Source organism: Brevundimonas goettingensis, from assembly GCF_017487405.1.
GTDB classification, from domain to species: Bacteria; Pseudomonadota; Alphaproteobacteria; order Caulobacterales; family Caulobacteraceae; genus Brevundimonas; species Brevundimonas goettingensis.
The window spans coordinates 2161908-2277250 of the sequence record NZ_CP062222.1 but is presented as its reverse complement, the minus strand read 5'-3'; the positions used below and the strand labels follow the sequence as shown (position 1 = coordinate 2277250).

95 protein-coding genes, 5 tRNA genes and 1 pseudogene (2 of these 101 cut by a window edge) are annotated in these 115343 nt (G+C 68.2%); 55 read left to right on the top strand and 46 right to left on the bottom strand.

Annotated elements, in window-relative coordinates:
• Positions 1 to 1380: the 3' portion of a hypothetical protein gene (locus IFJ75_RS11260; protein WP_207868223.1), read on the top strand. 441 nt of this gene lie to the left of the window's left edge; only the last 1380 of its 1821 coding nucleotides appear in the window; its start codon lies off the left edge, out of view; the stop codon is at positions 1378 to 1380.
• Between the two features lie 150 nt (positions 1381 to 1530).
• On the opposite strand, the gene IFJ75_RS11255 is transcribed toward IFJ75_RS11260, so the two are convergent.
• Both IFJ75_RS11255 and IFJ75_RS11250 read right to left on the bottom strand, forming a co-directional pair.
• Positions 1531 to 3165: a TldD/PmbA family protein gene (locus IFJ75_RS11255; protein WP_207868220.1), complete on the bottom strand. Its 1635-nt coding sequence runs from the start codon at positions 3163 to 3165 to the stop codon at positions 1531 to 1533.
• A 59-nt stretch (positions 3166 to 3224) separates the two neighbouring features.
• On the bottom strand, positions 3225 to 7013 hold the full coding sequence (locus IFJ75_RS11250; RefSeq protein WP_207868218.1) for a LamG-like jellyroll fold domain-containing protein: 3789 nt from the start codon (positions 7011 to 7013) through the stop codon (positions 3225 to 3227).
• A 572-nt stretch (positions 7014 to 7585) separates the two neighbouring features.
• Here IFJ75_RS11250 and IFJ75_RS11245 point away from each other — a divergent pair.
• Positions 7586 to 11014, top strand: coding sequence for an autotransporter outer membrane beta-barrel domain-containing protein (locus IFJ75_RS11245; protein WP_207868216.1), 3429 nt, complete (start codon positions 7586 to 7588; stop codon positions 11012 to 11014).
• 72 nt (positions 11015 to 11086) lie between these two features.
• Here IFJ75_RS11245 and IFJ75_RS11240 read toward each other — a convergent pair whose 3' ends face one another.
• Positions 11087 to 14029: a TonB-dependent receptor domain-containing protein gene (locus IFJ75_RS11240; protein ID WP_207868214.1), complete on the bottom strand. Its 2943-nt coding sequence runs from the start codon at positions 14027 to 14029 to the stop codon at positions 11087 to 11089.
• A 309-nt stretch (positions 14030 to 14338) separates the two neighbouring features.
• Here IFJ75_RS11240 and trhA point away from each other — a divergent pair, with 309 nt between their 5' ends.
• Positions 14339 to 15004, top strand: a complete 666-nt coding sequence (trhA, locus tag IFJ75_RS11235; RefSeq protein ID WP_207868212.1) for a PAQR family membrane homeostasis protein TrhA — start codon at positions 14339 to 14341, stop codon at positions 15002 to 15004.
• A gap of 19 nt (positions 15005 to 15023) precedes the next feature.
• Here the strand turns inward: trhA and IFJ75_RS11230 are convergent, their stop codons facing one another.
• From IFJ75_RS11230 to ligK, 3 genes are all read right to left on the bottom strand, one after another.
• Complete coding sequence (locus IFJ75_RS11230) at positions 15024 to 15914, bottom strand: amidohydrolase family protein (protein WP_207868209.1); 891 nt, start codon at positions 15912 to 15914, stop codon at positions 15024 to 15026.
• Complete coding sequence (locus IFJ75_RS11225; protein ID WP_207868207.1) at positions 15911 to 16939, bottom strand: 4-oxalomesaconate tautomerase; 1029 nt, start codon at positions 16937 to 16939, stop codon at positions 15911 to 15913. Before IFJ75_RS11225 ends, IFJ75_RS11230 begins: the two co-directional genes overlap by 4 nt.
• A 76-nt stretch (positions 16940 to 17015) precedes the next feature.
• Positions 17016 to 17690 (bottom strand): 4-carboxy-4-hydroxy-2-oxoadipate aldolase/oxaloacetate decarboxylase, encoded by a 675-nt coding sequence (ligK, locus tag IFJ75_RS11220; RefSeq protein ID WP_207868205.1) that lies wholly within the window; start codon positions 17688 to 17690, stop codon positions 17016 to 17018.
• A gap of 101 nt (positions 17691 to 17791) precedes the next feature.
• Between ligK and IFJ75_RS11215 the strand changes: the two genes are divergently transcribed.
• The 6 genes from IFJ75_RS11215 (at position 17792) to IFJ75_RS11190 (ending at position 23153) form a co-directional block, all read left to right on the top strand.
• Positions 17792 to 18958, top strand: coding sequence for a LysR family transcriptional regulator (locus tag IFJ75_RS11215; protein WP_225896789.1), 1167 nt, complete (start codon positions 17792 to 17794; stop codon positions 18956 to 18958).
• Positions 18959 to 19029: 71 nt separating this feature from the next.
• Entirely contained in the window at positions 19030 to 19917 is an 888-nt protein-coding gene (locus IFJ75_RS11210) for an NAD(P)-dependent oxidoreductase (RefSeq protein ID WP_207868201.1), read from the top strand.
• Positions 19914 to 20939: an amidohydrolase family protein gene (locus tag IFJ75_RS11205; RefSeq protein WP_207868199.1), complete on the top strand. Its 1026-nt coding sequence runs from the start codon at positions 19914 to 19916 to the stop codon at positions 20937 to 20939. The genes IFJ75_RS11210 and IFJ75_RS11205 overlap by 4 nt, the downstream gene beginning before the upstream one ends.
• Positions 20936 to 21352 (top strand): protocatechuate 4,5-dioxygenase subunit alpha, encoded by a 417-nt coding sequence (ligA, locus tag IFJ75_RS11200; RefSeq protein ID WP_207868197.1) that lies wholly within the window; start codon positions 20936 to 20938, stop codon positions 21350 to 21352. The genes IFJ75_RS11205 and ligA overlap by 4 nt, the downstream gene beginning before the upstream one ends.
• Positions 21352 to 22194 (top strand): class III extradiol dioxygenase subunit beta, encoded by an 843-nt coding sequence (locus IFJ75_RS11195; protein WP_207868195.1) that lies wholly within the window; start codon positions 21352 to 21354, stop codon positions 22192 to 22194. Before ligA ends, IFJ75_RS11195 begins: the two co-directional genes overlap by 1 nt.
• A gap of 17 nt (positions 22195 to 22211) precedes the next feature.
• Positions 22212 to 23153 carry a Gfo/Idh/MocA family oxidoreductase gene (locus IFJ75_RS11190; protein WP_207868193.1) on the top strand — a complete coding sequence of 314 codons (942 nt, stop codon included), beginning with the start codon at positions 22212 to 22214 and terminating at the stop codon, positions 23151 to 23153.
• A gap of 11 nt (positions 23154 to 23164) precedes the next feature.
• On the opposite strand, the gene IFJ75_RS11185 is transcribed toward IFJ75_RS11190, so the two are convergent.
• Positions 23165 to 25027 carry a bifunctional sugar phosphate isomerase/epimerase/4-hydroxyphenylpyruvate dioxygenase family protein gene (locus IFJ75_RS11185; RefSeq protein WP_207868192.1) on the bottom strand — a complete coding sequence of 621 codons (1863 nt, stop codon included), beginning with the start codon at positions 25025 to 25027 and terminating at the stop codon, positions 23165 to 23167.
• A 119-nt stretch (positions 25028 to 25146) separates the two neighbouring features.
• Here IFJ75_RS11185 and IFJ75_RS11180 point away from each other — a divergent pair, with 119 nt between their 5' ends.
• From IFJ75_RS11180 to IFJ75_RS11165, 5 genes are all read left to right on the top strand, one after another.
• Positions 25147 to 26043 (top strand): LysR family transcriptional regulator, encoded by an 897-nt coding sequence (locus IFJ75_RS11180; RefSeq protein ID WP_207868190.1) that lies wholly within the window; start codon positions 25147 to 25149, stop codon positions 26041 to 26043.
• 36 nt (positions 26044 to 26079) lie between these two features.
• Complete coding sequence (locus IFJ75_RS19740; protein ID WP_225896788.1) at positions 26080 to 27087, top strand: TonB-dependent receptor; 1008 nt, start codon at positions 26080 to 26082, stop codon at positions 27085 to 27087.
• An 85-nt stretch (positions 27088 to 27172) separates the two neighbouring features.
• Entirely contained in the window at positions 27173 to 28672 is a 1500-nt protein-coding gene (locus IFJ75_RS11175) for a TonB-dependent receptor (RefSeq protein ID WP_318781104.1), read from the top strand.
• Between the two features lie 75 nt (positions 28673 to 28747).
• Positions 28748 to 30004, top strand: coding sequence for an MFS transporter (locus IFJ75_RS11170; RefSeq protein ID WP_207868186.1), 1257 nt, complete (start codon positions 28748 to 28750; stop codon positions 30002 to 30004).
• A complete protein-coding gene (locus IFJ75_RS11165; protein ID WP_207868184.1) occupies positions 29991 to 30842 on the top strand; it encodes a shikimate dehydrogenase in 852 nt (283 codons plus the stop codon). Before IFJ75_RS11170 ends, IFJ75_RS11165 begins: the two co-directional genes overlap by 14 nt.
• 16 nt (positions 30843 to 30858) lie before the next feature.
• Here the strand turns inward: IFJ75_RS11165 and IFJ75_RS11160 are convergent, their stop codons facing one another.
• The 6 genes from IFJ75_RS11160 to IFJ75_RS11135 form a co-directional block, all read right to left on the bottom strand.
• Positions 30859 to 32271, bottom strand: a complete 1413-nt coding sequence (locus tag IFJ75_RS11160; RefSeq protein WP_225896787.1) for a glycoside hydrolase family 53 protein — start codon at positions 32269 to 32271, stop codon at positions 30859 to 30861.
• A 41-nt stretch (positions 32272 to 32312) separates the two neighbouring features.
• Positions 32313 to 34955, bottom strand: a complete 2643-nt coding sequence (locus IFJ75_RS11155) for a TonB-dependent receptor (protein ID WP_207868182.1) — start codon at positions 34953 to 34955, stop codon at positions 32313 to 32315.
• Positions 34956 to 34981: 26 nt separating this feature from the next.
• Positions 34982 to 37441 (bottom strand): beta-galactosidase GalA, encoded by a 2460-nt coding sequence (galA, locus tag IFJ75_RS11150; protein WP_207932584.1) that lies wholly within the window; start codon positions 37439 to 37441, stop codon positions 34982 to 34984.
• 171 nt (positions 37442 to 37612) lie between these two features.
• On the bottom strand, positions 37613 to 39418 hold the full coding sequence (locus IFJ75_RS11145) for an IlvD/Edd family dehydratase (RefSeq protein WP_207868180.1): 1806 nt from the start codon (positions 39416 to 39418) through the stop codon (positions 37613 to 37615).
• On the bottom strand, positions 39418 to 40167 hold the full coding sequence (locus IFJ75_RS11140; RefSeq protein WP_207868179.1) for an SDR family NAD(P)-dependent oxidoreductase: 750 nt from the start codon (positions 40165 to 40167) through the stop codon (positions 39418 to 39420). Before IFJ75_RS11140 ends, IFJ75_RS11145 begins: the two co-directional genes overlap by 1 nt.
• 163 nt (positions 40168 to 40330) lie before the next feature.
• Entirely contained in the window at positions 40331 to 41101 is a 771-nt protein-coding gene (locus tag IFJ75_RS11135) for an IclR family transcriptional regulator (protein ID WP_207868177.1), read from the bottom strand.
• Between the two features lie 172 nt (positions 41102 to 41273).
• Here IFJ75_RS11135 and IFJ75_RS11130 point away from each other — a divergent pair, with 172 nt between their 5' ends.
• The 4 genes from IFJ75_RS11130 to IFJ75_RS11115 are packed head-to-tail and all read left to right on the top strand — an operon-like array spanning position 41274 to position 45241.
• Positions 41274 to 42857 carry a sodium/sugar symporter gene (locus IFJ75_RS11130; RefSeq protein ID WP_207868175.1) on the top strand — a complete coding sequence of 528 codons (1584 nt, stop codon included), beginning with the start codon at positions 41274 to 41276 and terminating at the stop codon, positions 42855 to 42857.
• A 10-nt stretch (positions 42858 to 42867) separates the two neighbouring features.
• Complete coding sequence (locus IFJ75_RS11125) at positions 42868 to 43743, top strand: 2-dehydro-3-deoxygalactonokinase (protein WP_207868173.1); 876 nt, start codon at positions 42868 to 42870, stop codon at positions 43741 to 43743.
• A complete protein-coding gene (locus IFJ75_RS11120) occupies positions 43740 to 44381 on the top strand; it encodes a 2-dehydro-3-deoxy-6-phosphogalactonate aldolase (protein WP_207868171.1) in 642 nt (213 codons plus the stop codon). The genes IFJ75_RS11125 and IFJ75_RS11120 overlap by 4 nt, the downstream gene beginning before the upstream one ends.
• The gene (locus tag IFJ75_RS11115) at positions 44381 to 45241 is read left to right on the top strand and encodes an SMP-30/gluconolactonase/LRE family protein (RefSeq protein WP_207868169.1); all 861 of its coding nucleotides are present in this window, start codon (positions 44381 to 44383) and stop codon (positions 45239 to 45241) included. Before IFJ75_RS11120 ends, IFJ75_RS11115 begins: the two co-directional genes overlap by 1 nt.
• Positions 45242 to 45247: 6 nt before the next feature.
• Here the strand turns inward: IFJ75_RS11115 and IFJ75_RS11110 are convergent, their stop codons facing one another.
• Positions 45248 to 46318, bottom strand: a complete 1071-nt coding sequence (locus tag IFJ75_RS11110) for a DUF2332 domain-containing protein (RefSeq protein ID WP_207868167.1) — start codon at positions 46316 to 46318, stop codon at positions 45248 to 45250.
• Between the two features lie 493 nt (positions 46319 to 46811).
• Here IFJ75_RS11110 and IFJ75_RS11105 point away from each other — a divergent pair, with 493 nt between their 5' ends.
• Positions 46812 to 48644 (top strand): methyl-accepting chemotaxis protein, encoded by a 1833-nt coding sequence (locus tag IFJ75_RS11105; RefSeq protein WP_207868165.1) that lies wholly within the window; start codon positions 46812 to 46814, stop codon positions 48642 to 48644.
• 428 nt (positions 48645 to 49072) lie between these two features.
• Positions 49073 to 51601: a TonB-dependent receptor gene (locus IFJ75_RS11100; RefSeq protein WP_207868163.1), complete on the top strand. Its 2529-nt coding sequence runs from the start codon at positions 49073 to 49075 to the stop codon at positions 51599 to 51601.
• A gap of 118 nt (positions 51602 to 51719) precedes the next feature.
• Here the strand turns inward: IFJ75_RS11100 and IFJ75_RS11095 are convergent, their stop codons facing one another.
• The 4 genes from IFJ75_RS11095 to IFJ75_RS11080 all read right to left on the bottom strand — a co-directional run bounded on the left by IFJ75_RS11095 (position 51720) and on the right by IFJ75_RS11080 (position 58577).
• Entirely contained in the window at positions 51720 to 53888 is a 2169-nt protein-coding gene (locus IFJ75_RS11095) for a CHASE2 and HATPase_c domain-containing protein (RefSeq protein WP_225896786.1), read from the bottom strand.
• Between the two features lie 133 nt (positions 53889 to 54021).
• Positions 54022 to 55359, bottom strand: coding sequence for a FecR domain-containing protein (locus IFJ75_RS11090; RefSeq protein ID WP_207868161.1), 1338 nt, complete (start codon positions 55357 to 55359; stop codon positions 54022 to 54024).
• The gene (locus IFJ75_RS11085; protein ID WP_207868159.1) at positions 55359 to 56084 is read right to left on the bottom strand and encodes a response regulator transcription factor; all 726 of its coding nucleotides are present in this window, start codon (positions 56082 to 56084) and stop codon (positions 55359 to 55361) included. Before IFJ75_RS11085 ends, IFJ75_RS11090 begins: the two co-directional genes overlap by 1 nt.
• Before the next feature lie 228 nt (positions 56085 to 56312).
• A complete protein-coding gene (locus IFJ75_RS11080; RefSeq protein ID WP_207868157.1) occupies positions 56313 to 58577 on the bottom strand; it encodes a TonB-dependent receptor domain-containing protein in 2265 nt (754 codons plus the stop codon).
• A gap of 372 nt (positions 58578 to 58949) precedes the next feature.
• Between IFJ75_RS11080 and IFJ75_RS20190 the strand changes: the two genes are divergently transcribed.
• From IFJ75_RS20190 to IFJ75_RS11040, 8 genes are all read left to right on the top strand, one after another.
• Entirely contained in the window at positions 58950 to 59033 is an 84-nt protein-coding gene (locus IFJ75_RS20190; RefSeq protein ID WP_225897105.1) for a potassium-transporting ATPase subunit F, read from the top strand.
• Positions 59034 to 59049: 16 nt separating this feature from the next.
• Positions 59050 to 60753 (top strand): potassium-transporting ATPase subunit KdpA, encoded by a 1704-nt coding sequence (gene kdpA, locus IFJ75_RS11070; RefSeq protein ID WP_207932582.1) that lies wholly within the window; start codon positions 59050 to 59052, stop codon positions 60751 to 60753.
• Between the two features lie 13 nt (positions 60754 to 60766).
• Positions 60767 to 62842: a potassium-transporting ATPase subunit KdpB gene (gene kdpB / locus IFJ75_RS11065; RefSeq protein WP_207868154.1), complete on the top strand. Its 2076-nt coding sequence runs from the start codon at positions 60767 to 60769 to the stop codon at positions 62840 to 62842.
• Positions 62843 to 62853: 11 nt separating this feature from the next.
• The gene (locus IFJ75_RS11060) at positions 62854 to 63030 is read left to right on the top strand and encodes a hypothetical protein (protein ID WP_207868148.1); all 177 of its coding nucleotides are present in this window, start codon (positions 62854 to 62856) and stop codon (positions 63028 to 63030) included.
• A complete protein-coding gene (locus IFJ75_RS11055) occupies positions 63030 to 63728 on the top strand; it encodes a TorF family putative porin (protein ID WP_207868146.1) in 699 nt (232 codons plus the stop codon). The genes IFJ75_RS11060 and IFJ75_RS11055 overlap by 1 nt, the downstream gene beginning before the upstream one ends.
• Before the next feature lie 11 nt (positions 63729 to 63739).
• Positions 63740 to 64315 carry a potassium-transporting ATPase subunit KdpC gene (gene kdpC / locus IFJ75_RS11050; protein WP_207868144.1) on the top strand — a complete coding sequence of 192 codons (576 nt, stop codon included), beginning with the start codon at positions 63740 to 63742 and terminating at the stop codon, positions 64313 to 64315.
• Between the two features lie 76 nt (positions 64316 to 64391).
• The gene (locus IFJ75_RS11045; RefSeq protein ID WP_207868143.1) at positions 64392 to 66998 is read left to right on the top strand and encodes a sensor histidine kinase; all 2607 of its coding nucleotides are present in this window, start codon (positions 64392 to 64394) and stop codon (positions 66996 to 66998) included.
• A 10-nt stretch (positions 66999 to 67008) separates the two neighbouring features.
• Entirely contained in the window at positions 67009 to 67698 is a 690-nt protein-coding gene (locus IFJ75_RS11040; protein ID WP_207868141.1) for a response regulator, read from the top strand.
• On the opposite strand, the gene lldD is transcribed toward IFJ75_RS11040, so the two are convergent.
• On the bottom strand, positions 67680 to 68849 hold the full coding sequence (gene lldD / locus IFJ75_RS11035) for an FMN-dependent L-lactate dehydrogenase LldD (protein WP_207868139.1): 1170 nt from the start codon (positions 68847 to 68849) through the stop codon (positions 67680 to 67682). The genes IFJ75_RS11040 and lldD overlap by 19 nt on opposite strands.
• A 209-nt stretch (positions 68850 to 69058) precedes the next feature.
• Here lldD and IFJ75_RS11030 point away from each other — a divergent pair, with 209 nt between their 5' ends.
• The 3 genes from IFJ75_RS11030 (at position 69059) to IFJ75_RS11020 (ending at position 72778) form a co-directional block, all read left to right on the top strand.
• Entirely contained in the window at positions 69059 to 70444 is a 1386-nt protein-coding gene (locus IFJ75_RS11030; protein ID WP_207868136.1) for a pectinesterase family protein, read from the top strand.
• A gap of 113 nt (positions 70445 to 70557) precedes the next feature.
• A complete protein-coding gene (locus IFJ75_RS11025) occupies positions 70558 to 71895 on the top strand; it encodes an MFS transporter (protein ID WP_207868134.1) in 1338 nt (445 codons plus the stop codon).
• Positions 71888 to 72778 (top strand): SGNH/GDSL hydrolase family protein, encoded by an 891-nt coding sequence (locus tag IFJ75_RS11020; RefSeq protein WP_207868132.1) that lies wholly within the window; start codon positions 71888 to 71890, stop codon positions 72776 to 72778. The genes IFJ75_RS11025 and IFJ75_RS11020 overlap by 8 nt, the downstream gene beginning before the upstream one ends.
• Positions 72779 to 72783: 5 nt before the next feature.
• Here IFJ75_RS11020 and IFJ75_RS11015 read toward each other — a convergent pair whose 3' ends face one another.
• The 16 genes from IFJ75_RS11015 to IFJ75_RS10940 form a co-directional block, all read right to left on the bottom strand.
• A complete protein-coding gene (locus IFJ75_RS11015; protein WP_225896784.1) occupies positions 72784 to 73536 on the bottom strand; it encodes a FadR/GntR family transcriptional regulator in 753 nt (250 codons plus the stop codon).
• Positions 73536 to 74354 carry a helix-turn-helix transcriptional regulator gene (locus IFJ75_RS11010; protein ID WP_207868130.1) on the bottom strand — a complete coding sequence of 273 codons (819 nt, stop codon included), beginning with the start codon at positions 74352 to 74354 and terminating at the stop codon, positions 73536 to 73538. The genes IFJ75_RS11015 and IFJ75_RS11010 overlap by 1 nt, the downstream gene beginning before the upstream one ends.
• A 73-nt stretch (positions 74355 to 74427) precedes the next feature.
• Positions 74428 to 75393 (bottom strand): alpha/beta hydrolase, encoded by a 966-nt coding sequence (locus tag IFJ75_RS11005; protein WP_207868129.1) that lies wholly within the window; start codon positions 75391 to 75393, stop codon positions 74428 to 74430.
• Positions 75394 to 75403: 10 nt separating this feature from the next.
• Positions 75404 to 76807, bottom strand: coding sequence for an FAD-binding oxidoreductase (locus IFJ75_RS11000; RefSeq protein WP_207868127.1), 1404 nt, complete (start codon positions 76805 to 76807; stop codon positions 75404 to 75406).
• A 21-nt stretch (positions 76808 to 76828) separates the two neighbouring features.
• On the bottom strand, positions 76829 to 78961 hold the full coding sequence (locus IFJ75_RS10995) for a TonB-dependent receptor (RefSeq protein ID WP_207868120.1): 2133 nt from the start codon (positions 78959 to 78961) through the stop codon (positions 76829 to 76831).
• A gap of 112 nt (positions 78962 to 79073) precedes the next feature.
• Positions 79074 to 80024, bottom strand: a complete 951-nt coding sequence (locus tag IFJ75_RS10990; RefSeq protein WP_207868116.1) for an ROK family protein — start codon at positions 80022 to 80024, stop codon at positions 79074 to 79076.
• Positions 80024 to 80797: an SDR family NAD(P)-dependent oxidoreductase gene (locus IFJ75_RS10985; protein WP_207868115.1), complete on the bottom strand. Its 774-nt coding sequence runs from the start codon at positions 80795 to 80797 to the stop codon at positions 80024 to 80026. The genes IFJ75_RS10990 and IFJ75_RS10985 overlap by 1 nt, the downstream gene beginning before the upstream one ends.
• A gap of 7 nt (positions 80798 to 80804) precedes the next feature.
• Complete coding sequence (locus IFJ75_RS10980) at positions 80805 to 82280, bottom strand: carboxylesterase/lipase family protein (protein ID WP_207868114.1); 1476 nt, start codon at positions 82278 to 82280, stop codon at positions 80805 to 80807.
• A gap of 187 nt (positions 82281 to 82467) precedes the next feature.
• Positions 82468 to 82557, bottom strand: a tRNA-Ser gene (locus IFJ75_RS10975).
• A 110-nt stretch (positions 82558 to 82667) separates the two neighbouring features.
• Positions 82668 to 83618, bottom strand: coding sequence for an NUDIX hydrolase (locus IFJ75_RS10970; protein ID WP_207868112.1), 951 nt, complete (start codon positions 83616 to 83618; stop codon positions 82668 to 82670).
• 2 nt (positions 83619 to 83620) lie between these two features.
• Complete coding sequence (locus IFJ75_RS10965; protein ID WP_207932580.1) at positions 83621 to 84214, bottom strand: YfbR-like 5'-deoxynucleotidase; 594 nt, start codon at positions 84212 to 84214, stop codon at positions 83621 to 83623.
• A 122-nt stretch (positions 84215 to 84336) separates the two neighbouring features.
• Positions 84337 to 85305, bottom strand: a complete 969-nt coding sequence (locus tag IFJ75_RS10960; protein ID WP_225896783.1) for a methyltransferase type 11 — start codon at positions 85303 to 85305, stop codon at positions 84337 to 84339.
• 134 nt (positions 85306 to 85439) lie between these two features.
• Positions 85440 to 86339 (bottom strand): AAA family ATPase, encoded by a 900-nt coding sequence (locus IFJ75_RS10955; RefSeq protein ID WP_207868109.1) that lies wholly within the window; start codon positions 86337 to 86339, stop codon positions 85440 to 85442.
• A 437-nt stretch (positions 86340 to 86776) separates the two neighbouring features.
• Positions 86777 to 86977 carry a hypothetical protein gene (locus IFJ75_RS10950; protein ID WP_207868107.1) on the bottom strand — a complete coding sequence of 67 codons (201 nt, stop codon included), beginning with the start codon at positions 86975 to 86977 and terminating at the stop codon, positions 86777 to 86779.
• The gene (locus IFJ75_RS10945) at positions 86974 to 87420 is read right to left on the bottom strand and encodes a hypothetical protein (protein WP_207868105.1); all 447 of its coding nucleotides are present in this window, start codon (positions 87418 to 87420) and stop codon (positions 86974 to 86976) included. The genes IFJ75_RS10950 and IFJ75_RS10945 overlap by 4 nt, the downstream gene beginning before the upstream one ends.
• A 57-nt stretch (positions 87421 to 87477) precedes the next feature.
• The gene (locus IFJ75_RS10940; RefSeq protein WP_207868103.1) at positions 87478 to 89292 is read right to left on the bottom strand and encodes a tetratricopeptide repeat protein; all 1815 of its coding nucleotides are present in this window, start codon (positions 89290 to 89292) and stop codon (positions 87478 to 87480) included.
• A gap of 160 nt (positions 89293 to 89452) precedes the next feature.
• On the opposite strand from IFJ75_RS10940, the pseudogene flbT reads away from it, so the two are divergent.
• From flbT to IFJ75_RS10925, 3 genes and pseudogenes are all read left to right on the top strand, one after another.
• Positions 89453 to 89894 (top strand): annotated as a pseudogene (gene flbT / locus IFJ75_RS10935) (flagellar biosynthesis repressor FlbT).
• Positions 89842 to 90207, top strand: a complete 366-nt coding sequence (flaF, locus tag IFJ75_RS10930; protein WP_207868099.1) for a flagellar biosynthesis regulator FlaF — start codon at positions 89842 to 89844, stop codon at positions 90205 to 90207. The pseudogene flbT and the gene flaF overlap by 53 nt, the downstream one beginning before the upstream one ends.
• Before the next feature lie 218 nt (positions 90208 to 90425).
• Positions 90426 to 91256 (top strand): flagellin, encoded by an 831-nt coding sequence (locus IFJ75_RS10925; RefSeq protein WP_207868097.1) that lies wholly within the window; start codon positions 90426 to 90428, stop codon positions 91254 to 91256.
• Positions 91257 to 91427: 171 nt separating this feature from the next.
• Here IFJ75_RS10925 and IFJ75_RS10920 read toward each other — a convergent pair whose 3' ends face one another.
• Entirely contained in the window at positions 91428 to 91718 is a 291-nt protein-coding gene (locus IFJ75_RS10920; RefSeq protein WP_207868095.1) for a hypothetical protein, read from the bottom strand.
• Between the two features lie 172 nt (positions 91719 to 91890).
• Here IFJ75_RS10920 and IFJ75_RS10915 point away from each other — a divergent pair, with 172 nt between their 5' ends.
• Both IFJ75_RS10915 and IFJ75_RS10910 read left to right on the top strand, forming a co-directional pair.
• Entirely contained in the window at positions 91891 to 92379 is a 489-nt protein-coding gene (locus IFJ75_RS10915; RefSeq protein WP_207868093.1) for a hypothetical protein, read from the top strand.
• 158 nt (positions 92380 to 92537) lie between these two features.
• The gene (locus tag IFJ75_RS10910; RefSeq protein ID WP_207868091.1) at positions 92538 to 93137 is read left to right on the top strand and encodes a DUF3885 domain-containing protein; all 600 of its coding nucleotides are present in this window, start codon (positions 92538 to 92540) and stop codon (positions 93135 to 93137) included.
• Between the two features lie 402 nt (positions 93138 to 93539).
• On the opposite strand, the gene IFJ75_RS10905 is transcribed toward IFJ75_RS10910, so the two are convergent.
• The 6 genes from IFJ75_RS10905 to IFJ75_RS10880 form a co-directional block, all read right to left on the bottom strand.
• Positions 93540 to 94295: an exopolysaccharide biosynthesis protein gene (locus IFJ75_RS10905; RefSeq protein WP_225896782.1), complete on the bottom strand. Its 756-nt coding sequence runs from the start codon at positions 94293 to 94295 to the stop codon at positions 93540 to 93542.
• A 42-nt stretch (positions 94296 to 94337) separates the two neighbouring features.
• A complete protein-coding gene (locus IFJ75_RS10900) occupies positions 94338 to 94526 on the bottom strand; it encodes a DUF3008 family protein (RefSeq protein WP_207868090.1) in 189 nt (62 codons plus the stop codon).
• A gap of 77 nt (positions 94527 to 94603) precedes the next feature.
• Positions 94604 to 95638 carry a hypothetical protein gene (locus IFJ75_RS10895; RefSeq protein WP_207868089.1) on the bottom strand — a complete coding sequence of 345 codons (1035 nt, stop codon included), beginning with the start codon at positions 95636 to 95638 and terminating at the stop codon, positions 94604 to 94606.
• Positions 95523 to 96554 carry a lysozyme gene (locus tag IFJ75_RS10890; RefSeq protein ID WP_207868087.1) on the bottom strand — a complete coding sequence of 344 codons (1032 nt, stop codon included), beginning with the start codon at positions 96552 to 96554 and terminating at the stop codon, positions 95523 to 95525. The genes IFJ75_RS10895 and IFJ75_RS10890 overlap by 116 nt, the downstream gene beginning before the upstream one ends.
• Positions 96555 to 96699: 145 nt before the next feature.
• Complete coding sequence (gene mgtE / locus IFJ75_RS10885) at positions 96700 to 98112, bottom strand: magnesium transporter (protein ID WP_207868086.1); 1413 nt, start codon at positions 98110 to 98112, stop codon at positions 96700 to 96702.
• Positions 98113 to 98254: 142 nt separating this feature from the next.
• A tRNA-Leu gene (locus tag IFJ75_RS10880) sits at positions 98255 to 98339 on the bottom strand.
• 185 nt (positions 98340 to 98524) lie between these two features.
• Here IFJ75_RS10880 and IFJ75_RS10875 point away from each other — a divergent pair.
• The gene (locus tag IFJ75_RS10875) at positions 98525 to 99139 is read left to right on the top strand and encodes a hypothetical protein (RefSeq protein WP_207868083.1); all 615 of its coding nucleotides are present in this window, start codon (positions 98525 to 98527) and stop codon (positions 99137 to 99139) included.
• 77 nt (positions 99140 to 99216) lie between these two features.
• On the opposite strand, the gene IFJ75_RS10870 is transcribed toward IFJ75_RS10875, so the two are convergent.
• Together IFJ75_RS10870 and IFJ75_RS10865 are read right to left on the bottom strand one after the other, a co-directional pair.
• Complete coding sequence (locus IFJ75_RS10870) at positions 99217 to 99444, bottom strand: hypothetical protein (protein ID WP_207868081.1); 228 nt, start codon at positions 99442 to 99444, stop codon at positions 99217 to 99219.
• A 178-nt stretch (positions 99445 to 99622) separates the two neighbouring features.
• Positions 99623 to 99904: a FliM/FliN family flagellar motor switch protein gene (locus tag IFJ75_RS10865; RefSeq protein ID WP_207932577.1), complete on the bottom strand. Its 282-nt coding sequence runs from the start codon at positions 99902 to 99904 to the stop codon at positions 99623 to 99625.
• A gap of 45 nt (positions 99905 to 99949) precedes the next feature.
• Between IFJ75_RS10865 and lipB the strand changes: the two genes are divergently transcribed.
• The 5 genes from lipB to IFJ75_RS10840 all read left to right on the top strand — a co-directional run bounded on the left by lipB (position 99950) and on the right by IFJ75_RS10840 (position 105407).
• A complete protein-coding gene (lipB, locus tag IFJ75_RS10860; protein WP_207868079.1) occupies positions 99950 to 100678 on the top strand; it encodes a lipoyl(octanoyl) transferase LipB in 729 nt (242 codons plus the stop codon).
• Between the two features lie 146 nt (positions 100679 to 100824).
• Positions 100825 to 102486, top strand: coding sequence for an ATP-binding protein (locus IFJ75_RS10855; protein ID WP_207868077.1), 1662 nt, complete (start codon positions 100825 to 100827; stop codon positions 102484 to 102486).
• Positions 102487 to 102609: 123 nt separating this feature from the next.
• Positions 102610 to 104091, top strand: a complete 1482-nt coding sequence (locus IFJ75_RS10850; RefSeq protein ID WP_225896781.1) for a hypothetical protein — start codon at positions 102610 to 102612, stop codon at positions 104089 to 104091.
• 216 nt (positions 104092 to 104307) lie between these two features.
• On the top strand, positions 104308 to 104802 hold the full coding sequence (gene msrB / locus IFJ75_RS10845) for a peptide-methionine (R)-S-oxide reductase MsrB (protein ID WP_207868073.1): 495 nt from the start codon (positions 104308 to 104310) through the stop codon (positions 104800 to 104802).
• 50 nt (positions 104803 to 104852) lie between these two features.
• Positions 104853 to 105407 carry a hypothetical protein gene (locus IFJ75_RS10840; protein WP_207868071.1) on the top strand — a complete coding sequence of 185 codons (555 nt, stop codon included), beginning with the start codon at positions 104853 to 104855 and terminating at the stop codon, positions 105405 to 105407.
• A gap of 96 nt (positions 105408 to 105503) precedes the next feature.
• Here the strand turns inward: IFJ75_RS10840 and IFJ75_RS10835 are convergent.
• A tRNA-Thr gene (locus IFJ75_RS10835) sits at positions 105504 to 105578 on the bottom strand.
• 96 nt (positions 105579 to 105674) lie between these two features.
• Here IFJ75_RS10835 and IFJ75_RS10830 point away from each other — a divergent pair.
• The 13 genes from IFJ75_RS10830 to IFJ75_RS10770 all read left to right on the top strand — a co-directional run bounded on the left by IFJ75_RS10830 (position 105675) and on the right by IFJ75_RS10770 (position 113414).
• Positions 105675 to 105851, top strand: a complete 177-nt coding sequence (locus tag IFJ75_RS10830; protein ID WP_207932694.1) for a hypothetical protein — start codon at positions 105675 to 105677, stop codon at positions 105849 to 105851.
• Between the two features lie 133 nt (positions 105852 to 105984).
• Complete coding sequence (gene murA, locus IFJ75_RS10825) at positions 105985 to 107289, top strand: UDP-N-acetylglucosamine 1-carboxyvinyltransferase (protein ID WP_207868069.1); 1305 nt, start codon at positions 105985 to 105987, stop codon at positions 107287 to 107289.
• Positions 107279 to 107812 (top strand): DUF2948 family protein, encoded by a 534-nt coding sequence (locus IFJ75_RS10820; protein ID WP_207868067.1) that lies wholly within the window; start codon positions 107279 to 107281, stop codon positions 107810 to 107812. The genes murA and IFJ75_RS10820 overlap by 11 nt, the downstream gene beginning before the upstream one ends.
• On the top strand, positions 107809 to 108285 hold the full coding sequence (locus IFJ75_RS10815) for a UPF0262 family protein (RefSeq protein ID WP_207868065.1): 477 nt from the start codon (positions 107809 to 107811) through the stop codon (positions 108283 to 108285). The genes IFJ75_RS10820 and IFJ75_RS10815 overlap by 4 nt, the downstream gene beginning before the upstream one ends.
• Before the next feature lie 199 nt (positions 108286 to 108484).
• A complete protein-coding gene (infA, locus tag IFJ75_RS10810; RefSeq protein ID WP_131253431.1) occupies positions 108485 to 108706 on the top strand; it encodes a translation initiation factor IF-1 in 222 nt (73 codons plus the stop codon).
• 6 nt (positions 108707 to 108712) lie between these two features.
• Entirely contained in the window at positions 108713 to 109291 is a 579-nt protein-coding gene (locus IFJ75_RS10805) for a Maf family protein (protein WP_207868063.1), read from the top strand.
• A gap of 4 nt (positions 109292 to 109295) precedes the next feature.
• On the top strand, positions 109296 to 110330 hold the full coding sequence (locus IFJ75_RS10800; protein ID WP_207868061.1) for a ribonuclease E/G: 1035 nt from the start codon (positions 109296 to 109298) through the stop codon (positions 110328 to 110330).
• A 5-nt stretch (positions 110331 to 110335) separates the two neighbouring features.
• The gene (locus IFJ75_RS10795; protein WP_207868059.1) at positions 110336 to 110542 is read left to right on the top strand and encodes a DNA gyrase inhibitor YacG; all 207 of its coding nucleotides are present in this window, start codon (positions 110336 to 110338) and stop codon (positions 110540 to 110542) included.
• A gap of 74 nt (positions 110543 to 110616) precedes the next feature.
• Positions 110617 to 110692 (top strand) — tRNA-Phe (locus IFJ75_RS10790).
• Between the two features lie 463 nt (positions 110693 to 111155).
• Complete coding sequence (locus IFJ75_RS10785) at positions 111156 to 112028, top strand: MotA/TolQ/ExbB proton channel family protein (protein WP_207868057.1); 873 nt, start codon at positions 111156 to 111158, stop codon at positions 112026 to 112028.
• Positions 112029 to 112033: 5 nt separating this feature from the next.
• Positions 112034 to 112468, top strand: coding sequence for a biopolymer transporter ExbD (locus IFJ75_RS10780; RefSeq protein WP_207868055.1), 435 nt, complete (start codon positions 112034 to 112036; stop codon positions 112466 to 112468).
• A gap of 13 nt (positions 112469 to 112481) precedes the next feature.
• Positions 112482 to 113189 carry a TonB family protein gene (locus IFJ75_RS19960; protein WP_207868053.1) on the top strand — a complete coding sequence of 236 codons (708 nt, stop codon included), beginning with the start codon at positions 112482 to 112484 and terminating at the stop codon, positions 113187 to 113189.
• Positions 113190 to 113337: 148 nt separating this feature from the next.
• Positions 113338 to 113414: transfer RNA gene (locus IFJ75_RS10770), tRNA-His, on the top strand.
• A gap of 86 nt (positions 113415 to 113500) precedes the next feature.
• On the opposite strand, the gene IFJ75_RS10765 is transcribed toward IFJ75_RS10770, so the two are convergent.
• Positions 113501 to 115343, bottom strand: partial view of a patatin-like phospholipase family protein gene (locus tag IFJ75_RS10765; protein ID WP_207868052.1) — the 3' portion only. The gene runs 17 nt beyond the window's last position; only the last 1843 of its 1860 coding nucleotides appear in the window; its start codon lies off the right edge, out of view; it ends in the stop codon at positions 113501 to 113503.

Genomic DNA, 115343 nt, shown 5'->3' with positions numbered 1-115343 from the left:
CCCGGCCTGATCTCCCTGACCCCGCCCGCCCGCATCGCTCCGGGCATGCGTTTCCAGACGGGCGGTCAGGTCGCGGGCCTCCCGGGCGCCGTCGTCGACCTGGTCGATCCCGCCGGTCGCGTCACCGACAGCCAGGCCGTCGACGCAGAGGGCCGTTTCACAGTCTCCGGCACGGCCCGTGCGGCGGGCCTCGTCACCTTCGGCGTCCGCGTAAAGGACGGCCAGCGGGTCGTCGAACAGGCCGACGTCCCCGTCCGCATCGAGGCCGACGCCAAACCCCGCCTCCTGATCCTCGCCGGCGCGCCGGGGCCTGAGGTCAAATACCTGCGCCGCTGGGCCACCGATGCGGGCTTCACCGTCAACACCCAGATGAGCGCGGGCGGCGGCGTCCAGCTCGGCGATCCGGCCATCGCGATCAACGCCGCGACCCTGCGCCAGTTCGACGTCGCGGTCATCGACGACCGCAGCTGGCCCGGCGCCCGCCCGGCCGTTCTGGCGGCGGTCCGCGACGGCCTCGGCTTGGTCCTGCGCGCCAGCGGCCCGCTGGACGGCGCCGGTCGGGCCTCCTGGCGTTCGCTCGGCTTCGCCCTCACCGGACCCGACGTCCTCAGCCCCATCGCCCTGCCGGCCGCCACCGACGCCGCCGTCGCCCGCACCCGCTCCGGCATCGGCAGCGCGGACGCCCCCGCCGACGCCGAGATGGGCGAGCCGTTCATCCCCGAACTCAGCCGTCTGGCGGCCATCCCCGGCGGCGCCGACGCCGTCCCCCTGATCCGCGACGCAGGCGGCGCGACCCTCTCGGCCTGGCGCGCCGTCGGCCTCGGCCGGGTCGCCGTCTTCACCGGCGTGGACAGCTACGGCCTGACCCTGACCGGGCACGGCGCCCTTTACGGCGACTGGTGGAGCGGCATGCTCGCCGCCGTGGCCCGGCCCTCGGCGGGCGCCCCCGTCGTCACCGGCCCGGCCTGGGTCGGCGACCGCCTGACCCTCTGCAACCTCTCGGCCAACGCCCGCGTCCAGAGCCCCAATGGCGCCGCTGCCACCCTGATCCCCGACCCGGCGGCGGGCGGTTGCGCCGGTCTCTGGCCCGCCGCCTCCGGCTGGCATCTGCTGCGCACCACGGACGCCCGGGGCGCAGAACAGATTTCGCCGCTCTACGTCCAGCCCGCCGACCGCCTCCTAGGGATCAAGGCCGCCCGCGACCGCGACGCCACCCTGATGCTGGGCCGCAAACCGACGCCTGCCGCCGCCTCAGGCGAGGTCCGGACGCAGCCCGGACCGTCCTGGCCGTGGCTCCTGGCTTGGCTGCTGCTGGGTGGGGGTCTGTGGTGGTTCGAACGCTCGAACCTCGGCCGCGCCGTTCCGAAGACCGATCAATAATCTCCGTCATCCTCGGGCTCGTCCCGAGGACCCAAGGTTCCGCACAATCGGACGATCGATGGGGAACGCCCGTCTCAATGCGGCGCTGTCCGCGTTCAAACCCGCTGTGGGTCCTCGGGACGAGCCCGAGGATGACGGACGGGGAGGCGGCTACCCCAGCGACCGCGCCGTATTGATCACATTGATCCCGTTGAACCGGGTCGTCGCCGAGCCGTGGCTGACGGCCGAGACTTGGCTCGGCTGGCCCTTGCCGTCAAAGAAGGATCCGAACATCCGGTAGTCGCTCTCGTCGCAGGTCGCCGCGCACGAGGCCCAGAACTCGGGCGTGCGCATCTGATAGGCGACGTCGCCCAGCGGCCGGGTGATCGCCCCGTTCTTGATCTCGTAGAACAGCTGGCCGCCGAACTGGGCGTTGTAGCGCTGCTGGTCGATCGAATAGGAGCCGCGGCCCAGGATGTAGATCCCGTCCTCGACATTCGCGACCATGTCGGCGGCGCTCATCTTGGTCTTGCCGGGCTGCAGCGAGACGTTCGGCATCCGCTGGAACTGCACCGTCGACCAGCTGTCGGCGTAGGAGCAGCCGTCGGACGCCGTCTTGCCCAGCAGATGGGCCTGGTCCCGTGTGGCCTGATAGTCGACCAGCACCCCGTCCTTGATCAGGTCCCAGCGCTTGGCCGCCACGCCCTCGTCGTCATAGCCGACAGCGCCGAGGCTGCCGACCTGGGTCTTGTCGGCGACGATGTTCACGACCTCGCTGCCGTATTTGAAGTGGGCGTCGCGCTTGTCGATGGTCGCGAAACTGGTGCCCGCATAGTTGGCCTCATAGCCCAGCACCCGATCGAGCTCGAGCGGGTGGCCGACCGACTCGTGGATGGTCAGACCGAGGTGGTTGGGGTCCAGCACCAGATCGTACTTGCCGGCCTTCACCGACTCGGCGGTCAGCTTCTCCTTGGCCTGGGCCGTCGCGGCGACCGCGTCCTCGCGCATATCATAGGACTTGCCATGGGCGATCAGGCCGCCGGGCAGGGCCGTCTTGTCCTCGGCCTTGCCGTCCAGATATTCGTAGCCCAGACCCATGGGCGACGAGAGGCCGTCGCGGGTGCGGAACTTGCCGGTCGTCTTGTCGACGGCGGTGACCGTGAACGGCGCCCAGATGCGGTGCACGTCCTGATCGATGTACGATCCGTCGGTCGAGGCGAAATACTTCTGCTCGTTCACCAGGAACATGCGCGAGGCGACGAAGCTGGCGCCGGCGGCCATGGCGGCCGAGTTGACCCCCATCAACAGCTCGATCTTCTCCTCGATCGGCACCGTCATGCCGTTGCGGGCGATCGGGGTGCGCCAGCTGACCTCGCCGACGCCGGGCGTCGGGGCCAGCTGCACCGGCGACGTCTGGCTGGTCGCGTTGGCTTTCGCGATGGCCGTCGCCAGCTTGGCGGCATTGGCCACGGCCTCGGCGGTCAGCTCATTGGTCGCCGCGAAGCCCCAGGCCCCGTCGGCGATGACCCGCACGCCCACGCCCGAGCTCTCGGTGTTGACGATGTTCTCGACATTGGCTTCGCGCGTCATGACGAACTGGCGCAGGTATTTGCCGATCCGCACGTCGCAATAGGTCGCGCCCGCCGCCTTGGCCGTCGACATCGCCGCATCGGCCAGCCGCTTCTTGATCGCGACGTCCAGGGTGTCGCCCAGCTCCTCCGCAGCGATCGCACGCCCCGCGAAGCCGGGCAGCAACAGGCCGCCGGCGCCGATGCCGCAGGCGGTCAGGAAGGCGCGTCTATCCACGGGGTCTCTCCGGATTCTACCCCGCCACCTTCGCCGCTGACGTCGCCCCGGTCAAACTTTCAGGGCAGCGGACGCCGATTGTTCGACGCGCTGATCTCCAGCGGCTCACCGTCGAGGATCAGCCGCACCTGAGCGCCCGCCGGAACGTTTTGGGGCATGCTCAGCCGCACCGTCTCCGTCTTGGGCTGCAGGTCGTCGGGCGCGGCCAGGGCGCCGAACCGCGCCGTGGCCAGCACCGCGCCGTCCGGCCCTTCCAGCACCACCCGACCGGCCGGAGAGGCGACGGCGCCGAGGCCGTGCACCGTTACCGACAGCCGCCCGCCGCGCCTGACCAGATCGTCCGCGCCGATGCCCACGTCGGGCCGCGTCGACATCGCCGGGCCGGCTTCGGTCATGGCGAACTCGATCACGCTGGCGCCCGGCGGCAGGGTCACCGGCACAGCCTGACCGGGTCCGAAGGCGACCGTCGAGGTCTGACCGGCATCCGGACGATCATCACCGTTCGCATCCGCGCCTTGAGTCACCGTCCAGGTTCCCGGCGTCACCTCGGCCCCGCCGATCTCGGCCGTCACCGGCGTCGAGGCCAGGTTCCAGACCACCACGCGGAAGCCCGTCTGCGCCGGTTCGCGCACCAGCACCGCGACCTTCAGGGCGTCGTCCGGGTTCTCGAACCGCCAGCTGATCCGGTGTCCAGGCACGATGCGGTTGCGCACATGGGCGACCCCGCCCAGACGCGCGCGCTGCAGCTGATCGCTCGGCAGCTCGACCCGGTCGGTCCACCAGTGGTCCTCGGTCTGCATCTTCATGCGGATCGTCGCGAACTGGATGTCGTCGGCATAGAGCCGCTCCAGGAAGCTGCGGTCCCCGGTCTCCGCCGCCGCGATGGTCAGGGCCTCGGACGAGGCCCCGGCCTTCGCCGCCGCCGTGACATAGCGCTGGTCCAGCTCGGGCCGACCCAGATCGCGCGCCACATCGCTGTTGACGCCCGACCAGCCCGGCGACCCCGGCTCGCCCATCGGCGCCAGATATTTGGCATCCCCGCTCCAGCGGTACGAGGCCCACAGCAGCATGTTCGTCGGGCTCAGCCCCGTGCCGCGGTCCGCATCGGTGGTCCAGTTGATGTCGGCCGGCCAGACGGTCACCCCGCCGCCGGTCTTGCCGTGCGCCAGGAAGCCGTCGGCCAGCTCCAGCAGCAGCCCCTTCAGCTTCGCGGAGCCGTTGTAGTCCACCAGGGCCATGCCCGGATGCAGCACCAGATAGCTCTGCGCCTTGGACCAGTCCCACGGCGTATCCCGCGCGAACTGCGAGCCGGAGTAGTAGCTGGAGATGATGTGGCGATGCCCCGCCGCATTGACCTGTGTCAGCTCGTCATAGCGCCGCGCCGTGGCCATCAGCCGCTCCAGCGTCTTCGGATCGCCGCGGTTGAGCAGGGCCGCCTGGCTGATGGCGTTGATGCCCTCCTCATAGGTGTGCAGCTCGTCGGTCTGGATCGTGCCCAGACCGTTGGTCCACATGCCGTTGCGGTGGCTGGCGTCGATCAAGCTCAGGATCGAGGCGTTCAGCTTGTCGGGCTCGACGCCCATCAGGGCCGGGCCGACCCATTGGTTGGTCAAGTCGGTGTCGTCGGAAATGCCGCCGCCGAACTCGCCGTCCACCTGCCGGTTGTCGATCCACCAGTCGATGAACGACTTGACCAGCTTCAGGTCCTCGGTCTGGCGGAAGGCCCACAGCGGCACGCCGGCCGGCGCGGTCGGTTGCGTAAAGGCGGGCAGGGGCTGGGACGCGTTCCACTCGTTCCAGTAGGCCCGGCCCTCGACATTCTCCGGATCGACCCGCAGCAGGTCGGTCAGGTCCAGGTAGAACTGGTCGAACAGGCCGAGGTCCCGCGTGATCTGCCGCTCCTCGACGAGGAAGCCGTAGCTGTCCTTGATCTGGGCCAGACGGTCGGCGACGTGCTCGGCGCGGGCGTCCTCGCGCGTCTTGAACACCATCCGCACGCCCATCCCGTCCAGGTCCGAGGCGTGGAAGTCGGGGCTGGACGCCGCGACGGTGAAATACAGGCTGTCGTCGTCGTCGAGGATGCGGTCGCGGGTGTCGAGGAAGACGGTGCGCGCCTCGCCGGGCTTCACGGCGACATTGACGTCCAGCAGGTCGCGCAGCGGCCACAGCGGGTCCTTGACCCGAATGTTCAGCGAGATCAGCCCGTCCGCGCCCGGCGTCGCCTTCAGCGCCGGGATGGTCAGGACGAGGCCGTCCAGTCCGCCGGCCTCCTGGAAGCTCAGGGTAGGGACGTTGCGCACCAGCGGCCCGCCCGCGCGCCCGCGCCGGAAGTCGATGGGGATCAGGACGTGGGCGATCGGCCGGTCGCCGGTCAGGGCGGTCTTCCGCGCCGTCGTCGGGGCGCTGGAGGGCAAGGCGGCCAGGGTGTCGCGTTCCTCGGCCGGATAGCGTCCGGCGATGAAGTCCGACAGTTTGTCGGTCGCCACATAGCTGGGCTCGACCCCCGCGCGGACGGTGTAGGCGTATTCGCCGATGCTGTCGGGCAGGGCCCCGGCCGTGACGTTATAGACGCCGATCTCCTGAATGGGCGTCTCTTGCGCGATGTTGGTGAAGCGGACGGCGCCGCCCTCATGGTGCGCGACCCGGGTCGTGGTCCGCTCGGCCCCGCGCGGACGCTCGGCAAGCGTCCGGGGCGCCGAGGCGTCGACCACCTTGCTGGCGTCGATGCGGGCGTCCACGGCGGCCAGACGGCCATAGGCCGCGCCCTGGATCTCGATCTGGTTCCACGGCTCGTCGGGCAGGAACCAGGTCGCCGACTTGCCGCCCATGGAATAGACGTTCCAGTCGGGCAGGGTGAAATAGTCGTTCCGCCCCGGCAGGCGCGAGCGGTTGTAGACGCCCGGCCAGGTCGTCTCGCGGATGCCGTCATTGCCTTTCCACATGCGCTGGGCGATGTCGCGCTGGTCGGTGAACTCGACGCGGCGGATGCGGGTGACCGGATCGGCCAGATAGGGCGCCGGGCCCTGATCGAAGCCAAAGCGCTTGTTCCACGCCGCCTGCCAGTCGGATGCCGGAGCGGGAGCCACGGCAGCGGCGGCGGGCGCGACCAATGCGGCGGCCTCGGCCTCTGACAGGGCATGGTCATAGACCCTCAGGTCGTCATAGTCGGAGCCGCGCGTGAAGCTGTATCGGCTGTGCACCTGGATCGGGGCCACGATGCGCGAGGCGATGCCGAACTGGTCGAGCGCCGCGTCCAGCACCGCCGGGGTCGTCGTCGCCGCGACCTTCTTGCCGTCGACATACAGGACCACGCCGCCCGCCTCGTCCCAGCTGAAGGCGATATGCATCCAGTGGTCGGGCGCCGGGCTGGCGGGCAGTTCGTACGACACCCGTACCCGGGCCAGGTTGTTGTCGGTGACGAAGGCGTCGAAGCCGTGCCCGTTCCAGTCGATGCGCAGGAAGGCCATGTCCCAGCTGGAATGGTCGGCGTATCCGACGCGGAACAGGACGAAGGGCGTCGGCCCGACCGGATAGCGAGAGCGCCAGTCGAAGGCGACCGTGCCGCGCTGGGCGAAGATGTTGCCCGCCGCGCGATAGGCCAGGGCCTGATCGTCCGTGCCCTCGATGTATCCGCCCTCGGCGCCGCCCGACGGCTTCAGGGCCAATTTGTCGGCGAAGGTCGGTCCCGCCTGACCCGCGGCATAGTCGGCGGTCAGGGAGCCGTCGGCCGTCAGATGGAACAGCAGGCCGTCGGGTCGGGGAGCGCTCTGAGCGTTCGCGAGGGAGGCCGTGGCCAGGGCGGCGCCGGCGGCGAGAAGGGCGGCGACCGCCCGTTGAATGACAGACATGAAACACTCCCGGGGGCCTGCCGCTCTGCGTCGGCTGCGTGCGGACACTAGCGCCTGCCTGACACCGGTGTCTTCCCTCAATTTGTTTCATCTGGACAGAATGTCGCAGGGGCCGTCGCCGCTCGACCTGGCGCCCGCCGCCGCCAAAAGCCCCGTCGCCTCAGCCGTTTGGCGGTTCTTCGCCCCCGTCGGGCGCCCATCGCTCCGCACGGCCCTATAATGGCGTCCGCTCCGGTCTTTGACATCGCCATCCCCAGACCATTCCCCGCCCGGGGTCGTTGCACCCGGCGTGCACGCAAGTGCAAGGAAAAGGCCCAAAAAATCCCGATTGAAACCAGTTCTCTGAGCGCCAAACTTCTCATCCGACACTCGGGATTGCACTTTTTGCACCCGGTTTTTTCGAGTGCAAAACGTAACCGGCATGAAGCCTTCGCCGCACTCTGGCCGCATGTTTTTCCATCCGGGCCCGGCTTCCGTCCCAGGGCGTCGAAGCGGCAACAATGGCGTCCCGCAATCGCCATCCCCCGCCCGGAAACAGGCCCTTCTCTCAAGACGCGCGGGGCCTCCAGACCATGCTTTCCAGACTCGCCACGGCGGTGGCGCTCGCGCCTCTGGTGCTGGCCTCCACCGCCCAGGCCCAGGTCACCATCTCCGGCGACCGCACGGCCGCCGTCCAGACCTCGACGGTGGACAGCGGCTCGGCCGCCGACCTGACCATCGCCGACGGCGGCTCCATCGCGGTCACCAGCGGCGCGGCCCTGATCGGCGATAGTAACAACTCCATCACCCTGGCGGACGGTTCGGCCATCACCCTGTCGGAGGCCGACAGCGACGTCACCGGCATCCTGCTGCGCGGCGGCTACACCGGCTTCCTGACCGTGGGCGGGGCCATCACCATCACCGAGGACTACACCGCCGAGGACGAGGACGAGGACGGCGACGTCGACGGGCCGTTCGCCGAGGGCAGCGGCCGCTACGGCATCCGCGTCACCAACGAGGGGACCCGCACGGGCGACATCACCCTGGAGGACGCGGGCTCCATTACCGTCTACGGCAACCAGTCCTACGGCCTGTCGCTGGAGAGCGATCTGGTCGGCGACATCGGCCTGTACGGGGCCATCGCCGTGGTCGGGGACGACAGCTACGGCGTCCGGCTTCAGGGCGCGGTCTCCGGCGACGTCCTTCTGCCCATGGGCTCGATCTCGGTCAGCGGGGCCAATGCCGTCGGCCTCTCGGTCGAGGGCGCGGTCAGCGGCCTGCTGGACATCCAGTCCAGCATCACCAGCACCGGCTATCGCTACACCTCCAGCCCGACCTCCCTGACCGAGCTGGACGCGGACGTGGCTGCGGCCATCAAGCTGTCCGCCGACACCCTCTATCTCGAGGACCTCGACGCCGACGACCTGCTGCAGGGCGGGCCGGCGGTCCAGGTCAAGGCCGACGTCGCCGGCGGCATCCTGCTGGGCACGGCGCCGACCTATGCCGATCCCGACGGCGAGGACGGGGACGACGACGGCGACGGCGTCACCAACGGCGATGAGGACGACGACGGCGACGGGACGATCAACTCGGCAGACGACGACCGCGACGGCGACGGCATCCTTGACGCCAGCGAGAGCACGGCGTCGATCGCCAGCTACGGCGGCGCGCTCGCCTTGCTGATCGGCTCGTCCACGGCGGACGTCACCATCGGCGCGGTCGGGACCGGCGACGACGCCTGGGGCCTGATCAACCAGGGCACGGTGGCCGCCTATGGCGTCTATGACGACGTGGTCACGACGGCGCTCCAGGTCGGCGGCCTGGGCGGAGGGACGACCCTGATCACGGGCGGCATCCTCAACGAGTCGACCATCGTCGGCTCCTCGGTCGGCGCCGACGCCGTCGCCGTCCGCCTCGCCGCCGGGGCGGACGTCGCCACCCTGATCAACAACGGCACTATCACCGGCTCGGCGACCACCGAGGACACGGACGTCGCCACGGCCATCCAGATCGACCAGGACGCCATCCTCACCTCCCTGGTCAACAACGGCCAGATCCTGGGCGTCATCTACGGCGAGGCCGGCGACGCCGTGGCCATCCGCGACCTGTCCGGGACCCTTACCAGCCTCACCAACACCGGGACCATCTACGGCAACATCGTCTCGACCGACTCGGTCAGCGACACCGACGACGATGACGAGGACGCCGACAACGAGGTCGAGACCGGGCACGAGATCGCCATCGACCTGTCGGCCAACACCACGGGCGTGACCATCACCCAGACCGGCGCCCTGACCGACAACCGCTTCACCGACAGCGACGGGGACGGGGTCTACGACAACGTCGACACCGATGACGACGGCGACGGCATCCCGGACGATCAGGACACCGACGACAACGATGACGACAACGACGGGGTCTATGACACCGATGAGCCCTACATCTACGGGGCCATCCTGCTGGGCTCGGGCGCCGACACCGTCGACATCCAGAACGGCGCGGTCGTGGGCGACATCAGCTTCGGCGACGGGGCGGATGCGTTCCTGATGAGCGGCGGCTCCACCTATGTCGGGGCCCTGTCGGACTCCGACGGCCTGCTGGACATCGCCATCGCCGACGCCACCCTGGACGCGCGACAGACCACGGCCCTGAACGTCACCTCCCTGACCGTCGGGGCGGGGGGCGAGCTGGTCGCCAACATCGACCCCCTGACCCATACGGCGGGCGGCTTCAACGTCTCGGGCGCGGCCAGCTTCGCCGACGCCTCGATCATCAGCCTCCACCTGACCTCCCTGATCGACGACCCGGAGCGGTTCACCCTGGTGACCGCCGGCAGCCTGACCTGGGGCGACGTCACCGGCAGCAACCTGACCGGCAGCACCCCCTATATGGTCGTCGCGGACTTCAAGGCGGACACGGCGGCGGGCCAGGTCTATGTCGACGTCCGCCGCCGGACCACGACCGAGATGGCCCTGTCGACCAATGAGACGGCCGCCTACGACGCCTTCTACTCGGCCCTCAGCGGCGCCACCGACGTCATGGACGCCTTCCTGGCGACCACCGACCGCGCCGACTTCATGAACCTGTACGAGCAGACCCTGCCGGACCATTCGGGCGGGACCCTGATGTCGCTGGCCAGCGGGGTGGACGCCGTCACCCAGGCCCTCGCCAACCGCAACACCTCCGCCGAGGTCGGCTCGACCAGCGGCTGGATGCAGGAGATCAACTTCTACGCCGACAAGGACAAGACCGAGAGCTACGGCTACCGGACCGAGGGCTTCGCGGTGGCGGGCGGGCTGGAGAAGGTCTCCAAGGTCGGGGCGCTCGGCGTCTCGCTCGCCATGACCTCGTCGGACATCGAGGACCCCGAGTCCGAGGCCGAGGAGGTGCTGTCCGCCAGCCTGATCGAACTGGGCGCCTACTGGCGGGCCCAGGGTCACGGCTGGACCGGCTGGGCCCGGGCGGCGGCGGGCTATGCGACCTTCAGGTCCACGCGGACCCTGGTCGGCGACGACGTCTACCTGTCCAACACCGCCGACTGGAACGGCTATACCCTCTCGGCGGCGGCGGGCGTCGCCTGGGAGCACCGCTTCGGCCGGCTGAGCCTGAGGCCCGAGCTGTATGCCGAGACCTTCAGCCTGACCGAGGGCTCGCGCACCGAGAGCGGCGGCGGCGACGCCTTCGACCTGATCGTCGACGGGCGTGAGGGCTCGATCTCCAGCGCCACGGCGGCGGTGCGGATCGGCTACGGCTTCGGCCAGGACGGCTTCATCCGGCCCGAGCTCAAGCTGGGCTGGAAGCAGATCCTCGCCTCCGACGGCGGAGAGACCATCGCCCGCTACGCCTCGGGCGGCTCGGAGTTCAGCCTGATCAGCGACCTGGTCGAGGGCGGCGGTCCGATCGCCGGCCTCGGCCTGACGGTGGCCAATGAGCTCGGCTCCTTCCGCATCTCGGGCGACGCCCAGCTGCTGGAGGACTATGTCCGCTACAGCCTGTTGCTCCAGGCCACCTTCCGCTTCTGAGCCTCGGCCTTCAGGCATGAAAGAGGCCGCCGCCCGGTCCGGGCGGCGGCCTCTCGTTCGTTCGGGGATGACCTAGAAGTTGGCGGTCAGGCTCACGAACATGTAGCGCCCCAGGGCGTCGTAGAGCTGGGGATAGGTGTTGCCGTTCGAGCCGACCGTGGTCATCGGCGGGTCGGTGTCGAGGACGTTGTTGACGCCCACCCGGGCCGTGACGTTGTCACGCATGTCCCAGGACGCGGCCAGGTCGAAGTAGTTCATGGCCTCCAGCGTCGAGTCCAGGCGGCCGTCGACCGAGCCGGTGAGGCTCGAGCCGTAGTCGACCGCACTGTAGAAGCGCCAGGTGCCCGAGATCTCGACCGGCCACGGCGTCGACCAGGTCACCCGGGCGCGGTGACGCCATTCGGGGTTCGGCGTGCCGCACTGGTCGGAGCCGAAGTAGCCCACGCAGTCATAGACCGAGCTGGCCGTCTGGGTGCCGGTGTCGGTCTCCAGGGTGCTCAGCCAGGTGCCGACGAAGGCCATCGAGACCTTGCCCCAGGAGGCCAGGCCGACGTCGCCCAGGTCGAAGCCGTAGTTGGCGTTGACGTCGATGCCCGAGGTCTTCAGCCCGCCGATGTTGAGGCTGAGGTTCTCGACATAGCCGTCGCCCAGCCACAGGGAGCCGGTGTCGGCGTCGCGGTGGATGCGCGAACAGGCCGCCGCGTCGTTGTCGTCGTAGCAGAGGGTCATGGTGTTGGCCGCGCCCACGGTCGAGATCAGGCCGTCGACCTTGATGTCGAAGTAGTCCAGCGAGACGTTGAAGCCCGGGATGAAGGCCGGGGTCCAGACGAGACCCAGGGTCAGGGTGTCGGCCGTCTCCGTGTCCAGATCGGTGTTGCCGCCGGTGATCTGGTTGTACTGCTCGGCGGTGTTGTCGAGCAGGCTGGAGCCGTAGTCCGAGGCGTCCATGCCGGTGGCCACGCACTGGGCCAGGGTCGCGGTCTGGGAGGCGCCGCAGGGGTCGGCCGACAGTTCGAACAGGCCGAGGCCCTGAGCGGAGTAGAGCTCCAGCACGTTCGGGGCGCGGACGGCGCGCGAGAAGCTGGTCCGGAAGCGCAGGTCCGAGATCGGGGCATAGTCCGCGCCGACCGTATAGGTGTCGGTCGACAGGGCCTTGTACTCCGAGTGACGGAAGGCGCCGTTCAGCGAGGCCGAGTAGACGCCCGGCAGGTTGTCCACCAGCGGGATCTGGATCTCGCCGAAGGTGTCGAGCACGTCCACCGAGCCGCTGAGGCCGATGGTCGGGCCGCCTTGGCCGGCGCCGTCGCCCGAGGCGAAGGCCGCGTCGGTCGTGGTGCTGAGTGCGTCGCGGCGGTACTCCAGGCCGAAAGCCAGCTTCACGCCATCGGCGGCCCAGGGCGTCTGGACGCCGTACTTCGTCAGGTCGCCGGTGACGGCGGCGGTGACGACCTGCTGGGTGGTCTCGCCGGTCTGGATCAGCGGGATCTGCAGATAGTCGAGCGCCGCCTGGGTCACGCCGCCTTCGGAGAAGACGTCGTAGGGCACGCAGTTCGGGTCGGAGCCGTCGACGACCGAGCGGCAGGTCGCCACGCCGTTGACGCTGACCACGTCCAGGGCGCGGTTCAGGCGGGTGACCGAGAAGTCGTTCTCATAGATGCGCGACAGGCGGACCTTGGAGAACTGGGCGCTCAGGTCATAGGTCCAGCCGTCGGTGATCAGGCCGCGAACCCCGCCGACCGCGCGATAGCTCTCATAGGTCAGGGAGTCCTGGCGTCCGCCGCCCTCGACGTTGCGGCGGCCGATGTAGAGCGGCACCGTGTCGCCCGAGGCGATCGCCGCCGCCGAACAGCCGATGGTCGAGGCCTGCTGCGCCGACAGCAGCGGGTTGTCGCAGTTGATGGTCGAGGTGTTGAAGAAGTCGCCCGAGGGGGCGATCTGGGCCACCGACGAGTAGTCGTTGAACATCAGCTGGCCATAGGCCTCGGCGTGCTCATTGACCTCATAGTGCCCCATGGCGCCCAGCGACCAGCGCTCGTCCGGACGCTGGTAGTAGTTCAGCGGACCGTAGTTGTAGGCGTTCACGCTCGAGCTGTAGGGCACGAAGGTCTGGTTGGCGCCGATGGTGTAGCTGCCCGTCGAGGAGATGAAATAGCCCGGATAGGAGGTGCCGGAGCCGCCGCAGCTGTAGGTGTCCGGCGTGGCGGAGGAGGGCGAGGCGATCGTACAGGCCGAGTAGTCGCGGTTGGCCTGCAGCACCTCGTTGTTGTTCCGGTAGCTGGCGTAGGCGGTCAGGTTGCCTTTGCCGTCCGGAGCGGAGACGCCCATGGTCAGGGTGACCTCGCGGCTCTCGCCGTCGGAGACGTTGTCGTCAGGCAGGACGAACTGCGAGGGGTTGGTCGCGGCGCGGGCGGCGATGGCCTGGCGGATGTTGCCGACGCCGTTATAGTCGTTGTTGTGCTGGTAGAAGCCGTACTTGGTGTCGATCTGGATGCCCTCGAAGTCCTTCTTCATGATGAAGTTGACCACGCCGGCGACAGCGTCGGAGCCGTAGACGGCCGAGGCGCCGCCGGTCAGGACCTCGACGCGCTGCACCAGGGAGCCCGGGATCTGGTTCAGGTCGGCGGCGACGTCCAGCGGCGAGCCGTAGCCCATGCGCCGGCCGTCGATCAGGACCAGGGTGCGCGAGGCGCCCAGGTTGCGCAGCGACACCGTCGCCGTGCCCGAGGCGCCGTTCGACACGGTCGAGTTCTGCGAGGCGAAGGCCTGGGGCAGCTGGGTGATCAGGTCCTCGACCCGGGTCACGCCGGTGACGGCGATGTCCTCGGACGTGACCTGGGTCACCGGGCTGGTGGTGGTCAGGTTGGCCTGCGGGATGCGCGAGCCGGTGACCACCACCTCCTCGACCTCATCGGTCTGCGGATCGGCGGATTGGGCGAGGGCGGGAAAGGCGGTCAGCGCCGCCCCCACCATGAAGGTGCTCGCCAGAAGGCGGGCGTGGATTGAAGTGTTTCGCATCGGTAACGTCCCCTGTAGTTCCTGAAACAAGGGCAAGTTTGTGTAATCTAGATTTCGGTAATGTAATAGAACAGCAGTTAGATAACATTACGGAAAACAAAGACGTTTCATTGCTTGCCAAATATATGGCTAGCTTTGGACTTTTCTAAATTCGAATACATAATTGCTGTCAGGTTCTGTATCCGGACTGTCTGTCGCGAATAGGTCACGCTGTGGCGTGGGCGCGCTGACGCTTTCCGTGCAGGAAGGCATCGATTGATCCGCGAAGACCCGGATAGGCCCGGCCTCAGATCGTGCTAGACTGCGGTCATGACCCAGACGCCGTTCCCGCCGAGGCATTATCCGACGTCACGCGCCAAATGCGCGGACCTGATCGTGCATATCTCCGGCCTGGCCTTCGCCCTGTTCGGGGGCGGGGTGCTGCTGGGGCTGTCGGTGGCGCGGGGCGATCTGGGGCTGGTGGTGGCGGTCAGCGTCTATGCCCTGGGCATGCTGGCCATGCTGGGCTTCTCGACCGCCTACAATTTCGCCAAGCCGCAGTGGCGGCCGCTGCTGCGCCGGCTGGATCATGCGGGCATCTTCCTGATGATCGCCGGCTCCTACACCCCGTTCACCACCCACAACCTGACCGGCGCCTGGGCCTGGGCCATGACGGGCGCCGTCTGGGGCCTCGCCACCCTGGGGGCGCTGGGCAAGCTGTTCCTGCCGGGCGTGGGCAAGAAGCTGTGGGTCGCCATCTATGTCGCCCTGAGCTGGCTGGTGGTCATCGCCTTCAAGCCCATGGTCGCCCACGGCTCATGGATCGCCCTGCTGCTGCTGGCCATCGGCGGCGCCCTCTACATGTCCGGCGCGGTCTTCTATGTGCGCAAGAAGCTGGGCTGGTTCCGCGCCGTCTGGCACGGCCATGTGGTCGCCGCCGCCAGCGTGCACTGGGCCGCTGTCCTGGTCGGAGTGGTGTTGGCCACCAACCACTAGCCCGGGCCAAGGCCTCGGGTCAGGTCTGTTCGGCCCAGTAGAGCCGCATCGGATTGTCGACCAGCAGCTTGCGCTGAAGCTCGGGCGTCACGGCGATGCGCGGGATGACGTCGACCAGATGGCCGTCGTCGGGGACATTGTCCTGCATGTTCGGATGCGGCCAGTCGGTGCCCCAAAGGACCCGGTCGGAATAGCGTTCGACGAGCGGGCGCACCACCTCGACGAAGTCGTCCCACGGGTCGCCCTGGGCCGAGAGCCGGTCGGGGCAGGTGACCTTGGTCCAGATGTCGTCGCGGCTGTCCATCAGGGCCTTGAAGGCGGTGATCTCCGCCCCGTCCGGGCCCTGCGACATCGAGGGGCGGCCCATATGGTCGATGACGATGGGCGTCGGGATGGTGGCGAGGAAAGGCAGCATCTCTTCCAGGATGTCGGCCTCGAAGTAGATGACCACATGCCAGCCCAGGGCCTGGATGCGGTGGGCGACCTCGAGGAACCGGTCCTTGGGGGCGTCGTCGACGAGGCGTTTGAGGAAGTTGAAGCGGACGCCGCGGATGCCGCCGTCGTGCAGGGCCTTGAGCTCCGCGTCGCTGATGGCCGGATCGACCACGGCGACGCCACGTGCCTTGCCGTTCGACTTCGCGATGGCGTTCAGGGTGGCGGCGTTGTCCGTGCCGTGACAGCTGGCCTGGACGATGACGTTGCGGCTGAAGCCGAGGTGGTCGCGCAGGGCGAACAGCATCTCCGGGCCGGCGTCCCCGGGCAGGTATTTGGCCTTGGCGCTGAACGGGAAGTCGGCCATCGGGCCGAAGACGTGGCAGTGGGCGTCGACCGCGCCGGGCGGGGGCGTATAGCGCGGCTTCGACGGCGCCGGATGCCAGCTGACGATGCGCGCGACGGTATCGGTGGTCATGCGAAGACGGTCCCATCCATCAGCTTGCGGGCGGTGCGGAGCATGGCGGCGCTGACGACGGCGCCGTTGTCGTCCAGCTCCATGACACAGGTGGTCTCGCCTGTCGGGTGTTCGACCGACAGGGTCTTGCGGCGGCCGTCGGGCACGACGGCGACCTCGGCGGCGGGCGAGCCCTCCAGCAGGCAGGCGGTGGCCAGGCTGACGGCGGCCAGAACCCCGACCGAGGCATGGGCGCGGTGGGGAATGAAGCTGCGGACGGTAATCGCGCCGCCGTCGCGGGGCGGGGCGACCAGCAGCATCTTGGGCACCGACTTGTCGGCCACATCGCCCAGATTCATCATCGGTCCGACGATCAGGCGGATGGCTTCGATGCGCGCCTTCAGGATCTTGTCGGCGTCGAGGGCTTCGCGGGTCTCATAGCCTGTCGCGCCGACGTCGGCGGCCTTGAGCACCACACAGGGCATGCCGTTGTCGATCAGGGTCAGGCGGACGCCCTCGACCTCGTCGACTGTGTTGCCGGTCGGGAGGAGGGCGCCGCAGCTGGAGCCGGCCGTGTCGCGGAACTCCAGCGGCACGGGGGCGGCGGTTCCGGGCACGCCGTCGATCCGGGCCTCGCCGGCATAGTCGACCGCGCCGCCGGGCGTGCGGATCGTGGCGACCGCGGTCTGGCCGGTGTTGACCATGAAGATGACGACGCGGGTCTCGTCGCCCGTCGCCGCAACCAGTCCGCGCTCCAGGGCGAAGGGGGCCACGCCGGCGAGGATGTTGCCGCAGTTCTGTTTGTCGGTGACGATGGCCTGATCGACGAAGACTTGCAGGAACAGATAGTCGACGTCGACGCCCGGGCGCTGCGACCGCGACACCACCGCCACCTTGGAGGTCAGGGGATCGGCGCCGCCCATGCCGTCGATCTGGCGCGGATCGGGCGAGCCCATGACGCGCAGCAGGAAGGCGTCGCGTTCGGCGATGTCGGCGGGCAGGTCTTCAGCGAGGAAATAGCCGCCCTTGGACGTGCCCCCGCGCATCCAAATGACATTGGCCGAAGCGTGGGCTGCCGCTCGGGGCGCGGCCCCTCGCTGCTTGAGCCCCGGGTCGTCGGCGCTAGACATACTTGAGGCCCATCTGCTCCAGTCGGCCGCGCATGTCGTAGATGTCGAGGCCCAGTTCGCCGGCGGCGAGGCGGGCGCGCTTGGCCTCTTCCAGCGCTTCGCGGGTCCGGGCCTTCTCCAGCACCGCTTCGGCCTGCGCGCGGTGCACGACGCAGACGCCGTCGTCGTCGGCGATGACCACGTCGCCGGGATGGATCAGGGCGCCGGCGCAGACGATCGGCACATTGACCGAGCCGAGGGTGGCCTTGACCGTGCCCTGGGCGTGGACGGCCTTCGACCAGACGGGGAAGTTCATCTGGGTCAGGTCGCGGACGTCGCGGACCCCGGCGTCGATGATCAGGCCGCGGCAGCCGCGCGCCTGGGCCGAGGTGGCCAGGAGGTCGCCGAAATAGCCGTCGGTCGAGGGGCTGGTGGGAGCCAGGACCAGGACGTCGCCTTCACGAAGCTGTTCGATGGCGACGTGGATCATCCAGTTGTCGCCGGGCGGGGCCGAGATGGTCACCGCCGATCCGGCGATCCGGGCGCCGGGATAGATGGGGCGCATGTGCGGGGCCAGCAGGCCCGTCCGCCCTTGAGCCTCGTGCACGGTGGCGACGCCGCAGGCGGCGAGGCCGTCGAGGGTCGAAAGGCTCGCGCGTTCAACGGCGGTGACGACGATGCCGGACATGTTGGACCCTCAGCGTGGCGGTTCGACGGTATTGCGAGCGATGCCCGCCGGGCGCCAATGGGAAAACTGGCGTCCCTATTAGCCTGTGCTAAGTTTGGGTGGTGAAGCCGTTCGATCTCAATATCCGTCACCTGCGCGCCGTGGCTGCCGTCGTGGACACCGGCAGCATCAGTGCGGCCGCGCGCGTTGTGAACCTGACCCAGCCCGCGATCACGCAAGGCATCGCCAAGCTGGAACGGCAGATCTGCCTGCCCCTGTTCGAGCGGCGGCCCGGGGGAATGGTCCCGACGGCGGCGGCCGAACTTCTGGCGCCGCGCGTCATGGCGGCCATCCGGCTGATGGACAGCCGCCATGCGACGGCGGCCCAGGTCAGCGCCTTCCTGGCCCTGGCGAGGTGCGGAAGCTATGCGGCGGCGGCGGTGGAGACGGGCCTGTCCGAGCCATCCCTGCACCGCGCCGTGGGGGATCTGTCGCTGGCCGTGGGACATATCCTGGTCGAGCGGCGCGGCAAGGGGGTGGCCCTGACGCCGCGCGGGATCGGGGTAGCGCGGCGCTTCCGGCTGGGCGAGGCGGAGCTGCGCTCGGCCCTGTTCGAACTGGCCCTGCTGGAGGGGCGCGAGGTCGGGCGGATCACGGTCGGCGCCATGCCCTTGTCGCGCGCCCGACTGCTGCCCGCCGCCGTCACGGCGTTTCACGCGCTTCACAGCGAGATCAGCGTGGGCATCGTGGAGGGCTCGCACGCCGAACTGGTCGGCCCCCTGCGCGACGGCGAGATCGACCTGATGGTCGGGGCCCTTCGGCCGAAATCCACCGACGACAGCATCATCCAGACGCCCCTGTTCGAGGACCGGCCGGTGATCCTGGCGCGGGCGGGGCATCCGCTGGCGGATCTGGGCGGCCCGATCACGCCGGAAGCCATGACCGCCTATCCCTGGATCACTCCGGCCGAGGGCACGCCGCTGAGGGCCCAGTGGCAGGCGATGTTCGCAGGCGCGGGGGCGGTGGCGCCCTCGGTGCCGATCGAATGCGGCTCGGTCATCATGGTGCGGCAGATGCTGCTTCACAGCGACTTCCTGACCCTGTTGTCGCCCGATCAGGTGGCGGTGGAGCTCGAGGCCGGCTGGCTGGTCAAGGTGGCCGACGCCCCCGGCGACGTCAGCCGGACTATCGGGGTGACCACGCGCGCCGACTGGCGTCCGACCGCGCTGCAGCGGCGCTTTCTGGGCGTGCTCAAGGAACAGGCCGAAATCATCGCCGCCGCGCCATAGTTCGCATTTTCTGATAGGTCGGCGGACAATCCGATTGGCGGGCGGGGGAGGGCTTGCCTAAGCCGGACCGCATGACGGACAGCTCCGACATCATCGCAGTGATCGGCTTCGGCGAGGCGGGCCAGACCTTCGCTTCGGCGGGTGGCTGGGCCCGGCGCGCCCGCGTCTATGACCGGCTGACCGACGCCGCGGCGACGCGTGAGGCCAAGGGGGCCGACTATGCGAGGACGGGCGTCCAGGGCTGCGACACGGCGGCGGAGGCCGTCGCAGGCGCTGCTGCGGTGGTCGCCCTCGTCACCGCCGATCAGGCCCCGGCGGTCGCGGTCGAGGCTGCGCGGTCGATCGCGCCCGGCGCCCTCTATCTGGATCTGAACAGCGTGGCGCCCGAGACCAAGCGGGCGGCGGCGCGGGCCGTCGAGGCGGCGGGCGGCCACTACGTCGATGTGGCGGTGATGTCGCCGGTCCAGCCCGCGGCCCTGGCCTCGCCCCTGCTGCTGAGCGGAGCGAAGGCGGAGGAGGCGGCGACCCTGCTGGCGTCGCTGGGCTTCAGCAAGATTCGCGTGGTGGGTCCGCAGGTCGGGCGCGCCTCCTCGATCAAGATGATCCGCTCGGTCATGATCAAGGGTCTGGAGGCCCTGAGCGCCGAATGCGTGCTGGCCGCCAGCGAGGCGGGTGTGCTGGACGAGGTCGTGGCCTCGCTGGACGCCAGCTGGCCCGGCGCAGACTGGGGCAAACGCGCGGACTACAACCTTGACCGGATGATGGTCCACGGCCTGCGCCGCTCGGCCGAGATGGAGGAGGTGGTGCGCACGCTCGATGACCTCGGCGTCGGTTCGGACATGAGCCGGGGCACGATGGCGCGTCAGGCGGCCGTCGGGGCCCTGGGCCTGAAGGCGCCGCCGCAGGGGCTGATCGCCAAGATCGCCGCCCTGATCCAGAAGAGGGCGAAGGCCGCATGACCCTGATCATCGATTGCCACGGCCATTATACGACGGCGCCCGAGGCCCACACGGCCTGGCGCGAGGCGCAGGTGGCGGCTTTCAAGGCCGGGGAATCTACGCCCGCCTATCCCGAAATCTCCGACGCCGAGATCCGCGAGACCATCGAGCAGAACCAGCTGAAGCTGCTGCGCGAGCGCGGGGCCGACCTGACCATCTTCTCGCCGCGCGCCTCGACCATGGCGCCGCACGTCGGGGACGAGGCGGTCAGTCTGGAATGGGCGCGGCGCTGCAACGACCTGATCGCGCGGGTGGTGGGCCTGTATCCCGAAACCTTCGCCGGGGTCTGTATGCTGCCCCAGTCGCCCAAGGCGGACCTGACCGGCTCGATCGCCGAGCTGGAGCGGTGCGTCAACGAGCTGGGCTTCGTCGGCTGCAACCTGAACCCCGATCCGGGCGGCGGCCATTTCCAGCATCCGCCCCTGACCGACCGCTACTGGTATCCCTTCTTCGAAAAGATGGTCGAGCTGGACGTGCCGGCCATGATCCACGTCTCGGGCAGCTGCAACCACGCCCTGCACGCCACGGGCGCCTATTACATCGCCGCCGACACCGTCGCCTTCATGCAGTTGATCGAGGGCGATCTGTTCCGGGACTTTCCGACGCTGAGGCTGATCATCCCGCATGGCGGCGGGGCCGTGCCCTATCACTGGGGCCGGTATCGCGGTCTGGCCGACATGCTCAAGAAGCCCGAACTGGACGGGCATCTGATGAACAACGTCTTCTTCGACACCTGCGTCTATCACCAGCCGGGGATCGACCTGTTGGCCGAGGTGATCGAGACCAAGAACATCCTTTTCGGCTCGGAAATGGTCGGCGCCGTGCGGGGGATCGATCCGCGCACCGGCCACTACTTCGACGACACCAAACGCTATGTCGACGCGCTCGACATCTCGTCCGAGCGCAAGCACGCGATCTTCGAGGGCAATGCGCGACGGGTGTTTCCGCGTTTGGACGCCATCCTGAAAGGGCAGGGCAGATGAGCGAGCCGTCGAAGCAGGACATCCACGCCTATCTGGAGGAGCTGGAGGACATCCCCGGCACCCGGGTGTTCACCGCCGCCCGCGCCCGCAAGGGCTACTGGCTGAACCAGTTCTGCATGACCCTGATGAAGGCCGACAACCGCGAGCGGTTTCGGGCCGACGAGCGCGCCTATCTCGACGAATGGCCGATGACCGAGGCCCAGAAGCAGGCGGTGCTCAAGCGCGACTACAACGCCGCCCTCGACGAAGGCGGCAATATCTACTTCCTAGCCAAGGTCTTCTTCACCGACGAGATCAGCTTCCTGCAGGCCGTAGGGACCATGACCGGGATGAGCCCGGCCGACTATCAGGCGATGATGCTGGCGGGCGGCCGATCGCCCGTGGGCGTGCGCTCCAAGAAGGATCCCTACTGATGGCCCGGATCACCGCCGGCGTCGCGTCGAGCCACATTCCGGCGCTGGGCGCGAGCATCGATAACGGCAAGACCGCCGAGCCCTATTGGGCGTCCTGTTTCGCCGGCTTCGACTGGACCCGCGCCTGGGAAGCGGCCCAGAAGCCGGACGTGGTGATCCTGGTCTTCAACGACCACGCCTCGGCCTTCGACATGAACATCATCCCGACCTTCGCGATCGGCTGTGGCGAGCGCTACGCCTCGGCCGACGAGGGCTGGGGGCCGCGCCCGGTGCCTGACGTCATCGGTGATCCCGACCTGGCCTGGCATATCGCCCAGTCGTGCATTCTGGACGAGTTCGACATGACCATCGTGAACACGATGGACGTGGATCACGGTCTGACGGTGCCGCTGAGCCTGATGTTCGGACAGCCCGAGGCCTGGCCGTGCAAGGTGGTGCCGCTGGCGGTCAATGTGGTCACCTATCCGCCGCCGACGGGCAACCGCTGCTATGCCTTGGGCGAGGCCATCGCCCGCGCTGTCGCGTCCTATCCCGAGGACCTTAATGTCCAGATCTGGGGCACCGGCGGGATGAGCCACCAGCTGCAGGGGCCGCGCGCCGGCCTGATCAACGCCGAATGGGACCAGCGCTTCCTCGACGACCTTACCGCCGATCCCCAGCGGCTGCGCCATATCCCGCATATCGAATATCTGCGCGAGACCGGATCGGAGGGCATCGAGCTGGTCATGTGGCTGATCATGCGCGGGGCGCTCGGCGCGGGCGTCAAGGAGCTGCACCGCCACTATCACGTGCCCGCGTCGAACACCGCGGTCGGGCATATCGTGCTCGAACCGACAGACTGAGTTTCGGAGACCTCCCCATGAAGATCGCACTCGCCGGCGCCGGCGCCTTCGGTGAAAAGCACCTGGACGGGCTGAAGCTGATCGACGGCGTCGAGGTCGTCAGCCTGGTCAGCCGCAATCTGGAGGCCACCCGGGCCGTCGCCGACAAATACGGCATTCCCCACGCCACCACCGAACTGGCCGACGCCCTAGCCATGCCCGAGGTCGATGCGGTCATCCTGTGCACCCCGACCCAGATGCACGCCGCCCAGGCCATCGCCTGTATGGAGGCCGGCAAGCACGTGCAGGTCGAGATCCCGCTGGCCGACAGTCTGGCCGACGCCGAGGCGGTGCTGGCCAAGCAGCAGGAGACGGGTCTGGTCTGCATGGTCGGCCATACCCGGCGCTTCAATCCGAGCCACCAGTACATCCATAAGAAGGTAATCGACGGGGAACTGGCCATCTCCCAGATGGACGTCCAGACCTATTTCTTCCGGCGCAAGAACATCAACGCCAAGGGCGAGCCGCGTAGCTGGACCGACCACCTGCTGTGGCACCATGCGGCCCATACGGTGGACCTGTTCGCCTACCAGTGCGGGCCCATCGTCAAGGCCAACGCCATCGAGGGGCCGATCCATCCGGAGCTCGGCATCGCCATGGACATGTCGATCCAGCTGAAGAGCGAAAGCGGGGCGATCTGCACTCTGTCGCTGTCGTTCAACAATGACGGGCCGCTGGGGACCTTCTTCCGCTACATCGGCGACAATGGCACCTGGATCGCCCGCTACGACGATCTGGTCACCGGGCGGGAAGAGCCGGTCGATGTGTCGAAGGTCGACGTCTCCATGAACGGCATCGAGCTGCAGGATCGTGAGTTCATCGCCGCCATCCGCGAGGGGCGCGAGCCGAACAGTTCGGTGGCCCAGGTCCTGCCCTGCTACCGGGTGCTGGATCAGCTGGAACGGCAGCTGAAGGCCTGACCGGCGGGCTGTCAGTCCTGCAAGGCGGGGCGGAAGCGGCTCTGGGCCGCCAGCCGGGCGGTGGTGTTGGCGGCCGAATAGCCGTCATAGCCGCGCCGCTGGACGAACTCGAAGAAGACCCCCTTGTCGAGGGCGCGGGTGTAGATCTGGAACACCTCGCCGTCGTCGGCCCGGTCGTAGAGGATATGGCCCGCACGCATCCGCTCCAGCACCTCGGGCGCGATGTCGAACCGGGCGGCCAGGTCGTCGTGATAGTTGGCGGAGATCTCGAGGATCGGGGCGCCGAGCGCCGCCAGCCGTTCGGCGACGGCGAAGATGTCGTCGGTGGCGATGGCGATGTGCTGCACGCCCGCGCCGAAGCTGCGGTGGATGAAGCGCGAGGCGAGGGTCTGGCCCGCATGGGCGCCGATCAGCATGAAGCGCAGGCCGCGATCCGGCGCCTCGACGGCCTGGTTGGCGACCAGACCCAGGGGGTCGACGACCTCGGCCATGCGCGTGCGGTCGATCTGGAACAGGGCGCAGTAGAAGAGCTGCCAGGACAGGAACTCCTCGTGCTGCATCGACTGGGACAGGTGGTCGATGCCGGCGATGTGGGCGTCGAGCGGGTCCGGCTCCGGGGCGTCCTTCGCCTCGAACTCGACCGTCCAGGGCGAGGGACCACGGGCGTCGACCAGATGGATCAGGGCGGCGCCGACGCCGCGGATCGCGGGCATGGGCAGGCGCGGCGGGGCGACGGTGGTCGGGAAGACCTCCATGCCGAGAGCCTCCGCGCGGGCGAGGGCGGCGGCGGGATCGTCGACCGTCACCCCGATGGCGCAGACCGAGGGGCCGTGCAGCAGCCGGTAGCTGGCCGCGAAGCCGGTCTGTTCGCGGTTGATAACGATATGGACCTGACCCAGCCGCCAGTGCTCGACCGCCAGAGTGCGGTGCAGGCCGGCACGAATGAAGCCGAGCGAGGCCAGCATGGCCCGCATCGGTTCGGCCTCGGCCTCGGTCATGGCGAACTCGACGAAGGCGGGGCCGGAGGCGGCGGCTCGGGGCGGAAGAGCGGGGGAGGCGGTCTTCGGCGCGATGGCCTCCTCGACGAGGACCAGCGAGCGTCTGCCGTCACGGGCGATCTGGCGGGCGGACCAGGCGCGGAAGTCGTCGTTGAAGATCTCGAGGCTCAGCGGACCGTCATAGCCGCGCCGCGCCAGGGTCTCGACATAGGCGTTGATCGCGAACTCGCCCTGACCGGGCATGCAGCGGTGGTGACGGCTCCAGGACAGATGATCCATTTGCAGACGCGGCGCATCGGCGACCTGAACGAGGACGATCTTCGCCGGGTCGATGGCCTCCAGACTGTCGATCGGGATGTCGCGCGACAGGGAGTGGAAGGTGTCGAGGATGATGCCGATGGCCGGGTGGTCGACGGCCTGGACGATGTCCCAGACCTGGCGGTGGTCGTTGATGTGGCGGCCCCAGGCCAGGGCCTCATAGCCGACGCGCAGGCCCCGGGCGCCCGCCCGTTCGCCCAATTCGCGGAAGTCGTCGACGATGCGCGCCGGATCGCCGGACGCTTCCGGATGCAGGCTGCTGCAGACCAGCATGTCCCGGGCGCCCAGGGTCTGCATCAGGTCGAATTTGCGCTCGGCCCGGTCGAAGGTCCTGGCGCGAAGGGCGCCGGTCAGACCCTCGAAATCCCGGAACGGCTGCCAGGCGGTGCAGACCAGGCCGAGGTCGCGGATCATCCGGGCGATGGTTTCGGGCGTCTCCGGACTGCCGATCAGATCAGCCTCGAAGATCTCGACCCCGGCGAAACCGGCCTCGGCGATGGCGGTCAGCTTCTCGGTCAGGGAGCCGCTGACGGACACGGTCGCGATGGAATGAAGCATGGGATCCCCGTCGCTCGCCGACGCGCCTGCTTGCGCCTTTCAGCGTTCTTGCGCGGCCCCGGGCCTTCGATCAAAGATCAAGTTTTTCGTATTCAATAACTCTCAGTTATGGGGCTCCGATGCTGAACCTGCGCCAGATCGAGGTGTTTCGGGCGGTGATGACGACCAAATCGGTCAGCGGAGCGGCGCGGATGCTGAACTGCTCCCAGCCCGGGGTCAGCCGGCTGCTCAAACACACGGAATCGCGGCTCGGCTTCGCCCTGTTCGAGCGCGGGGCGGGCGGGATGATCCCGACGCGTGAGGCCGAGCGCATCTTCCGCGAGGTCCAGGCCATCTATGGCGTCATGAACGATCTGGACGGTCTGCTGGAGCGCATCCGCACGGGCGAGAGCCACGAGTTCAAACTGGGCGCCTCGCCTTCGCTGTCGAACCATATGGTGCCGGCGATCCTGCGCAAACTGGTCGACCAGTTCCCGGAGCTGCGCATCCAGTTCGACGTCCTGCCGGTCGACGAGATCTCGGACTATCTGGTGCGCGAGCGGGGCGAATATGCGCTGAGCGTGTTCGACGTCAGCCATCCGAACATCGAGAGCCGGATCATCGGTCGCGGCCGGCTGGTCGCGGCCCTGCCGCCCGGCCATCGCCTCGCGGACCGCACGGTCATCTCGGCCCAGGACCTGGCGGGCGAGCGGATCATCGGCCTGAGGGAATCGTCGCCGCACGGCCAGCTGGCCCGCGATCTGATGGCCGATGTCGAGCCGGGCCTGAACCGCGCCACCACCGTCCGCTTCGCCGAAACGGCCTGCGCCTTCGTGCGCCAGGGGCACGGCATCGCCCTGGTCGACGAATTCACGATTCGAGGATTTCCGTCGGACGAGCTGGTCATCGTCGGTTTCGACCGGGCGTTGACGATGCCGGTCTATCTGCATCGCGGCAAATTCGCACCGCGCTCCAAGATCGGCCGACGCTTCGAAGAGCTGACCGAGGAGTTTGTCGCAAATCATCCAATGGATTAGGCCGCGATCAGCATTCCGGTCTCATAACACTCCGTTATGGCAAGCGCCTTTCTTGGTATTTGCGTTAGCGGCGCGCTTCACAGCCAATACCCCTCAAGAGCCGGTTTGAAAATCGGCCGACAAAAACCGCCACGCGCATTGCGAGTGGCTTTTCCTGAGGGGGAAACCTGGATGCCGAACCACCTGTCGACCAAGTCACGCCTGCTGATGGCGGCCTGCTCTCTGATCATGGTTCCCGGGGCCGCACTGGCCCAGAGCGCCACGCCGCAACCGGCGCAGGAAGAGGCCACCACCGTCGGCGAAATCGTCGTCACGGCCAACAAGCGCAAGGAGTCGCTGCAGGACGTTCCGGCCAGCGTGGCCGTGATCTCGGAAGAGACGCTCGAGAACGCCCAGATCGCCAATCCGCAGGACTTTCCCCAGCTGGCGCCGACGCTGAACTTCCAGGCGGCGGACGAGGCGCGACTGTTCAACTTCTCGATCCGCGGGATCGGCACGGAATCCTTTTCGGTCGGGGTCGAGCCCAGTGTGGCGACGATCATCGATGGCGTGGTCTACACCCGCCCCGGCGCCGCCTTCGACGGCTTGGCCGACATCGAACAGGTCGAGGTTCTGAATGGGCCGCAGGGCACGCTGCAGGGCAAGAACGCCTCGGCCGGCGCGGTCAATATCGTCACTCGCCGCCCCAACCGCGAGCATTTCGAGGGCCGCGCCTCCCTGACCCTGGCCGAGGCCAATGAGCACCGGGGCGAGCTGAGCCTGACGGGACCGATCAACGACACCCTGGCACCGGCTGTACACCTACTACCGCGAGAACGACGGCCAGGTGACCGACATCAAGACCGGCGACACGGTCAACAATGTCGAGAGCTATGGGGTGCGCGGCAAGCTGGAGTGGGAGCCGCGCGCGGGGATCAACTTCCTGCTGGCCGCCGACGCCTCCAAGCGGATCGCCGACTGCTGCGCCGAGCCGCTGCGCGTCGCCGCCGCCTCCGGCAATGTCACCGCCGCCTTCACCGGCACCCCGGTCGGGCCGGACAATGAATACGTCAATCTGAACACGGTGCAGGAGGGTTCTCAGGAGAACCGCGGCGTCTCGCTGGAAGGCAATTTCGACGTCTTCGGCGGCATGACCCTGACCTCCCTGACCGCCTATCGCGAGTTCCGCGACTACGCCATCCGCGACCGCGACGGCACCAACGCCCCCTTCACCGGGGTGACGGCCCAACAGCTTTATAGTGCGACCGTCCCCGGCATCAGCCAGGCTGACGCCATGACCCGACTGTCGGCCCTGTTGCTCAATCCGATCGAACGGGCGTCGCGCAACGGCGTCTTCGGCGAGAGCAACAGCCTGGAACTGAACGACACCTTCTCGCAGGAATTCCGGCTGACCTCGCCGGTCTATGAGCACTACGACTTCATCCTGGGCGCCTTCTACTACGACTCCTTCGTCGAGCGGGACCTGACCATCGCGGGGGTGCGGTCCAATATCGCCGGCAACGTCGTCTTCCCGACCCCGACCACGGTCGTGGTGGCCCGCGACACGGCCTATGTGCTGGCCGACATGATCACCCAGGTGGACACCACCAACCAGGCGGTGTTCGGCAATCTGAACGTCCGGCCCTTCGGCGGCCTGACCCTGACCGGCGGCTTCCGCTATCTGAAGGAAGACCTCGACTGGTACCACCGCAAGGTGACCGGCCCGAACGGCGACCACATCGGCGGCGGCGTCGGCACCAACCCGGCCGGACAGGTCGCGCCGGGCGCCAATGTCGGCACCCCGGCCTTCAACTTCCGCCGCAGCTACAGCGACAGTGAACTGATCGGGAAGCTGTCAGCCCGCTATGAGTTCACCGACGACCTGACCGCCTATGCGTCCTGGGCCAAGGGCTACAAGGGCGAGGCGGTCGACGCCGACATGTATCTGACCCAGGACGGGTTCAACACCTCGCCGGTGGCGCCGGAGACGTCGAAGTCGTGGGAAGTCGGCTTCAAGGGCCGGTTCTTCGATCGCCGGCTGTCGATCAACGTCGACTACTACAACACCCAGTTCGAGGGGTATCAGACCACCTCGGCGGGGGCGGACGGCTCGGGCGCGCCCGTGCTGCGCTCGGCGGGCGAACTGGACACCAGCGGGTTCGAGGGCGACATCACCTTCTACCCGATGCCGGGACTGACGCTGTCGGGGAATTTCCTGTTCGCGGACAACCAGTTCGGCGACCTGTTCGTCAGCGGCGTGAACGTCAAGGGCGGCATGCCCCTGAACGCGCCCGACACCAAATACGGCTTCAGCGGCACCTATAATTTCGACGTCGCCGGCTGGGGCATGATGGTCAACGGCAACTATGCCTGGACGTCCGAAACCCTGTTCACCAACCTGGCCGACGCCAACAATCCGAACTCGGTCTGGCTAAGGCCGTCGTACGGTGTGGCCAACCTCAGCGTCGCGGCCTCTTCGCCCGACGACCGCTACAAGGTCACCGTCTTCGTCAAGAACCTGTTCGACGAGCAATACGTCGCCGGCCTGCGCCGGATCTCGGGTTCGGTCGGCGGCGCGGGGGCGGTGGCCCAGGCCCTGCCGCGTGACTTCCACCGCTATGTCGGCGTCACCCTGACCGCCAACTTCTAGTTCCTTCGACCTTTCGCGGGCAGCGGCGGCGCCGTCGCCCGCGTCTCTCTTTCCAGCGTTCGGATTGGTTGTCTCATGGCGTTTTCACAGGGGTCGTCCTCTCAGGGCTCATCGGATGTCGCTGATGGGTCGAAAGGCTCCGGCCGCTGGACCTTCAAGGCCTTCATCGCGGTGGCCTTGTGCTTCGTCATAAACATGATCGACGGCATGGACATCGTGGCCATGTCCTATGTCGGTCCGGCCCTGAGCCGCGACTGGAGCCTGTCGCCCAGCACCCTGGGTCTGGTGTTCAGCGCGGGCCTGGGTGGGATGGCCATCGGCTGTCTGCTGGTCGCGCCCTTGGCCGACCGGTTTGGGCGCAAGCCCCTGATCATGACCGCCCTGACCCTGATGTCGATCGGCATGGTCGCCTGCGGCTTCGTCACCAATGTCTACGAGCTGATGGCCGCGCGGGTCGTGGTCGGCGCCGGCATCGGCACGGTCCTGACCACCATGGCGGCCCTGACCGCCGAGGTCGCCCCGCGCAAATATCGCAGCCTTGCGGTCGGCATCGTTCAGGGCGGCTATCCGCTGGCGGCCGTGGGGACGGGGCTGGTCGTCGCGGCCCTGTTGCCGACCCACGGCTGGCAGCCGCTGCTGCTCTGGGCCGGGGTGCTGACGGTGGTCATGCTGCCGGCCGCCTGGCTGATCCTGCCCAAAACCTCGCCCGAGGCCCTGCGCGCGCTCAAGGCGACCTCGTTCAAGGCCCTGGTGTCCAAGGGCTTCCTGAAGAACACCCTCTTGCTGTGGATCGCCGTCTTCTCCGGCTTCATGGTGCTCTACTACATCGTCAGCTGGGTGCCGCGTCTGGCCATCCAGGCGGGCCTGTCCGAGACCAACGGCATCTATGCCGGGACCCTGTACAATCTGGGTGCCTTCGTCGGGACGGTGATCATGAGCAGCCTGTCGGTGCGGCAGCCGCTGACCCGGGTGATCCCGACCTTCCTCGTCGGCGCGACCGTGGCCATGCTGGTCTTTGGACTGGTGCCGATGTCGGTGGCCCTGACCCTGTTCACCGCCTTCATGATCGGGGTGCTGCTGCAGGGCGGGTTCAACGGCATCTATCCGCTGGCGGCCTCCGTCTATCCCGAAGGGGTGCGGGCGACCGGCATCGGTTGGGCCTATGGCATCGGCCGGGGCGGGGCGATCATCGGTCCGTGGCTGGGCGGATATCTGATCGCCTCGGGAGCGTCCCTTCCGATCCTGTTCGGGGTCTATGCCGTGCCCATGCTGATCTGCGCCGCCGCCACCCGCCTGACCACGCCCGCGGAGCCGACGCATGTCAAAGGCTGAGGACCGCTTCCTGATCGGCCTCGTCGGCGACGGCATCCAGTTCTCCAGAAGCCCAGACCTGCATCACGCGGAGGCCGCGGCCCAGGGGCTGAAGGCGCACTACCAGCTGATCGATCTGGCCGCGCTGGGGCTGGGGGTCGCGGATCTGGCCGAGGTGCTGGGCTGGGCCGAGCGGCTGGGCTTTTCGGCATTCAACATCACCCATCCCTACAAACAGGCGGTGCTGCCCTTGCTGGCCGAGCTGTCGCCCGAGGCGGCGGTGCTGGGAGCCGTCAATACGGTGGTGGTGCGCGACGGTCGGCGGATCGGCCACAACACCGACTGGGTCGGCTTCGCCCATTCGATGACCGAGGGACTGCCGGACGCCGACCTGAGCCACGTCGCCGTCATCGGGGCGGGCGGGGCCAGCGCGGCCATCTGCTACGCCCTGCTCAGCCTCGGGGCGCGGGAGATCCGCCTCTATGACCCGGCGCGCGAAAGGGCCAAGGCCCTGGCGGCCCATATGGCCATCGCTTGGCCGGGCCGGACGATCGCGGCCCAGCCGAGCGCGGCGGCGGCCTGCGAAGGCGTGACCGGCATCGTCCAGACCAGTCCGATCGGCATGAAGACCTATCCCGGCATGCCCCTGTCGGCCGGCCTGATCCCCGAGGGAATCTGGGCGGCCGACATCATCTATACGCCGGCGGAGACCGAGTTCCTGAAGGCCGCGAGGGCGCGGGGATGCGCCACCCTGACCGGGATCGGCATGGTCGTGGGCCAGGCGGCGAAGTCGTTCGAAGTCTTTACCGGACGCACGGCGGATATCGCCCGAATGCGCGCCACCCTCGCGGACGTCTGACTCGGGGACGTTTGACCTACCGGCCGACCGTGTAGCTGGCGGTCAGGCCCTCTGCGGCGACCTTGGCCTCGACCATCTTGCCGTCGCCGAGCAGGCCTTGGTCGAACGGCCGGCGGTCGAAGACCTGGAATTTGATGCTCGTGTCTGGCCGGGTGGTGGTCGTGTAGGTGTAGAGCGTCGGGTCCGAGGCGGCAGGCGATAGCCGGGCGATGATCTCGTTCGAGCCGAGGAAGTCGCCCCACAGCCACAGAGGACCGGTCTGACCCGCCGGGCGACGGATGGTCAGGGTGATCGGCGCCGGCTCCTGATAGGTCGTCTGGGCGAAGGTCGCCGCCGGGGTCGGCTCATTGCCGTTGCGCCAGTCGAAGTAGGTGGAGTTTTCCCAGTTCGAGCCCTGGCCCCAGCGGGTCGAGCAGGAGGTCGAGACCCAGGCCGGCTCCCAATAGACCACGCCCACGCCGCCCGCGAACTTCACGCGTTGGGTCAGGTCGATCATATACTGGCGCTGGCCCTCGTAGGTCGCGGGATAGTCGGGCAGAAGGGAGTCCTCGCCCAGCAGATTGGGGGAACTGTCTGCCGAGTCCGTGGTGAAGGGATAGGCCGTCTCGACCACCACCACCTCGGCCGGATAGCGGTGGCGCAGGCGGTTGATGGTCTGCTCCAGACCGTCGAGGCTGCGCGTCGACCATTTGCGGTAGTAGCTGACGCCGATCAGGTCGAAGTCGGTGACGCCGTGGGCCCAGGCAGCGGCGAACCAGGGCTCGACGTTCTCGGGCTGGGCGATGTGCAGCATCACCAGGGGCTGGATCTTCGACTGGGCGCCGGCGTCGCGGACGGCCTTGATCCCGGCGTTGAGCAGGGCTGCGTTGCGGTCCCAGTTGATCCCGGCGTGGGTGGTCTTCCAGTCCGCCTCGCCCATCAGCTCGGGGTTGGTTTCGTTGCCGACCTGCACCTGATCCGGCATCAGCCCCTCGGCGTCGAGGGTGCGCAGGGTCTGGAAGGTGTAGTCGTAGACGGCCTGGGACAGGGCGGGGACGTCGTCGCGGATTGATCGCCAGGCGGCGGGCACGATCTGCTTGTCGCCGTCGGCCCAGTCGTCGGAATAGTGGAAGTCGAGCAGGACCTCCATGCCGGCGGCGCGGGCGCGGCGGATGGTCTCGCGCGCGTCGTCGAGGTCGCTGTACTTGGTCCAGTCGGCGTTGTGCCAGATGCGCACCCGGACCAGGTTGGTCCCGAGCTCGGCGAACAGCTGGTACGGATCGCGGGCCTGACCGTCCTTGCGATAGACGGCGCCGCAGTCTTCCATCTCGTTCACATAGGACAGGTCGGCGCCGAAGTAGAAGGGCGCCGGTCGGCCCGCCTCCTGAGCCTGCGCGGGCAGGGCGAGGAGGGCGGCGAGAGCGGGAAGAGCAAGGCGGCGGATCGTCATTCTCCGGTGTTGGATAGCAGGAAGGTCAGGCCGCGCAGGCTTTAGTAGCGGAAGGTGGCGTCGAGGCTGAAGCGACGGCCGAAGCGCGTCTCGCTGGCCAGACGGTTCACGTCGTTGTCGTAGTGAACCCGGACCTCTTCATCGGTCAGGTTGCTGGCCTGGAAGCGGAAGCCGAGGTTCGAGGTCAGCTGATAGGAGGCGCTGAAGTCGAGTGTGGCCTCGCTTTCCAGCGTGCGCAGGGCCGAGCCGTCCCAGCCGGTGATGACGGTGAAGGGGCTGTGGTACTTGTAGCCCAGACGGCTTTCCAGCTTGCCGTCCGAGTACCAGAGGTCGACCGTCGCTGTCTCCTTGGCCAGGCCTGTGGACTCCAGCGGGTTGTTGGCCGGGTAGAATTCCTTCACGTCGGAATGGACGTAGGCGAAGTTGGCGTAGATGCCGAAGTTTTCCAGCGCCGGCACGAAGCTGAACGGGGTCTGGAAGGTGAACTCGGCGCCGCTGATGCCGCCGCCGTCGCCGTTGAACGGGCCGGTGACGTTGTAGGTCACGCCGTTGATGGTCACCGGCTGGGTCGAATAGCCGATGTGGCTCTCGACGTCCTTGTAATAGACCGCTGCGGCGAACAGGGCCTCCGGCGCGAAGTAGAATTCGTAGGACAGGTCGACCTGGTTGGCGATGTAGGGCTCCAGCAGCGGGTTGCCGGCCGAGCCTGTGGGCGGCGGGGTGGTGTTGTAGAGCGTCCGGCCGGCGCGCAGCTCGTCCAGCGGCGGACGGGCCATGGTGCGGGCCAGGCCGAAGCGCAGCTGCTGACCTTCGGCCAGAGACAGGGTCAGGTTCAGGCTGGGCAGCAGCTGGAAGTGGTCGTTGTCGATGCTGACCGGCGACAAGGCGCCGCCGTTGACGGATTCATAGCCGTGGCTGGTGGTTTCGACCTGAACCGCGCGGGCGCCGACGTTGCCGGTGAACGGCAGGCCGCCGATGGTCCCGGCGAACTTGGCCTTCACATAGGCTTCGGCGACGGTCTCATCGACCGACCAGCCCGAGGCGGTGTCGGTGCTGTTGGCCGGCTGGACGAAGCCGCCGATGGCGGCCTTGGCCACGGCGTCGAAGTCGCCGTTGATGAAGGAAGGGGTGTCGAAGTCCGAGACCTTGAAGCTGGTCAGGATGCTGGCCGGCAGGGTTGCGATGATCGGCGCCTGGGTCCAGAAGGTCCGCGTATATTCCTTCGTGCGGTCCGTGACGCGGGCGCCGAACGACAGCTCGGTGAAGCCGGTGTCTCCCGCGTAGTGCGAGACGTCGAAGCGCGCCGAGGTCAGTTCGTCCGACAGGTTGCCGCCGTCGGCCTGGGCCGGACGGTAGCTCTGCAGCGGCTGGAAGGAGACGTCGCCGGTGTCATAGCTGGCGTAGGCCGAGGGCGTCCGGCCGGGGGTCATGTCGACGCCGGCCATGGCCGGATACTGCTCGGTGAAGATCGCGCGCCACATGTTCTCGCGCTCGGCCTTCGAGTAGGCGAGGTCGCCGGTCAGGGTCCAGTCCCCCGAGGTCCACTTGCCGTTCAGGCCGGTGGCGAACAGGGTCTTGTCCTCGGTGTATTTGGCGATGACGTTGGTGACCGAGGCATAGGGCAGGCGCGCCGCCACCACGGTGTTGTTGATGATGGTGTAGGAGGCCGTCGGGTCGCCGTAGGCCCAGGCGGAGCTGCCGCCGTAGTTCCCGTAGGCGCCGTTGTTGCCGTACCAGATCTGGTTCTGGTCCTCGTCGATCTTGATGTCCGAATAGAGGATGTCGAGGTTCAGTTCGAACTGGTCGGACGGCTTCCATTGCAGGGCGCCGTTGACGCCGTTGCGGGTCTCGGTCAGGCGCTTGACCTGGGTCTGGGCGCCCCAGAAGGTCGCGTCCAGATCGCCGTCGCCATCGACGTCCCCGGCCGAGCCGCCGGTCGCCGCATCGTTCCAGCCCCAGCCCTCGAAGGTCGAATAGCCGTTCTTCTGGACCTGATGGGTCGCGCCGAGGGCGACGCCCAGGGTATCCGAGACCGGGTGGGTGACGTTGGCGCTCAGGCGGTAGCCGGTCGGGTCATAGTCGGGCAGGTCCTTGCCCGCGTCATAGTAGACCGCCCCGGCGGTGCCGACGAACTCGGGGCCGCGATAGTCGAGCGGGCGGACGGTGCGGATGTCGATGGTGCCGGCAATGCCGCCGGAGACCAGGTCGGCCGACTGGGACTTGTAGACCTGCACGCCGGAGACGATCTCGGAGGGATAGATTTCCCAGCGGATGTTGCGGTCGGGCTCGGACGAGGCGACCTCGCGGCCGTTGACGAGGCCGAGGACGAGGCGCGGGCCGAGGCCCCGGATGGCGGCCTGGCTCTGGTTGCCGCGGTCGCGGGTGCCGTTGATGCCGGGCAGGCGGACCAGTTCCTCGGCGATGGTGACGTTCGGCAGCTGGCCGATGTCCTGCGAGGAGATGGCCTCGATGACGAGGTCGGAATTGCGCTTCACCCCGATGGCGCTGCGCAGCGAGCCGCGGATGCCGGTGACGACGACTTCGTCGACCTGGGCGGCGTCATCCGTCTGGGCCGGAGCCGGGGCCGTCTGGGCGCCCGACTGAGCAAACGCCGGCGCGGCGGCCGTGAACAAGGCGGCGGCGGAGACGCCGGCTGCGATGAGGGTCTTTCTCTTGATGGTCATGGTGTCCTCCCCTGGTTCGCCTGATTTCAGGTCGATTGTCTGACAGTGTGGGCGTCGAGCCGCAGGACGGCGGGGCGGAGGCCCTCGGCGCGTGCGGTGACGGTGATGGCGCCGCCCGTGCGGCCGGCTTGCAGAATGGCCTGGGCCAGTCCGTTGAAGAGTTTTCTGCGGTCGGCGCGGTCGGCCTCGTGGCTAACCGGATTGCCGTTTCCCACGCCGATGACGCGGGCGTCGCCCGAGACCTCGAACACGACCAGATCGTCGGCGTGCGGGCAGGGGCGGCCACGGCGGTCGACCACGCTCGCGGTGATCATGCCCACGTCCTCGCCGTCGGCGCTGAGCGCGTTGCGATCGATGGTCAGGGTCAGGGCCGCAGGGTCGCCGGCGGTCTCGCGGCGCTGGGTCGCGACCAGGCGGCCGTTCTTCCAGCCGCGCGCCTCCAGCACCCCGGGGGCGTAGGGGACCATCCAGGCCAGGTGCCGATTGGCGACGACGTCCCTGGCTCCGACCGAGCGGCCGTTCAGGAACAGTTCGACGCGGTCGAGATTGGAATGGACCCAGACCTCGACGTCCTGGCCCTCGCGGCCTTCCCAGTTCCAGTGCGGGAAGAGGTGCAGCAGGGGCTCGGGCCGCCACCAGGCGCGGTAGTACCAGAAATTGTCCTTCGGGAAGCCGCAGGAGTCCATCGCGCCGAAGTAGGAGCCGACGCTGGGCCAGCGGGCGTAGGGCGTGGGCTCGCCGCGATAGTCGAAGCCGGTCCAGATGAAGCCGCCCGCGATGTAGGGACGCTCCGCCGCGATGGTCCACCAGTCCTCGGCCGTCGAGGCCCACCAGGGATGTTCGCGGTCATAGGCTGGGACGATGTGGCCCGGAACGTCGAGGATATATTCGCCGCGGGTCGAGACGGTGCTGCCGGTCTCCGTGCCCATGATCGGCTGGTCCGGGAAACGGGCGTGATAGCCCTCCATCTGGGGCGTGCGGTAGTTGAAGCCGAGGATGTCGACGACGCGCGAGACGCCGGTGTCGAAGTCCTGATCCTTGGCCGCCGTGACCGGGCGGGAAGGGTCCAGCCGGTTGACCATCCGCTTCATGGTGCGGGCGACGGCGGCGCCGGTCTCGTTGCCCTGGATGGCCTGTTCCTCATTGCCGATCGACCAGGCGATGACGGATGGGCGGTTGCGGTCGCGGCGGATCAGGCTCGCCAGTTCCTTCATCGACTCTTCGTCGGAGGACATGCGCCGGGTCTCGGCGATGACCAGCATGCCCAGCCGGTCGCAGGCGTCCATCAGCTCGGGCGTCGCCGGATTGTGCGAGGCGCGATAGGCGTTGCAGCCCATGGCCTTGAGCTGGCGGATCCGCCAGTCCTGCAGGGCGTCCGGAATGGCCGCGCCGACGCCGGCGTGGTCCTGGTGGCAGCAGGCGCCGAGCAGTTTCAGCGGTTCGCCGTTCAGCAGGAAGCCGCGCCTGGCATCGAAGACGGCGGAGCGGACGCCAAAGGCGGTCTCGGTGCGGTCCACGACGACGCCGTCGACCTCGACCTCGGTGGTCAGACGATGCAGCTGCGGGTCGGCGGGCGACCAGAGGGGAGCGGTGGGCCAGCGCAGGTCGGCCTCGACTTTGCCGTCGCTCCAGCCCTCGAGCGTCAGGGGCGTCTCGGCGCGGGCCATCTCCAGACCGTTGGGGGCGGAGACGATGGTTCGGACCGTGGCGTTCTGCGGAGCGTCGGCCTGGTTGCGGACGGCGACCTCGATCTTGCCGACGGCGCCGGAACCGCGCGGTTCGGACCGGATGAAGGCGCCGTTGGGGACAACGTGCAGGGGGGCGGTCGCGGTCAGCCAGACGTGGCGATACAGGCCCGCGCCCTCGTAGAACCAGCCTTCGCCGAGGCTGGCGTCGACGCGGACGACCAGCCAGTTGTCCTGACCGGGCTTGGCCACGTCGGTGATGTCGACGGTGAAGGGGGTGTAGCCGCCGTCATGCTCGTCGACGATGATCCCGTTCAGGAAGACGACCACGTCGCGGAAGGCGCCGTCGAACTCCAGACCCACCCGCTGGCCGGCCCAGTCCGCCGGGATGTCCAGCTTGCGCCGATACCAGCCGACGCTGTTTTCGGGATGGTCGCGGCCCAGAGCCTTGTAGCCGTGGGCGGCGCGGGGATCGTCCTGATCGTCCTTGAAGCCGCCGGGACCCGGATCATAGGGCAGGTCGATGGCCCAGTCGTGCGGCACCTGAACCGTGGTCCATGCGGAATCGTCGAAGGTCGCCAGAGCGGCCAGGGCGATGGGCGAGCTCTCGGAGCCGCCGGTCTTGGCATAGGTGCGCTGGTCGCGGCCGAAGCCGAAATCCTTGTCCATATCGGCGGCGTGGCCGAGCGCATGCTTCCAGTCGAAGGCCAGCTTCACACGGCGACGGGCGACGGTGGGGTCAGCAGCGGCGGCGGGAAGCGCGAAGGCGGAGGCGACAGCCAGAACACCCGCGCCCTGCATCAGGACGCGGCGATCAACCACGGTCGATTGTGAAACCTCGCGCTTCAACGCAGCGCCTCCCTGATGTGCTCAGGCCTGTTCCCGACCTCTTGCAGGCAGGAAACCGCCGCGCGGAACTTCTGTCAATAAAATAATTTTCATATGCGACGCGATGCGCCGTGAAAATCGCCGCTAGTGGCTATCGCGGGGCAACCCGAGGGTGTCGATGATGCGGTGGTATTTCACGGCGGATTCGAGCACGGCGCCGGTCTCCAGCTGGCCGACCATGGACCGCTGAATCTCCTGCCAGGGCGTCTGGGAGGCGGGGTAGGCGTAGCCGCCCGCCGCCTTGAGCCCCTCGCGACGCTCGGCCAGCTCGGCCTCGGGGATCAGGATGTCGGCACGGCCGGTGTTCAGGTCGATGCGCACCCGGTCGCCCGTCTGGATCAGGGCGATGTTCCCGCCCGCGGCCGCCTCGGGCGAGGCGTTGAGGATGGAGGGACTGCCCGAGGTGCCCGACTGGCGTCCGTCGCCGATGCAGGCAAGGGCGGTGATCCCCTTTTTGATCAGGTGGGCGGGTGGCCGCATGTTCACGACCTCGGCCGCGCCCGGATAGCCGATGGGGCCAGCGCCGCGCATAACCAGAAGGGTCTGTTCGGTGATCCCGGTCGCCGGATCGTCGATGCGGTGGTGATAGTCCTCGGGTCCGTCGAAGACGACGACCGGGCCTTCGAAGGCGTTGGGGTCGTCCGGGTTGGACAGATATCGGTCGCGGAACTCGGGCGAGATGACGCTGAGCTTCATCACCGCCGAGTTGAACAGGCTGCCGCTGAGCACGACGAAGCCGGCGTCGGTCTTGAGCGCCGTGTCGAAGGTGCGGATGACGTCGGGCAGGACGATCTCGGCGTTCCGGCAGTTGTCGCCCATGGTCATGCCGTTGACCGTCATGGCGCCCTCGTGGATCAGCCCCTGACGCATCAGTTCGGCGACCACGGCGGGGACGCCGCCGGCCTGGTGGTAGTCCTCGCCGAGGTAGGCGCCGGCCGGCTGCAGATTGACCAGCAGGGGCACGTGCAGCCCCTTGGTCTGCCAGTCTTCCAGCGGCACATCGACGTGGGCGTGACGCGCCAGGGCCGTCAGGTGGATGGGGGCGTTGGTGGAGCCGCCGATGGCCGAGTTGACGACGATGGCGTTGTGGAACGCCTCTTTGGTCAGGATGTCCGACGGCTTCAGATCCTCGCGGACCATGTCGACGATGCGCCGGCCGGTCTCATAGGCGACCTGGGCCCGTTCGCGGTACGGCGCCGGAATGGCCGCCGAGCCGGGCAGGGACATGCCGAGCGCCTCGGCCAGCGAGTTCATCGTCGTGGCCGTGCCCATGGTGTTGCAGTAGCCGACTGACGGCGCCGAGGTGGCGACCAGGTCGATGAAACCTTCGTAGTCGAGATCGCCGCGCGCCATCATCTCGCGCGCCTTCCAGATGATTGTGCCCGAGCCGGTGCGTTCGCCGCGGTGCCAGCCGTTCAGCATCGGCCCGACCGACAGGGCGATGGCGGGCATGTCCACGGTGGCGGCGGCCATCAGGCAGGCGGGGGTGGTCTTGTCGCAGCCGATAGTCAGGACGACGCCGTCCAGCGGATAGCCGTAGAGGCTCTCCACCAGGCCGAGGTAGGCGAGGTTGCGATCCAGCCCCGCCGTGGGGCGCTTGCCGGTCTCCTGAATCGGATGGACCGGGAACTCCATACAGATGCCGCCGGCCTCACGGATGCCTTCGCGGACCCGCTTGGCCAGTTCGATGTGGTGCCGGTTGCAGGGGCTGAGGTCCGAGCCGGTCTGGGCGATGCCGATGATCGGCTTGTCGGACTGCAGCTCCTCGCGGGTCAGGCCGTAGTTCAGATACCGCTCAAGATAGAGGGCGGTCATGTCCGGGTTGTCCGGATTGTTGAACCAGGCGCGCGACCGCAGGGGCTTCTTCAGAGGCTTGAAAGGAGCGGTCATCAGTTCCAGCCGCCGTCGACGATGTAGTGCTGGTTGGTGATGGCGCCGGCTTCGTCGGAGCTCATGAAGACGGCGACCCTGGCGATATCGTCAGGGACGAGGCGGCGCTTCAGGCACTGGTTCTCGTAGATGCTCTTCTCGGTCTCGGGCGTGACCCAGAGCTCGAGCTGGCGCTCGGTCATGATCCAGCCGGGGGCGATGGCGTTCACCCGCACGCCGAACTCGCCGAAATCGCGCGCGAGGGAGCGGGTCAGGCCGATGACCGCCGACTTGGACGCCGTGTAGGCGGGCATGCCGCCCTGGCCGATGACCCAGGAGGTCGAGCCCATGTTGACGATGGCGCCCTTGCCGGTCGCCTGCATGTCCGGGAGGACCGCTTGGGCGGCGAAGAACTGGTGCTTCAGGTTCACGGCCATGCGGCCGTCCCAGTAGTCCTCGGTGACCTCGAGCGTCGCGTGGCGCTCGTCGTGGGCGGCGTTGTTGATCAGGACGTCGATGGGCCCGAAGGCGTCGCGAACGGTCTGGATCGCGGCCTTGAGCGCCGGGATGTCGGTCAGGTCGCACTTCACGAAGCGGGCGTCGGCGCCGAGCTCGGCGGCCAGACGTTCGCCGCGCACGACGTCGATGTCGAGGAAGCCGACCTTCGCCTTCTGGGCGATGAAGGACCGGGTGATGGCCTCGCCGATGCCGCCGGCCCCGCCGGTGACGATGACGACCTTGCCGGCCAGGTCAGGATAGATCGCGCCCATGTCGTTTCCCTGCTGCCGGGAGCGGTCTCCGCGGCGTCTTTGCTGCTTTCATCAATGAAAGCGATATTGCAGGCAAAAATGACGGCGCGTCTCCGCCAAGTCAACGGCGGTTACCGAATATGAGCCCAAGCCTTTGATTGAGCCGGTGACTCAGGCCTGTGACTCAGGCTTGCGACATGCCCGACATTTCCGCCGAGATGGCGCGCACGGCCGCGCGCAGGTACTCCAGCGAGGCGTCGATATCGCAGGCCGCGCCGGCGTGCTGGATATAGGGGGTGATCAGGGTGGCGATGACGCTGTCGGCGCCCATGATCGGGGCGACCAGATCGGTGACCCCCATGACGAAGTCGCTCGCGCGGCGGACGAAGCCCTGCGCGGCCGCGGCCTCGGCGTCGGCATAGTAACGGGCCAGACGGTCGGCGTCGTAGAGCGGCTCAAGACGCGCCTTCAGGGCTACCTGGGTGCGATCGGATGCGCAGCCGTAGAAGAGCAGGCCGGACGAGGCGTCGATGATGCTGCGGCGATAGCCGAGACGCACGGAATAGCCCAGGTCGCCGGGGCTCTCGATGCGGGCGATGACCACGATCTGGTCCTCTGTCGGGACGACGAGGTGGCAGGACTGGACGGTGTCGCGCGCCAGATCGCGCATAATCGGCAGGGCGCCTTCGGTCAGCGACTTGACCGGCGCCTGGGTCATGCCCAGCGAAAACAGGCGGTTGGTGGGGCGGTAGCCGTCGGGCGTGGCCTCGATATAGTGCCGGAACTCCAGCACCTGAATCATGCGGAACAGTTCGCTGACCGACCGGCCCAGCTCCACCGACATCTGCGACGGCGTCATGGGACGGCCGTGAGACGACAGCAACTCGAGCACGTCCAGCCCCTTTTCCAGAGCCGGAGCGCGGTATTTGCGATCCGACTCGTCCTGCATGGTCATCGAGAATCCTCCTGACGTCAGCCTAGGCCGCGGGCGTCGCGCGCGCCACACTCATTGTGATCACCAATGAAATGTATCGCCAGATATAAAAATCAGGTGGACGATCCCCGACCCTTGGCCTAGCGTCCCTGCCCACAGCGTCGAAGAACGACAGCCCTTGGGGGGACTCCGCGTGAAACTTGCAGTCATAGATCTGGTCATCCTGGCTATCTACGCCGTGGCGATCTTCGGCCTGGCCCAGTGGGTCTCGCGCGACAAGTCGGGGGCCAAGAAGACCTCCACCGACTATTTCCTGGCGTCCAAGAACCTGCCCTGGTGGGCCATCGGCGCCTCGCTGATCGCGGCCAACATCTCCGCCGAACAGATTATCGGCATGAGCGGCTCGGGCTATGTGATCGGCCTGGGCATCGCCTCCTATGAGTGGATGGCGGCCCTGACCCTGCTGATCGTGGGCAAGTTCTTCCTGCCGATCTTCCTGCGCAACGAGATCGTGACCATGCCGCAGTTCCTGCAGCAGCGGTACGGCCCGACGATCCGCAACGTGATGGCCGTCTTCTGGCTGCTGCTCTACGTCTTTGTGAACGTGACCTCGATCCTGTGGCTGGGCTCCATCGCCGTGACCACGGTGACCGGTATCGACCAGAACCTGGCCATCCTCTGCATCGCCGTCTTCGCCCTGGCCTATCAGCTGTGGGGCGGCCTGAAGGCTGTGGCCCTGACCGATATCGTGCAGGTGGCCCTGCTGGTCGCGGGCGGCCTGATCATCGGCTTCATCGCCCTGAACCATATCGCCGACAGCACCGGCGGTTCGGGCGTCGTCGATGGCTTCACCGCCCTGCTGCATCGCTTCCCCGAGAAGTTCGACATGATCCTGTCGAAGGACAATCCCCACTATCAGCAGCTGCCGGGCATCGCCGTGCTGCTGGGCGGCCTGTGGGTCATGAACATCAGCTACTGGGGCTTCAACCAGTACATCATCCAGCGCGCCCTGGCCGCCAAGTCGCTGCCGGAAGCCCAGAAGGGCATCGCCTTCGCAGCCTATCTGAAGCTGCTGATGCCGGTGATCATCGTCCTGCCGGGTCTGGCGGCCCTGATCATCGCCCCGGGTCTGGCCAAGCCGGACGAGGCCTATCCGACGATGATGAACCTGCTGCCGACCGGCCTGAAGGGTCTGGTCTTCGCCGCCCTGATCGCCGCCATCGTCGCCTCGCTGGCCTCCAAGGTGAACTCGATCTCGACCATCTTCACCCTGGACCTCTATGCCAAGGTCAGGAAGGACGTCTCCGAGCAGAACCTGGTGCTGGTCGGCCGCGTCGCCGCCGTCGTGGCCATGGTGATTGGCGTCCTGACCGCCCGTCCGCTGCTGGGCTCGGCCGATCAGGCCTTCCAGTTCATTCAGGAGTTCACCGGCTTCTTCACTCCCGGCATTGTGGTCATCTTCATGCTGGGCCTGTTCTGGAAGCGGGCCTCCGAGGCCGGCGCCCTGACCGCCGCGATCGGCTCAGTGGTTCTGTCCGCCGTCTTCTGGTGGCTGCAGGACACCGGCCAGTTCATCTTCCCCTTCATGAACCGGGTCGGCGTCGTCTTCGTCGCCTCGCTGATCGCCGCGGTGATCGTGTCCCTGCTGGTTCCGGCCAAGCCCGACGCGATGAAGATCAAGCTGGACAACATCACCTACAAGACGACGCTGGGCTTCAACCTGGCCGCGGTGGGCGTCATCGCCTTCCTGATCGCCGTCTATACGATCTGGTGGTAGCGGCCCGCCCATGACGGAACTGATCGGAGTCGATTGGGGCACCAGCAATCTGCGTGTCATGCGCCTCGGCGCGGAGGGGCAGGTGCTGGATCGCCGCGTCGATCCGCGCGGGGCGGGGCGTCTGAGCGCGGACTCCTTCGCCGGGGTGCTGGACGAGGTCGCGGGCGACTGGTTGGGCGAAGCGCCCGTGCTGATCGCGGGCATGGCGGGCTCGCGTCAGGGCTGGATCGAAGCGCCCTATGTCTTCTGTCCCGCCAACGCCGCGGGGCTTGCGGCGCAGCTGGCCCGGCCCGTCGCCGATCGCGACATCCGCATCGTCCCGGGCGTCGCCCTGATACCCAACGGGCTCGGCGACGTCATGCGCGGCGAGGAGACCCAGGCCCTGGGTCTGTTCGAGCCCGGCGAGACCGGGCTGATGGTCGCCCCGGGCACCCACTGCAAATGGATCCACGTCGAAGGCGGCGCGATCACGGGATTCCGCACCTTCCTGACCGGAGAGCTGTTCGCCGCCGTGCGCGAGGCGACCCTGATCGGGCGCGGCATGGGCCAGCCGGGCGGCCATGACGCAGCCTTCGACGACGGGGTGCGTCTGGCCCTGTCGGATCCGGCGGTCACCGCCCATCTGTTCAATATCCGCGTGCGCAGTCTCGCGGGCCAGCTCGATCCGGACGGCGCGGCGGACTTTCTGTCGGGCCTGCTGATCGGCGCCGAACTGGCCGCCGAGGCGACGGACCGCGCCAGCCCCGTTCGCGTGGTCGGCGAGGAACAGGTCGCGGCCCGATATGAGCGCGCCCTGGCTTTGGCCGGTTTCGCGCAGGTCAGCCGGGTGTCGGGCGAAGTCGCCGTGGCGCGCGGCCTCTATCGAATCTGGAAGGCCCTGCCATGACGCTCACTGTTCAATCCGCCCTCGACGCCCTCCCTCTGGTCGCCATCCTGCGCGGCCTGACGCCGGAAGAGGCGGTCGGGGTCGGCGAGGCCCTGGTCGACGCCGGCTTCACCTGCCTGGAGGTGCCGCTGAACTCGCCGCGCCCGCTCGAGAGCATCCGCCTGCTGCGCGACGCCCTGGACGGCCGGGCGGTGGTTGGGGCGGGCACGGTGCTGACGCCTCAGGCGGCCGAGGACGTCGCCGGAGCCGGTGGTCAGCTGATCATCTCGCCCAATATCAATCCGCGCGTCATCGAACGGACCAAGGCCCTGGGCCTCTTCTCCATGCCGGGCTTCTTCACCCCGACGGAGGCCTTCGCGGCGCTGGAGGCGGGCGCCGATGTGCTGAAGCTGTTCCCGGCCGAACTGGCAGGGCCCGGTGCGGTCAAGGCCGTGAAGGCGGTGCTGCCGAAGGGCCAGCCCCTCTATGCGGTGGGCGGCGTCGATCCCGCCAATATGGCCGGTTGGCGCGCGGCGGGGGCCGACGGCTTCGGCATCGGCTCCGCCTTGTACAAGCCCGGCCGGACGGCTAGCGAGGTCGGCGCTGTCGCCCGCGCCTTCGTCGGCGCCTGGAGCGCGTCCTGGAGCCCGTCCGCCTGATGACTGCCGAACCTGAGCTGATCTGGGATCTGGGCGCCGAGCTGGGGGAGGGCCCCGTCTGGGATGCGGCCCGGTCCTGCCTGTGGTTCGTCGACATCAAGGGGCGGCGGCTGCATCGCTATACGCCCGCAACCGGCGAGAAGGCGTCGTGGGACGCGCCCGACCAGATCGGCTTCGCCCTGCCGGCCGAGGACGGGTCGCTGATGTGCGGCGTGCGCGGCGGCCTGCACCGGTTCGATCCGGCGACGGGCGGCTTCACCCTGATCCTGCCCGTCGAGGAAGACCGGCCGCAGAACCGGCTGAACGACGGCTTCGTGGCGCCGGACGGCTCGCTGTGGTTCGGGTCGATGGACGATTCTGAGGAACAGAAGACTGGCGCCCTCTATCGCTGGTTCGAGGGCGAGCTGGTTCGGCATGACGACGGCTACGGCGTCACCAACGGCCCGTGCCTGAGCCCCGACGGCAAGACCCTGTATCACCACGACACCCTGGCCAAGACGGTGCTGGCCTTCGATCACGAGGCGGGCGTGCTGTCGAACCGACGGGTCTTCGCGGTGACCGATGACGGCTATTGCGACGGGCCGACCATGCGCGCCGACGGGGTGCTGCACGTCGGTCTGTTCAACGGCTGGGGCGTGGGGCTGTACTCGCCCGAGGGCGAGCGGATCGGCAAGATCCAGACGCCGGTGCAGACGGTGACCAAGGCGGCCTTCGGCGGCGCGGACCTGCAAGACCTCTATATGACCACGGCCTGGCTGGGGAATGCGGACAAGCGCGCCGAACAGCCGACACTGGGCGGCCTGTATCGCGTGCGGGTCGAGACGCCGGGTCTGGTTCAGAACCTGATCCGGCTGCCGTAGGCGATCCTAGGCGGCGACTTCCACCGGCATCGCCGAGGCGTCGAGCCATTCCAGCCAGTCGCCATAGGGGTGGCCCTTGGCCAGGACGACGGTTTCGCCGGACGGCCAGGACGTGAGGCGCAGCTCCACCTCGGTGCGGTCCTTGGTCCACTCATAGCCGATCCAGATCAGGGGGCGTTCGGAGGTCGCCATCGCGCCGGCGGCGGCGATCATGATCGAGATCGCCTGCTGGTCCCAATCGGGCAGATACTGCAGGAACATCGAGTGGACGATGGCGCGGCACTGTCCGAACTCCTGCGGCTGGGCCAGTTGCTCGGTCAGCCAGTCCAGGGCGTCGCCGCGTTCGATGCGCGGCGGATGGGCCAGCGCGACCTGCAGGGCGCCTTCCAGCCGCTTCGAGCGTTCGGGCTGGTCCGACCAGGTGAAGGACAGCAGGCGTTCGCGGTCGTTGGCGTCGGCGGCGTTCAGCGGATGCAGGTCGACGCCGCGCGCCGAGGCGATGGTCACCGGAGTGACGGTCGGCGCCGCGCCGCGCCACCGGGGCGCGATCCGGACGGGGGAGGCAGGGTCGCCCGCGGTCAGGCCGCCGAGGTCATAGGCATAACGTGCGAGATTGAGGTTCAGGCCGCAGCTGGAGCCGAGCTCCAGCAGTTCGAACGGCATGGGCCGATTTAGCGGCGCCGCCATCAGGCCGGACAGGATCGCGGCCGCGCGGGCGATCTCATTGGTCTGGGTCGGCTCACGCAGCCAGTTGGCGATGAAGCGGTCTTCCTGCGCCAGGGCGGCGGCGACGGCGCCGTCGAAGTCGTCATGCTCTCGGCGGTACAGGGCCGCGAGATACTGGGGCTCGCCGCGACGCGCGAGGGCATGGAGCGCGCCGTTGAAGCGCAGGGCCACGGCGGCCGCGGCCAGATCGCCCGACCAGTCCATGATCATGTTCGCGCTGATCGGCGCGTGAAGAAGCTGGCGGTCCACGGCCTCGAGAACGGAGGCCAGGAAGGGAGAGCCCATCTCGCGGCAGCGCTGGGCCTGGCGCAGGAATTCATGCCGGGCGTCGGCGGTCGTGAGTACAGTCATCAATTCACGATCCGCATAGTCAACTATTCCCGATGCGCCCTTCCAAGTACTTCGGAAGTATCCGCGATCTAATCGTTCGCCGCGACCAGCCACTTCAGTCGGTCATTCGCGAGCCGTCGATCCTTCGGTAGCTAGGCCACGATCGTTAAATTCATATAAATTCCCGAGTGTCCGGCGGGGCCTGGGTGCGGGTTTTGGGACCGGTGTCTTGTCCGCCGCCGTTCGCCCCGCCCATGCGTCGAGCGGACGCCGTTAGGTAAAAATACCTAGCTTATACAAGTGAGCGGGCTGCGCGGGGTCCGGATTTGAAGCAGAGGCGACATTCGGCGCGCTGTTAACCCTCCCTTCAACCAAATGTAGTCAACCGTGGCAGGTGGAGTCCCGTTTTCGAACACTGCGCGTCGGTCGTTCAGGAGCGTGAATTCCGCACCTGTTGGACCCTTCGTCCTTCTGTCTCGGGCTGGCCACGTAAACAAAGTTGCAAATCAAGAACATGATCGCTGCGATGAATATTACCCGGAAACTGAGCCTGTCATTCGTTCTGATCTGCGTCTCTGCCGCGATCATGATGACGGTGTTCTTCGGCACGATCTGGATGATCCGGTCGTCGACCGACAGCAACAATCTGAGCCAGTCGATCCACGCCAACGCCCTGTCGTTGGAGACCGCTATCCTGCGGCAGAACAGCCAGTTCCGGGGCTTCCTCGTGACCGGGGACGAGACCTACCTCAAGTCCTATTACGAAGGCCGCGACGAATACGATACCATCTACACCGAGATGAAGGGTCAGCTGAAAGATCCTGCTAACCTGAAGAGCCTTGAGGACTCGCACACGGCGACCCTGGCCTGGCGCAAGGACTGGGGCGACCGGATCATTCAGGTGGTTCGCTCGGGCCGGCGCGACGAGGCGCAGCAGATCGTGCGCGACGCCGGCAAGAAGGTTCTGGTCAGCGAGGCCGTGCTGCCCCTGCGCGACATCCGGACGGTCCAGGCGGAGCTGATCGCCAAGAACGGCCAGCGTCAGGAAGACGCCATCACCACCGCCATCGCCGCCTTGATCCTCGGCGGCATCGCCCTGATCGCGACCGCCATGACCCTTTCGGTCCTGCTGAGCCGGACGATCGCGCGTCCCATCACCACCCTGACCGCCGCCATGGCCCAGCTGGCCAAGGGCGACAACGACATCACCGTCAACGCCGACCGCGCCGACGAACTGGGCGACATGGCCCGCGCCGTTCTGGTCTTCCGCGATGCGGCCCTGGCCAAGGCGGAGGCGGACCTCGCCAAGGCCGAAGCCGAACGGGCCAAGGAGCAGGCCGATCTGGCCAAGGTCGGCGCCGACGAGGCCCAGCGCCGGGTCGTGGAATCGCTGGACACCGCCCTTGAGGCCCTGGCCTCCGGCGATCTGACCCACGTCATTAGCAAGCCGTTCGCGCCGGAATACGAGCGCCTGCGCAAGTCGTTCAACAGCGCCGTCGAAGGCCTGGAGCAGAGCATTTCCAGCGTCGCCCGTTCGGCGCAGAGCGTTCACTCCGGCGCCGCCGAGATCTATTCGGCGTCCGAAAACCTGTCGCAACGCACCCAGCAACAGGCCACCCGTCTGCAGGAAACCACCACGGCGACCGAGCAGGTCACCAGCATGGTCGGCGAGACCGCCCAGCGCGCCGCCGACGCCCGCACGGCCATCACCGTGGCAAACTCCAACGCCACCGAGGGCGGCGCCATCGTCGACGAGGCCGTCTCGGCCATGGACGCCATCCAGTCGAGCTCGGAAGAGATCGGCCAGATCATCAACCTGATCGACGGCATCGCCTTCCAGACCAATCTTCTGGCGCTCAACGCGGGCGTCGAGGCGGCGCGCGCCGGCGACGCGGGTCGCGGCTTCGCCGTCGTGGCGACCGAGGTGCGCGCCCTGGCCCAGCGTTCCGCCGATGCGGCGCGCGACATCAAGGCGCTGATCACCAAGTCTTCGGAACAGGTCCAGTCGGGCGTCGGCCGCGTCGGCGACACCGGCAAGATGCTGGCCCGGATCGGCTCCAAGATCGGCGACACCAATGCGCTGATCAGCGAGATCGCCCACAGCTCGGGCGCCCAGGCCGACAAGTTGAAACAGGTCAACAGCGCCGTCGCCAGCATGGACAGCATGACCCAGCAGAACGCCGCCATGGTCAAGGAAGCCACCGCCGCCGCGCGCAGCCTGGCGACCGAGGCCGACGAACTGGCCAGACTGGTCGCGCGCTTCCGCCTGGGTGGCGAGGCCGGGCAATCGTATGCGGCCGAACCGGCCCACGAAGACGCGGACTGGTCGTTCCGCAACGTGGCCTGAGGGCAGGGGCGGCGCCGGGTCGGGCGCTGAACCTCGCTATCAAAGGGCGGGTGATCGAGGTCCGGTGATCGGGGCCTGATGATCGGGGAACGGGGCCGGCGCATCGTGACGCGCCGACGGCGCCGGGACCTTCGGGCGCCGTCCGGCGACGGACTTTGCGGACATCGTCATCGAAGCGGCGGCGAGGCTTCGGGCTTCCACGCCCCGCGTCCGACGCTGCGGGCTCCTGCGGTCGTCCACTGCGGGCGACGCTACGTCAACTTGCTCATGTACTGTTGTTCTTCGGGATTAGGTAGAAATACTGATAAGTCCCGATTTCGTACATTATATCGAGCAGCGTTACTGATATTTAACCCATCTATTCTATATAGGTAACACTACGTATTTCAGAAGAAATGCGCGCAACCAAAAAGACCTGCGGGGACTGAATGAACTATCTGTATCTGTCGGCGGCGATCATGCCGCTTCTGCTGGCCGCGCCGGCCATGGCCGAGGCGCCTGCCGCCACCCCGCCCGCCGCGACGGCCCAGGCCGCTCCGGCCGCCGACGCTCCGATCCGCACGGCTCCCAAGGCGTTCAGCACCGGCGTCGCCAAGGGCCGCGACCTGCTCGACTCCGCCATTTCCGCCAGCACCCTGGATGAGGTCGACCTGCCCAAGGTCGGCACCTCCAGCGTCGCCGGCATCATCGGCAACCTGCCGGGCATCCGCGCCGAAACCTCGGGCATCGACGGCGTGTCCTCGGTGACCGTGCGCGGCCTGCCGCTGGCCGCCGACGGCTCCAAATATCTGCAAATCCAGGAAGACGGCCTGCCGGTCCTGGAGTTCGGCGACATTCACTTCGGTTCGACCGACATGTTCCTGCGCGCCGACATGGGCCTGTCGCAGGTCCAGGTGATCCGCGGCGGTTCGGCCTCGACCTTCGCCTCCAACTCGCCGGGCGGCCTGATCAACTTCATCTCCAAGACGGGTGAAGAAGAGGGCGGGGCGGTCATGGTGACCTCGGGCCTGGACTACGATCTGAACCGCGTCGACTTCGACTACGGCGCCCCGCTGGGCGACGGCTGGCGCTACCATGTCGGCGGCTTCTATCGTCAGGGCGAAGGCCCGCGCGACATCGGCTACGACGGCTTCAAGGGCGGCCAGTTCAAGGCCAACCTGACCCGCCAGCTGGACCACGGCTACATCCGCTTCTACGCCAAGTATCTGGACGACCGTCAGCCCAACTACGGCCTGTTCCCGCTGGTCGCTTCCGGCTCGAACAACGATCCGAGCTTCGCCAGCCTGCCGGGCACGGATGGCCTGCGCGACACCACGCTGTCGAACGACACCGCCATCTATAACGGCGTCGACCAGAACAATAATCCGACCACCTTCGACCGTCGCAACGGCGTGCATGGCGTGGTCAAGTCGGTCGGGGCCGAAGGCCAGTACGACCTCAACGGCTGGACCATCTCCGAGAAGCTTCGTTACTCGCGGATTTCGGGCGAGTTCAACGACGACATCTCGCTGGTGAGCATGCCGGCGACCAGCTTGATGGCCGCCTTCGCCGGTCCGGGTTCGCGGCTGTCCTATGCCACCGGCCCGAACGCCGGTCAGGTCATCGCCAGCCCCGCGACCCTGAACGGCAACGGCCAGCTGCAGATCGGCGTCTACGCCAATGCAGAGCTGAACAGCCTGGACAACATCGTCAACGACCTGCGCGCCTCGAAGGTGTGGAACGTCGGTGAAGGCAAGCTGACCACGACCTTCGGTCTGTACGCCTCGTCGCAGGACGTGGACATGTACTGGAGCTTCGCCAACGCCCTGGAAGGCTATACGACCGGCGGCCAGGCCGTTCGCTACAACCTGACCACGGCGACCAACATCCCGGTCACCGACAACGGCATGATCGCCTACGGCTTCGCCACGGCGACGGCCCTGTACACCTACCACCAGCGGTACGACGTCAACTACCAGACCCTCGCGCCCTATGCCTCGGCCAACTACCAGATCGGCAAGCTGGCCGTCGGCGCCAGCATTCGTCTGGACCACGGCGACGTCAGCGGCGACCTGTATGGCGCCAGCCTCGGCGGTACCCGCGTCGGCCAGGCCACGATCGACGTCAACGGCAACGGCTCGATCAGCCTGCCGGAAACCAAGGTCGCCATCCTGCCGCTGGCCCAGCCCGGCAATGTCGACTACGGCTACGACTACGTGTCCTATTCGGTCGGCGTGAACTACCGTATCGCCGAGCCGGTTTCGGTCTTTGGCCGCTACAGCCGCGGCGGTCGCGCCGCCGGTGAACGCCAGATGTTCACCCCGCAGTTCAACTCGGTCACCGGCAAGCCGGTCGACTCGGACACCGCCTATGGCCAGGTCGAACAGGCCGAAGCCGGCGTCAAGTTCCGCCAGGAAGGTCTGACCGCCTACGCCACCGCTTTCTGGGCCTCGACGGGCGAAAGCAACACCCAGATCGGTGCGGACTCCACCGGCGCGCCCAAGGTGATCAGCTTCACCCGCGACTACAGCGCCACCGGCATCGAGCTGGAAGGCGAGTACAGCTACGGCCCGTTCAGCGTCGCCGTCGGCGCCACCTACGCCAAGGCCAGCATCGACAGCGACTCGGTCAATGCCGCCCTCGAAGGCAACCGTCCGCGCCATGCGCCTGAACTGTTCTACAACGTTCGTCCGGAATACGAGCACGGCATGTTCACCGTCGGCGCTACGATCAACGGCACGACCAGCAGCTACGCTCAGGACGACAACGTTCTGGTACAGCCCGGCTATGTGATCGTGAACCCCTATGTCTACGTCCGGCCGGTCCGGAACGTGGAGCTGGGCCTCACCGCCTTCAACGTGTTCGATGAGATCGCGATCGTGAACATCGGCGCCAGCGCCATCCCGGCTTCGGGCGTGGTTCAGGCGCAGACCCTCAACGGCCGCACCATCTCGGCCTCGCTGCGCTACACCTTCTGATCGTGACGGCCGCGGCGGCGAACACCGCCGCGGCCTGAGCCTTCAGCAATCAGTCTCTTGAGAAGCTCGCTTCACGGCGGGCTTCTCGTCGTTTCGGCCGACCTTAACCGGGAGGGGCTCAGCCGGCGTCGGGCAGGGTCAGGGTAAAGCGGGCGCCTTCGCCCGGAGGCGAGGCCGCGCTGACGGACCCGCCGTGCCGCTCGGCGACGATCCGCACGAACGCCAGCCCGAGTCCGACGCCCGGCCTGGCGTCAGCGGCCTGATGGAAGGCGTCGAACAGGCGCTCGGCCTCTTCCGCCGGGAAGCCCGGGCCCTGATCCCGCACGGTGCAGAGGTGGCAGCGGCGCCCGGCGATCTCCATGGTCTCCAGCGTGCAGGTCACGTCGCCGCCCCGCGGCCCGTACTTCAGGGCGTTGTCGATCAGATTGACGAGGGCGCGGCTGACCAGGACCGGGTCGCCCACGACCAACCGCTCTTCGCCGTCGTCGGGCGTCAGGACGGTCACGCCGCGCGTCTGGGCCTGGGGCCAGAGATTGTCGGCGGCCTCGATAAGCGCCTGGCCCAGGTCGAACTCTCGCCGATCCATGACCTGGCTCTCCGCGCGGGCCAGCTGCACATAGCTTTCCGCCATGGCCAGGGTGCGTCGCGCATATTCGCCGATGCGGTGCTCGAAATCCTCGTCGCGAGGGGCGTGATCGGCGAGCAGGGTCAGGATTGAGACCTGGGGCGAGCGCATGTCGTGGCTGAGCAACTGGAGCGCCTGTTCACGCTGGCGTTCGGCGACGCGGATCGCGGTGACGTCCGCAAGCCGCACGATGCCGCCGGGGCGACTCCCCTGCGCCAGTTCCAGCCGCGCCTCGTCCAGCTTGAGCACCTCGCCGGTGGCCATGCGGATCTCGCGCGCCGCGCCGGTCCGGGCCAGCAGGCTTTCGAGCGGCTCGGCGCCGATCCGGGCGAACAGGGTGTCGATATCGGCCCCGGCAAGGACTCCGTCCTGTTCAAACAGGGCCGCCGCACGGGCGTTGGCCAGCAGCACCCGGCCCGTGTCGTCGATCACGAGGGTGGCGTCCGGCAGGCTGTGCAGGGTGTCGGAGATCAGTCCGCTGAGGTCCCTGAGGCGCAGCAGGGCGGCCTTCAGAACCGTGGCCTGTCGGTCGATATGGTCGCCCGAGGCGTGGGAGGCGGCGATGTCCGCCAGCCAGGGGCCGTCCGAGCGGAAGGCGTCGATCTCGGCCTGCATATAGGCGGACGCGGCCTCAAGCCGGCGCCAGCTCCACAGAGGCCAGGCCAGGGCGACGCCGACGACTGCCGCCACGGGCGCGAGCCAGACCCCGGCGAGGAAGGCGAGGGCGCTGACGAGGAAGACCGTCGCGATGGTTCCGACGCCCGCCGCCAGACTGATCGCGGGACGCAGCATAAGGAAGGCCGCCATCAGTGCCCACAACGGGATCAGGGACAGGAAGGCCAGCAGGGCCGGCGGGGCGGCGCGAAGGGCGTCGCCCTGGATCAATGTGTCGAGCAGGGCGGCCTGGATCTCCACGCCGGGGCGAAGCTGGCCGTGCGGCGAGACCGGGGTAGCGAAGCGGTCGCCCAGACCGTCGGCGGTCATGCCGATCAGGACCGATTTGTCCTTCAGGAAGGCGGCGGGCGTCTCGCCGCGAACCAGATCGACGAACGAGACGGTGCGGACCGAACCCGGCGGGCCGCGATAGCGGATCAGGGTGGGGTTGAGCGGGGTCAGCCAGGGCGTGGTCGTGACGCGGGGCGCGGGCAGGGCGCCGCCGGTCGCGGTGCGCATCCGCGCCGTCATATGGGGCCAGAGTTCCGGGCCTGCGCTCATGAACAGCGGCAAGCGCCGCACCACGCCGTCGGGATCCGGCGTCAGGTCGACGTGGCCCAGGCCCGCGGCGGCGACGGCCAGCTCGGGCGTCGGCTCGACCACGGCATAGGGGGCGCCGTTTTCGCCCGGCTCCTGCAGCAGTTCGGCCAGCCAGGTGAGGCGGTTACGGCTCAGGGCCCCGATCAGGGCGTCATCCGCGCCCGGCTCGGGCTCGGCGAACAGGACGTCGTAGCCGATGGAGGCCGCGCCCGCCTCGGTCAGCCGATCCACGGCCCGGGCGTGCAGGGTCCGCGACCAGGGCCAGCGGCCGAGGGCCTCGATGCTACGGTTGTCGATGGCGACGACGACCACCTGTTCGCTGGCTCGGCCCGGCGAAAGGCCCAGCAGGGTGTCGTAGATCCAGTTGTCGGCGCGCCGCGTCGGCGACCCCAGGGCCAGCCAGACCACCAGCAGCGACAGACCCAGGCCGACGACCAGCCATTCGATCAGGGTTCGGCGGTCGGCGAGACGGCGCCGGATCGCGCCGCCCCGGCCGGTCTCGGCCTTCAGCCAGGTCAGGAGGCGGCGGGTCAGGGCAGGCTCAGGGGACGGTCAGGGAGGCGGGTGGCGACCAGGCCTCGACCGGCTTGCCGTCGACGCGCCCGACGGACATCACCCGCCAGCGGTACTCGCCCGACGGCAGCGGCGGCAGGATGATCCCGGGCCGGGGCACGTCCGTGCGATCCGCCACCAGGGTTCCGTCCGCCCGGGCCAGCTGGAAGCGATAGCTTTCGGCGCCCTTCGGCGGTGTGCTCCAGTGGAAGGCGCGGCCGCCGCCGGCCTGGGGTTCGACGCTCAGGCCGCTGACCACATTCAGGGCGCGGACGAAGCGGTAGTCGGCGGGCATGCCCTCGAGGTCCAGCGGCGAGACGGCCGTCAGCCGGACGAAATAGGGGCCGTCGGGCAGGGGGTAGATGTCGATCGTCGTCTCGCCCGGCCGCGACTCGCCGCTGCTGACGATATTGACGAAGTCGGCGTCGGTGGCGACGACGGCCCGGTACCGGGCGGCGCCGACCACGGGCGTTACGGCGAAGGACAGCATGCCGCCGGCCTGGATGGCGTTGTCGGGAACCCAGGCGGGTTCGGGCAGCAGATCGACCAGATCGGCCTTGCCATCGGCGATGGCCACGCCCTGACGCGGGGCGGCGATCAGCGGCTCCAGCCCCTCGGGCGTGACATGGACCGATCCGCCCAGGACCTCGGTCTGGGCCCGGTCGGCGGCGCCGTCGTAGCCGATGCGGAACTCTGTGCCGCGCACGGCCGAGGCCGACAGGGGCGTGCCGACGCGAAAGCCGCCGGGCGACCGAACTGGCGAGACGCGAAACTCGGACCGGCCGCCCAGGACCGTGATTTCCTGGTCCACTGCGCCGTTCAGGACATAGGCGCGCAGGCGGGTCAGGCGCACCCGGCTCATGGACGGAACGGAGACGGTCCCGCCGTCCGGCAGGGTGAAGCGCGCATTGGCGTTGGCCCCGGTCTCGATCTCGGCGCCTTCGCCCACCGTGGCGCCGACGCGGGTCGTGACGGCGCCGCCCTGGCGCAGGCTGACGTCGCCGCGGAAGCTGACGAGGCGCGCCTGGACCGGACGGGTCTTGAGCAGGGCGACCGGCAGCCTCAGGGTCGTGCCGACGGGCAGACGCAGCGGATCGGCGACGCCGTTCAGCGTCTGCAGCGCGCGCCAGTCGGATTCCCGTTCCAGATGAGCCCCGGCGATGCTGCGCAGGGTGTCGTTCTGACGGACCACATAGGTGAAGGTGTCGCCGGACGACCGCACCTGGGGAGCGGGGGCCGGGTTGGGTTCAGCCCACGAGGATCCCGGCAGGCCGGCGAGCGCCAGCCAGGCGGCGGCTCCCAAAGCGGCAAGCCGGGCGATCCTCATCAGGTCTCTCCGTCTGCAGTCCCCACGGTCGAGGCCGCCGCTTCGATCCGCTCCAGACGATATCCATAGCTGTAGACCGGGGCCAGACGGAAGCCCGCATCCGGCCGCAGGTTCAGCTTGGAGCGCACCCGCGAGATATGCATGTCCAGGGTGCGGCTGTTCAGGTCGGGGTCGCTGCCCCAGACCGAGTCGAGCAGATAGGACCGCGACAGGGCCCGGTTCAGGTTGCGGAACAGGGTCAGGGCGACGGCGAACTCCTTGGCGGTCAGGCTGACCGGCGCGCCGTTCGCGGTCGCGGTCGCGGTCGCCGGATCCAGCACGACGTGGCCGTGGGTCTCCAGGGCCTGGGCCTCGGGGGCGCCATAGGCGCGGCGCAGCAGGGCGTGGATGCGCGCCTTCAGGACAGGTCTGGACACCGGCTTGGTCAGGAAGTCGTCGGCGCCGGCGCCCAGGCCCTCGACCACGTCAGAATCGTCGGAGCGGCTGGTGACGAGCAGAATCGGCGGCGGCGGCGTGAGGTTGCTGTGCGCCCACCTGATGACTTCCAGCCCCGAGCGATCCGGCAGCTGCCAGTCCAGAACGAGCAGGTCGAAGGTCTCGCGGCGCAGGGCGGACAGCAGGCCGTTGGCCCGCGAAAAGCCCGAGCCCTGGAGGCCCGCCTCTGAAAGGGTGTCGAGGATCAGTTCAAGCTGAACGGGATCGTCATCGAGAGCGGCGACTTTCATCGGGTCCTTGGCGCGTGGGGAGCGGCCCCGGGGAGGGAGCGCAAGATTCTGACCCCATCATGCCCATGTCGGCGCGCGAAGACTGTAAAATCTCGTATCAGGTGAGAGGGCGCGCCGGCGCCCAACCGCCGCCGCGCCATTCCAGGCATAGGCCCGGCGTCTCACGCTCGACCCGGAGCACCAAATTGTTCGGCTCCCGGCGCTCTCGTCCCAAGGCGCCCGCTTCGATCAGCCGCCCGTCGGGGCGCCGCCGAAGTCGAACTGTTCCTGCTGCTGACGGCGCGGGCCGCCGCCGAAGGTCCAGGTGAGGCCGACATAGGCGGATCGGCCGGCGAACTGCCGCTCGGTCCGCTCGCGGAAGGTCGGGGTGTCATAGGTGGTCACGTCGCCGAACTGGTTGAAGACGTCGCGCACCGTCGCCTGGAAGGCCAGGGTGTCGTTGAGCTTGTGACGGTAGCCTAGGTTAACCATCCCGCCGGCGTCGCGCGTGCCCTGGGCCAGCAGCGCCTCGCCGTTCCACTGGGCGGCGATCTGGAGGAAGTCCTTGGGCGTCGGCTGCCAGTTCAGGTTTACCCGGCCCGAGACCTGGGTTCCCGACCGGTCGGTCGCGCCGGGGATGCCCGCGGCGTCGATCTTCTGGCGGAAGACGTTGACGCTGGCGTTGTAGCGCAGGCTGGGGATCAGGGCGCCGTTGGCCACGACTTCCAGGCCGATGTCGCGCCGGGCGCCGAGGTTCTCGGGGCGGGTCAGGAAGACGCCGCCGCCGACGTCGGTGGCGACCTCGGTGAAGGCCTTGCGGGTGTCCCGGAAATAGGCGGTCGCCTGATAGAAGGTCTGACCCGAGCGCTTCTGCCACATGGCCTCGAAAGCGTCGGTCTCCTGCGGCTCCAGATCCGGATTGCCCGACCTCAGGTTCAGCGGGTCCGTGTAGGAGACATAGGGATTCAGCTGGAAGGGCTGGGGCCGCTGGATGCGCCGCGAATAGCTGGCGCGCACCGTCTGGGCGTCGTCGAGCTTGTACGACAGATGCAGGGTCGGATAGGCGCGGAAGTAGTCCTGCGAGGCCGTCACCCCGTTGCTCACGGCGTTGACGTCGATGTCCGCCTGCTCAAGCCGCAGGCCGAACTGGGCCGACAGCTTGTCGCCAAAGGGCCGTTCATAGGTGGCGTAGAGGGCCTGGACCGTCTGTTCGGCCTTGAAGCGGCTGGACAGGGCCGGCACCACGGCGAGGCCGGCCTCGGTCGCGCCGCGGCTGACGGTGTTGTCCTGACGCGGCTGGCGGACTTCCAGCTCATAGCCGAGGCGCAGCCGGGCCTCGCCCATCGGGCGGACATAGGCGCTGGTGAAGGCCGTGATGACGAAGCCGCCGTCATTCAGCACGCGCTCCCAAGACGGCGCGCCCGCCGGGATGGAGGGGTAGGAGACGGTCGAGAGGTCCAGGGTGTTGTCGCCCTGATCGATCCGCAGCTCATTGGTCCATTCGTGGCCCTGATCGTCGAACCGGTGCAGCAGGCGGGCGGTCAGGCCCTGGTTGTTGAAGGTCTGGTCGACGTCTGTTTCGCGACGGTAGGCCGAGGTAACCGCGCCGGCCGCGTTCCCGCTCTCGAAGCGGTCGTTGCTGACGCCGGTGTTGTGGAAGTCGGCGCCGCGGACTTCGAGGCTCAGCTGGTCCTTGTCGGTGAGCTTGTATTCCAGGCCCAGGCGGCCGTTGAAGCCGTCGACGTCGGCGTTCACGACCTGGTTCTGGCGCACGGGCAGGAACTGGCCCGAGACGGTGTCCAGACGCTCGCGGTCGCGATCCACGCGCTGCTCGATGGTGTCGTGGCGATAGCCGAGGTCGCCCGACAGGGTCAGCCGGCCCCGCGTCTGCGACCCCGAGAGGCCCAGGTTCCAGCGACCGTCGTCGCCGACGTTGGCGCGGACCGAGCCGGTGGTGGTCATGCCCGGCTTGGGCTGGTTGGGCTTGGAAATGAGATTGATCACCCCGCCCGAGCCTTCGGGGCTGTAGGCGGCGGAGGGGTTGGTCATGACCTCGATGCGGGAGAATTGCGCGGCCTGCATCTGCTGGATCGCCTGGGCGCGGCCTTCGCCGGTCAGCACGCCCGCCGGGCGGCCGTCGATCAGGATGGTGACGTTGCTGTCGCCGCGCAGGGAGACATTGCCCTGGGGGTCGACGTCAACCGAAGGCACGTTGCGCAGGGCGTCGGCCAGGGTGCCGGTCGAGGCCTGCAGATCGTTGGCCAGGCTGTAGCTGGTCGAGTCGATCGAGCTGCGGATGGCGTCGGCGCGGCTGGTCACGGTGACGTCGGCGACCGTCGAGGCCGGCTCCTCCTCCGGAGCAGGCGTCTGGGGAGGCGTTTGGGCCGGCCTTTGAGTCGGGGTGGAGGCTGGCGCCGTTTGCGCCATGGCCGGGAGGGCCGGCATCGAGGCGGCCACATAGGCCGTCAGGGCGGTGGCGGCGAGAAGGGCGAACCGGGTGGGGGAGGCGGTCATGCGCGTTCGAGTCCTTCGGGACCCGCGACGGTCCCGGTTGAGAGAGACGCCGTTTGGAAGGTCACGCGTTGGATCGCGAATAGCCCGGCGGCCGGCGCGAGTATCAGCCGCCGCTGCGCTCCGACCAGTTACAACGGGGAAAGGTAGATTGCTTATCGTTCATGTGCCGTCGGCGGGTCCGGCCCGGCGATCTTTACGCCGCCCTTATGCCGGGTCCTGAAATCCGAATGGCGACCTTACGGCCATAGGGCCTCTACCTCCGCTCGAACCGAGTTGGAGGCGCCGAATGGCCGATCTGTTGTTTCTCGCGTTGGGCGGCGGGGCGTTTGTCGCCTTCGCCGCTCTCGCCCATGCCCTGAAGAGGATCGGCTGATGATCGCCATTCTCTGGGGCGCCGGCGCCGTCGTGGTCGCCGTCTATATGGTCGCGGCCCTGCTGCGGCCCGAGCGGTTCTGAAGGAGCCGCCGTCATGATGACTGTTCAAGGCTGGGGCGAGATCGCCCTGACCCTTTCGCTTTCCGTCGCCTTCGCCTGGCCGATCGGGATCTATCTGTCGCGCATCTGGAATGGCGAGCGCACCTGGCTGGACCCGCTGCTGAAGCCGGTCGAGGGCCTGTTCTACAAGGCGGCGGGCGTGGACCCGCAGCGCAGCCAGGGCTGGTTCGGCTACGCCTCCGCCCTGATCGCCTTCAATGCGGTCGGCTTCTTCCTGCTCTATGCGATCCTGAGGTTGCAGAACGTCCTGCCGCTGAACCCTCAAGGGTTCGACGGGATGTCGCCGCATCTGGCCTTCAACGCCGCCGTCAGCTTCGTCACCAACACCAACTGGCAGTCCTATTCGGGTGAGGCCGCAGCCTCGACCCTCAGCCAGATGGCCGGCTTTACGACCCAGAACTTCCTCTCCGCCGCCACCGGCGCGACCATCGCGGCCGCTCTGGCCCGCGCCTTCATCGCCAATCGCGGGGAGGGAGTTGGAAACTTCTGGGCCGACCTGACGCGGACCACCCTCTATCTGCTGCTGCCGCTGTCGATCGTTCTGGCCATGGTGCTGGTCGGTCTGGGCGTGGTGCAGAGCCTGGCGGCTTCGGCCTCCGCGACCGGCCTCGAGGGCGGGGCTCAGACGCTTGCCCTGTTCCCGGCCGCCAGCCAGGAGGCGATCAAACAGCTGGGCATCAACGGGGGCGGCATCTTCAACGCCAACTCCGCCCATCCGTTCGAGAACCCGTCGCCCCTGACCAATCTGATCGAGTCCGTCTCGATCAACGTCCTCGGCTGGGCCGCCTTCTTCGCCTTCGGCCGCAGCGTCCTGGCGAAGAAGGACATCCGCGCCCTGGTGGCCGCCGCCTTCGTGCTGCTGGCCACCTGCACGGCCGGGATGTACGCCCTGGAGACCCAGCCGGCCCCGGCCCTGGTCGCCGCGGGGATCGAGCAGCCGCTCAATATGGAGGGCAAGGAGGTCCGTCTCGGCGTGCCGTCCTCGGTCGCCTGGGCCGGCCCCACGACCGGCGCCTCGAACGGCTCGGTCAACGCCATGCACGGCAGCTTCATGCCGCTGTCGGGCGCCCTGCAGATGTTCCTGATGCAACTGGGCGAGATCCTGCCCGGCGGGATCGGATCGGGCATCGCGATCATGGTCGTCATGGCCATGCTGGCGGTCTTCGTCGCCGGTCTGATGGTCGGCCGCACGCCCGAGTACCTCGGCAAGAAGATCGAGGCGCGCGAGATCCAGTTCGCCATGATCGCGGTGCTGGTCCTGCCGCTGGCCATCCTCGGCTTCACCGCCGTCGCCGCCGTCTTTCCGACCGCGATGGAAGGCTTGCTGAACCATGGGCCGCACGGCCTGTCGGAGATGCTCTACGCCTATACCTCGGCGGCGGCGAACAACGGTTCGGCCTTCGCGGGCCTGACCGCCAACGCCCCCTGGTGGAACACGACTCTGGGAATCGGGATGCTGGCGGGCCGGTTCGTTCCGGCCATCGCGGTCCTGGCCATCGCCGGCGCCCTGGTGGTCAAGCCCAAGCTCGCGCCCAGCGCCGGAACCCTGCCGACCGACGGCCTGCAGTTCGTCGGCCTGCTGATCGGCGTCATCCTCATCCTGGGCGGGCTGCAGTTCTTCCCGGCCCTCGCCCTCGGACCCATCGTCGAGCATTTCCAGATGCTTGGCGGGCTCCACTGATTGGACACCTGAAATGACTTTCGTCACTTCCCAAGAGATTGGGCCCGAAACCGTCGGCGAGCCGAAGCCCGCCCTTGGCGGCGGTCTGTCCGCCGCTATGCTGAGCCGCGCGCTCAAGGACGCCGTGGTCAAGCTGAATCCCCGGCATCTGCTCCGGAACCCGGTCATCTTCGTCACCTGGATCGTCGCCCTGCTGGCGACGGTCTCGGCGGCGGGGGCGGTCGCGACCGGCCACGCGGCCGGCTTCGCGGTCCAGCTGGCCCTGTGGCTCTGGGCCACCGTCCTGTTCGCCAATGTCGCCGAAAGCGTCGCCGAGGGCCGGGGCAAGGCCGCCGCCGACTCCTTGCGCGCCACCCGCGTCACCACCCCCGCGAAGCTGATCGACCCCGCCACCGGCAAGGTGATCGAGACTCCAGCCGGCGACCTGACTATCGGGTCGATCGTCCTGGTCGAGGCTGGCGACGTGATCCCGTCCGACGGCGAGATCATCGAGGGTGTCGCCTCGGTCAACGAGGCCGCCATCACCGGCGAGAGCGCCCCGGTCATCCGCGAAAGCGGTGGCGACCGTTCGGCCGTAACCGGCGGCACCACGGTCGTCTCCGACTGGCTGAAGGTACGCATCACCTCGGCGCCGGGGTCGACCTTCCTCGACCGGATGATCGCCATGGTCGAAGGCGCGGACCGCAGGAAGACGCCGAACGAACTGGCCCTGTCGGTCCTGCTGGCCGGCCTGACCCTGGTCTTCCTGATCGCGGTGGTGACGCTACTGGGCCTCGGCGCCTATTCCGGCGTCAGGCTGGATCCGATCGTGCTGGGCGCCCTGTTCATCACCCTGATCCCGACCACGATCGGGGGGCTGCTGTCCGCCGTCGGCATCGCCGGCATGGACCGGTTGCTGAAGGTGAACGTGCTCGCCACCTCGGGCCGTGCGGTGGAGGCGGCAGGCGACGTCGACACCCTGCTGCTCGACAAGACCGGCACCATCACCTTCGGCAACCGCATGGCGACCGAGGTCATCCCGGTCCCGGGCGTCCGGCCCGAGGCCGCCCTGCGCGCCGCCGTCACCGCCTCCCTGGCCGACGAAACGCCGGAAGGCCGCTCCATTGTCGAACTGGGCCGCAACGCCGGCATCGTCGTCGAAACGCCGGCCGGCGCCAGGGTCATCCCCTTCACCGCCGTGACCCGCCAGTCGGGCCTCGAGAGCGGTGGATCGTCCTGGCGCAAGGGCGCGGTCGATGCAGTGCTCAAGTCGCTGGACCTGACCGAGGCCGCGGCCCCGGCCGAGTTCCGGGCCGCCGTGGACCGCATCGCCCGCTCGGGCGGCACGCCTCTGGCGGTGACCGAGAACGGCGCCCTGGTCGGGGTCATCCACCTGAAGGATGTGGTCAAGCCGGGGGTCAAGGCCCGCTTCGCCGAGCTGCGCGCCATGGGTCTGCGCACCGTTATGATCACCGGCGACAACCCGGTGACGGCGGCGGCCATTGCTTCGGAAGCGGGAGTCGACGACTACCTCGCCGAGGCCACGCCCGAGGACAAGATGCGGCTGATCAAGGCCGAACAGGCCAAGGGTCGGCTGGTCGCCATGTGCGGCGACGGCGCCAACGACGCACCTGCCCTGGCCCAGGCCGACGTCGGCGTCGCCATGCAGACCGGCGCCCAGGCCGCGCGCGAGGCCGGCAATATGGTCGACCTCGACAGCGACCCGACCAAGGTCATCGAGATCGTCGAGGTCGGCAAACAGCTGCTGATCACCCGCGGCGCCCTGACGACCTTCTCGATCGCCAACGACGTGGCCAAGTATTTCGCCATCATCCCGGCGATGTTCGTGGTCGGCCTGCCGGCGCTGGGCGCGCTGAACATCATGCGGCTGGGGTCGCCGGAGAGCGCCATCCTGTCGGCGGTGATCTTCAACGCCCTGGTCATCGTCGCCCTGATCCCGCTGGCCCTGCGCGGGGTGAAGTACCGGGCGGTCGGCGCCGGCAAGCTGCTGGGCCGCAACCTGCTGCTCTACGGCCTCGGCGGACTGATCGCGCCCTTTGCGGGGATCAAGCTGATCGACCTGGTCATCACCGGCCTGGGTCTGGCGTGAGAGCCAACCCCATGCCCCAACGCAAACAAGGCAACACATTCAAGGCCGCCGGCAAGAACGATGTCTGGTTCGCCCTCTTCGTCATCGCCGCCGTCGTGGTCGTCAGCCTGCTGGCCCACGCCGACCGCACCCACGCTCCCGAACGTCCCGGCCCTGTCCCGGCGTCCGCACTGAAAGATCAAGCCTGATGAATACCTCGCTCCGTCTTCTCCTCACCGTCGCCGCCCCGTTCGCGCTGGCGACCGCCGCCCAGGCCCAGGACGCCACGGCTCCGCAATGGAGCTTCAACGTCGCCGGAACCTCCGACTACGTCTTCCGGGGCGTCAGCCAGACCCAGGAAGATCCGGCCCTTTCGGGCGGCGTCGACCTGACTGCCGGCTCCTTCTACGCCGGGAGCTGGGCCTCGAATGTCGACTTCGGCGATGGGGACACCAATGCCGAGATCGACCTGTACGGCGGCATCCGCCCGGAGGTCGCCGGCTGGAACCTCGATCTCGGGGTGGTCGGATATCTTTACACGAACCAGCCCGACGGAGCCGATTACGACTACGCCGAGTTCAAGGCCGCGGCCTCGCGCGCCTTCGGTCCCGCCACCCTCGGCGGCGCCGTCTACTGGTCGCCGGACTTCTTCGGCGCGTCCGAAGATGAGGCGACCTATGTCGAGGCCAATGCCGCGATCTCGCCCGCCGACAAATGGACGATCTCCGGCGCGGTGGGGCGTCAGTTCGTGTCCTCTGACTTCGACTACACGACGTGGAACCTCGGCGCCGCCTATCAGCTGACCCCGCACTTCGCGGTCGACGTCCGCTACCACGACACCGACCAGCACGACTTCGGCGACATCTACGGCGCCCGCGCCGTGGCCTCGCTGAAGGCGACCTTCTAAGGAGACCGAAGATGGTCAACCCAATCCGGCCCGCCATTGTGATGGTGGCGCTCTTCACCCTGGTTCTGGGTGTCGCCTATCCGCTGGCGATCACCGGTTTCGCCCAGGGCGTCTTCCCGGACAAGGCCAACGGCAGTCTCGTCCACGACGCCTCGGGCGCCGTGCAGGGTTCGGCCCTGATCGGCCAGCCCTTTGCCGAGGCCCGCTACCTGCATCCGCGTCCGTCGGCGGCGGGCGAGGGCTATGACGGCCTGTCATCCTCGGGCTCGAACTACGGCCCGCTCAACGCCGATCTGGCCGAGCGGGTGAAGACCGAAGCCGAGACGATCCGCGCCGACGACGGCGCGACCTCCGTGCCCGCCGACGCCGTCACGGCCTCCGGTTCTGGGCTCGACCCGGACATCTCACCGGCCTACGCTCGGCTTCAGGCGGCGCGCATCGCGACCGCCCGGGGCGTGCCCGCAGCCGAGGTCCAGCGCGTGATCGACCAGCATACGCAAGGCGCCTTGCTAGGCTTCATCGGCCAGCCGCGCGTCAACGTCCTGATGGCCAACCGCGCCCTCGACGCCCGTTTCCCGGCCTCCTGATTTGGCCGAGCCTGCGCCAGACCCTTCGCTGAAAGCCGCTCCCCGGAAACGGGGGCGGCTGAAGGTTTTTCTCGGCATGTCGCCGGGCGTGGGCAAGACCTATGAGATGCTGCGCGCGGCCCGACGCCGGAAGGCGGAGGGCCTCGACGTCGTCGTGGGCCTGGTCGAGACCCATGGCCGCAAGGAGACCGCCGCCCTGCTGCGCGGCCTCGAGGTGCTGGCGCGCAACCCCATCGAGTATCGCGGCCGGACCCTGCTGGAGTTCGACATCGACGGCGCCCTGACGCGGCGGCCCGACCTGCTGCTGGTCGACGAATACGCCCATTCCAACGCCCCGGGTTCGCGCCATCCCAAGCGCTGGCAGGACGTCGATGAAATCCTGAAGGCCGGGATCGACGTCTGGACGACGCTGAACGTCCAGCATCTGGAGAGCCTGTCCGACGTGGTCCTGCGGATCACCGGGGTGCGCCAGCGCGAGGCCGTGCCCGACGTCGCCCTGAGCCGCGCCGACGACATCGAGGTGGTGGACATCACCCCCGACGAACTGCGGGGTCGACTGGCCGACGGCAAGGTCTATGTGCCCGAGACGGCGCGGGTGGCGGCGGACAATTTCTTCAAGGTCGAGACCCTGACGGCGCTGCGGGAGCTGGCCCTGCGCCGGGCGGCCCAGACCGTCGATGACCAGCTTCTGGTCCATCTGCGCGAGCAGGGGACGGCCGGGCCCTGGGCGGTCAATGAGCGGATCCTGGTGCTGGTCGGCGGCGACGCCATGGCCCAGTCGCTGGTGCGGACCGGGCGGCGCATGTCCGACATGATGATGGATGCGCCCTGGACCGTGGCGACGGTGGACAGGGCCGCCCGCTCGGCCGAGGGCGACGCCCGGCTCAGCGCCGCCCTGAAGCTGGCCGAACAGCTCGGTGCCCGCACCGTCACCCTGAGCGGCGAGGACGTGGTGCGCGCCGTCATGGACCACGTCCAGCGCAACCATGTGACCCAGGTGGTCACCGGCAAGGGGCGCGACAGCCGGCTGCGCGACCTGTTCGGCCGGTCGCTGGCCGCCGAACTGCTGCGTTCGGCGAAGGGCGCGGCGATCCACATCGTCACCGAGGGCGTGGAGTCGAAGGGAAGCGACCCCGTCACGCCCGTGAAGGTCGGGCTGGCGAAGCGGTTGGGCGGCTGGCGCGGCTATCTGGATGGGGCCGTGTTCGTGGGCCTCGCCACGGCGGCGGCCGTGCCGCTGGATCGCGGCTTCGAGCGCGTCGATCTGGGCGTCATCTATATGGCGGCGGTGGTGGCGGCCGGGGCGCTGCGCGGATCGCGCCCGGCGTTGGTGGCGGCGACACTGGCCTTCCTGACCTACAACTTCCTGTTCCTCCACCCGCGCTACAGCCTGGCCATCGGCTCGCCCACGGATGTGCTGACCCTGCTGGTCTTCTGGGGCGTGGCCCTGCTGACAGGAGCGTTGGCGGGCCGGATGCGCGAGCAGGCGCTGGCGACGAAGCGGCGCGCCTCCGCTGTCTCGGCCCTGCTGGGCGCCAGCCAGGCCTTGGCCGCCGCCGACGACCGCATCCAGACCGCCCGCATCCTGGCCGAACAGACCGCAGAGTCCGCCGGCGCCCGGGCGGTGGTCCTGCTGCCCACAACGGGCCTTGGCGGCGATGACCTGACCATAGCCGCCGGCGCGCCCGACACCCCGACGCTCGGAGCCGCCCCCATGGCCGCCGCGCGCTGGGCCTGGGAGCATGGGGAGCCGGCGGGTTTCGGCACCGGCACCCTGCCGCAGTCGAGCTGGACCTTCCGACCCCTGCAGGGTGTGCGTGGGCGATCCGGCGTCGCGGGTATCGAGGCGGAAGCGCTCGCGCCCGGTTCGGACGAAGAGCGTCTGGCCCTGGCCCTGCTGGATCAGGGAGCGGTTGCCATCGAACGCGCCGAACTGGCCGGTCAGGCGCTGGAGACCGAGACCCTGCGCCGCGCCGACCGGTTCCGGGGGGCGCTGATGAACTCGGTCAGCCACGACCTGAGGACGCCGCTCTCGACCGTGCTGGGTTCGGCGACCACCCTGATCGACTTCGGCGAGACGCTGAAGCCGGCAGTCCGCGCCGACCTGCTGCTGTCGATCCGCGAGGAGGCCGAGCGGCTGAACCGCTATGTCGGCGACCTGCTGGACATGACGCGGCTGGAAGGCGGCGGGCTGAACATCAAGGCCGACTGGACCGATGTCCGCGACGTCCTGAACGCGGCGGCCGAACGGGTCTCGCGTCGTCTGCAGGCCCGCGACCTGACCCGCGATTTCCCATCTGAGCTCAGTCTGGTGATGGTCGATCAGGGACTGCTGGAGCAGGCGGTGGTCAACATCCTCGAGAACGCCATCGCCTACAGTCCCGATGGCTCGACCATCGAACTGGCGGCCTATGAGGATCGCGGATCGGTGGTCATCTCCATCGAGGACCAGGGCAAGGGAATCCCGACCGAAGAGCTGGAGCGGGTCTTCGACAAGTTCCGCCGGATGGAACAGCCCAGTGATCGATCGAACGGCGCCGGCCTGGGTCTGGCCATCTCCAAGGGTTTCGTGGAGGCCAATGGCGGGCGGATCGCGGCGGCCAGTCCCATCGCCGACGGCAAGGGGACGCGGGTCCTGATCAGCCTGCCCAAGGCCATCGCGACCCATCCGAACCTGCTGTAAGGCTGAAGCCATGTCGGCCGTCCGTCCCCGCATCCTCGTCATCGACGACGAACCCCAGATCCACCGCTTCCTGACCCCGGCGCTCGACGCCGCGGGCTATGACGCCCGGCGCGCCGACAGCGGGCAGGAGGGGCTGCGCGCCATCGCCCTGTGGAGCCCCGACGCCGTCCTGCTGGATCTCGGCCTGCCCGATATGGACGGCAAGGATGTGCTGAAGCGGGCGCGGGAGTTCTACGCTGGCCCGATCCTGATCCTGTCCGCGCGTGACAAGGAGGCCGAGAAGATCGAGGCGCTGGATCTCGGGGCCAACGACTATGTCGAAAAGCCCTTCGGCGTTGGCGAGCTTCTGGCGCGGGTGCGGGCGGGGCTGCGCCAGACCGGGGACGCCGGACGGCCCCGGGGGCCGGTGGCTGCGGGCGATGTCGTCATCGATCTCGAGATGCGGCTGGTCACCCGGTCCGGCCAGCCGGTCCGCCTTACGCCCAAGGAGTATGACGTGCTGGCGCAACTGGCGCTGCATGCCGGCAAGCTGGTGACCCACATGGACCTGCTGAGCGCGGTCTGGGGCAAGGCGCACGTCTCCGACACCCAGTATCTGCGGGTCGTCATGGGCCAGCTGCGGCACAAGCTGGAAGCCGATCCGGCGGCGCCGGCCCTTCTGCTGACCGAGCCCGGCGTCGGCTATCGGCTGGCGGGATAGGCCGCCTCTTGCCCCTTGGTGCGGACCAGAACGTCCGGGCCGATGTCGGCGATGGTCCGGGCGCCGGTCAGGGTCATGGCCACCCGCATCTCCTTCTCGAACAGGTCCAGAAGGTTGGCGACTCCGGCCTGTCCGCCCGCCGCCAGGGCATAGACGAAGGCCCGGCCCAGCATGACGGCATCTGCGCCGAGGGCCAAAGCTCGCACCACGTCCAGCCCGTTGCGAATGCCGGAATCGATCAGGATCGTCAGATCGCCCTTAACTGCTTCGGCGATCCCGGGCAGGGCCCGGGCTGTGGACAGAACCCCGTCCAACTGCCGCCCGCCGTGGTTTGACACCACGATCCCGTCCGCGCCGAAGGCTACTGCGTCGCGCGCGTCGTCGGGATCGAGGATGCCCTTGATGATGATCGGCCCGTCCCAGACATCGCGGATCCACTGCAGATCCTTCCAGGCGATGGACGGATCGAAATTCTGGCCGATCCAGCCCATGAAATCGGCCAGCCCCGTCGGCTTGCCCATATAGGCGGAGATGTTTCCAAGGGTGTGCGGGGCTCCGTTGAGGCCGACGTCCCAGGCCCAGGCTGGATGGGTCACGGCCTGCAGCATCCGCCGGAGTCCGGTGTTGGGGCCGCTCATGCCAGAATGGGCGTCGCGGTAGCGGGCGCCGGGAACCGGCAGGTCGACGGTAAACACCAGGGTCTTCACCCCGGCCGCCTTCGCGCGGTCCAGCACATGGCGCATGAAGCCGCGGTCGCGCAGCACATAGAGCTGAAACCAGATCGGCCGGTCGATGACGGGCGCCACCTCCTCGATGGAGCAGATCGACATGGTCGACATGGTGAAGGGTACGCCGCGCGAGGCCGCCGCCCGGGCCGCCTGGACGTCGCCGCGCCGGGCGTACATTCCGGTCAGGCCGACGGGGGCGAGGACGATCGGCAGCTTCAGCGTCTCGTCGAACAGCTTCGTCTCGAGGCTCAGGTCCGACATGTCCCGGAGCACGCGCTGGCGCAGGAGAACGTCGTGCCAGTCGGTGACGTTGTGGCCGAGCGTCGTCTCCGCATAGGCCCCGCCGTCGATGTACTGGAACAGGAAGGGCGGCAGCTTGCGGCGCGCGGCCTCGCGATAGTCGCCGGGCGACGAGATGATCATTTCAAACACTCCGCCGCCGACCCATACACGCCATGGCCGATAATACCGTCAGGGTTGCGACCCCGTCTCGTGCAATGAGGAAGACTTGCTGTGCCGGAGGCTCAGCGAGCGGGGTTCTCGATTTCGCAAAATGTTAGCGATATCACGGCTGACCGACGCCGCAGGCGACGGAGCGCAAGATGCCAGCTATCCATGACCGGAGACCGACCGTGAGCCTTTCCGCCTTCGCCCTCAGCCGCCGTTCAGCCCTGGCCGGCCTCATGGCGAGCGCCGCCGCTCCCGCTTTCGCCCAGGCCGCTCGCGCCAGTGTCCCGACCTGGGAGGCCGACCCGGACATCATCGTGGCGGCGGACGGCACGGGGCAGTTCACCTCCATCCATGCCGCGGTCCAGTCGATCCCCAGGGACAACCGCGAGCGCAAGATTATCCTGATCCGCAACGGGGTCTATGACGAGGTCGTGCGCGTCGACGCCGCCTATGTGACCTTGCGTGGGACCAGCCGGATGGGCACGCGGCTGCAGTCGAACCGGCCCGCCGACCTGCCGCGCGACGCCCTGGGGCAGGGGGTCCTCAACATCAGCGCCACGGCCCACGACTTCGTCCTGGAAAACATGACGGTCCACAACACCGTCACGGCGATCGGGCCGCACGCCTTCACCATCTTCGGCCGCGCCGACCGGATCATCATCCAGAACGCCGACATCCTGAGCCTGGGCGCCGACACCCTGAGCCTGTGGCGCGGGATCAAGGGCAATGACGAGGCGGGCCTGTCCGAGGGACCGGGCGCGACGCCCCTGACCGCCGACGGCGGGCGGTATTATCACACCGGGCTGAGGGTGATGGGCTCGGTCGACTTCATCTGCCCGCGCGGCTGGTGCTTCCTGTCGAACTCCGAGATCACCCAGGTCAATCCCAACACCACCGCCGCCTTCTGGCACGAGGGGATGCGGGTCGAGGACAAGAAGTTCGTCATCAAGGGTTGCGCCGTCGACGGCCCGCCGCAGTTCTATCTGGCCCGCCATCACCGCGACGCCCAGTTCTACTTCGTCGACTGTTCCTTCTCGGAGCGGATGCGGGATCAGCCGCCCTATCTGGTCGTCTATCCGCTGAACGGCGGGACCCCGACCGCCGACGACCTGGCCCGCAACCGGGCGGCGCAGGAGGAGGGGCGCTGGCCCGAGCGCCACTACTTCCACAACAGCCATCGCAACGGCGGCGACTATGGCTGGCTGGCCGACAATCTGGCGACGGCCAAGGGGGCGCCCACTCCTGCGGACATGACGGCGAAATGGACCTTCGCCGGGAGCTGGGATCCCGAGCGGACGGACGGGCCGGTGGTCGCCGGGGTCGAGGTCGAGGCGGACGGCGTCGTCGTCACCTTCGACCGGCTGGTGACCGTCAAGGGCGCGCCCGAGCTGGTCCATTCCGCCGGCGCCCCGGGCCGCTATCTCGACGGCAGCGGAACCAACCGGCTGAGGTTCGCGGCCCCCGCCGCCCGCCCTTCCCGTCCGGAGCGGCTGGACCTGACCCGTGGCGCGGTGATCGCGAGCGAGGGCGTGGCGATCCTGACGCCGGCGTCCGGCGCCCTCGCCTGACGTCAACCGAGACTTCCATTCGGCACACTGGCTGACGTTTCGGGCCGGGCAGGGCGCGCCTAGCCTCCATTGCGAAGGACCGGGCAAATCCGGCGTGGCGAGGAAGCCGGGACATGCACACCACCATCGATCTGCCCGCCTCGGGTGCAGAGCCCGTCGTCGACGCCGGGCCGATCCGGAGAACCGCCTGGGGCGCGGTCATACTGGTCTCGACCATCATCCTGATGGCCGGGATGGTGCGGCTGGCCTTCTCGCCGTTGCAGGAGGCCGCCAAGGCCGAGCTGGGCCTGAACGACTACCAGATCAGCCTGATCCAGGGCATCGCCGCCGCCCTGCCCATGGCCCTGATCGCAATCCCGCTCGGCTGGCTGACCGACCACACCAATCGCGCCCGGATCATGCTGGTGCTCGGTCTGTGCTGGACCGTCGGCATGGTCGGCTCGGCCTTCGCCAACGACTTCGCCACCCTGTTCGTCACCCGGATGCTGGCGGGTCTGGGCACGATGAGCCTGGTGCCGGTGGCCATCTCGGTGCTGGCCGACATGTCCGCGACCCAGCAGCGGGGCCGGGCCATGCTCTTCCTCGGCATGGGCAATACGCTCGGTCCGGCCCTGGCCTTCGTCATCGGCGGCGCCCTGTTCACGGCCTTTTCCGGCGATCTCAGCCTCCCGGGGATCGCCATGACGCCCTGGCGCGAGACCTCCCTCGTCTTCGGCATCGCCAGCGCCGTCATGCTGCTGCTCCAGTTCCTGATCCGCGAGCCGGCCCGCCACGAGGTCGAGAGCACCAGCAAAGCCCTCAAGCCTCTGATCCAGGCGCTGCTGCGCCGCTGGAAATTCCTTCTGCCCCTGTTCGTGGGCCAGATCAGCGTGATCATGGCCGATGCGGCGGCGGGCGTCTGGGCCGTGCCGGTGATGCAGCGCGACCTGCATATGAGCGTCGGCGAGGCCAGCGGCCTGCTGGGCGGCATCCTGTTGCTGGCCGGGGTTCTGGGTCCGGTCGTGGCCGGCTTCGTCGCCGACCGGGGCCACAAGAGCTCCATTCGCGGCGGCATCATGATCGGGGCGGTGATCGCCTCGGCCATCGGCGTCCCTGCCGCTCTGTTCCCGATCATGACCAGCGTCCCGGTTTTCGCGGGGGTGCTGTTCGTCCTGCTGATCGCAGGCTCCATGACCGGCCTGATCACCGCCACGGCCATCGCCGTCCTGGTCCCCAATGAGGAGCGCGGCGTCTGCCTCGGCGCCTTCATGATCCTCGGCGCCCTGATCGGCCTCGGCCTGTCGCCGATCCTGGTGACGCTCGGCAGCCGGGCCCTGGGCGGCGAGAGCCATCTTGGTCTGTCCCTCGCCATCGTCGGGGTGGCGACCGGCGTCATCTCCTTTGCAGGCTTCGTCATTTCGATGATGAATGCACCCGTCCGCGCCGTGCTCGCGAGCCCCGACCATGGCTGAGCGGGGACGCAAGTCGCGCTGGGCCGCGCGGGGCTGCCTCGGCGTCCTGATCCTCCTGCTGGTTCTGGTCGTTCTGGCGACCGTCTTCGTCTGGCTGCAGGCGCGACGCACGCCCGCCGGACCGCACGACTATGTCGCCCTCGGCAGTTCCTACGCCGCCGGGGCGGGGCTCGGCGCTCTGGTGAAGGGCAGTCCTCTGCTCTGCGCCCGCAGCGTCAACGGCTATCCGCAACAGCTCGCCCGCCTGCGCCGGATCGCCATCACCGACATGAGCTGCGGCGGGGCGGTGACGAAGAATGTGCTCACTGGCGGCCAGTTCTTCCAGGGACCTCAGATCCGCACCATCGGCCCAGACACCAAACTGGTCACGCTCACCGTCGGCGGCAATGACATCGGCTATGTCGGCGACCTGTCCCTGCTGGCCGCCCGCAAGGCCGACAGCGCCTTTGGCTGGACCGTGCGGCGGCTGTGGAAGGGGCCCAAGTCTCCGTCCGCTCGCGACTATGCCGGTCTTCAAGGCCAACTCGTCGCCACCCTGAAGGCGATCCATCAGCGCGCGCCGAACGCGACGGTGATCGTCGCCACCTATCCCACCATCCTGCCGCCTTCCGGGACCTGCGCCCGTATCGGCCTCACGGTCGCCGAGGCCGATATGATGCGTCAGGTCGGCGAGCGTCTGGCCGCGACCACGCGTGCGGCGGCCGAGCAGGGCGGGGCGATCCTTGTCGACATGAATGCTCTGGGCGCCGACCACCACGCCTGCTCGGCCTTGCCCTGGACCAGCGGCTGGCCCGGCAAGAACGGCGCGCCCTTCCATCCGACGCTTCAGGGCGCCGAGGCGACCGCCACCGCTGTGTCCGCCGCTCTCGACGGACGCCGCTAGACCGCTCAGGCGTCGTTGGCGCTCGGCCGACCCGACATTCCCTGCAGCACATCGTCGATCGAGGCGTCGAAGTGATCCTGCATGGCCGCGACGGCGGCGACCGGGTCCCGGTCGCGAATGGCGTGGGCGACGGCCAGGTGGCGGTCCAGCGTGGCCTGCTTGTCCTCCTCGACCACCCGGGTATCCCAGGCGGCGGGCACGGCGACCTCCATCAGATGAGCGAAGGAGGAGACGATCTGGACGAACAGTGCGTTGTGGCTGGCGGCCGCGATGGCCTGATGGAAGGCGATGTCGTGGCGCGTCATCGTCGATCGGTCGTCGATGTCGCGGACCATGGCCTCGGCCAGACGGACGATCTCGGCCGCCTCGGCGTCGGTGCGCGAGGTCGCGGCCAGGGCCACGGTGCGGGCCTCGATTGTGCGGCGCACGTCCCAGACCTCGGGCACGGTGATCTGGGCCGTGGAGACCGCGTGGTTCAGGGAGGAGGCGATCACCGAGCCGTCGATGGCCCCGACCCGGGCGCGGCGGCCATTGGCGACGTCGATCAGGCCCAGCGCGGCCAGAGCCCCGAAGGCCTCGCGCGTCACGGCCCGGCTGACGCCGAGGCTGGCGACGAAATGGGACTCGCCGGGCAGATTGTCCCCGACCCTGAGGCCCTGATCGCGGATGTGGTCGGTGACGGCGTTTATAGTCGTTTGGACCAGAGAGAGGGGCTGGCCTGCCTGCCCCCCGGCCACGGGCATGAGCGGAATCCCCATCAGGCGGCCAGCCGGGCGGCGCGGTAGTCGGAGGGCGTCTGGCCAAAGCGGCGGCCGAAGGCGCGGGCGAAGCTGGCGTTGTTCAGATAGCCGTTCTCATAGCCGATCGAAGAGACGGGCAGGTCGGTGGTCTCAAGCATCCGGCTCGCCTCGGTCAGGCGGCGCTCGACAATGGCCTCGGCGACGGTGCAGGCGAACATCTCGCGGAAACCGCGGGTCAGCTTGTCCCGGTTCAGGCCGCACTGGGCGGCGATGGAGCCCAGGGACAGCTTCTCGTTCCAGCGGGCGTCGATCAGCTCGCGCACGGCCAGGATGCGGACCGCGTCGGTGTGCGACAGCGAGCCGTTGGTCGACAGGGGCGTCAGGGCCCGGGCGTCCAGTCGGCGCCAGGTCTCCCACAGCAGTTCGATGGCCTTGGCGGCGCGATAGATTTCGCCGGCCTCGCCGAACCGGTCGCAGTCGCGCAGGGCCAGGGCGATGGCGCGCAGTTCCGGCGGCAGGTGATAGCCGTGATGGGCGTCGGCCTCGGGCTGGCTGACCCCCTCGATGCGGGTGAGGGCCGTGGGCGCGACCAGAAGCAGGATGCGCGTGGCGGCGGCGTCCTCGGCCAGCAGGTCGTCGACGGCATTGGCGCCATACACATGCACCGAGGGCGCGACCTCGATGGCCCCGAGGCCATAGGCGACCGCGATGGCCTCAGTCGGAAGGACGATGCCCTCGAACGGACCGCGGCCGATCAGGACCGTCATCTCGGGCGAGACGACCAGGCTGATGAAGCGGGACGGACTTGTGGCGTCGGGGCGCGCGTCAATCTGCATGATATTCCTCCTGCCTCTCTGCTGGAGGCTAGGAGGGGACGATGCACCTATCCGATAGGTCGCGCAAGACCTTTCAGATAGGTCCTTGGTTGAGGAAGCGATGCAGGGCGGCGAAGCTGTCCCGCCGGGCCTGTTGGGCGACGGCGGCGGCCGGATCGAAGTCGAAGCCGTGATAGCCGCCGGGATAGACGTGCAGCTCGGTCGCCACGCCCGCCCTCAGCAGCCGCCGCGCATATTCCAGGTCTTCCTCGAGGAAGAGGTCCAGCGATCCGGTCGAGACGAACGCCGGCGGCAGGCCGGTCAGGTCTTCGGCGCGGGCGGCGGCGGCATAGGGGCTGACGCCGTCGGAGCCGGGCTCGACGCCCAGCAGGGCCGCCCAGCCGAAACGGTTGTTGTGCGGCGTCCAGATGAACTCGCCGGTGTGGGGATGCGGGTCGGCGTGGGTCACGGTCCGATCATCCAGCATCGGATAGATCAGGTGCTGGAAGGCGAGGGCATAGTCGCCCCGGTCGCGCGCCAACAGGGCCAGGGCCGCCGCCAGACCGCCGCCGGCGCTCTCGCCCATGACGCCGATCCGCGTCGGGTCCACGCCCAGTTCGGCGGCGTTGGCGAAGGTCCAGGCCAGGGCGGCGTAGCAGTCCTCGATCGCGCCGGGGAAGCGGGTTTCGGGCGCCAGCCGATAGTCCACCGTCACGATTACACAGCCCAGCCGGGCGACCATGCCACGATGCTGGGCCTCTTGTCCGTCGACGGCCCCGATCACATAGCCGCCGCCGTGAATGTGGAAGATGCAGGAGAAGGGGCCCGCCCCCGTCGGCCGATAGACCAGAACCCCGACATCCGGAGCCCCGGCCGGACCGGGCACGGTGCGGCGGGTCATGTCGACGGCTTTCGACGCCGCGTCCAGCTCGGGCGCCGGCAGGCGGTCGGCGCTTCGCAGGGCGGGGAGCAGATCTTCGGTCAGATCGACCTTGGGCCAGGCGTCGAGCAGGGTCAGCAGCTCGGGATCGACGAGGCGGCGGGTGTCGGTCGGGGTCATGGCGCAGGCCCTACAGGCTGAAGATCTTGCCCGGGTTGAAGAGGTCCTTCGGGTCCAGGGCGCGCTTGATCATACGCATCAGGTCGACCGCGTCGCCCAGTTCCGCCATCAGCCAGTCCTGCTTGCCCAGGCCGATGCCATGCTCGCCGGTGCAGGTGCCGTCCATGTCGAGCGCGCGCTGGACCAGCACCTTGTTCAGGGCCTCGGCCTCCTCGGCCTCTTCCGGCTTGTTCGGATCGAGCACGAAGACGACGTGGAAGTTCCCGTCGCCGACGTGGCCCAGGATGGTCGCGGGGATGCTGGCCGTCGCGAGATCCTTCTTGGTCTCGATGATGCATTCGGCCAGACGGCTGATCGGGACGCAGACGTCCGTGGCCCAGCCGACGCAGCCCTTCCTCAGGCCGACGGCGGCGTAATAGGCCTCGTGCCGCGCCTTCCAGAGCTTGGCCCGTTCCTCGGGCAGGTTGGACCAGCGGAACTCGCCGCCGCCGTTCTCGGCCGCGATGGCTGAGACCGTCTCGACCTGCTCCTCGACATAGCGTTCAGAGCCGTGGAACTCGAAGAAGAGGGTGGTCTTCTCGGGGTAGTCCAGCTTCGACCAGGCGTTGACCGCCTTCATCTGCATGTCGTCGAGGATCTCGACCCGGGCCAGGGGGATACCCAGCTGGATCGCCTGGACGACGGTGTCGACCGCCCCGCCCAGGGTGTCGAAGCTGCACACCGCCGACATGATTGCCTCGGGGATGCCGTGCAGTCTCAGGGTCACCTCGGTGATGATCCCCAACGTGCCTTCCGAGCCGATCATCAGTCGGGTCAGGTCATAGCCGGCGGCCGACTTGCGGGCCCGGCGAGCGGTGCGGATGTCGCGGCCGTCCGGGGTGATCACGCGCAGGTTGAGCACCGCCTCGCGCATCGTGCCGTAGCGCACCGCATTGGTGCCCGAGGCCCGCGTCGAGGCCATGCCGCCGATGGTGGCGTTGGCGCCCGGGTCGATCGGGAAGAACAGGCCGACGTCGCGCAGATGCTCGTTCAGTTGCTCGCGCCGAACCCCGGCCTGAACGGTGACGTCGAAGTCCTCGGCATTGACCTGCAGGATGGCGTTCATCTCCGACAGATCGACCGTGACCCCGCCGCGCGTCGGCGTGGTGTTGCCCTCGATCGAGGTCCCCGCGCCATAGGGGATCACCGGAGTGTCGTGGGCCACGCACAGCTTGACCAGTGCGACCACCTCCTCGGTGGAGTGGGCGAAGACCACGGCGTCGGGCAGCACGGTCTCGAAGTGGGCCTCCGAGGCCCCGTGCTGGGCCCGCATCGCCTCGCCCAGGTGCAGGCGATCCTGGAAGATCGCCCGCAGGCCCGCAAGCACGGGCTCCGGCAGCGGCGCTGTCGTCACCGACGTCGGCAAGGCGCTCATGACGCTTCTCCCCGCCTTCGCCTAGAACTTCGCGCTCAGCCGCACGCCGACCCGCCGCCCGTCGCCCGTGATGCCCAGGTCGTGGACCAGAGCCGCCGGGAAGCCGAAGGCCGCCAGCAGGGACTTGTCGAGATAGCTGTCATAGTAGTCGGCGTCGAACAGGTTGGTCGCGAAGATCGAGGCGGTGTAGTTGCCCCACTCATAGGCGACGTTGGCGTTGACGATCGTATAGGCCTCCAGCGTCGGGAAGACGGTCGGGCTGAGGGTCGAGCCGACGCGTTCGCCCTTGTAGCTGGCCGTCAGGTCGGTGCGCAGTTCGCCGGAGCCCAGCGGATACGTGAAGCTGCCGGTCACGAAGCCGTTGACGTCCGGCTGGAACAGGATCCGGTCCGAGGGCAGGCCGTGGCCGATGATGGCGGCGTATTCGCTGTCGTCGGTGATCCGGGCGTGGTTGTAGGTGCCGCCCGCCTTGAGCTGGAACATCGCATTCGGCGTCCAGACCCCTTCCAGCTCGACGCCGTAGCTCTCGACCGAACCGGTGTTCAGGTTCACCGCGATCAGGCTGGGCGTCAGCGAGTTCTGGCCGATGTAGTGGCTGTAGTCATTGAAGTAGATGGCCGAGTTCAGCGTCAGGGTGCGACTCTCGTTGGTGAACTTGTCGCCGAGCTCATAGGTCCAGACCGAGTCGCCCTGATAGAAGGGGTTGGGCGCGCCGGCCGGGTTTGCGCCGCCGCCGCGGAAGCCGCGCGAGATCGAGGCATAGCTCGAGTGCTGCGGGTTCCAGGTCTTGCGCAGGGTGACCCGGGGCTCCCATTCGTCGGCGGTGTACTGGCCGACGGTGCCGTCGATCGAGACTTCCTGGTGGTCGAAGCGGATGCCGGCCGACAGCTCCCAGTCCGAGCCGAGGTTGTAGAAGCCGTTGGCGTAGATGGCCTGGGACTGCAGCTCGCTGTCGCGGATGGTGTGTTGCGGCAGGACCAGCAGGCCGAGCGGCAGGCCGAGCACCAGATAGCCGGCGTCCAGCGTCTGGCTGATGTCGTCGGTGTTGTCGGACTTCTGGGCGAAGACGCCGACCAGGGTCGAGAAGCGGTCGTTCCAGTTGGTGTCGAAGCGGGCTTCCCCGGTGTAGGTCTGGCGGTCATTGCGGCCGTCGAGGACGAAGATCGCCGGCACGGCCCCGAAGTCGCCGTCGCCCGAAGCCCGGCCGTCCTTGTCGTCATAGGCCAGGATGGTGGTCATGGTCGTGTTCGGCGTCAGGTCGACCACCAGTTTGGCGTTGATCCCCGAGTAGGTGTACTCGGCGATCGAGTTCTGGTTCAGCAGGACGTCGTCGACGTAGTTGGTCGGGCTGTTGACCGTGTTGTACGCCGTCTGGGAGCCGGTCACCCGGTTCCAGTAGGCGTTGAGGCTGAGCTCAGTGCGCTGGGCTTGCGGGACTTCCCAGACAAGGGTTCCGTTGACGGCCTGGGTCTCCAGCGGGCGAGCGTTACCGCCGGCCAGCAGGTTCTCCGAGAAGCCGTCCTGGGTGTGATAGTTCGCCGCCAGACGGCCGCGCAGGCTGCCCTCGATGATCGGGCCCGAGATGCTCGCGCCGTAGGTCTGATAGTTGTCCGGCCCGGCGTAGGACGCCGTGGCGCGGCCTTCGAAATGGTCGGTCGGAGCGCGGGTGATGACGTTGATCGCGCCGCCCAGGGTGTTGTTGCCGAACAGGGTCCCTTGCGGACCGCGCAGCACCTCGATCCGCTCCACGTCCACGACGGGGCTGTTCAGATAGGAGGTGTTGGGCTGGTAGATGCCGTCGATGAAGATGCCGACGCCGGGTTGGACGCTGTCGATCAGGGTGTTGCCCACGCCCCGGATGGCCAGGAAGGCTCGGCCGACGGCGTCGGAGGAGATGTTCAGGCCCGGGGTCAGGGCGGCGACGTCCTTGACCAGATTGATCTGCTCGCGCTCCAGGGTTTCGCCGCTGGTGGCCGTGACCGCGATCGGCACGTCCTGCAGACGTTCCTCGCGTTTCCGCGCGGTGACGACGACGTCGTCGACCTGGGAAGCGCCGTCGGGACCGGCATTCTGAGCAGTCTGGGCGCTGGCGGCGCCGCAGGTCATCAGGGTGGCGATCGCCGTGCCGGCGGCGAGGATGGTGGTCAGGCGCATCGTGTTTCCCCCTATGGGTCCGCGCCGGGATTTTTCCCGGTCGCTGTTGAGGGGAGGCTAGGCGCGTAACCGACCTGTCTGAAAGGTTCGTCGGTGTGCTGGCCCGCAGGATTTATGCGCAGGCCTGTGCCGACCGAAGGATGGGGGCGGCCTCGACAGTCGCCAGGCTTCCGAGCGCCAAAGCGATCGAGCCGAGCGGTCCGGCCCGGTTGCCGAGCGATGGATGGGCGAGGAAGGCCTCGATGTCTTCCGCGATGCGCGGCGCGACAGCATAGCCGTTCAGGCTCTCGGCCAAGGCCTTACGGATGCGGGGGATCAGGTGCGGCTGACCTAGGCCGACGCCGCCGCCGATCAGGATGCGCTCAGGCGCGGTGGTCAGGACCAGATTGTGGAAGCAGCCGGTCAGGGCGTGGACGACGTCGTCCCACACCGGATCGGTCCGGCTCAGACTTTCGGCCGGGAAGCCCGCCTGGATGGCGATGGCCGGGCCCGAGGCGATCCCTTCGACGCAGTCGCCGTGGTAGGGGCAGGCGCCCGGCCAGGATCGGCCCTTGAGACGGGGCACTCTCAGATGGCCGAGCTCGGCGTGGCCCAGTCCCCGGATCGGGCGGCCTTCGACGATGGCTCCGACGCCGATGCCGGTGCCGACGGTGACATAGGCCCAGGACTGCAGCCCCTGCGCGCCGCCCCACCGGCCTTCGGCCAGGGCGGCGGCGTTGACGTCGGTGTCCAGTCCCACCGGCACGCCGAAGCGCAGGGCGCGCTGGATCAGGGAGGTCCCGTCCCAGCCCGGCTTGGGCGTGTTGACGATGCAGCCATAGTCCGGGCGTCGCGGATCAAGCGCCAGCGGGCCAAAGCCGGCGACGCCGATGGCTTGGAACCGGTGTTTGATCCGCCATTCCCTGAGCCGGTCCTCGATGGCGTCGAGCGTCTCCTGCGGGGTGGTGGTGGCGATCCGGGCCTCGGCGCGGATGTCGTCTGGACCCGTGGCCAGCAGGACGACGCATTTGGTGCCGCCCAGTTCGATCCCCGCGACCAGCGGGGCCTCTTCAGGCACCGCCATCACCAGCAGCTGTATCCACCGTCCGCCAGGACGATGGAGCCGGTCATCAGGCTGGCGGCGTCCGAGGCCAGGAAAAGGACGACCGAGGCGACCTCCTCGGGCTCGCCCAGACGCGCCATCGGGGTGGAGTCGATCCAGCGCTTGTACATCGGGGCCTCGCGGTCGGCGAAGGCGTTCAGCGGGGTGGCGATATAGGTCGGGGCGACGGCGTTGACCCGCACCCCGCGCGGCGCCCATTCGGCGGCCAGCGACTTCGTCATCTGGTGCACGGCCGCCTTGGAGGCGTTGTAGTGGGCCTGACCCTGCGGCCGGTTGACGATGAAGCCGCTCATCGAGCCGACGTTGACGATGCTGCCCGAGCCCTGGGCCAGCATGTGACGGCCGAAGGCGCGGGCGCACCAGAAGCTGCCGTTCAGATTGACGTTGAGGACGTCGAGCCAGCGCTCGTCCTCCATGTCCTCGGCAGCGATCTCGCTGCGGGCGATGCCGGCATTGTTGACCAGGACGTCGATGCGGCCGTGGCGGGCGACCACGTCGTCGGCGGCGGCCTGAACGGCGTCGGCGTCGGTGACGTCCAGCGTCAGACCTTCGACCGAATGGCCCTTGGCGGTCATCTCCGCGACGGCGGTTTCGATGGCGGCCGGGTTGCGGTCGGCGATGACCACCCGGGCCCCGGCCTCGGCCAGGGCGTCGACGCAGGACAGGCCGATGCCGCTGGCCCCGCCGGTGACGAAGGCCACGCGGCCGGGGAGCTTGAACAGATCGAGATACATGTCGGCCTCAGGACCAGAAGGGGGCGCAGGGAAGTTCGGTCTCGTGCTCGGCGGCGCCCTTCTCAGGCCGGTAGACCTGACGGGTCTGGGCGTCGAACTCCGGCCAGGGCAGGGAGCCGTCGCGGGCGTAGTCGACCCAGATCCTGTGGACGTGGTCGGCCAGGGCCTGGGGCGGGGCCGCGCCGAGGAAGCCCCTGGGTCCGGTCCCGGTCGGCAGGGTGTCGAACACGAACGGCACCTCGACCGCATGGCAGGCGCCGAGCTGGCCCTCGAAGGCGGTCGAGCCCCAGCCGAACTCGTACATATGGGTCCGGCCCTTGTGCGCGGCGGCATAGACCCGGGCCGGCCAGCGGAACATCAGGTCGCCCATGGCCTCAGTCAGGGCCTCGCCGGGTTTGCCGCCGGGCTTGCGATAGGCTTTCAGCGTCGCCCCGGCGTGCGGCGCCGACCGGCTGAGGACGAACCAGGCCAGCAGCTTGCCAACCTTGGCCTTCACCCCGGTGGGCACGAAGTAGAGGTTCATCTCCTCGCTGTTGGTGCCGATCAGGACATCGATCTCGGCCCCCGCGCCCTGCTTCAGGGCGTCCAGCGGCTTGATCGGGATGATGTCGTCGCCGACCACGGGGGCGAAGCGGCTGACGCCGAAGGTCGGATCGCGGCCCTCCTCGTCGCGCATGTTTATGCGGGTGGTCGGCAGGGAAATCTTCTCCAGCGCCGCAAGGCCGCGCTCGATGGAGGCCGAGCGGAAGCCCGCCAGGGTCGGGGCGACGCCCATCAGCTTCGCCATCTTTTTCGTGACACGCTGGGCGACCGACAGGGGGCGGACGATGGAGCCGTGACCGCTCTGGATGATGGCGCGGCGGAACAGCCCCTTCGCCGCCGGGGAGGGGACCAGATCGCCGATCGACATGGCGCCGGCCGACTCGCCGAAGACGGTGACATTGGCCGGATCTCCGCCGAAGGCCGCGATATTGTCCTGCACCCAGCGCAGCGCGGCGATCGTGTCGTGCAGGCCCAGGTTCAGCGGCGCGCCGGGGATGGGCATGAAGCCGTCGACGCCGAGGCGATAGGTGATCGAGACCAGGATGACGCCGTCACGGGCGAAGGCGGTTCCGTCCTGCACCGGCGCCATCGCCGACCCGCCGACCCAGCCGCCGCCGTGGATCCAGACCATGACCGGCAGGCCGCCTTTGGCGCCCTCGGGCGTCCAGATGTTGAGGTTCAGATAGTCCTCGCCCTTGTCCCAGCCCGAACCGACCAGCGGGGCGAGGTCCAGCGCAGGAAAGTCCTTGAGCAGCCAGGGGGCGCTCGGCCCCTTCTCGCGGCCGTCCCACTCGTCCCAGGGCGCGTGCGGCTCGGGCAGGGCGAAGCGGCGCTCCCCGACGGGCGCGGCCGCATAGGGAATGCCGAGGAAGCGCCAGACGCCGTTGGTGGTCGTCCCCCGGACGGGGCCGCTGCGAGTCGTGACGACGGGTTCGGTCATGGCTTGGCTTCCGGCGGATGTCGGCAGCCAGACTAGAGGGAAAGGCGCGATCGGCGTGAACCGCCTGTTTGCCGTTCCGCAGTTCCGCCTTGCGCACAAGGGGCCATTTCATCCGGGGCGCGATGTGGACCGGAACGGGGATCAAGACGACAGGGGCCTCTGATTGTCTAACGAAATCAAAGGCCGGTGGCGGAGAGGGTGGGATTCGAACCCACGGTACCCTTCCAGGCACGCCGCATTTCGAGTGCGGTACATTCGACCACTCTGCCACCTCTCCGCGGGGCCGTAAGTACGCTTGGTCGAAGCGAGGGGCTTCTCTAGTCGGACAGGGCGTGCGCCGCAAGCGGGTACTGACGATTTTCTCGCCGCCCGCGACCGGCTCCCCAACTAGCGCTGGGCGGGGAGGGCGAGGCCGGGGGCCTGGCCGCCTTGCGGGTCGGCGCCGGTGAAGCGGAAGAGCTCGGCGGGGCGGCCGCCGGTGGCGGCGCTGAGCCGACCGGTGGCCTCGACGAGACCGGTGCGCTCGACGCCGCGGCGGAAGTTCTGCTTGTGGAGCGGCAGACCGGCCACGGCTTCGGCGGCGGACTGGAGGCCCGACAGGGTGAAGGTCTCCGGCGCCAGTTCGAACAGGACCGGGCGGTACTTGAGCTTGGAACGCAGGCGGCCGAGGCCGGTCGCCAGGATGCGGCGGTGGTCCGAGGCCATGGCCAGGCCGGGCAGGGCCGCCGGGCAGGGCTGGTTGCGGTCGCGAGCGGCCTCGGGGACCAGGCCGGCTTCATAGAGCAGCTCATAGCGCTCCAGCACCCGCTCCTCGTTCCAGCGGGCGCCGGGGGCGAGGGCGAACAGGCCCTCGGCGCGGGCGAGACGGCGGGCGTCGGCGCCGGCCCAGTCGCGCAGGGCCTCGGCGATCAGGACGCGGGCGGGGTCCTTCGGGTCGCGGCGGTCCTCCCAGGGGAAGGCGTCCAGCACGGGGGTCCAGTGGGCCTCGGCGGCGTCGGCGGTCGCGGCCTCGCGCGTCAGGGCCAGATAGCCGACCGAGATCTCGCGGGCCCGGTCGGGGCCGGGGGCGGCGCGGGGGCTCTCGCGGCCCGCGTCGCCGAAGGTGTAGAGCTGCTCCACGAAGCCCGGGCGGAAGCCGGTCTGGGCCGTGACGAAGGCGCGCAGGGACAGCTCGAAGGTGCGGTCATGGGCCGGGTCGAAGGGGCCGGACGGCAGGGCCACAGCCTCGCCGGCGCCGGTGGTCAGGACGCAAAGCCGCCCGCCGCGCGGCGGATCCCGCAGGGCCATGACGACCGCCGAGAGGCTGATCCTGACGCCGTGCTCGCCCCCGAAGGCCATCGCTACTCCGTATGCCAGGCGTCGGGAGCGGGCATGATGCCGACGGCCTCGCCGAGGACGCGGAAGCGCTCGAGGTAGCGGGCCTGGGCGATCGGGGCGGGCAGGGGGTCGATGGTCAGGTCGTAGCCCGCCGGCGGGGCCCCGAAGATCTTGAGCGACTCGGCGCGGCCGAAGCCGGCCAGCTGGGTCGCCTCGAAGAAGGCGCAGGCCCGGTCGGCCTTCTTGATCAGGGTCTTGATGGCCACAGGCGACTTGGGCGGCAGGCCGAAGCGGACGTGGATGGCGTCCTCCAGCCGGGCCTCGAAGGCCTTGTAGCTGACGCCGAGCGCCGCCTTGAAGGGGGAGATCATGTCGCCGATGACGTACTCCGAGGCGTCATGCAGCAGGGCGGCCAGGCGCCATTTGGGGTCGAGATCCGGCTTCATATGGACCGCGATCTCCTCGACCACGCAGGAGTGCTGGGCCACCGAGAAGGCGTGCTCGCCGATGGTCTGGCCGTTCCAGCGGGCCACGCGGGCCAGGCCGTGGGCGATGTCGCCGATCTCGATGTCGAAGGGCGAGGGATCGAGCAGGTCGAGACGGCGACCGGACAGCATGCGCTGCCAGGCTCGGGGTGCGTTCTTCGAGGTCGGGTCGGCCAAGTCGTTGATCCTGCTGTCGGCAGGTCAGGTGACCCATCCGGGCCGCGCGATCAACCCCGTCAGGGCCGTTTGGGCCTCTATTCGCCGACGTTGAGGGTCACGAGCTCCTTGGCGTCGTCGAAGACGCCGTCGGCGTTGCGCTCGCGCGAGCGGACGGTGGCCACGACGATCGGGCCGGTGCGCGGACCGCGCGCCTCATAGCCCACCGTGCGCCAGCCGTTCGGAGAGGGGCGGTTGTCGGTCAGGAGATAGGTCTGGCGCACGGCCTCGCCGGGCGAGCGGGTGCGGATCTCGGCGGCGTCATCGCGAGCCTTGAAGCTGACCGCCTTCTCGTTGTCGCCGGTGGTCAGCTGGCCGTTGACCGTGCCCTCGCCGTCGTTGGCGTGGATGGTGATGCCGCCGATGCGGACGTCGGCCTTGTCGCCGTCGGCCTCGACATGGATGCCGGGCATGTGGACGGAGGCGCGGTCGCCCTCGGCGTCGACCCGCATGCCGGGGGCGCTGACGTGGGCGCTGTCGCCGCCTGCATTGGCTCCGGCGCCGGCGCCGGCATAGGCCCCGGCCTCGGCGGCGGCCTCGGCCCGGGCGGCGTCAGCCTCGGCGCGAGCAGACTCGGCGTCGGCCCGGGCGGCCTCGGCGTCCGCACGGGCGCTGTCGGCGGCGGAGCGGCTGATGTCGGCGGCCGTCTGGGGCATGACGGCCAGGAGGCCGGCCTCGAAGCGTTTGAGGATGGGATCGGCGCCGTCGTCGCCCAGGGTGACGAGGTGGAGCTCGACCTCGGCCCCGCGCGGGCCGGTGTAGGTGCAGACGGCGCCGTCCGCCCGCGCCGAGCCCTTGCGGGTCAGGGACCCCAGGCTGTCGGGGCATTGCAGGGCGTCGACGACCTTGAGCACGCCCTTGGCGTCGGTGTCGGAGCGGGTCGTGGTGATGCGGACGCCGCCGTTGTCACAGGCTCCCAGGGCGAGAGCCGGCGCCAAGACGGCGAGGCAGACGGCCAGAGATGTCAAACGCGGGGAGGTCAGGCGGGGGGAGGTCAGGCGGGGCATAGGCGTAGTCCTCTTCACGCGCCTATCCTGCGCTGAACGTCGTCGCATTCCAGTGAAATCGCGGTAATCGACATGACCAAGTCCGTCCGTTCCCGTGTCAGGCATGAAATGCGAAGCGTTCGCAATAGTGAAGCTCAGGACCCGGGGCGGGCGCCTTCGCGGCGGTTCAGGAACGCCAGACGCTCGAACAGGTGAACGTCCTGCTCGTTCTTCAACAGGGCCCCGTGCAGCGGCGGGATCAGCTTGTTGGGCGTCTTCTCGCGCAGGGTCTCGGGGTCGATGTCCTCGACCATCAACAGCTTGAGCCAGTCGAGCAGCTCGGAGGTCGAGGGTTTCTTCTTAAGGCCCGGCGTGTCGCGTATCTCGTAGAAGGTCTTGAGGGCCTCGGAGACAAGGCGTTGCTTGATGCCGGGGAAGTGGACCTCGATGATCGACCGCATCGTCTGGTCGTCGGGGAAGCGGATGTAGTGGAAGAAGCAGCGGCGCAGGAAGGCGTCGGGCAGTTCCTTCTCGTTGTTCGAGGTGATGACCACGACCGGGCGGACCTCGGCGCGGATCGTCTCGTCCGTCTCCTGGACGTAGAACTCCATGCGGTCGAGTTCCTGGAGCAGGTCGTTCGGGAACTCGATGTCGGCCTTGTCGATCTCGTCGATCAGCAGGACGGGGCGGACGGGGGAGGTGAAGGCCTCCCAAAGCTTGCCCTTCTTCAGATAGTTGCGGACGTCGTTGACCCGGGCGTCGCCGAGCTGGGAGTCCCGCAAGCGGCTGACGGCGTCGTATTCGTACAGACCATTGTGGGCCTTGGTCGTCGACTTGACGTGCCAGGTGATCAGGGGGGCGTTGAGGGCCCGGGCCATCTCATAGGCCAGGACGGTCTTGCCGGTGCCGGGCTCGCCCTTGATCAGCAGGGGCCGCTGCAGGGCGACCGAGGCGTTGACCGCGACCTTGAGGTCGTCGGTGGCGATATAGTTCGACGTCCCTTCAAAACGGGATGGGTTCGAGGCGCCCTCGAACCGGTCGGTCGGCTGGGTCATGCGCTGGCTCCGGTCAGTCCCGATGACGCCTAGCGCCGAAGCCGGGGGTTAACAACGATAAGGTTCGCGCGGCCCGGAGCGCTGCACGCGGAAAAACGTTTGCACTCCGAGTGCAATTCGGAGGTCCGGTGGCAGGTTTCGGGTGGAGAAGACTGAAAGCGCTTGGCTTTAGTTTTCGCGCTGAGCTTCGCTGGATTGCACTCGCGTGCAAAGCGCGTGCAAGGCGGGTGGTCTGGATGGCGATGTCAAAGACCTGGGGACAGGCAGTGTACCCCGGGTTTAAGGGATGCTGGTTCGAAAGGATCCGCGAAACGGCAAGGTGTTGGATTGGTTGGGCAATCGGTGCTGGGACGTGCGAGCTTAAGCCTTTGATCCTTTTCACCGCTCATCCCGGCGAATGCCGGGATGAGCGGTGGGGCGCGTGCCCTCTATCGCATCTAGGTAATCCGCTTGACCGACACCGGGTCGCTGGCCGGGAAGGTTTCCTCGACGCCTTCGTCGACCAGGGCTTCCTGGCGGTCTTCGGCGAGGTTGAGGGCGTCCTTGAGCTGGTCCGGCTTGCCTTGCTCGGGGGCGGCGCGGCGGGCGTGGGGGACGCTGGTGTCGCAGTCTTGTTTGGCTTTTTCGATGTCGCTCATCGGATTTGCTCCTGTTGTTCGGCCCCATCCGGGCCGTAGCCGAGGTCGTCGATGTCGTCGTCGGAGAGGGTCTTGGCTTCCCAGTGGGCGGCGCTGGCCTGGGCCCCGCGCTCGTTTTCCATGAGGCCAGAATAGACGAGTTCGACCTCGTCCTCGCCGCGCAGGCCGTCGCTTTCGGCGTCGATCTGGTTCAGGCGCTCGCGGTCGCCGCCGAGGATGGCGTCAGCCTCGGCCTCGATGCCCGAGGCGCCGAGTTCGTCGTCGAGGTCCTGATCGTCCTCGTCGAAATCGTCTTCGTCTGCGTCGCCCTCGGCCTGGGTGACGTCAAGGACGCCGTCGGCTTCATCAAGCAGGAACTCGCCGTCACCCTCATCGTCGAGATGGGTCTCGTCAAAGGTTTCGGACTGATCCTGGTCGTCGCGGCCGTCATCGAGATCGGGCATGGTTCGCCTCCCTGTGTGTTCGCAGGGAAGAACGTCTCGCCTAGCGCGGCTGTTCCGTCAGAAGCCGGACTTAACGACCTGATCGAGCGCCGCGCGGACCTCGGCGATGGCCCGGGGCCAGCCGTCGAAGCCGCCGGTCGCGAAGGTGCGGACGCGCGGATAGAAGGGGTAGCGGTCCGTCGCCAGCAGGTGCCAATCGTCCGGGGCGTGGATCAGCCAGGTCCGGGCGCCCGAGGCCGCGGCCATATTGGTGCCTGCGATGCCCGGGCCGATGACGAGGTCCAGGGCGTTGGACAGGGCGGCCAGGTCGTCGAGGTCGTCCTTGAGGTTGATCGGCGGGGTCCAGATCCTGGCGCCCGCCGCCTCGGCCGCCGCCAGGTCGTCGGAGACGTCGCCGCACTGGAGGTTGACCATGACGCAGCCCGGGGCGGTCAGGACGGGGGCCCAGCGCTCGAAGTTGGAGAAGTAGCGGGCGCGCACGCCGGTCAGGACCGAGCTCTTCCAGTGCAGACCGACCTTGAGGCCGGGGCCGAGCTTCTCCAGCTCCGCCTTCCAGTGGGCGACCTTGGCCGGGTCGGGGACCAGATAGCCGTCACGGTCGGGGAAGTCCGACAGGTCCTGGCGGTAGACGGCCGCGAGGCTGGCCATGGGGACCCAGCAGTCGGCCTTGCCGCCGTCGGGGCCATCCTGCTCGGCGATCTCTTCCATGAAGGGGACGAAGCGGGTCAGGCGGCCTTCGATGCGGACGGCGCGGTGGCCACCGACGACGGCGGTCGGGAAGGTGCGCTGATAGAGTTCGACGAGGCGCGGTTCGACGGCGATGAAGACCTTGCCGGTCGGGCCGACGGCCTCGACGATGTCGGGCAGGACGGTGCCGAAGACCATTTCGTCGGCGATGCCCTGTTCGCCGACGACCAGCAGCCGCTTGCCGGCGACGTCCTCGGTCTTCGGATCCCAGCGCGGGCAGTCGACGAGGACATGCATGGCCTCGGTGAGGTCGGGGTCGAGGCGGATTTCGTAGGTCTCGAAGCCCTCCTTGAGCCGCCCCATGCCCATCAGGGTCAGGGCCTTGGCCATGACCATCATGGCGGCCTCATAAGGCCCCTCGGCGCCGGGAATGGCGGCGTCGAGGTCTTCCAGCGCGCCTTCGTGGTCGCCGAGCGGCTGGCGGGCGTTGGCGCGGTTGTAGCGGGCCTTGGCGAAGGTCGGGTCTATGCGCAGGGATTCGTCGAAGAAGGTCATCGACTGGGCCATCTGGCCCTGATCGCTGAGGACGGTGCCGAGGGTGTTCCAGAGGGTCGGGTCGGTGGGCTCGATCTGGATCATCTCGCGCAGGAGCTCGATGGCGTCGTCATAGCGCTTCTGGTCGCGCATCACGCAGGCCAGGTTGTTGACGCCCTCGATATGGCCCGGGTTGGCGTTGAGGAACTTCAGCAGCAGTTTCTCGGCGATCTCGAGATGGCCGAGGCGCTGGGCCAGGCGGCCGAGATCGTGGGCGATGTCCGGGTTTTCGGGGTGGAGGGCCAAGGCCGCCTCATAGGCGGTGAGGGCGTTGGACAGGTGGCCGCTCTTCTCGCGGCAGATGGCCAGGACGTGCCAGGCGAGGGCATTGCGCTCGTCGGTCTTGAGCACGTGCAGGGCGCGGTTGGCGCCGCCGGCGTAATCGCCCATGCGGACCGAGGCGAGGGCGGCCTTGAGAGTTTCGATCGCCTTCTTCTGGGCCTTGATCGAGGTGCGGTCGCCGGCGAGCGCCTTCGACAGGCGGCGGATGGCCTCGGGCGAGGCGGCGTCGCCGGCGCCCCCTTGCGCGACCGGCATCAGGGCGTGGGCTTCCTCCTGAGGGGCGGAAGGGTCGGCGGCGAGTACGGACATGAAAAATCGTGCGCTGCGTTTGGGTTCTTCGGGCCTGAAATCGCCCTCGGTACGTAGATTGGCCGCAAGCCTCACAAGGGATGGTTAACCACGCCCGTTTAATCTGCGTTCGCCCCGGTGCGTTACGGAAGACGCGCGGGTGAGATTGGGGACCTGCCGGATGCCTTTGAAACTGTCGCTGAAGCCGGGTGAGAAATTTGTCCTGAACGGGGCTGTCGTGCAGAACGGCGACCGTCGCGGCGTGCTGATCCTCCAGAACAAGGCCTCGGTGCTGCGCGAGAAGGACATCATGCAGCTGGAGGAGGTCACCACCCCCGCCAAACGCATCTATTTCCCGGTCATGATGATGTACCTGGACGAGACGTCGGCCCCCAAGGTCTATGACGAGTTCGTTCGCCGGGTGACCGAGTTCATGGGCGCCACGCGCAATCCGGAGGCGATGCAGGACTGCGTCGACGCCTCCAAGCACGTGATGGCCCGCGAGTACTACAAGGCCCTGATGTCCGCCCGGAAACTGGTGGACTACGAAGACCAAGTGACAAAGGTTGAGTGATGCTTCAGGCGTACAAGCAGGCGGCCACGCGGGCGGAATCCCCGCGTGAAATGGAATACCGCCTGTTCGGTCAGGTGACCCGGGCCCTGATGCAGGCCGCGGCGACGGATCCTTCGGACGTCGCGACGCGTATCGACGCCCTGGACTGGAACCGGCGGCTGTGGTCGACCCTGGCCACCGACTGCGCCGACCCGGGCAACGCCATGCCCATGGCCCTGCGCGCCCAGATCATCTCCATCAGCATCTTCGTGGGCAAACACTCCTCCGTCGTGATGCGCGGCGAGGACGATTTCGAGATCCTGATCGACATCAACCGTTCTATCATGCAGGGCCTGAACCAGGGCGTGCAGCAGGCCGCCTGAGGCGGTTTCGGGGGCGACGTTTTCCGCCCGGCAAATCCTGACCGGTCCCCGGCGCAACATGCCGGGTTAACCATACAGGACTGAAACAAACCTTTGATTTTACACAAGGCCAGACCCTCGCGGTCTGGCCTTTGTCTTGCGTGTGCCCTTCCGAGCCAAGAACCGGCTCGACGGCCAGAAGGCCGTTTTCTCCCCGACCAGAATGGAAGGACACCCCCATGGCCAACTCGGTCAACACGAACCCCGGCGCGCTCATTGCGCTCCAAAACCTGAACGCGACCAACGCCCAGCTGACGACCACGCAGTCCCGCATCAACACGGGCAAGAAGGTCGCCAGCGCCAAGGACAACGGGGCTATCTGGGCTATCGCTCAGGGCCAACGTGCCGATATCGGGGCTTTGGGTGCGGTGAAATCCTCGCTCGACCGCGGCGCGTCCGCGATCGACGTTTCGCTGGCTGCGGGCGAGTCGGTCTCTGACCTCTTGCTCCAACTGAAGGAGAAGGCACTGGCGGCGACTGACAAGTCGCTGTCGACGGCGTCCAGAAGCGCGCTGAACGAAGACTTCAAGGCTATCCGCGACCAGATCACCACGGTCACCAACAACTCCGATTTTAACGGGATCAACCTGATTAAGACCGGCGCGACAGGTTTCCAGGCTCTGGCCAATGCGGCCGGCACCGCGACCCTGACCGTCAAGCCGGAAGTCCTGGCGCTGGGGTCCACGAACGTCACCGTCACCGCGACGACCACCATCGGCACCTCGACCCAGGCCACCTCGGCCCTGGCCCTGGTGTCGGCCTCCATCGACAAGGTCTCGGGCGCCCTGGCGCGTCTGGGTACGGCGTCGAAGGCGGTTGCGACCCACTCCACGTTCGTCGGCAAGCTGTCGGACGCGCTGGAAGCAGGGGTGGGCAATCTGGTCGACGCCGATCTGGCGAAGGAAAGCGCTACGCTCCAGGCTCTGCAGACGAAGCAGCAGCTGGGGGTGCAGGCGCTGAGCATCGCCAACCAGTCGACGTCCGTGCTGACGTCTCTTTTCCGCAACTAAGCCGCGTTCAGGGATCAAGCGCCGGAGGGGGAAACCTCTCCGGCGCTTCCTTTTTTGAAGGGGAGGGCGCTAGGCGCCCGCCGCTATCGCTCGCCGCGCGGCGGCTCGCTGCTTGAGCGGGGTCTTTTGCCGCTATCGCTCGCGCCGCGGGCGCTTGCTGCTTGAGCGGGGTCAGACCCCGACGACGACGAGCCAGCCGATAACCGGGAGAACGGTGACGCCGAGGGTGATGAGTGCGATCCAGCCGGGGACGGGTCGGGCCCGGGTCGAGATGGCCCAGACGATCAGCCACAGGCCGGCCAGGACGACGTGGATCCCCAGCCACTGGCGCGGCAGGAACCAGAAGAACAGAGGGCCGGTCGCCATCTCCACGACGACGCCGGCGAGGGCGATGAGGACGAGGGCCAGGGCATAGCCGCCGCCTTCGGACCTCCAGCCTTGATGATGAGCAACCGTCCGCACCGGACGCCTCGCGCTTCTGCCTTCAAGGTGAGAGTGTCGTTCGAAAGGGCCCAGCGGGACATCGGGTCAAACCCCGTCGACGGAAGCGGGACTTGGACCTCCGGCCATTGTCGAGCAGGGTGAACAAGGCGCCGGATACGAAGAAGAGCCGGCGGTTCGAAGGGGGAATCTGATGAAGGCTGCGAAAGGACTCGCGACCTTTGGGTTGGTCATCGGTCTTGGTCTCATGGCGGGGGCGGTGCAGGCCCAGGAGTTGTGGAGCGGCGCGACCGCGGGCATGTCGACACGCGAGGTGTTGCGGATATTCCCAACCGCGCTCGCCGCGTCCGATCCAGTGAAGACAACGAGTTTCGGCAAGCTCCTGGTCTCGATTCCGGATCAGGACGTCTTCGGCCATCGTGGTCGGGCCGAGTTCTATTTTGAGGCTGACCAGCTCAACACGGTGCGCCTATGGATTGAGCCCAAGGATCTGACAGAGCTGTCCAACAGAACCGTCCTGGAGAGGATGCAGGCGGAGCTCCCGGAACCGCCCGACTGCTTTTTGGGGATGTGCGTCTGGCGCCTGCCGACTCGCACCGTCGCCTTCAGCGACGGCAGAGTCGATCCGCCCAGCGCCGTGCTGGTGGAATACACCGGTCCCTCACCGTATCGCTCGCGGTAGACCGCGCGGCCGCAGTGGGAAGTCAACGAACATCCGCCCCATTGACGACCGCCTGATCGAGTCCCACCTTCATCTTCCCTGTTAGCAGCGAAAGGAAGCAAGACACACGTTGCGCACGTGAACTCGCTTCCGGCCAGACTTCCAGCTACGCTTGCTGAATGGAACCTTTCAAACAGGCTTGGAAGCATTTCCACGCAGCGCGTCGGCCCATGGGATGGATGTTGCGAAATGAGGGAGTTCCGAACTGGATCCGGTTTCATTCATTACCGCAATCAAAGCGATACGCCGACACCGACGAGGAACGCGCGATCCTTCTGGCTCGTCAGAATGCCCTTGCCACCGAGGTCCTTAACGTCGGGCCATGCTGGTTAGTCCAGACGCATTGGACGACGCTTCCCGGGGAAGTCGATTGGGCGGATCAGCACGACCCGTTTTGGGCGACCCGCGAGTATGGACTCGAATACGCGTTCGAGTTTCTTGAGGAAGATGGCGCGGACGAGGACGATCCGGGCGGTGAACCCGACCGCCCGTGGCGCGTGCACGCCGCACCGACTGACTGGTCGCCAGGCCAGTTCGATCACTTACTCATTTCGATTGCCGACGAGAAGGCGGGCTCCACGCTCTGGATGGGAACCGATGGCGCAATCTTCGCGCCCTATGATGGCGGTATCGATTTGTTCCTCTCCGGCCCGGAGGCCGTCGAACTTCTTAGAAGCCGCCACCCTGGCTGGCTTTCAGACCATCCACTTGGACTCTGAGGGCGGCGGAAATCCCCTCAACCGCGAGATTGACGTTGGGTCAAACGAGTCCCACATTCAAGGTCCTGTTTGAACAGTCGAAAGGAGGTGATCAAGTGATCTCATTGTCCCAAACCCGTACGGTGACCGAAGCTTGGTCCTCCCACGAGGTCCGGGTCTGAACTCCTTTGCGCGCTGACGGCCTTCGGGACGGTTGAGCGCAGAAGACAGACTGGTTTCTGGTCAGGCCGTACGCGGTCAGACAATGAGGGCCGTCGGAGCAATCCGGCGGCCCTTTTTGTTTTGGGCGCTACCGCTCGCCGCGCGGCGGCTCGCTGCTTGAGCGCCGCTTTCGGGCGCTACCGCTCGGCCCGCGCTGCTTGAGCGGTGGTAGGAGGGTGGGCGGTGTGGGAGGCCGGGCGCCTACCCCAGCAGGCCCGCGAACCAGCCGGGGATGTGAGCGAACCAGCCGGCGATGTGGGCCAGCCAGCTGGCGGCGTGGTGGGCGGCCTCGATGGCGGTGCGCCAGATCAGCAGCAGATAGGCGACGGTCGTCAGGGATCCGAGCACGCCCACGAGTACGGCGGCCCCGTCCTTCTGCATCACGCCCAGGGCGAAGAAGACCAGGCCGATGCCCGGCAGCATGTCGCCGAACGGGATGGGGAGCGCCATAACCAGGGCCAGCAGGACGCAGGTAATCCCCATCAGGACCTCGCTGACCGCTCCGGTCAGGAAGCTGAGACGCGGCCGGGTCAGGTTCTCGACGCGGCGGATCGGACCGATGACCTTGGAGACGGCGGTGCGGTAGGCGGCGCGGCTGACGGAGACGCGCAGGGCCCAGCGCGGCAGCCAGACCTCATTGCGCTGGAAGGTCAGTTCGGTCGCCAGAAGTATGATGGGCATGGCGAAGACCGCCTTGCCGCCCGGGGGCCAGGGGAAGAGGGCCATCAGCGACAGAACCAGGATCAGGGCGCCCAGACCCCGGTCGCCGAAGGCCTCGACCACCTCGCGCAGCGTCAGGGTCGGGCCCTCCGCGACCCCGAGGTCCTCCAGCACCTGGGAAAAGGTGCGCTGGCTGTCGGGAGAGGCGTGAACCAGAGACATCGGCGGCCGATCATCGGCCCAATGCGGCCCCGGGGTGATGTAGTCGGCGCCGGACCCCAGCGCCAGCGCTGACACAGAGTGTTACAGCGATTTCAGGTTGCGGAACGCGGGTCGGCTTCAGCGGTCCGCGACGTGCTCGGGTTTGCCCTTGCGTTTGGTGTGGGCGAAGTCCTCGAGCTGTTTCTCGGTCATGGACTCGGCCATCGACTTCGAGGCGCCCTTGAGCTTCGATTTCGGCGTCTCGCCGCGCTTGGCCGACAGGGCGGCGCCGGCGGCCTTCTGCTGGGCGGCGGATTTGGCGGGCATGGAGAAGCTCCTCGTTCGAGGAGGGGCAACGGCCCCCGGGCGGAAACTGTTCCTGCGACCGGAAGCCGACGGTTCGGCTATTCCTCTTCCGCGCGGCCCCAGCGGCGGTACAGATTATAGGCCGATACGCCCACGCAGGCGGCGCCGACCACGGCCAGAACCACGGCGATCAGGACGGTGCCGTCGCCGCCCGAGCCTTCGCCCGCGGCGCGGCGGAAGGCGGCCATGGACATGCCGAACGACACCAGGCCGAAGCCGCCCATGACGCCGTAGGCCGCCAGTTCGCCCCAGGGAATCCGGGCCGGGGGCGTCTCTTCAACGACCTCGTGACGCAGGATGTTGCCGGGCGCCAGACGCAGGGAGCCGTCATCCTCGAACAGGGCCGGGGCGTCGTCGCCCGCTTGCTCGCCATGGGGCCAGACCAGACGCGGCGAGGCGAAGACCTCCGCTTCGGGCGCGCCGTTGAGGACCAGAAGCTCGCCGTCGGTGCGCGGCTGGCTGGTCGCGCTGATGGCGGCGGACCAGGGCTCGGCCGTCGGGGCCGGTTGAGCGGAAGGGGCGCCGAAGACAGGCATTTCCAGCGCCGGCTCAGCGGGCGCCGTGAACGGCGACGGCTCGGGTTGGGTAGGGGCCGGAGGCGCGACGAGGGCGAACGGATTGGGCTCGGCCTCGATTACCGCCGCGACCGGGGCGGTGCCAGAAGGGGCGGGCGCCTCCGGGAAGGGAGAGGCCGCGAAGGGGTTGGGCGCGACGGGGCTGGGCGCGACGGGCGCCGTCGGCGCGGGTTCGCCGACATACCAGGGCGCGGGTGTGGGCGCGGGCTCGGGCACCGGCTCGACGGGCGTCTCGATCCGGGCCTCCGTCGGGGCTTCGGCCACAACCTCGGTCACCGCCTCGATGGGGGCTTCGGCAGACACGGCCTCGGCCGCGACGTCCGTGGGAGCGGCCTCGACCGGAGGGGCGGCGAACGGATTGGCCTGGGGCTGCGCGACGGGCTCAACCGCCGGAGCCGGTTCGGCCAGGGCCGGGCGGAAGGCGTTGGCGATCGGCGAGCGGATCGCGCCGGGCAGGGGGCCGACGATGGCTCCCGAATAGGCCGAATAGCGCTGCATCGGGAGGCTGGCGGCGAAGCCGGCGGCCGGGGCGGGCGCGGGCGCTTCGGGTGCGGCTTCGACAGCCTCGGGCGTCGCGACTTCGGGCTCTACGGCGAGCGCTTCCGCGACCGCAGCCTCTTCGGCGACGGGCGCCTCGGCGGGGACCTTGATCGCGGGGATTCGATCTGCGCGACCTCGGCCTCGGCTTCGACCTCAGCTTCCGGCTCGGGCTCCGGCTGTCGCAGGACGGGGGCGGGATCGGCCAGCAGGGAGGCGACCGCGGCGTGGCGCGCGCTCTCGGCCAGATTCCGGGTGAGATCGAGGTCGGGCGCGACGTATTCGGACGGAACCTCGGTCTCGGCGGAGGTGGTCGTGACGGGCGCTTCGGCGAAGACCTCGGCGGCGGGGGCTCTACCGGGGCGGGCGTGGCGACCAGGGGCGGCGGCAGCGGGGCGGCCAGCAGGTCGGCCAGGGCGACCGGGGAGCCCGGATTGGCGACGAAGAGGGCGCGCTCGGCGGCGCGGCGGCGCAGGGCGGTCTCGGCGACGACCGGCTCGGGCCAGCCGATCATGGCGTCGGCGGCCTCGCCCGCGAAGCCGGCGTTCAGGCGCGACAGGACGTCGGAAGACTGGAAGCGGTCGACGCCGACCGAGAAGGCGAAGCTGGCCAGGGCGTCGAACTGGTGCTGGTTCAGAACGGCGGCGACGCCTTCATTGACGGCCTTGGCGACGGGGATCAGGTCGTATTGCAGCAGCAGTTCGGCGTCGGCCTCGGAGACCACCGCGCCCTCGCGGGCCGACAGGGTGTGGCCATAGCCGATCACCCACTGGCCGTCGTCGCGGCGGATGGCCCGGGGGCGGAAGCCCTCGAAGCTCTTGATCAGAATGACCCCCTCCCGGGAGATCTTCAGGCGCTGGATGACGGCTTCGGACACGGAATGACCCAAATCGAGACAGGCGGGCTCGCCCTGAAGGAGAGGGAGCAAGGCCCGCGCCGCAACATTGCCGCACTGCGGCGCCGCCCGAAACCCGATTCCACCCCGAGGCGGTCCGTTAACCGTGAAGTCCAGTGGGTCGTTTCTAGAGGAGAACGATGGTCGCCAGGCCGAGGAAGATCAGGAAGCCGAAGAAGTCGGTCGTGGCGGTGACGAAGACGGCCGAGGAGACGGCCGGGTCGAACTTCAGTTTGGACAGGGTAAGGGGCGTCAGCACCCCGATCGAGGCCGCGACCAGCAGGTTGAGCACCATGGCCGCCCCGATGACCAGGCCGATGCGCCAGTCCTCGTCGCGGAACCAGAAGCCGGCGACGACGCCGATCAGGGGCGCCAGGATCAGGCCGTTGGCCAGGCCCACGAACAGCTCGCGCCAGAAGGTGCGGCCGGCGTTGGCGGAGTTCAGCTCACGCGTCGCCAGGGCGCGGACGGTGACGGTGAGGGCCTGGGTTCCGGCATTGCCGCCGATGGCCGAGACGATGGGCATCAGGACGGCGAGGGCGACGATCTTTTCGATCGTGTGCTCGAACAGGCCGATGACGCTGGCGCCGAGGGCCGCCGTGGCCAGGTTGATGGTCAGCCAGGGCACCCGGCCGCGCACGATCTCGAACACCGACGAACCGCGGTCCTCGTCCGAGACACCGGCCAGACGCAGGATGTCCTCGCGGTTCTCTTCCTGAATGATGTTGACGATGTCATCGACGGTGATCTGGCCCACCAGCCGGCCGCCCGCGTCGATGACCGGGGCCGAGATCAGGTGGTATTTCTCGAAGATGTAGGCGACCTCTTCCTGGTCCTGATCGACGGCGATCTCGTTGATCGGCTCCATCAGATCGGTGAGCTTGGCGGCGCGCGGCGCGCGCAGCAGCTGGCTGATTGGAAGGCCGCCGACCGGCTTGTTCATCGGATCGACGACGTAGATGTCGAAGAACAACTCGGGCAGGTCGTCGCTCTGACGGCGGATGTGGTCGATGGTGTCGCCCACGTTCCAGAAGGCGGGCGCGGCCATGACCTCGCGCTGCATCAGGCGGCCGGCGGAGTCTTCCTCGTAGCCCAGGGAGCTTTCGATGGCGGCGCGGTCGCCGGCCGGCATGGCCGACAGGACCTTCTCGCGCTGGTCGTCCTCCAGGTCCTCGACGACGGCGGCGGCGTCGTCGGAATCCAGTTCCTGCAGGGCCTCGGCCAGGGTCAGGTGGGGAACGCGCTCCAGCACCTCCTCGCGGATGCCGTCGTCCAGCTCGGGAAGGGTGTCGGCCAGCAGCTCGGGCGGCAGCCAAAGCATGATGACCGCGCGCAACTCGGGATTAAGATAGCCCATCAGGTCGGCGACGTCGGCCGGGTGCAGGTCCTCGAGCAGGGACCGCAGCCGCATGCCGTCGCCCTCGTCGGCGGCGTCGGCGACCTTTTCGACGAAGGCCGGGGTCAGGACGTAGTCCTCGTCCAGCGCTTCGTGATCTTCGGTGATGACCTCAGGGTCGAGAGTGGCGGTTTTATCGCTCACGCGGGGCCTCCCTCTCGATGTGAATCAGCCGGTCGCGCCGATATCTATCCCTTGTACGGAATCGGCTGGAAACCAATCCCGTTTTTCTGTGTCACGCGCCCTTACGGCGAAACTGGTAGTGTTTCGCCTGCCGCGTGATCGATGGTGCGGTCGAGAAGACTCGAACTTCCACGGGTTGCCCCACAGCGACCTCAACGCTGCGCGTCTACCAATTCCGCCACGACCGCTCGCATCGGAGCGGGGCTGATAACGGAAGCCGACAAGAAAGGGAAGCGCCAGTTTGCACATCCTTTCTCAGGAAGTTTGTCGCAAGACTGGCTCTCCTGACGCGGGCAGGCCCTTGCGGGCCTTCGAGCGATCATATCATAAGCGAAAAGGGCGCAGGGGCGCCGGGCGTGGGGGATGCAGTTCAATGGATGACCGGTCTAACGGAGACGACGTCAAACGGACGCGCCGCCGGCGTCGCAGCGGCGGAAGCTCCGGCCGGGGCCTGACCACCGCGAGTTCGGTCCTGCAGCATCCCGCGGTGAGCCGGGTCGCGCCGCTGGTAATGGGCGCCGCCGCGGTGCTGTACGTCGTCGGGTCGGCGGGCTGGATCTATCATTCCAGCAACACCATCGGGGAACTGTGGCGCGGGCTGTCCAAGATCGACACCCGCTACATCGCCGGACCGCCGACGCGTGAAGAGGGTCCGCGATGGATCTACGATCAGGGGGAGACCTCGCGCACCCTGGTGTTCAACGACAGGGGTGAGGTCGAATCGATCCATTGCCTGACCCGCGGCGCCGCCTCGGCCGCCTGTGCCCCGTTCCTGGGCGTCGGCATCAACAGGACCGAAAACGAGGTCTGGACCGCCCTCGGCGCCCCGGATCAGCAACGGTACTATGGTGAGACCAAGGTCATCACCTACAACGGATTGGGCGTGGAGTTCACGCTGGAGCGCTATACCGTCAAGGGCATCGCCAGGGTCCCGAAACGCAATGCCGGCCTGACGGCCATACAGTGGCTGCGGACCATGTTCCCCTGAAAACCAGAAACCCCGGGGATCGCTCCCCGGGGTTTTTTGTCACGGGCGCCGGCATCCGCCGTCCGGGCGAAGCCGGATCAGGCCGATTGGCGACGGACCAGATCGTAGCGAAGCCACAGGGCGGTCGCGACCCCGAACAGGATCGGAGACCAGGTGTCGAACACGTTCAGTTCGGCCCGGATCAGGCCGCTTCCGATCCCCAGAACCAGGAAGCTCACCTCGTGGGCGCCGACCAGGCCCCAGGTCTTGCGCCGGACATTGGCGATGCGAATGAGCAGGCGACTGAACCAGTAGGTCAGGATCACTGCACCGACAAATAACCACAAATGATTCAATTCGGCGCTCCCCAGGCCCCGGATCCCGGCAGGCGGACAGGCGTCCGTCGTTCAGGAGATCCCCACTCTGTCGTGGTCTCTAAAGTAAAATCCGGCGGCGATGAAGACGCTACCGCTGTCAGGCGAACCGCGATGTCGGAGCGCGGGCTCAGGCGGCCCCCGCCATGAAGTCATAGACGTCGGCCGGGCGGGTCACGGTGATGGCGATCCGGTCCTCACGGATCTCGATCTCGCCGCGCGCGACCGGGTGGTTGTTGGCCAGGATCCAGACCTCGTCGTGCTCGGACGCGTCGAGCGGAATCACCGCGCCGCGGCCCATCTTGAGCAGCTGCGACATGGGCAGAACCGAACGGCCCAGCACCACGGAAATCTCGACGTCGACGGAATCGATCTGGCTCAAGGGGTACTCTTTAATCCTCGGAACGCGCAGGAGGAGGTCTTGCGCGGACGCATCGGCGCACACATTGAGTCCGTCATGCTTGCCGACCCGTTAAGTCCAGAACAATCCCGCAGCGATTCCGCTGTTTTCCGCCCCGATGCGCCGCCCGTCGAATGGGCGGTCGCCGAGGGCTATGTCGACTATGAGCCGGCGGTGGCGGCGATGGAGGCCCGGGTCGCAGCGATCGCGGCCGGAGAGGCGCCGGAGCTGATCTGGCTGCTGGAGCATCCGCCGCTCTATACGGCGGGGGTTTCATCGAAGGACGACGACCTGCTGGACGCCGGGCGCTTCCCCGTCCACCGCACCGGGCGGGGCGGGCAGTTCACCTATCACGGCCCCGGCCAGCGGGTGGCCTATGTGATGCTGGACCTGAACCGGCGCGGGCGCGACGTGCGCGCCCTGGTGCGCGGGCTGGAGGACTGGATCATCGGCGCGCTGGGCGAGTTCGGGGTCGAGGCCGGGGTGCGCGACGCTCGGGTCGGGGTCTGGGTCGAGCGGAAGGGCGCCGGCTGGAGCCGCGAGGACAAGATCGCCGCCATCGGGGTCAAGGTGCGCCGCTGGGTGACCTTCCACGGCATCAGCCTGAACGTCGAACCGGACCTGGATCATTTCGGCGGGATCGTGCCGTGCGGCATCTCGGAGCACGGGGTGACCAGCCTGGTCGACCTGGGCGTCACCGCGACGATGGACGAAGCGGACGCCGCGCTGAAGGCCAGTTTCCAGCGCGTTTTCGGCCCCGTGGCCCCGGGGCGGTCACCTGTATGAAACCGGTGCAGGACTGAGACAGTTTCGTTTGAGAAACAGCGCGCTGCGTCAAATTGAACATTGTACGGTGAGCGACAAAAGACGGTTAAGACCTTAAGGCGTAGCGTCTCGCCCAAGCGTCGTTGTCGCACCGGAGTCTCCGCCTGATGTTGGATCTAGAGGTCAAGACGAACGCCGCCGGGGGGGCGGACGCCGTCGATGTGGCCGCCAACGACCGCACCTCCGATCTGGACGTCTCGGCCTTTTTCGACGTCTCGCTGGACATGCTCTGCATCCGCGACATGGATGGGCGGCTGATCAAGCTGAGCCGGTCTTGGGAAGACGTACTGGGCTATTCCCTGGCCGAGCTGGAAGGCGGGGCGATGCTGGCCCTGATCCACCCCGACGATATCGAGATGACGCGCACCGAAATGGCCCGGATCGAGGCCGGCGCCTCCGGCGGCGAGCTGTTCGGCATCATCAATCGCTATCGGCGCAAGGACGGCGAGTATCGTCAGCTGGAGTGGCGCGCCAAGCGGCGGGGCGACCGCATCTATGGCGTGGCGCGTGACGTGACCGAACGTCTGGCCGTCGAGCAGGATCTGGCCGCCGCCAAGGCCGCCGCCGAGGCCGCCAATCAGGCCAAGAGCGACTTCCTGGCCAATATGAGCCACGAGATCCGCACCCCGCTGAACGGCGTCATCGGTCTGGCCGCCACCCTGGGCCGCAGCGGACTTGAGCCGCGCCAGAAGGAGATGGTCGATCTGATCGCCCGCTCCGGCGCGACGCTGGAACGGCTGGTGTCCGACATTCTGGATGTGTCCAAGGTCGAATCCGGCCGCATGAACATCGAGATCGCCACCTTCGATCTGGAGGTCGAGCTGGACGCGCTGGTCGAGATGCAGCGGTCCCGGGCCGAGGAGAAGGGGCTGGGCTTTGACGTCCGGATCGGGGCGACGACGCGCGGCGACTTCCTGGGCGACGCCCTGCGGATCAAGCAGGTGCTGATGAACCTGCTGTCGAACGCGATCAAATTCACCGAACAGGGCGGTGTCTCGCTGGAAATCGACGTCGCCGAAGACACACCGGGTGCAGGCATGGCCCAGCTGGGCCTGACGGTGCGCGACAGCGGCATCGGCTTCGACGCCGGATTCGGGGTGTTCGAGCGCTTCAGCCAGGCGGACGGAACGATCACGCGCCGCTTCGGGGGCTCGGGCCTGGGCCTGTCGATCTGCAAATCCCTGGTCGAACTGATGGGCGGGACCATCGCCGTGCAGTCGGCGGTGGGGCAGGGCAGCGCCTTTACCGTCACCGTGCCACTGTCGCGGACCCGGTCGCTGGCCGACTACGATCAGCGCGCCCTGGAGGCCCTGGGCGGCCTGGCCGGCGGGGATGAGGAAGGCGCGCTGAGCGCGGGATTGAGGGTGCTGCTGGCTGAGGACCATCCGGTCAACCAGCGCGTGGTGCAACTGATCCTGGGCGAATACGGCGTCGAGGTCGTCACTGTGGAGAACGGGGCGGACGCGGTCGCCGCCTTCAATCTGGACCGCTACGACCTGATCCTGATGGACATGCAGATGCCGGTCATGGACGGTCTGGCCGCGACCCGCGCCATCCGCGCCATCGAGGCCGGATCGCCGGAGCGGGCCGCCACGCCGATCGTCATGCTGAGCGCCAATGCCATGGACCAGCATCTGGCCGAGACCGAGGCGGCCGGAGCCGACCGGCACCTGGCCAAGCCCTTCGCGCCCCCGGCCCTGATCCAGGTGGTCAGCGATCTCACCGCCCACGCGGAAACGGGCGAGAAAATTGCGGTGAACGGCGGCTGAGCGACCGGTTTCGGTCTTTGATGCCCCATGACGTCGCGTCACAGGGGTTGGGACTTGGCAAGGCGGCCGTGGATCGGCTTTAACACGCCGCAACACGTCGTGACCGCTTCCCGGAGTCCTCCCTTGCTGCACCATCTCATTGCGGCTTCCGCCGCCGCCATCGCCCTCGTCGTCGCCTCCGGATCGGCCCAGGCCCAGGACTTCCGGGATCTGGCGCGTCAGGATCTGCAAGCCGCGCACGACCAGCTGCGCGCCAACCACCCCGCCGCCGTGGTCGGCGGCGCCGCGTCCCAGACCTTCAACGGCTGGATCGACAGCGGTCTGGCCGAGGCGCTCGGCAAGGCCGGTCAGGCGACCAGCGGCGACAGCCACGCCTATCTGATGCGCTACTACGCCGGCGGCTTCCGCGACTCCAACATCGCCATGACGCCGAGCTTCGAGGGCCTGAGTCCCTATTTCGGCATCAGCTGGCCCGGCTTCACCACCGGCTGGCGCGACGGCAAGTACGTGGTGACCTATATCAAGCCGGGCGTGCGCAATACGCCGCCGCTGGGCGCCACCCTGGTCGACTGCTTCGGCAAGACCGCCGAAGACCTGGCCAAGGAAAAGCTGGACCGCTGGGAAGGCGACCTGACCTCGGAATCCGGCCGGGTGCTGACCGCGCCCTTCCTGCTGTGGAACCGCAACAACCCCTTCACCAGCGGCGTGCCCGCCCTGTGCAACTTCCAGGTCGGCCGCGGCCGTCCGCGTGAGTACCAGCTGCGTCCGACGCCGGTCGTCGCCGGTGACCTGGAAGCCGCCTATCGCGCCACCGTCTATGTGCCGTCCGGCGCGCCCCTGGGCATCGAACAGGTCAACGGCCGCCCGTGGGTGAACGTCCACTCGTTCGCCGACAGCGCCGGCTGGGACGCGTTCAACGCCACGGTCCTGGCCCAGGCTGCGAGCTTCAAGAACGGCTTCGTGCTGGACCTGCGCGGCGCCCGCGGCCAGTCCTACACCTCGACCGCGCGCGGCTATGGCCTCGCCAACCGCATCTGGACGCCGGAGTTCACCGTCAGCCGACAGCCGGCCGCGGGTGAAATCACCTATCGCGCCACCCCCGCCAACCGTCAGTGGTACGCCGACACCCTGGGCCGGATGCAGGCCGACCCGCGCTTCGTGCAAGAAAGCGCCCCGGTGATCGAACAGACCGCCGCCATCGTCGCCGCCTTCGACGCCGCCCTGGCCTCGGGTCAGCAGAGCTTCACCCTGCCGGGCCGCGCCGCGGTTCAGGACACGGGCGCCGCCAATCCGATCACCGGTCCGGTCATCGTTCTGGTCGACGCCGGTTGCGCCGGCGGCTGCCTGGACACCCTGGACCTGCTGAGCCGTCTGCCGAACGTCCGCATCGCCGGTTCGACCACCGCGACCGACTCGATCTTCATCGAGCCGACCATGGTCCGCCTGCCGTCGAACTATTCGGACCTGGCCTACGGTCACAAGGCCTGGACCTCGCGTCAGCGCGCCAACAACACCGCCTTCGTTCCGGCGGCGGGCCTGGCCTACACCGGCAACCCTACCGACGAGGCCGCCGTGCGCGCCTGGGTCGGAACGCTGATGCAGTAATCGCATCGCCTCTCCGCGCGCGAAGGCGTGTGGGGAGGACAGATCGCGCAGCGATCAGGAGGGGGCGACGCGGTGTAAGCCGGTCGCCCCCTTCTTCGTTCTGTGTTTCCCTTTCCTGATCGTCGCTACGCGCCGATCTGTCCTCTCCATTCGCCTTCGCGAATGGAGAGGTGACCGTGACTGGAACTCCGCCGCCCCGATCCCCATTTGGACGCCATGACCGACACATCGACCGCGCCCCATTCGCTCCGCTCTCCGTCCGGCTATGACCTGACGCCGCCGTCGGAGGGGCAGCGCGTGGCGCTGGAAGCCGCGCTCAACGCCGAGGAGAAGCGCGTCCTGCTGTCGCACGGCACCGAGGCGCCCTTCTGCGGCGTCCTGCTGGGCGAGAAGCGGCCGGGGGTGTTCTGCTGCCGCGAATGCGGCCTGCCGCTGTTCCGGGCCACGACCAAGTTCGAGAGCGGCACGGGCTGGCCCAGCTTCACCCAGCCGGTGGACGATGCCCACATCACCGACATCGTCGACCGGTCCTACGGGATGGTCCGCACCGAGACGACCTGCGCCCGCTGCGGCAGCCATCAGGGCCATGTCTTCCCCGACGGCCCGCCGCCGACCGGGCTGCGCTATTGCATCAACTCCGTGGCGCTACAGTTCGTCCCCGAGGGCGAGGCCCTGCCCGACCCGTTGCAACGTGGAGACGGAACGGCCTGACCTTGGCCGCAAAGTCCGCTAGAGTGCCTCTGTACCCGGAGTAAGACCGCATGCTGATCGCTCTTCTCGCCCTGACCGCCGTGATGGCCTCCGACGACCCCGACGGCGTGGTGACCACCGCGCCCGCCGGCCATCAGTCGGTGGTGACCGATGCCTCCGCGCCTGTCGCGGCCGAGGTTCCGGCGGCGTCGACCCAGACGATCACGCCCCACGGCCTGAGCACCGCCGAACAGATCGACCGCTGGATCGGCCAGCGCGCCGAGGCCGCGAAGCCCTTCTCCGACACAACGGACCCTTGGGCCCCCGTCGACGACCGCAAGATGCACGGCCAGGTCTCTGCCGCCATCGGCACCGGCGACTATTCGGAATATTCGGCCGCCGTCTCGATTCCCTTCGGCGAGACGGGCCGCGTCGATCTGGAATATCGCCAGACCAAGAACGGCTACGGCATGTACGGCTATGGCTATCCCGGCTTCTATCCGGGCTATGGCCGGTATGGAGCCTATGGCTATGGTCGTCCGCTGTCGGGCAACAGCCAGAGCTTCAGCCTGGGCTTCACCAGCGATTCGACGACGCGAACCCCCGACTATCCCGGCTATCCCTGAAGACGGTCGCCCGCAGCCCGGGGACGGGCAGGGCGATTCTTCAGGCTGGATAATGAAAAAGGCCCGATCCGTGAGGATCGGGCCTTTCTTCTCAGATGGTGCCGCCGGGGGGAATCGAACCCACGACCTCAGCCTTACCAAGGATGCGCTCTACCACTGAGCTACGGCGGCCCGTTCTGAGGAAGCGGCCGTATAGCCAACAGACTCGCGGTGGGCAAACTGAAAAGTGCGCTTGTGCGAGGAAAGATTTTCGAGCCTTGATATCGGATGACCGAAACGCCGAAGACGCCGGGCGAAACGCCCGCCCCGAAAGACGCCGTCCAACAGCGTTCGCCGGAACAGACCGCCAAGGCGGCGCGGCTGGCCAAGGCGCTGCGTGACAATCTGCGCCGCCGCAAGATCGCCCATCCCGCAGCGCCGAAGCCCGGCGGCCAAAACCACTGAAATGGGCCGCTGACAGCTCAGGCAACGGAAAGTCATCGCCGGACGTTTGAGCGGGCCTTTCGCAGGACGGGCGGGGCGCGCTAGATAGCCGGCTCGCCGGACCGCACGTCGCGGAGTGGCGGCCAGGATCGACATGGACAGTATCGCGGTAAACGGCGGCGCCCAGCTTTACGGGGAAATCCCGGTCAGCGGCGCCAAGAACTCGGCCATCAAGCTGATGGCGGCCTCGATCCTGACGGCCGAGCCGGTTCGGCTGACCAATATGCCGCGTCTGGCGGACACGAAATTCCTCGGCCAGCTGCTGCGCCAGTTCGGCATGACGGTGACCGAGAGCGACGGCCCCGACGGCCAGCAGACCCTGTTCGACGCCCGGGAACTGACCTCGACCTTCGCTCCCTATGATCTGGTTCGCCAGATGCGGGCCTCGTTCAACGTGCTGGGGCCGCTGCTGGCGCGCACCGGACACGCCAAGGTCTCCCTGCCGGGCGGCTGCACCATCGGGGCGCGGCCGGTCGACCTGCATATCGACGCCCTGTCCAAGCTGGGCGCGGCGATCGAGCTGGAAGAAGGCTATGTCTCGGCCACGGCTCCCAAGGGGCTGAAGGGCGCCGAGATCGAATTTCCGTTCGTGTCCGTCGGCGCGACCGAACACACCCTTATGGCCGCCGTTCTGGCGCAAGGCACGACCGTGCTGCGTCGCGCCGCCCGCGAGCCGGAGATCGGCGACCTGGTGCGTTGCCTGATCTCGATGGGCGCGAAGATCGAGGGCGTCGACACCGACACCCTGACCATTACCGGCGTGACCTCGCTGACGGGGACGGACTGGGCGGTGATCCCGGACCGGATCGAGATGGGCTCCTATGCCTGCGCAGCGGCGATGGCGGGGGGCGAGGTGCGTCTGACGAAGGCGCGGCCCGAGCTGATCGACGCCCTGACGGTCAAGATGGTCGAGGCGGGCGTCGAGGTCACCCCGACCGAGGACGGCGTCATCATCAAGCGCGACCGCGCCCGGCGGCTGAAGGCCGTCGATGTGGCCACCGAGGTCTATCCGGGCTTCGCCACCGATCTGCAGGCCCAGTTCATGGCCCTGATGACCACGGCCGACGGGGTGTCGACCATCCACGAGAACATCTTCGAGAACCGCTTCATGCACGCGCCCGAGCTGGCGCGGCTGGGCGCCGACATCTCGGTCCACGCCGGCGAGGCCAAGGTCACGGGCGTGGAATGGCTGCGCGGGGCCCCGGTCATGGCGACCGACCTCAGGGCCTCGGTCAGCCTGGTGATCGCCGGCCTGGCCGCCGAGGGTGAAACCACCATCGGACGCGTCTATCATCTGGATCGCGGGTTCGAGCGTCTCGAGGAGAAGCTGGGGGCCTGCGGGGCCGAGATCCGCCGGATCCACGGCCCGCCCGTGGAAGGACCGGCGGATGAGCACTGACGCGGACATGATGCAGGCGGCCCCGACGGCCGCCGAGGTCGCCGAACAGGTCGAGAGCGTCCGCTCGGGCGCCAATGAGCCGCTGCGGCTCCTCGCCGAGGACGCCGAGGACCTGGCCATCATCTCCGCGGCGCTTCAGGACGCCATCCTGCGGCCCGCCGATATCGTCTGGGAACGGGCCGCGCGCCGGCTGACGGTCGAGTTCAGCCGCTTCTGCTGGGAATGCGGCGGCACCCGGGTGCGGGCCGCGATGCAGTTCGGCGACGTCATGGCGGTCAAGAGCCGGGGCCTGCCGCGTCTGCCCGATACGCCGCTGGAGCTACTGGCCATCGACTTCGAGGAGGTCGAGGCGCCGGGCGGCAAGGTGACGCTGATGTTCGCAGGCGGCGGCGACCTGAGGGTCGAGGTCGAGTGCCTGGACGCCGTGGTCGCCGACCTGTCCGACCGCTGGGAGGCTCGGGTGGCCCCCACCCATCTGGAAGCGACCGCCGAAGAGACGACGCCGTCGGAGACCCCTGCATGAGCGACCACAGGCTTTCGGCCGTCGATCTGGACATGGCCACGCTTCCGCCCGCCACCGCCGAGATCGAGCACGAGCGCCGCGTCGCCATCTTCGACCTGATCGAGAAGAACAGCTTCGAGCCCGAGGGCGCGCCCGGCGGCCCGTACAAGCTCAAGCTTTCGCTGCAGGACAACAGGCTGGTGTTCGACATCGCGGGGGAGGGGGCGCACGAGGAGTACGCCCGCACCTACGCCCTGTCGTTGACGCCGATGAAGAGCGTGCTCAAAGACTATCTTCTGATCTGCGACAGCTACTACGAAGCCCTGCGCGGCTCGTCGCCGAGCCAGATCGAGGCCGTCGATATGGGCCGGCGCGGTCTGCACAACGAAGGCGCCGATGCGCTGGAGGAGCGGCTGAAGGGCAAGGTCGCCATCGATCACGAGACGGCGCGCCGCCTGTTTACGCTGGTCTGCGCGCTGTATCGGCGAGGGTGATCGAGTGAGGAGTGCTCGTGAGCGAAGCGGTGAGCCGATGCTTCCGCGCGTTTCCTGCCGCTCACCTCTCGCTCACCAGCACTCCTCACTCGCCAGCCTCGACTTCCGGCCTTATCTGGTGCATTAGCCCCCACTTCTTACGGCTCGCGCTCCGCCCGGCGCGAGCCTTGATTCGTATTCACCGGGCGTGAGAGGCCGCATGGCTAAGGAAGAACTGCTCGAGTTTCCCGGCGTCGTCAGCGAACTGCTGCCGAACGCCACGTTCCGGGTTCTGCTCGAGGACAACAACCACGAGATCATCGCCCATACAGCCGGCAAGATGCGCAAGAACCGCATCCGCGTCCTGGCCGGCGACAAGGTCCTGGTCGAAATGACGCCCTACGACCTGACCAAGGGCCGCATCACCTACCGCTTCAAGTAAGGCTGGGTGAGCACCCGGCCTGAACTGGTGCTGGCTTCGGCCAGCCCGCGCCGCATCGAATTGCTGGCGCTGATCGGGATCAAGCCCGATCGCATCGATCCCGCCGACATCGACGAGACGCCGCAGCGCGACGAGACCCCGTCGCGGCTGGCGGTGCGTCTGGCCCGGTCCAAGGCCGAGGTCGTGGCGGCCCGGTCGCCCGCGGCGGTGGTCCTGGCCGCCGACACCGTGGTCGCCGTCGGACGCCGGCTGCTGGAAAAGGCCGCCGACGAGGCCGAGGTCACCCGCTTCCTGACCCTGCTGTCCGGTCGAAATCACCGCGTCTTCACCGGCGTCGCCGTGGCCCACGAGGGCAAGGTCCGCACCCGGGTGGTCGACACCCGCGTCAGCTTCAAGGTCCTGTCCCCGGGCGAGATCGCCGACTATGTCGCCGGCGGCGACTGGCGCGGCAAGGCGGGCGGATATGGCATCCAGGGTCCCGCCGGGGCCTTCGTCACCCGTATCGTCGGCAGCTATCCGGCGGTCATGGGCCTGCCGCTGTTCGAGACGGTCAATCTGCTGGCCGGCGCCGGCTGGCGGAAATAGGCCGATGAGCGGGGAGATCGAGGTCTTCCTCGACCAGACGCCCGGCGAGACGCGCGGCCTGATCGCCCGCAACGGCCGCTACACCCACATCCTCATCGAACGCGACGGCGACCCGGCGGCGCTGAGGCTCGGCGCCCGGTCGGTTGGCCGGGTGGCGGAGATCGACGCCGGGCTGAGAGGGGCGTTTGTCGATCTGGGAGCAGGGCAGCGAGGCTTCCTGCCGCTCGCCAGAACCCACGATCTGAAACAGGGCCAGAAGATCGAGGTCCAGGTCTCCGCCGAACCGCGCGAGGCCAAGGCGGCGACCCTGCGACGGATTGGCGCGGCCGAGGGCGAACCCAGGCTGCTGAAGGCCGGACTCACGGTGGCGGAGGCCTTGGCCGCGCTCGCCCCGCGCGTGGAGGTTCAGACCGGCGCGGTGGCCATCGAGGCCGTTTGGGAGGCGGAAGAGGAGGCTCTGGGGCGTCGGGTCGTCCTGACGGGGGCAGGCCTCGATCTGGCGATCCAGCGCACCCGGGCCTTGGTCGCGGTCGATATCGACCACGTCGGAAGAGGCGCGGGCGGCAAGTCGGGCGGGGCAAAGGCAGCGAATCTTCTGGGACTCGCCGAGGCGGCGCGGCTGATCCGGTTGAACCGCTGGGGAGGTCTGGTGGCCGTGGATCTGGTCGGGGCGGGTCAGGAGGCCGAGCCCCTGATCAAGGCGGCGCGGGCTGCGTTCGGCGACGATCCCGAAATCGTATTCGGGCCGCTGAACAGATTCGGCGTGCTGATGCTGTCCCTGCCGTGGCGGTCGACGCCGCTGGACGAGGTGCTCAACGCTGGGGAGGGGCGGCCGACGCCACGAACCCGGGGGATTGCGGTCGCGCGCAAGCTGCGCCACGCCCTGCTGACCGACACCCGCGCGCCCCGGCTGTTCGCCCGCTGCGCGCCGCAAGAGGCTGAATTCGCGGCCCCTCTGGTGGAAAAACTGGGTCCGCGCGCCCATCTGAGGCCGGACCCCGCGGTCCCTGCGGGCCGCTGTACGATCGAGGAGGGCTGAGCCCCATGGCGACCTGTCCGATCTGCCAACGCCACCCGCCGGAAGGGAAGTACAAACCCTTCTGCTCGCGCCGCTGCGCCGACGTGGATCTCGGCCGCTGGTTCACGGGCGGCTATGCGATTCCGGTGCGCGACGACGAGCCGACGGACGACGAGGGCGGCCCGGCTGAGGGCGTCAGAAGCCCGCTACGGCGGCCTTTCGACGAAGACTGAAAACTTCTTTCGCGGAGTGCTGGACACCCCGGATCGGCTCGCTTATAGACCCCGCTCCCGAACGGGAAGCGTTCGCCTGGGTAGCTCAGTTGGTAGAGCAGCGGATTGAAAATCCGCGTGTCGGTGGTTCGAATCCGCCCCCAGGCACCATCACTCCCTCGGCTTCCCTCCGGTTGTTAACCTCTCGGCCCGCTGCCACCGGTTTCTGTCGGGATTCGAATATCGCCGTGAGGCATGTTCGGGGCGCATGGGACGATGCCTTGCGGGCATCATCAAAATGTCTCTTTCGCCCACTGCATATGGGTTTTGCACGTCGCGTTCGCTTCACGAGCGAAAAGCGCCAATGCGCCCTTGACGCTCTGATAACGGTTCGCCAAAGACGCTTGACGCCTTTCTTAAGCGTTAGCGAACGAGCGTCCCGAGGACATGCGTCCGACGGTCATTCGTCACGTGAAGGTTCCCCTAGGGGCAACCAGGTGCGATAGAAGGCGTTCCGCCGTCGGCCATTCCGGCCTTGCGGCGGAACATAACCGAATTTGTGGAGGGGCGGTCGCATCACGCGGCTGGCTCCAGGGTCCAAGAGCTCAGACCGAAAAGCAGGAACTGGCGACACATGCTGAAGAAAACCAACATCCTCCTCGCCATGGCCGGCGCTGCCGTCCTTATGGCGAGCTCGCCGGTTCTGGCGCAGGACACCGCGGCCCCTGCCGCTGCTGCTCCGGCCGCCGCGGCTCCCGCCGCCGCCCCGGCTCCGGCTCCGGCCGCTGAACCCGCCGCCGAAGAGGCCTCGTCCTCGCACGGCAACATCACCCCGATCTCCATGTTCATGGAAGCGACCCCGGTCGTTAAGGTCGTCATGATCGGCCTGCTGCTGGCGTCGGTCTTCTCCTGGACCCTGCTGATCATCAAGCTGATCGAGTTCGGCAGCCTGAACCGCAAGACGGACCGCTTCCTGGAAGAGTTCCGCGGCGCCCGCACCATCGCCGACATGCATAAGGTCGCGACGGACGAGGCCTACGAAGGCAACCCGCTGGCGGACATGGCCGCCGCCGCCACCGAAGAAATCCAGCTGTCGCGTCAAGCTGGCCTCTCGGTCACCGGCGATCACCGTGACTCGGCTCTGGCCCGCGCCCAACACGCCGTCTCGGCCGTGCAAGCCGGTCTGGCCTCGCGTCTCTCGGGTGGTCAGCAGTTCCTCGCCTCGACCGGCTCCATCGGCCCGTTCGTCGGTCTGTTCGGCACCGTTTACGGCATCATGAACTCCTTCATCGGTATCGTTCAGTCGAACACCACCAACCTGGCCTCGGTTGCTCCGGGTATCGCTGAAGCCCTGCTCGCCACCGGTATCGGCCTCTTCGCCGCTATCCCGGCCGTCGTCATGTACAACTACTTCAACACCCGCATCTCGGCCTACGGCACCCGTTCGGACGGCTTCGCCGCTGAACTGCTGAACGCCGTCTCGCGTCAGCTCGACAAGGGAGCGTAAGACGGATGGCCGCCAAACTCGGAGGACCGGGCGGCGGTAAGTATCACGTCGAGCAGAACGCAGACATCAACGTTACGCCTTTCGTTGATATCATGCTCGTCCTGCTGATCATCTTCATGGTGGCGTCTTCGGTCGCCACCGTGTCGGTGGAGGTGAAACTTCCGCTTTCCCAAGTGCCGCCTGGTGAAAATCCGCCCAAGCCGGTGTTCATCTCGATCACCATCGACGGCCGGGTCTACATCGGCGACGGCGAGTCGAGCTTTGACACTCTGGGTGCGGACCTGAACAGCCAGATCGGCCGTCGGGATCCCACCAAGGAACGGATCTTCATCCGGGCCGACCAGCAGACCCGCTACGGCGATTTCATGCACGCCATGAACTCGCTCCAGGACGCGGGCTTCTACAGCGTCGCGCTCGTCGGCGAAGACAAAGCTGAGTAGGACGGGACATCACATGACAGATACACCCGTTGAGTATCATCGCAGTCGCTACGACGCGCCCCGCAAGAAGGCCAATCCGGTCGTCTGGCTGATCGCGCTGATCGTGGTCTGCCTTCTCTTCGTGGCCCTGATCCTCTGGGTTCAGCGGACCAAGTTCGAGAACAAGGTGATCGAATATAACGACGACGCAGTGAAGGTGGATCTGATTCCGCCGCCGCCTCCGCCGCCGCCGCCTCCGCCTCCGCCTCCGCCGGACACCCCGCCGCCGCCGAAGCTGCAGGTCCGCCCGCCGGTCGTGGTGCCCAACGCGCCGCCGCCGCCGATCACCCTGCCGATCGAGCCGACGAAGAAGGAAGACCGCGTCGAGTATTCGGGTCCTCCGGTTATCGTCCCCGGACCGCCTCCGCCCCCGGCTCCGCCGGCCCCGGCCCGGCCTCCGGTGATCTCGAACCCGAGCTGGGCGGCGCAACCGCGCCCCGAGTTCCCGGAACGCGCCCTGTCGCGCGGTATCGAGAGCGGCCGGGTCGAGCTGGAGTGCACCGTGAACGCTAACGGTTCGGTCAGCGCCTGCACGGTCACCTCGGAAACGCCTGCGGGCGCCGGCTTCGGCGCTGCGGCTCTCTCCGCGGCTCGCCGCGCCCGCCTGTCGCCCCGCTCGGTCGACGGGGTCGCCACCGGCGGCAAGGTGCGGTTCGCCACCTCGTTCCGCCTGCCCGACTAAGGCGAGACGAAACCCAGGTCAGACGCCCCGGAGGAAACTCCGGGGCGTTTTTCTTTGCGCGGTTGGTGTGGATCGACGCATTGGGCGCTTGATCGGCGCGCGGACCGCCGCTAGAGAACGCCCCTCGCGCGGTTCGCCGCTTCGATGCGCCACCTTAGCTCAGTTGGTTAGAGCGCCGGTTTGTGGAACCGGAGGTCCTCAGTTCAAGCCTGAGAGGTGGTACCATCGCTCCAGCGTCCCGATGGACGCGCCGCGAAATCCCCGACATCGTTGAGTGACGAACCCTCTGCGAGGGCCTGTCCGGCCGGGTCCTAGACCTTGGCCGGTTTGGCGCGCCTGCCGCCCAGGAAGCGGGCGGGGGACGGCGCAGGCGCCGGCGCGGCTTCGGGCTCGGGCGCGGCCTCGTCTCCGGCCAGGGCGGCCGCGCGGCGCTTGCGCAGGGTCGGAACCGGCCCGTCCAGCGTCGCCAGGGCCGCCGCCGCCGCCGCATGGCCCGAGGCGACCACAGGGTCGTAGATCTTCCAGTCGCGAATATCGGCCCCGGTCGGGCGCGGCAGGATCAGCAGGTCGGTATCCTCACGCGACCGCTCCAGCTCGGCGTCGGTGGTGATGGTCGCCGAGCGCATCAGGATCGAGACGATCGGTGGGCCTGACTTCCATGCGCCGGACAGAATCCATTTCCACCAGGACGGCGGGTTCTCGAGCCCCGAAGGATCGACGCCGCGCGTCTGGGACATGTCCGAGCCGACGATGGGGCCGGCGTTCAGTTGACGCATGACGTCGGTGGGGAAATTCTTGATCACGGCGCCGTCGACCAGGACCTGGCCGTTGATGACCACGGGCGGCATGACGCCCGGAATGGCGATGGAGGCGCGCATGGCCCGGCGCAGCAGGCCGCGACGGTGCACCTCGATCCGGCCGGTCGTCAGATTGGACGAGACCGCGAAGAAGGGCAGGGGCATGTCGGCGATGTCGATCTCGCCATAGGCGTCCTGCAGCAGGCCCGCGACCTTGCGCGCCCGGGTCATGGCGACGATGGGCAGGGCGAGGTCGGACAGGGGGTCCGACTTGACGAAGGCCTTGCGGATGCGGGCGTCCAGCTCGTCGTCGCTCCATCCGAGCGCCGGTCCGGCCGCGACCACGGCCCCCATGGAGGAGCCGCCGAGGAAGTCGAGGGTGACGCCGGCCTCATGCAGGGCCCGGACCACGCCGATATGGGCATAGGCGCGCGCGCCGCCGCCCGACAGGACGAGGCCCACGGAGGTCCCGGTCACGACACGGGCCATGCGTTCGGCGTCGGCGGCGTCGCCCTCGGTGGCGTGGAACCAGCGGCCGGGCTCGAGCGCATCGAGCCAGACGGCGGTGTTGGCCGGACTCGGCATACGCGGATCGCGCAGCAGGATCAGGTCGGTGAACTGGTGTCCGCCGCCCCCTCCATTGGCAAGATCGCCGTCCCCGCGCCAGGGCAGGGCGCGCGGCGGGGCGGTCAGGGCGTTGCCGACGACGAACAGCCGGTCGACCTGACGGGCGCAGAGCGAGGCCCAGTTGGGCTCGTCCTGTTCGGCGACATAGAGGACGTAGTCATGGCTGTCCTCGACGCGCGAGAACCATTCCGAGGCGGAGGACAGGGCCGAATGGTCGATGACCTGGCAGGTCAGGCCTTGCGCCTCGATGGCGGCGGCGATGCGTTCGACGAAGGCGCGGATCGGGCGGGGGCGGGCGGAGATGAAGCCGAAGACGCTGGGCTCCGTCGCCCCGGTCGTGCGCTCACGGGCCCGGTGCAGCATCAGCCGTGACAGCTCGATCATGACATCGGGCTGGGTCTTCACGGCCTCGAAGAAGGCCTCGCGCGGCAGGGCCAGGATCTCGGAATCGCGAAGCGCCACCACGTCGGCGGTATGGGTGGTTCCGGCGATCAGGGCCATTTCACCGACAGGCTCGCCCGGGCGGACGACACCGACGAAATAGGGCGGCTGGCCTTCCTCGCGGCGGAAGACGCCGAGCCGGCCCGAGCGCAGCAGATACAGGCTGTCGGCCTCTTCGCCGGCCGTGAACAGGGGCTCGCCCCCGGTCAGGGCGAACCAGCTGGCCTTGGTGTTGCGGTCGTCGAAGACCCGCGCCAGGGCGGCTTCGAGCGTGTCATTGCGCGGGGTC

Coding starts and splice junctions, on each gene's coding strand:
- IFJ75_RS10965 (WP_207932580.1), bottom strand. CDS start 84,214: ATGCTGTCCGGTCGCCGTCTCGACCTGCTCGATCCCTCGCCCTTCGAC.
- ligA (WP_207868197.1), top strand. CDS start 20,936: ATGAGCGAGCCGTCGAAGCAGGACATCCACGCCTATCTGGAGGAGCTG.
- IFJ75_RS10820 (WP_207868067.1), top strand. CDS start 107,279: ATGAGCACTGACGCGGACATGATGCAGGCGGCCCCGACGGCCGCCGAG.
- IFJ75_RS10830 (WP_207932694.1), top strand. CDS start 105,675: ATGACCGAAACGCCGAAGACGCCGGGCGAAACGCCCGCCCCGAAAGAC.
- IFJ75_RS10940 (WP_207868103.1), bottom strand. CDS start 89,292: ATGTCCGTACTCGCCGCCGACCCTTCCGCCCCTCAGGAGGAAGCCCAC.
- IFJ75_RS11015 (WP_225896784.1), bottom strand. CDS start 73,536: ATGGGGATTCCGCTCATGCCCGTGGCCGGGGGGCAGGCAGGCCAGCCC.
- IFJ75_RS10985 (WP_207868115.1), bottom strand. CDS start 80,797: ATGTATCTCGATCTGTTCAAGCTCCCCGGCCGCGTGGCCTTCGTCACC.
- IFJ75_RS11010 (WP_207868130.1), bottom strand. CDS start 74,354: ATGCAGATTGACGCGCGCCCCGACGCCACAAGTCCGTCCCGCTTCATC.
- IFJ75_RS11230 (WP_207868209.1), bottom strand. CDS start 15,914: ATGACCACCGATACCGTCGCGCGCATCGTCAGCTGGCATCCGGCGCCG.
- IFJ75_RS11055 (WP_207868146.1), top strand. CDS start 63,030: ATGAATACCTCGCTCCGTCTTCTCCTCACCGTCGCCGCCCCGTTCGCG.
- IFJ75_RS10915 (WP_207868093.1), top strand. CDS start 91,891: ATGAAGGCTGCGAAAGGACTCGCGACCTTTGGGTTGGTCATCGGTCTT.
- IFJ75_RS10900 (WP_207868090.1), bottom strand. CDS start 94,526: ATGCCCGCCAAATCCGCCGCCCAGCAGAAGGCCGCCGGCGCCGCCCTG.
- IFJ75_RS11060 (WP_207868148.1), top strand. CDS start 62,854: ATGCCCCAACGCAAACAAGGCAACACATTCAAGGCCGCCGGCAAGAAC.
- IFJ75_RS11020 (WP_207868132.1), top strand. CDS start 71,888: ATGGCTGAGCGGGGACGCAAGTCGCGCTGGGCCGCGCGGGGCTGCCTC.
- IFJ75_RS11240 (WP_207868214.1), bottom strand. CDS start 14,029: ATGCGAAACACTTCAATCCACGCCCGCCTTCTGGCGAGCACCTTCATG.
- murA (WP_207868069.1), top strand. CDS start 105,985: ATGGACAGTATCGCGGTAAACGGCGGCGCCCAGCTTTACGGGGAAATC.
- IFJ75_RS10970 (WP_207868112.1), bottom strand. CDS start 83,618: ATGGCCTTCGGGGGCGAGCACGGCGTCAGGATCAGCCTCTCGGCGGTC.
- IFJ75_RS10815 (WP_207868065.1), top strand. CDS start 107,809: ATGAGCGACCACAGGCTTTCGGCCGTCGATCTGGACATGGCCACGCTT.
- IFJ75_RS11005 (WP_207868129.1), bottom strand. CDS start 75,393: ATGACCCCGACCGACACCCGCCGCCTCGTCGATCCCGAGCTGCTGACC.
- IFJ75_RS11170 (WP_207868186.1), top strand. CDS start 28,748: ATGGCGTTTTCACAGGGGTCGTCCTCTCAGGGCTCATCGGATGTCGCT.
- IFJ75_RS11185 (WP_207868192.1), bottom strand. CDS start 25,027: ATGCTTCATTCCATCGCGACCGTGTCCGTCAGCGGCTCCCTGACCGAG.
- IFJ75_RS10995 (WP_207868120.1), bottom strand. CDS start 78,961: ATGCGCCTGACCACCATCCTCGCCGCCGGCACGGCGATCGCCACCCTG.
- IFJ75_RS10800 (WP_207868061.1), top strand. CDS start 109,296: ATGAGCGGGGAGATCGAGGTCTTCCTCGACCAGACGCCCGGCGAGACG.
- IFJ75_RS11115 (WP_207868169.1), top strand. CDS start 44,381: ATGACTGCCGAACCTGAGCTGATCTGGGATCTGGGCGCCGAGCTGGGG.
- IFJ75_RS11040 (WP_207868141.1), top strand. CDS start 67,009: ATGTCGGCCGTCCGTCCCCGCATCCTCGTCATCGACGACGAACCCCAG.
- IFJ75_RS20190 (WP_225897105.1), top strand. CDS start 58,950: ATGATCGCCATTCTCTGGGGCGCCGGCGCCGTCGTGGTCGCCGTCTAT.
- IFJ75_RS10925 (WP_207868097.1), top strand. CDS start 90,426: ATGGCCAACTCGGTCAACACGAACCCCGGCGCGCTCATTGCGCTCCAA.
- IFJ75_RS19960 (WP_207868053.1), top strand. CDS start 112,482: ATGACAGATACACCCGTTGAGTATCATCGCAGTCGCTACGACGCGCCC.
- lldD (WP_207868139.1), bottom strand. CDS start 68,849: ATGATCATCTCGTCGCCCGGCGACTATCGCGAGGCCGCGCGCCGCAAG.
- trhA (WP_207868212.1), top strand. CDS start 14,339: ATGACCCAGACGCCGTTCCCGCCGAGGCATTATCCGACGTCACGCGCC.
- IFJ75_RS11210 (WP_207868201.1), top strand. CDS start 19,030: ATGACGGACAGCTCCGACATCATCGCAGTGATCGGCTTCGGCGAGGCG.
- IFJ75_RS11125 (WP_207868173.1), top strand. CDS start 42,868: ATGACGGAACTGATCGGAGTCGATTGGGGCACCAGCAATCTGCGTGTC.
- IFJ75_RS10950 (WP_207868107.1), bottom strand. CDS start 86,977: ATGAGCGACATCGAAAAAGCCAAACAAGACTGCGACACCAGCGTCCCC.
- IFJ75_RS11140 (WP_207868179.1), bottom strand. CDS start 40,167: ATGGGCGCGATCTATCCTGACCTGGCCGGCAAGGTCGTCATCGTCACC.
- IFJ75_RS10980 (WP_207868114.1), bottom strand. CDS start 82,280: ATGACCGAACCCGTCGTCACGACTCGCAGCGGCCCCGTCCGGGGGACG.
- IFJ75_RS10785 (WP_207868057.1), top strand. CDS start 111,156: ATGCTGAAGAAAACCAACATCCTCCTCGCCATGGCCGGCGCTGCCGTC.
- IFJ75_RS10780 (WP_207868055.1), top strand. CDS start 112,034: ATGGCCGCCAAACTCGGAGGACCGGGCGGCGGTAAGTATCACGTCGAG.
- IFJ75_RS11190 (WP_207868193.1), top strand. CDS start 22,212: ATGAAGATCGCACTCGCCGGCGCCGGCGCCTTCGGTGAAAAGCACCTG.
- IFJ75_RS10955 (WP_207868109.1), bottom strand. CDS start 86,339: ATGACCCAGCCGACCGACCGGTTCGAGGGCGCCTCGAACCCATCCCGT.
- IFJ75_RS10840 (WP_207868071.1), top strand. CDS start 104,853: ATGCTGATCGCTCTTCTCGCCCTGACCGCCGTGATGGCCTCCGACGAC.
- IFJ75_RS11135 (WP_207868177.1), bottom strand. CDS start 41,101: ATGACCATGCAGGACGAGTCGGATCGCAAATACCGCGCTCCGGCTCTG.
- IFJ75_RS11145 (WP_207868180.1), bottom strand. CDS start 39,418: ATGACCGCTCCTTTCAAGCCTCTGAAGAAGCCCCTGCGGTCGCGCGCC.
- IFJ75_RS11080 (WP_207868157.1), bottom strand. CDS start 58,577: ATGACCGCCTCCCCCACCCGGTTCGCCCTTCTCGCCGCCACCGCCCTG.
- IFJ75_RS11120 (WP_207868171.1), top strand. CDS start 43,740: ATGACGCTCACTGTTCAATCCGCCCTCGACGCCCTCCCTCTGGTCGCC.
- IFJ75_RS19740 (WP_225896788.1), top strand. CDS start 26,080: ATGGCAAGCGCCTTTCTTGGTATTTGCGTTAGCGGCGCGCTTCACAGC.
- IFJ75_RS10895 (WP_207868089.1), bottom strand. CDS start 95,638: ATGCAGCGCTATTCGGCCTATTCGGGAGCCATCGTCGGCCCCCTGCCC.
- IFJ75_RS11225 (WP_207868207.1), bottom strand. CDS start 16,939: ATGCGCGGGGGCACGTCCAAGGGCGGCTATTTCCTCGCTGAAGACCTG.
- IFJ75_RS11245 (WP_207868216.1), top strand. CDS start 7,586: ATGCTTTCCAGACTCGCCACGGCGGTGGCGCTCGCGCCTCTGGTGCTG.
- msrB (WP_207868073.1), top strand. CDS start 104,308: ATGACCGACACATCGACCGCGCCCCATTCGCTCCGCTCTCCGTCCGGC.
- IFJ75_RS11160 (WP_225896787.1), bottom strand. CDS start 32,271: ATGACGATCCGCCGCCTTGCTCTTCCCGCTCTCGCCGCCCTCCTCGCC.
- IFJ75_RS11090 (WP_207868161.1), bottom strand. CDS start 55,359: ATGAGGATCGCCCGGCTTGCCGCTTTGGGAGCCGCCGCCTGGCTGGCG.
- IFJ75_RS11085 (WP_207868159.1), bottom strand. CDS start 56,084: ATGAAAGTCGCCGCTCTCGATGACGATCCCGTTCAGCTTGAACTGATC.
- IFJ75_RS10875 (WP_207868083.1), top strand. CDS start 98,525: ATGGATGACCGGTCTAACGGAGACGACGTCAAACGGACGCGCCGCCGG.
- kdpC (WP_207868144.1), top strand. CDS start 63,740: ATGGTCAACCCAATCCGGCCCGCCATTGTGATGGTGGCGCTCTTCACC.
- IFJ75_RS11105 (WP_207868165.1), top strand. CDS start 46,812: ATGATCGCTGCGATGAATATTACCCGGAAACTGAGCCTGTCATTCGTT.
- IFJ75_RS10990 (WP_207868116.1), bottom strand. CDS start 80,024: ATGGCGGTGCCTGAAGAGGCCCCGCTGGTCGCGGGGATCGAACTGGGC.
- IFJ75_RS11180 (WP_207868190.1), top strand. CDS start 25,147: ATGCTGAACCTGCGCCAGATCGAGGTGTTTCGGGCGGTGATGACGACC.
- ligK (WP_207868205.1), bottom strand. CDS start 17,690: ATGTCCGGCATCGTCGTCACCGCCGTTGAACGCGCGAGCCTTTCGACC.
- galA (WP_207932584.1), bottom strand. CDS start 37,441: ATGCAGGGCGCGGGTGTTCTGGCTGTCGCCTCCGCCTTCGCGCTTCCC.
- lipB (WP_207868079.1), top strand. CDS start 99,950: ATGCTTGCCGACCCGTTAAGTCCAGAACAATCCCGCAGCGATTCCGCT.
- IFJ75_RS11195 (WP_207868195.1), top strand. CDS start 21,352: ATGGCCCGGATCACCGCCGGCGTCGCGTCGAGCCACATTCCGGCGCTG.
- IFJ75_RS11205 (WP_207868199.1), top strand. CDS start 19,914: ATGACCCTGATCATCGATTGCCACGGCCATTATACGACGGCGCCCGAG.
- IFJ75_RS11000 (WP_207868127.1), bottom strand. CDS start 76,807: ATGAGCGCCTTGCCGACGTCGGTGACGACAGCGCCGCTGCCGGAGCCC.
- IFJ75_RS10910 (WP_207868091.1), top strand. CDS start 92,538: ATGGAACCTTTCAAACAGGCTTGGAAGCATTTCCACGCAGCGCGTCGG.
- IFJ75_RS11025 (WP_207868134.1), top strand. CDS start 70,558: ATGCACACCACCATCGATCTGCCCGCCTCGGGTGCAGAGCCCGTCGTC.
- IFJ75_RS11155 (WP_207868182.1), bottom strand. CDS start 34,955: ATGACCATCAAGAGAAAGACCCTCATCGCAGCCGGCGTCTCCGCCGCC.
- kdpB (WP_207868154.1), top strand. CDS start 60,767: ATGACTTTCGTCACTTCCCAAGAGATTGGGCCCGAAACCGTCGGCGAG.
- IFJ75_RS10960 (WP_225896783.1), bottom strand. CDS start 85,305: ATGCCCCGCCTGACCTCCCCCCGCCTGACCTCCCCGCGTTTGACATCT.
- IFJ75_RS10855 (WP_207868077.1), top strand. CDS start 100,825: ATGTTGGATCTAGAGGTCAAGACGAACGCCGCCGGGGGGGCGGACGCC.
- IFJ75_RS11250 (WP_207868218.1), bottom strand. CDS start 7,013: ATGTCTGTCATTCAACGGGCGGTCGCCGCCCTTCTCGCCGCCGGCGCC.
- kdpA (WP_207932582.1), top strand. CDS start 59,050: ATGACTGTTCAAGGCTGGGGCGAGATCGCCCTGACCCTTTCGCTTTCC.
- infA (WP_131253431.1), top strand. CDS start 108,485: ATGGCTAAGGAAGAACTGCTCGAGTTTCCCGGCGTCGTCAGCGAACTG.
- IFJ75_RS11165 (WP_207868184.1), top strand. CDS start 29,991: ATGTCAAAGGCTGAGGACCGCTTCCTGATCGGCCTCGTCGGCGACGGC.
- IFJ75_RS11100 (WP_207868163.1), top strand. CDS start 49,073: ATGAACTATCTGTATCTGTCGGCGGCGATCATGCCGCTTCTGCTGGCC.
- IFJ75_RS11045 (WP_207868143.1), top strand. CDS start 64,392: ATGTCGCCGGGCGTGGGCAAGACCTATGAGATGCTGCGCGCGGCCCGA.
- IFJ75_RS10945 (WP_207868105.1), bottom strand. CDS start 87,420: ATGCCCGATCTCGATGACGGCCGCGACGACCAGGATCAGTCCGAAACC.
- IFJ75_RS11110 (WP_207868167.1), bottom strand. CDS start 46,318: ATGACTGTACTCACGACCGCCGACGCCCGGCATGAATTCCTGCGCCAG.
- IFJ75_RS11175 (WP_318781104.1), top strand. CDS start 27,173: ATGACCCTGACCTCCCTGACCGCCTATCGCGAGTTCCGCGACTACGCC.
- IFJ75_RS10795 (WP_207868059.1), top strand. CDS start 110,336: ATGGCGACCTGTCCGATCTGCCAACGCCACCCGCCGGAAGGGAAGTAC.